We start from the raw sequence: 113,093 nt of genomic DNA on the forward strand, positions 1-113,093 counted from the left end.
TCGGGCGCGCAGGCGGCGAGCGAGAGGCCGAGGGCGCCCGCGAGCAGTACGGCGGCGACGCGAGTGCGGGCGCGGGACATCCTCACCGCCCGTGAGCTCGCGCTGCGCCGGCCTCCGCCCCAGGATCCGAGCCGAGCGCGGCGTAGTCGGCCGCGCCCAGGCGATCCGCGAGCACCGGGAACTCCGCGCGCACCCGCGCCACGCTGCCCGGGTCCAGATCCGCCATCAGCACCTGCTCGTCCTCGCCGCACTCGGCGACCACGCGGCCGGCCGGGTCCACGATCCTGCTGGTGCCGCCGAGCCGCACGGGGGCGGACGGCTCGCCCTGCTCGCCGCAGGCGTTGCAGGCCAGCACCCAGAGCTGGTGCTCGACGGCGCGCGCCTGCGTGAGCAGCCGCCAGTGCTCGCGACGGGCGGCGGGCCACGCCGCGGGCACCACCACGGCCTCGGCGCCGCGGTCGCTGAGCTCCTGCCACAGTCCGGGGAAGCGCAGGTCGTAGCAGGTGGTGCCGGCGGTGGGTCCGAGCGGCCCGGGGACGACGCTGAGCGAGTCGCCCGGGGTGAGCAGCTGCGATTCGAGCGACTGATAGCCGAAGACGTGGATCTTGCGGTACGTCTGCGCGATCCTGCCGTCCGCGTCGACGAGCACCGCGGTGTTGTGCAGCGCACCCTCCGCGCCCCGCTCCACGATGCTGCCGAGGTGGATCGCGGCGCCCAGCTCCCGGGCGAGCCGCCGCCCCATCGACACGGTGGGCCCGTCGAGGGTCTCCGCGAGCTCCGCGTAGCGGTCGAATGAGAAGTACCCGGCGCTCCACAGCTCGGGGAGCACGTAGAGCTCGGCGCCGGCGTTCGCGCGCAGCAGCGCCTCGACCCGCTCGATGCGCTGCTCCCGGGTCTCGTCGGCGGGGCTCGCGAGCTGGACGAGGGCCACGCGCCGCATCTCGACGGCGGCCCCGCGGCTGCTCGCGGACTCGCGATCGCGCTCGGGCGCGGGGCTGGGCGATGCGGGGGCGGACATGCCATCCACCCTAGCGGCGGCGGCTGACACGGGCGCCCGCAGCCCATAGGATGCATGGACCGGAGCCGTTCGGGGGACGCTCCGGCTCAGGGGGGGGCGCATGGGATCGTCGAAGTGGTTTCAACGCGGGGTCGGTCTGTTCGTCATGCTCGCGGTGCTCGCCGCCGCCGGCATCTTCGCATTCGTCATCGCCGCGAGCGAGCCGCCGCGGTTCTGGCACCCGGCGGAGGCGACCGTGGCCGGGATCTGGACGGTGCTCTACGACGCCCAGCCGCCGTCCACCACGGTGCTGCTCATCGCGGTCGCGGTGGCGCTGCTGCTCGTGGCGGCCATCACCCTGACCGAGCGCATCGTCACGAACCGCTATCGTCGCGCCGATCCCTCGGTCGCGGCGACGCGTCCCCTCTCGCCGCGGGCGCTGATGGAGCGCACCCGGGGTGTGTTCCTGGGCGAGGTGACGGTGACGGTGCTGATCCCGGCCCACAACGAGGAGGGATCGCTGCCGCTCGCCCTCGACTCGCTGCAGCGGCAGACGCGCCGTCCCGACCGGGTCATCGTCGTCGCCGACAACTGCACCGACGACACGGCGGGAGTGGCGCTCCGTGCCGGAGCGGAGGTGCTGGAGACCGTCGACAACGCGCTGAAGAAGGCGGGCGGGCTGAACCAGGCGCTGCGTCTGCTGCTGCCGGGACTCGGCCACAACGACACCGTGATGGTGATGGACGCCGACACGCTGCTGGGGGAGCGCTTCCTGGAGACCGCGGTGCGCCGCTTCACCGACGACCGCGCGCTCGCCGCGGTGGGCGGGCTGTTCCACGGAGAGGAGGGGCACGGGCTCATCGGGCAGTTCCAGCGCGACGAGTACACGCGGTACCAGCGGCAGATCGAGCGCCGCGGCGGGCGGCTCTTCGTGCTCACCGGCACCGCCTCCGTGTTCCGCGCGCCCGCGCTCGCCGCCGTGGCCGAGGCGCGTGGCAGGCAGCTCCCGGGCGTTCCCGGTGACGTCTACGACACGATCGCCCTGACCGAGGACAACGAGCTGACGATCGCGCTGAAGTCGCTCGGCGCGCTGATGACCTCGCCACGCGAGTGCACGGTGGTGACCGAGCTGATGCCGACGTGGCGCATGCTGTGGGCGCAGCGCCTGCGCTGGCAGCGGGGCGCGCTCGAGAACCTGGGCGCCTACGGCGTCACGCCGGTGACGGTGCGCTACTGGGCGCAGCAGCTCGGCATCGCCTACAGCGCGATCGCGCTGGCCTCCTACTTCGCGCTCATGCTGCTCATGATCCTCGCGATGGACAGCTGGGTGTGGTTCCCGTTCTGGCTCGGGATCGGGGCGCTCTTCGCATTCGAGCGCCTGGTCACGGTGTGGCGGGGCGGCGTGCGGGCCCGGCTGCTCGCGGTCCTGATCCTTCCCGAGCTGTGCTACGCCTGCTTCCTGAACGTCGTGTTCGTGAAGGGCGTGATCGACATCACGCTCGGGCGGCAGGGCGCGTGGAAGCACGTGGAGCACGCGGGGTCCAGCCGAGCGGAGGCGCGATGATGACGGGCGGGGTGATCGGAGCGTTCGCGTGCGGGGCCGTCGCCGCGGTGGGCGGGCCGCTGCCGGGCGGGATCCTGCTTCCGCAGGAGATCCTGGAGACGACCTGGTTCAGCGTGCTGGCGACCTTCGTGGCGTTGAACACGGTGGCCTACGTGGTGGTGTCGATCGTGAAGATCCTGCCGGCGGTGCGGATCTTCTCCCGGCGCGGGGGACGCAACCGCCGCGCCGAGACCCGCAGCATCTACCCGGACGGCGGACCGCCCGCGGCCGGGTGAGGAGCGGGCGCCGCGGCGCGGATCGTGCCGCTCGGCCGTGGTGCGGATCGTGCCGCTGGGCCGCGGCGCGCCCCTGGGCTGCGGGACGCTCTCGCCGCCGGATGCGAGAATGACTTCATGAGCATCGACACCGCCGAGTTGCCTGAGCCCGAGGGTCCCGAGGACCGTCCGACTCCGCCGGGGAACCCGGGGTGGCTGAGCGACGACGAACTGCGCTTCGTGCGGGGGAGGCTGCCGGTCGTGTACGTCGAGGCGGTGCCGGTGCGCCTCGATGGGCTGGGGCAGGTCACGGAGGTGGGGCTGCTGCTGCGGAGCACCCCTGAGGGGGTGATGACGCGCACGCTCGTCTCGGGCCGGGTGCGCTTCGGGGAGCCGCTGCGTGAGGCGCTGTTCCGCCACCTCGAGAACGACCTCGGTCCGATGGCGTTTCCGCAGATGCCGGCCGAGCTGGTGCCGGCGCAGATCGCCGAGTACTTCCCGATGCCGGGCATCTCGCACTACGTCGACGAGCGTCAGCACGCGGTGTCCCTCGTCTATGTGGTGCCGGTCACGGGCACCTGCAGCCCGCGCCAGGACGCGCTGGAGGTGAGCTGGATGTCGCCCGAGGAGGCGCTCTCCCCGCAGGTGCTCGACGAGCTTCCCGGCGGTCGCGGCGTGCTGCTGCGGCAGCTGCTCTCCGCTCTCGGCTGCTGAAGCGGCGCGCAGTCCGCCCGCCGATCGCGCCGCGGCGGAGCCGGCTGCGGTTCAGACGTCCGCGCGGCGGCGCCAGGCGATGAGGTGGGCCTCCGAGAAGCCGCGGGCGCAGCGCGCGCACGAGGCGGGCCGGGTGGGGCGGCGGAAGCGGTAGTGCGCGTGCCCGGCGGGGCAGCTGCCCACCCAGGGCGCGCGCTCGTGGGCGATGTCGCCGTCGTGGGTGCGCCCGCCCGCATATCCGATCTCGGCGGCGATGCGCTTCCACCGCGGGCCGTGCCCGGCCGACGGCCCCGCGAGCGCGTGGGCGACCTCGTGCAGCAGCACCTGGTGGATCTCGTCGTCCTCGAACCTCGCGGCGAGATAGCGCGACACGGTGATCCGCCGCTCCGCGTAGTTGCACAGCCCGGCCCGGCGCTTGGCGTGGTCGAAGCCGAAGCTCCACTCCGCCGGGTCGAGGTGCATGCGGATCAGGGCCTCGGCCCACACGCGCACGCGATCCAGCTCAGCCACGGTCGAAGAGCTCGCGGGCGGGTGCGGGGGAGTCGACCGCGTTCGCGTCGGTGACCGGCCTCGCACCGCGCAGCAACTCGCCGAGCTCGCGGCCGGCGAGCATGCGTGCCGGGTGCGGGCCGCCGGCGAGCAGCCGGGGCAGCCAGTCGAGCGCGCCCTGCGGCTCATTCGAGGCGACGAAGACCACATTGCCGAAGCGACGCCCCTTGAGTACCTGGGGCTCGGCGATCGCCGCGACCTCGGGGAAGAGGCTCGCGAGCGTGGCGGCCTGCCCGCGCACGAAGGGCAGTCCGGCGCCGTCGGCGGCGTTCACCGCGACCACGCCGCCGGGGGCGAGCAGCGGGCGCAGCAGCTCGTAGAACTCGACGCTCGAGACGTGGGCGGGCGTGCGGTCGCCGGCGAAGATGTCGACGACGACGAGGTCCATGGCGCCGCGCATCCCCTCGGGCAGCCGTCCCAGCACCGCGCGCGCATCGCCGCGCCGCACGCGGATGCTCGCGCGCTTCGGCAGGGGAGCGGCCTCGCGCACGAGGTCGACGAGCGCGCCCTCCAGCTCGATCACCTGCTGGCGGCTGCCGGGCCTGGTCGCCTCCACGTAGCGGGGCAGCGTGAAGGCGCCGCCGCCGAGGTGCAGCGCCGAGATGGGCTGACCGGGGGTGCGGAAGAGATCGATGACGTGCCCGATGCGGCGCACGTACTCGAAGAACAGCTCCGAGGGGTCGCGGAGGTTGACGTGCGACTGGGGGGTGCCGTCGACGAGCAGCTGCACCGCGCCGGGGACCCAGCGGTCCTCCTCGATCACGGCGCTGAGGCCGGAGCTCAGCGTGATCGGATCCGGCAGTCTCACGCCCGCCACTCCGTAACGCGGGGCCGGGCGCCGCTCTTCGAGATCATGGCACCCGACTCTACGCCATGCGGGCGGGGGCGGAGGGCGCCCGCCGGTACCACAGCCACCGGGCGATCACCGCGGCGCAGGCGCCGAGCACCGCGCCCGCCAGCACGTCGCTCGCCCAGTGCACGTGCAGGGCGGTGCGGCTCCACATCATGAGCAGGATCCAGCACGCGGCGGCGACCGCGGCTCCCCGGGCGGCGCGCCCGCCGAGCTCACGCCAGCCGGCGACGATCAGTGCGAGCGAGACGGCGAGGGCGGCCGCCCCCATCGAGTGCCCCGAGGGGTAGGAGGAGCCGTGGGAGTCGTACAGCTGATCCCAGGGACGCGTGCGCAGCACGGTCGCCTTGAGCGTCTCGGAGAGGAGCACGCCGAGGAGCATCGCGGTCGCCAGCGCTGCGGCGTCGCGTGCACGCCGCAGCGCGAGCAGCAGCGCGCACGCGATGGCCGCGCAGGCGGCGGCGCCGGCGGAGCCGCCGACCTGCGCCATGAACACGGCCACCGCGGACGCTGCGCCGCCCGGCGTCACCGCAGCGCTCGCGTGCCACCACTCGTCGAGGCCGAGGGGGCCGGAGTGCGCGAAGCGCAGGAAGAGGCCGAAGCCCGCGACGGCGACGATCCCGAGCACCGCCCAGGGCACGGCGCCGCGCAGTGCGGCGCCTCCCGGCTGGCGGCTGCCGGCGCCGGGACGCTGGTGCGGGTTCGGCGGCATTCCCCCAAGCTACCCGGATCGTCCCTGGGAAAGCCCGTGCCGTCCGGCTCTCGCACCATGCTGGACATCCCATAACGATGGTGTTACAGTTGATAGTTGCACTACGGACACCACCATGCCTGCAAATAGCGGTAGGCCACGGGAGCTGGCGCGCAAGCGCAGATGAGCCTCGACCGCGTGATCCGATGCAATTCTCGCAAGACCAGGTCAACCGGCCCGACGGGGCCCACGGAGGTAGTTTCCTTGGCTGCTGCGCGCAACGCATCGTCAACCCATAACCCGAAGAACGGCCGCGATCACCAGCGGCTCTCGTTCGCCAAGATTTCCGACACGCTGTCGGTGCCGAATCTGCTGGCGCTGCAGCTCGAGAGCTTCGACTGGCTCGTCGGCAACGACGCGTGGAAGGAGCGCGTCAAGCAGGCACAGGCCGAGGGGCGCGACGACATCGCGCTGAAGAGCGGCCTGGAGGAGATCTTCGACGAGATCTCCCCCATCGAGGACAACGCCGGCACCATGCAGCTGTCCTTCGAGAACCCGATCCTCGACGAGCAGAAGTTCACCATCGAGGAGTGCAAGGAGCGCGGCAAGACCTACGCCGCGCCGCTCTACGTCGAGGCGGCGTTCTACAACACCGAGACGCAGGTGCTCAAGAGCCAGACGGTCTACATGGGCGATTTCCCCATCATGACCGACAAGGGCACCTTCATCATCAACGGCACCGAGCGCGTCATCGTGTCGCAGCTCGTGCGCAGCCCGGGCGTCTACTTCGAGCGCGCCCAGGAGAAGACGAGCGACAAGGACGTCTTCACCGCCCGCGTGATCCCGAGCCGCGGCGCATGGCTGGAGTTCGAGGTCGACAAGCGCGACCAGGTGGGCGTGCGCATCGACCGCAAGCGCAAGCAGTCCGTCACGGTCTTCCTGAAGGCGCTCGGCATGACCAGCGAGGAGATCCTCGAGGAGTTCGCCGGCTACGAGTCGATCGCCCTGACGCTGGAGAAGGACGGCATCCTCACCCAGGAGGAGGCGCTCAAGGACATCTACCGCAAGCAGCGCCCGGGCGAGCAGGTCGCCATCGAGGCGGCGCGTGCGCTCCTCGACAACAGCTACTTCAACGAGAAGCGCTACGACCTCGCGAAGGTCGGCCGCTACAAGATCAACCGCAAGCTGGGCCTCGACGCTCCCATCACCGACTCGGTGCTGTCGCTCGAGGACATCGTCGCGACGATCAAGTACCTCGTCGGCCTGCACGCGGGCACCGAGACGCTGCCGGGCGTGCGCGACGGCAAGGAGATCGAGGTCCGCCTCGACACCGACGACATCGACCACTTCGGCAACCGCCGCATCCGCGCGGTCGGCGAGCTCATCCAGAACCAGGTGCGCACCGGCCTCAGCCGCATGGAGCGCGTGGTGCGCGAGCGCATGACCACGCAGGACATCGAGGCGATCACGCCGAACACCCTGATCAACACCCGCCCCGTGCTGGCGGCGATCAAGGAGTTCTTCGGCACCTCGCAGCTCTCGCAGTTCATGGATCAGAACAACCCGCTCGCGGGCCTGACCAACAAGCGCCGTCTCTCGGCGCTCGGCCCCGGCGGCCTGAGCCGTGACCGCGCCGGCGTCGAGGTGCGCGACGTGCACCCCTCGCACTACGGCCGCATGTGCCCGATCGAAACCCCCGAGGGCCCGAACATCGGCCTGATCGGCGCCCTCGCGACCTTCGCCCGGATCAACGCCTTCGGCTTCATCGAGACCCCGTACCGCCGCGTCGTCGACGGCAAGGTCACGGACCAGGTCGACTACCTCACGGCGCACGAGGAGGACGAGTTCCTCATCGCGCAGGCGGGCGCCCCGCTCACCAAGGACGGCGCCTTCGCCGAGAAGCAGGTGCTCGCGCGCCCCCGCGGCTCCGAGGTGGTCCTGGTCGACGCGGATCGCGTGCAGTACATGGACGTGTCCCCGCGCCAGATGGTGTCGGTGGCGACCTCGCTGATCCCGTTCCTGGAGCACGACGACGCGAACCGCGCGCTCATGGGCGCGAACATGCAGCGCCAGGCGGTGCCGCTCGTGATGAGCGAGTCGCCCGTGGTCGGCACCGGCATGGAGGGCTACGCGGCGATCGACGCCGGTGACGTGGTCACCGCGCAGAAGTCGGGCGTGGTCGCCGAGGTCTCGGCCGACGTCGTCACGATCCAGCAGGACGAGGGCGGCACGAAGAGCTACTTCATGCGCAAGTTCGACCGCTCGAACCAGGGCACGAACTACAACCACCGCGTCATCGTGAAGCAGGGCGACCGGATCGAGGCCGGCGAGGTCATCGCCGACGGCCCCGCCACCGAGAACGGCGAGCTCGCGCTCGGCAAGAACCTGCTCGTCGCGTTCATGTCGTGGGAGGGCCACAACTTCGAGGACGCGATCATCCTCAGCCAGAACCTGGTGAAGGACGACACCCTCTCCTCGATCCACATCGAGGAGTACGACATCGACGCCCGCGACACCAAGCTCGGCAAGGAGGAGATCACCCGCGATCTCCCGAACGCCAGCATGGAGGCGCTGAAGGATCTCGACGAGCGCGGCATCATCCGCATCGGCGCCGAGGTCAAGCAGGGCGACATCCTCGTCGGCAAGGTCACGCCGAAGGGCGAGACGGAGCTCTCGGCCGAGGAGCGCCTGCTGCGCGCCATCTTCAACGAGAAGAGCCGCGAGGTGCGCGACACCTCGCTGAAGGTGCCGCACGGCGTCTCGGGCACGGTCACCGCGGTCAAGGTCTTCGACGCGGAGAACGACAACGACGATGAGCTCGGCTCGGGCGTCAACCAGCGCGTGGTGGTCTACATCGCCCAGAAGCGCAAGATCACCGAGGGTGACAAGCTCGCCGGCCGCCACGGCAACAAGGGCGTCATCTCGAAGATCCTGCCGGTCGAGGACATGCCGTTCCTCGCCGACGGCACGCCCGTCGACGTGATCCTGAACCCGCTCGGCATCCCCGGCCGCATGAACTTCGGGCAGGTGCTCGAGATCCACCTCGGCTGGATCGCCAAGCAAGGCTGGAAGGTCGAGGGCAACCCCGAGTGGGCGGCGAAGCTGAAGCCGGAGGCCCTCGAGGCCGCTCCCGGCACGAAGGTCGCGACCCCCGTGTTCGACGGCGCGTCCGAGGCGGAGATCGCGGGTCTGCTCGACTCGACGCTCCCCACCCGCGACGGTGAGCGGCTGATCGACTCCAGCGGCAAGACGCGCCTGTTCGACGGCCGCTCGGGTGAGCCGTACCCGTACCCGATCTCGGTCGGCTACATGTACATCCTCAAGCTGCACCACCTCGTCGATGACAAGATCCACGCGCGCTCGACGGGCCCGTACTCGATGATCACCCAGCAGCCGCTCGGCGGTAAGGCCCAGTTCGGCGGTCAGCGCTTCGGTGAGATGGAAGTGTGGGCGCTGGAGGCCTACGGCGCCGCCTACGCGCTGCAGGAGCTGCTGACGGTCAAGTCGGACGACATCCTGGGTCGCGTGAAGGTGTACGAGGCGATCGTGCGCGGTGAGAACATCCCCGAGCCGGGCGTCCCCGAGTCGTTCCGCGTGCTCATGAAGGAGATGCAGTCGCTCTGCCTGAACGTCGAGGTCCTGGGAGCCGACGGATCCGTCGTCAACCTGCGCGACAACGACGACGAGGCACACCGCACCGCGGAGGAGCTCGGCATCAACCTGTCCAGCCGCTTCGAGACCTCGTCCGTCGACGAGATCTGATCCCGTGAGATCTCATGCGCGCATGAGATCCGAGCCGATCGGCCGCCCCGCCTGAGGCGGGCGGGGCGCACGCCGATCCCGCAGACATACTTTTCAGATTCTCAAGGAGAACATTTTGCTCGAGGGTACGAGTTTCAACGAGCTGCAGATCCGTCTGGCCACCGCAGACGACATCCGCAGCTGGTCGTTCGGCGAGGTCAAGAAGCCGGAGACCATCAACTACCGCACGCTGAAGCCCGAGAAGGACGGGCTCTTCGGCGAGCAGATCTTCGGTCCCAGCCGCGACTGGGAGTGCGCGTGCGGCAAGTACAAGCGCGTGCGCTACAAGGGCATCGTGTGCGAGCGCTGCGGCGTCGAGGTCACGAAGTCGAGCGTGCGCCGCGAGCGCATGGGGCACATCGAGCTGGCCGCGCCCGTCACGCACATCTGGTACTTCAAGGGTGTGCCGTCGCGTCTGGGCTACCTGCTCGACATGGCGCCGAAGGACCTGGAGAAGGTCATCTACTTCGCGGCCTACATGATCATCGACATCGATGAGGAGGGCCGTCACGAGGACCTCGCCGAGCTGGAGGCGGAGCTGCGGCTCGAGCTGAAGGCGCTGGAGGATCAGCGCGACATCGCGATCGCGCAGCGCCAGCAGCAGGCCGAGTCGGATCTCGCGGCGCTCGAGGCGGAGGGGGCGAAGGCGGATCAGCGCCGCCGCGCCGAGGCCTCGGCCGAGAAGGAGATGGCCGCGATCCGCAAGGGCTTCGACGACGACATCGCGCGCCTGCAGCGCGTGTGGGAGGACTTCCGCAACCTCAAGGTGGGCGACCTCAAGCCCGAGGACGCCGTCTTCGCCGACCTCATGGACCGCTACGGCGACTACTTCGAGGCCTACATGGGCGCCGAGGCGATCAAGAAGCGCCTGGAGAACTTCGACCTGGCCGCCGAGAGCGAGACCCTGCACCTGCAGATCGCCGAGGGCAAGGGCCAGAAGAAGATCCGCGCGATCAAGCGGCTGAAGGTCGTCAACTCCTTCCTGCAGACGGGTGCGAGCCCGGCGGCGATGGTGCTCGACGTGGTGCCGGTGATCCCGCCGGAGCTGCGCCCGATGGTCCAGCTGGACGGCGGCCGCTTCGCGACCTCCGATCTCAACGACCTCTACCGTCGCGTCATCAACCGCAACAACCGACTGCGCCGCCTGCTCGATCTCGGCGCCCCCGAGATCATCGTGAACAACGAGAAGCGCATGCTGCAGGAGGCCGTCGACGCGCTGTTCGACAACGGCCGCCGCGGCCGCCCCGTGACGGGCACCGGCAACCGCGCCCTGAAGTCGCTGAGCGACATGCTCAAGGGCAAGCAGGGTCGTTTCCGTCAGAACCTGCTCGGCAAGCGCGTGGACTACTCGGGCCGCTCGGTCATCGTGGTGGGCCCGCAGCTCAAGCTGCACCAGTGCGGCCTGCCCAAGCAGATGGCGCTCGAGCTGTTCAAGCCCTTCGTGATCAAGCGCCTCATGGATCTGTCGCACGCGCAGAACGTGAAGGCCGCCAAGCGCATGGTGGAGCGGGCCCGCTCCGAGGTGTGGGACGTGCTCGAGGAGATCATCCGCGAGCGCCCCGTGCTGCTCAACCGCGCTCCGACGCTGCACCGCCTGGGCATCCAGGCCTTCGAGCCGCAGCTCGTCGAGGGCAAGGCGATCCAGCTCCACCCGCTCGTGTGCGCGGCGTTCAACGCGGACTTCGACGGTGACCAGATGGCCGTGCACCTGCCGCTCTCGGTGGAGGCGCAGGCCGAGGCGCGCGTGCTCATGCTCGCCTCGAACAACATCCTGAAGCCCTCGGACGGCCGCCCGGTGACCCTGCCCTCGCAGGACATGATCATCGGCCTGCACCACCTCACCACCATCAAGCCCGAGGCGACCGGCACCGGCCGCGCCTTCGGCTCGGTGGCCGAGGCGATCCTCGCGATGGACGAGGGCTCGCTCGACCTGGGGGCGCAGGCGCGGATCCGTCTCACCGGCTACACCGACGCCGAGGGCGTGACGCACGAGAAGCCCGTGCTCGTGGAGACCTCGCTCGGACGGGCGATCTTCAACGAGGCGCTGCCGGCCGACTACCCCTACTTCGAGGGCGTCGCCGACAAGGGCAGCCTGTCCGGCCTGGTCAACGACCTGGCCGAGCGCTACCCGAAGGTCGAGGTCGCGGCGACGCTCGACCGGATCAAGGACGCCGGCTTCTACTGGGCTTCGCGCTCGGGCGTGACCGTGGCGCTCTCGGACATCGTGACGCCCGAGGGCAAGGGCGAGATCATCGCGGAGCACGAGAAGCGCGCCGCCAAGGTGCAGCGCGACTACGACCGCGGCCTGATCAGCAACGTGGACCGCCGCAAGGCGCTCACGGAGATCTGGACCGAGGCGACCGACGAGGTGGCCGCGGCGATGCGCGAGTCCTTCCCGGCGGACAACACCATCTTCCGCATGGTGTCGTCGGGTGCGCGAGGCAACTGGCTGCAGATCCGCAACATCGCGGGCATGCGCGGCCTGGTGTCGAACCCGAAGGGCGAGATCATCCCGCGCCCGATCATCAACTCGTACCGCGAGGGTCTGTCGGTGGCGGAGTACTTCATCGCGACCCACGGTGCCCGCAAGGGTCTCGCCGACACCGCGCTGCGCACCGCCGACTCGGGTTACCTGACCCGTCGTCTGGTGGACGTCTCGCAGGACGTCATCATCCGCGAAGAGGACTGCGGCACGCGCCGCGGCCTCGACCTGGTGATCGCCGCTGAGGACGCGAACGGCGTGCTCGTGCGGGACGAGAACGTCGAGAACTCGGTGTACGCGCGCACCCTCGCCGCCGCGGCGAGCTCGCCCGACGGCACGGTCGTGGCCGAGGCCGGCGAGGACGTGGGTGATGTGCTCATCGACCGCCTGGTCGCTGCGGGCGTGACGGAGATCAAGGTGCGCTCCGTGCTCACCTGCGAGTCCGCGGTGGGCGTCTGCGCCACCTGCTACGGGCGTTCCCTGGCGACGGGCCAGCGCGTCGACATCGGCGAGGCGGTGGGCATCATCGCCGCGCAGTCGATCGGCGAGCCGGGCACGCAGCTCACGATGCGCACCTTCCACACCGGTGGCTCGGCCTCGGCCGACGACATCACGCAGGGTCTGCCCCGCGTGCAGGAGCTGTTCGAGGCGCGTACCCCGAAGGGCGCGTCCCCGATCGCGGAGGCGGCCGGCCGCATCACGATCGAGGACACCGAGAAGAGCCGCCGCATCCTCCTCACGCCGGACGACGGCAGCGAGGAGAAGGCGTACCCGGTGCTGAAGCGCGCGACGCTGCTGGTGGAGGACGGCGACCACGTCGAGCTCGGCCAGCCCTTCCTGGCGGGCACGCTCGACCCGAAGGACATCCTGCAGGTCGGCTCCACCGAGCACGGCAAGCACATTCCCGGCGAGCGCGCGGTGCAGAAGTACCTCGTGGAGGGAGTGCAGGGCGTGTACCGCTCGCAGGGCGTGCCGATCCACGACAAGCACATCGAGGTCATCGTGCGCCAGATGCTGCGCAAGGTGACGGTGGTGGATCACGGCGAGACCGAGCTGCTGCCCGGTGAGCTCGTGGACCGCTCGCGCTACCAGCGCATCAACCGCGAGGCGCTGCTGGAGGGCAAGCGCGCTGCGACGGCGCGTCCCGAGGTCATGGGCATCACCAAGGCCTCGCTCGCGACCGAGTCGTGGCTGTCGGCGGCCTCCTTCCAGGAGACCACCCGGGTGCTCACGCAGGCGGCGATGGAGGGATCGAAGGATCCGCTCATCGGCCTCAAGGAGAACGTCATCATCGGTAAGCTCATCCCGGCCGGCACCGGCCTGAGCACCTACCGCGACGTGCAGGTGGAGGCGACCGAGGAGGCGAAGGCGGAGCGCTACCCGAACCGCCTGTTCGCGACGGAGGGCACCTTCGACGAGAACGACCTCTCCTTCGTGGACTTCGACAGCTTCACGGCCGACGAGTTCAACCCGGGCAACTACAGCTAGTTTCCCGGGCCCGACCGGGAACGGGCGCTCGCACTCAGGTGCGGGCGCCCGTTCTTTTTTGCGCCGTGCCGAGCGCGCCAGGCGCGATTGGCGGGACCGGCTTGTAATGTGTCGATGAAGTGTTGGTGTCCGGAAGCGGGCACCCGGGGCGGCGACGAGAGGTGAGGCCATGAGCGAGGACCGCGAGACTCCCGCATCGAGGGCGGCGGAGACCCCCGACACCCCGAGCAACCCGGGTGCGCCCGTCGAGGAGTCCGAGGCGAGCCGCACGGAGGTGCTGCGCGCGGTCGAGCGCTCGCGCGCGAGCGGCGGCGACGGCTCGGCGCCGCTCGGCGAGCCCGCGGCGGCCGAGGGGGCGGCGGGCTCCGAGACGGCGGGCGGCGCTGCGGCAGAGGTTCCTGCGAAGGGCGCAGCGGGCGCAGAGGGCGCGGTGCTCGCGGCCCCGGTGGCGACGGCGGATGCCGACGCGGATGAGGCGGCGCGACGCCGCGCGCTCTCCGAGGTCGACACCGAGCTCGACATGGACGTGAAGGATCGTCCGGCCCGTACCGCGCTCGACGCCCGGATCGCGGAGCTCGAAGAGCTGCCGAGCGCCGCGGGGGAGCCGGCGACGCCGGTGCGCGACGGCGAGATCCGGATCAGCGCCGACCACCCGATGGCGGCGCTGTACATGCAGACGCCCATGCCCCCGGAGATCCGCGGGAACCGCGGCGCCGGGGTGCTGATCGCGCTGCTCGGCACGGTGGGCTTCGCGCTGGTGTACGCGGGGGTCCTGGCGCTCTGGCTGGCGCCGAGCTTCGCCCCGTCCCAGTTCGTCGCGAACGGGCTGGTGCCGTGGCTGACCTCGTGGGTGTTCATTGCGGCCGTTGCGGCGTTCTTCGTGGGGCTCACGGTGCTGGTGCTGATCCTGGGACGCGCGGGCTGGTGGGCCTACGTGCTCGGGGGCTTCTTCGTGGCCGTGCTGGTGTGGTTCGCCGCGGCGATCGCCGGCGCGCTGACGGGCGGTCCGTGGAGCGTCGACGGCGAGCCGGTGCCGCCGATCACCTTCGACGTTGACGGGCTGCGGGTGCTGTTCCAGTGGATCGGCTCCTCGGTGCCGGTGCTGGGCGCGGCGGTCGTGGCCCGTGAGGCGACGGTCTGGTTCGGCGCGTGGATCGGCGCGCGGGGCCGCCGCATGAAGCGCCGCAACGCCGAGGCGCTCGCCGAGTACGAGGCGGCGCTGGCCGAGGTGCAGGCGCAGCGGCCATGACCGAGGGCTCCCGCCGCGGCGTGACGCGAGGCTACGTCGGGGGCCTGGTCGCGGCCGCCGTCGTGGTGGCGATCGCGCTGGTCGTCGCCGCGTGGGGCTTGATCGCGCTGGCGCTGCTGCGGGATCCGGTGACGAGCGCGGGGGTGCCGCTGTGGGCGGCGCCGGTGATCCTGCTCTGCATCCTCGCGCTGCTGGCGTGGGGGCTGTGGCGCCAGGCCATCGTGCTGCTCCGGGGGCGCCGCGGACCGGCGTGGGGCATCGTGACGGCGCTCGCGGTGGGCGCGTACCTGCTGTGGTGCCTGGGCGGCGTGCTCGCGCGGATGTCGATCGGCGAGACGTGGCTGAGCCCGTTCTCGGCGGTGCTGATCCCGATCTGCGCGCTGGCCTCGCTCGTCTTCTGGGCGGTGCTGGCGAGGCGCGTGTACACGGACCGGCCGCCGCCCCGCTGGCCGTGGGAGCGGGACGAGGGCGAGGGTCCTGCGACGGTCGACGACATCGACTGGGGCGGCGACGGTCCGCGGCCGGACGACGCCGGCGGTGAGGGCCGGGGGCGTTGATCGTGGCGCTGACGATCGAGGAGCGGGTGACGGGCGCGGTCGACGCGTGGCTGCGCTGGCTGCCGGGCTGGTCTCCGGGAACGCATCGCGGACGGGCGCGGCTGTGCCGGCGGTGCACGGGATCGCCGCTGCTGACGGCGGCCGGCATCGGCGCGGATGTGCCGCACCAGGTCACGCACGCGCTCGTGTCCCGGATGCAGCGCATCATCGATCGCCGCGTGGACGAGTTCACGGAGCGGGAGCTGCCCACGCTGCACGCCGAGCTCACCGGCGCGGAGCTGTGGCGGAGCGGCGGCTACGACCCGGCGGCCGGCCTCGCTCCCGAGTACGAGGGCCTGGATCCGGATCCCGAGCCGGTGGAGGGGGAACAGCCCTTCCTCTTCACGCTCGCCGGTCTCGCGGAGGAGACGCGGCCGGAGCCGCCGCTGCCGCGACCGCCCTTGAGCGCCGAGGAGAAGCAGCGGCTGCGCCGGGAGATCGAGCTGGCGGATCGCTGCGCCGAGGAGGCCGGTCGCGCGGTGTGCTTCGCGCTGGTGTCGCATCGTCCCCGGATCCAGACCGCGATCACCCGTTTCGTGGAGCCGCAGGTCCAGGCGCTCCTCGATGAGCTGAGCCGGCACCTCGAACCGCCGCAGTAGCCCACGTGTCCGGAGGCGGGCGGCCCGGGATGGGCGGCCACGGCGGGCCAGGACGCTCGCTATTGCGCGGCGGGCCCAGCAGCGCCTATAGTTGATGTTTGGTGTGTTCCACCTCCCGTTTGCCGTGCCTCGGTGCGACGGGTCGGAGGGGGAGCGGGCCAAGGGTCACTCGCCCGCCACGGGCGATACCCCCACGGCATAGCTGCACTCGGTCGCCGGCTCCACGCTCGCGCGGGGCGGGGGACAGCAGCTCCGCGGCCTCGCAAGCGGTCGCACATGCTTGATCACAGAAAGCATTCCTGTCACCGTGCAGGACGAATGAGGAGAATCAGTGCCTACTATTCAGCAGCTGGTTCGCAAGGGCCGGACGCCGAAGGTCTCCAAGACCAAGGCGCCCGCCCTGAAGGCGAACCCGCAGCAGGCCGGGGTCTGCACCCGTGTCTACACCACCACGCCCAAGAAGCCGAACTCGGCGATGCGCAAGGTCGCTCGTGTGAAGCTCCGCAACGGCACCGAGGTCACCGCCTACATCCCGGGCGAGGGCCACAACCTGCAGGAGCACTCGCTGGTGCTCGTGCGCGGTGGTCGTGTCAAGGACCTCCCCGGTGTCCGCTACAAGATCGTGCGCGGCGCGCTCGACACGCAGGCGGTCAAGGATCGCCAGCAGGCTCGTAGCCGCTACGGTGCCAAGAAGGAGAAGAAGTAATGCCTCGTAAGGGTCCTGCTCCGAAGCGCCCCGTTGTCGCCGATCCCGTCTACGGCTCTCCCGTGGTGAGCCAGCTCGTCAACAAGATCCTGCTGGACGGCAAGAAGGGCCTCGCGGAGCGCATCGTCTACGGCGCGCTCGAGAACGTGGCCGAGAAGTCCGGCCAGGATGCCGTGACGGTCCTCAAGAAGGCGCTCGACAACGTGCGCCCCACCCTCGAGGTCCGCTCGCGTCGCGTCGGCGGCAGCACCTACCAGGTGCCCGTCGAGGTGAAGCCGCACCGGGCCAACACGCTCGCGCTGCGCTGGCTGACCAGCTACGCCAAGGCTCGTCGTGAGAACACGATGACCGACCGCCTCACCAACGAGATCCTCGACGCCTCCAACGGCCTCGGCGCCGCCGTGAAGCGCCGTGAGGACACGCACAAGATGGCCGAGTCGAACCGCGCGTTCGCTCACTACCGCTGGTAAGCCAGTCCGGTAGACCCGGGAACCGGGTCGGATCCCTCTCGGGATCCGGCCCGGCTCCTGCGGGGCGCGAGCCCCGCGGCTCCGGCTGATCACCACGCAGCCGTGCCGACACCACCCGAACTTCCATCCCCACACCGGAGGAGACCCCTGTGGCACAAGACGTGCTCACCGACCTGAGCAAGGTCCGCAACATCGGCATCATGGCGCACATCGATGCCGGCAAGACCACCACGACCGAGCGCATCCTGTTCTACACGGGTGTCAACCACAAGCTGGGCGAGACCCACGACGGCGCCTCGACGACCGACTGGATGGAGCAGGAGAAGGAGCGCGGCATCACGATCACGTCCGCCGCCGTGACCTGCTTCTGGAACAAGAACCAGATCAACATCATCGACACCCCCGGCCACGTCGACTTCACCGTCGAGGTGGAGCGCTCGCTGCGCGTGCTCGACGGCGCCGTCGCCGTGTTCGACGGCAAGGAGGGCGTCGAGCCCCAGTCCGAGACCGTCTGGCGTCAGGCCGACAAGTACGGGGTGCCCCGCATCTGCTTCGTCAACAAGATGGACAAGATGGGCGCCGACTTCTACTTCACGGTCGACACCATCGTCAGCCGTCTCGGCGCGAAGCCGCTCGTGATGCAGCTGCCCATCGGCGCGGAGAACGACTTCATCGGCGTCGTGGACCTCCTCTCCATGAAGGCCTTCGTGTGGGAGGGCGACTCGAAGGGCGATGTGACCCTGGGCGCCGCGTACGAGACCCAGGAGATCCCTGCGGATCTGCAGGCGAAGGCGGAGGAGTACCGCGCGCAGCTCGTCGAGACCGTCGCCGAGAGCGACGACGAGCTCCTCGAGAAGTTCTTCGGCGGCGAGGAGCTGTCGATCGACGAGCTCAAGGCGGGCATCCGCAAGCTGGTCGTGAACAACGAGATCTACCCCGTGTACTGCGGCTCGGCGTTCAAGAACCGCGGCATCCAGCCCATGCTCGACGCGGTGGTGGACTTCCTGCCGAACCCGCTCGACATCGGCGCCATCCAGGCACACGATCCGCGCGACGAAGAGATCATCATCGAGCGCAAGCCGAACCGCGACGAGCCCTTCTCGGCGCTGGCCTTCAAGATCGCCGTGCACCCCTTCTTCGGCCGCCTCACCTACGTGCGCGTCTACTCGGGTCACGTGCCCTCGGGCGCCCAGGTCGTCAACTCGACGAAGGGCAAGAAGGAGCGCATCGGCAAGATCTTCCAGATGCACGCCAACAAGGAGAACCCGGTCGACGAGCTCACCGCGGGCAACATCTACGCGGTGATCGGCCTCAAGGACACCACCACCGGTGACACCCTGAGCGATCCGGACAAGCAGGTCGTGCTCGAGTCGATGACCTTCCCGGAGCCCGTGATCGAGGTGGCCATCGAGCCCAAGACCAAGGGCGACCAGGAGAAGCTGGGCGTCGCGATCCAGAAGCTCGCCGAAGAGGATCCCACCTTCCGGGTGAGCCTCAACGCCGAGACCGGTCAGACCGTCATCGCCGGCATGGGCGAGCTGCACCTCGACATCCTCGTGGACCGCATGAAGCGCGAGTTCAAGGTCGAGGCGAACGTGGGCAAGCCCCAGGTGGCCTACCGCGAGACGATCCGCCGCGCGGTCGAGAAGTACGACTACACGCACAAGAAGCAGACCGGTGGCTCCGGCCAGTTCGCGAAGGTGCAGATCGCGCTCGCCCCGCTCGAGGCCGACTCCGAGAAGACCTACGAGTTCGAGGACAAGGTCACCGGCGGCCGCGTGCCGCGCGAGTACATCCCCTCGGTCGACGCCGGCATCCAGGACGCCATGCAGTACGGCATCCTCGCAGGCTTCCCCGTGGTGAACGTCAAGGCGACCCTGCTCGACGGCCAGTACCACGACGTCGACTCCTCGGAGATGGCGTTCAAGATCGCCGGCTCGATGGCCTTCAAGGAGGCCGCCCGCCTCGCGCAGCCCGTGCTGCTCGAGCCGATGATGGCCGTTGAGGTGCGCACGCCCGAGGAGTACATGGGCGACGTCATCGGCGACCTGAACTCGCGTCGCGGCCAGATCCAGGCGATGGAGGATGCGAGCGGCGTCAAGGTCGTGCGTGCCCTCGTGCCGCTCTCCGAGATGTTCGGGTACATCGGCGATCTGCGGTCGAAGACCAGCGGCCGCGCGGTGTTCTCGATGACCTTCGACTCCTACGCCGAGGTGCCGAAGGCCGTGGCCGACGAGATCGTCCAGAAGGCAAAGGGCGAGTAACGCCGCCCTCGGGCCGGTGGCTGGCCGACCGTCAGCCGCCGGCCCACCCGCTCAGGTCGCGATCGCACTCCTGAGCTTGTAACATAAGTACACACCCCGTACTCGTGCCCTTCGAAACCGTCGAAGGGGGAGGGTACTCAACGTCCTGAGGAGGACCATAGTGGCGAAGGCCAAGTTCGAGCGGACCAAGCCGCACGTGAACATCGGAACGATCGGTCACGTCGACCACGGTAAGACGACCCTTACCGCGGCGATCTCGAAGACGCTTGCCGACAAGTACCCGTCGGACACCAATGTCCAGCGCGACTTCGACACGATCGACTCGGCTCCGGAGGAGCGCCAGCGCGGCATCACCATCAACATCTCGCACGTCGAGTACGAGACCCCCAAGCGCCACTACGCGCACGTTGATGCCCCCGGTCACGCCGACTACATCAAGAACATGATCACCGGCGCCGCCCAGATGGACGGCGCGATCCTCGTGGTCGCCGCCACCGACGGCATGATGGCACAGACCAAGGAGCACATCCTGCTCGCCAAGCAGGTCGGCGTGCCCTACCTGCTCGTCGCCCTCAACAAGAGCGACATGGTCGACGACGAGGAGATCCTCGAGCTCGTCGAGATGGAGGTCCGCGAGGAGCTCTCCAAGCACGGCTACCCGGGCGATGACGTTCCCGTGGTCCGCGTCTCGGGCTACGAGGCACTGCAGGGCAACGAGAAGTGGGTCAACGCCGTTCTCGAGCTCATGGAGGCCGTGGACGAGTCGATCCCGGATCCGGTGCGCGACAAGGACAAGCCGTTCCTCATGCCCGTCGAGGACGTCTTCACGATCACCGGCCGCGGCACCGTGGTCACCGGCCGCGCCGAGCGTGGCACGCTGAAGATCAACTCCGAGGTCGAGATCGTGGGTCTGCGCCCGACGCAGAAGACCACCGTCACCGGCATCGAGATGTTCCACAAGCAGCTCGACGAGGCCTGGGCCGGCGAGAACTGTGGTCTGCTCCTCCGCGGCACCAAGCGCGAGGACGTGGAGCGCGGTCAGGTCGTCGTCGAGCCCGGCTCGATCACCCCGCACACCAAGTTCGAGGGCACCGCCTACATCCTGAAGAAGGAAGAGGGCGGCCGTCACAACCCGTTCGAGACGAACTACCGTCCGCAGTTCTACTTCCGTACGACTGACGTGACCGGTGTCATCACCCTTCCCGAGGACAAGCCGATGGTCATGCCCGGCGACACCACCGACATGACGGTCGAGCTGATCCAGCCGATCGCCATGGAGGAGGGCCTCGGCTTCGCGATCCGTGAGGGCGGCCGCACCGTCGGCGCCGGCACGGTGACCAAGGTCATCGAGTAAGCGAGTCGCTCTGAGCGACGCTCGCTGAGGCGAACGCAGCAAGAACCCCCGGGGACATCCCCGGGGGTTCTTCGCGTTCCGAGGGAGGGCGATCGCGGGCGGCGCCGCCGTCCCTCAGGCGCGCGGCGCGGCCGTTCGGCAGCCGCGGGGCGGTATCCTCGGAGGTGATCCCGCCCGGGGATCGGTTCCCCCGCCCGAGGAGAGAGGGAGGCCGAGTGCCGCAGACCGTCGGAGCGCGCCTGGCGCACTTCATTCGCCAGTACGGGCTGCTCTTCCTGCTCGACGCCCTCGCCTGGGCGATCGCGATCCTCGCGGCGCTCGTCCTCCGCTTCGACTTCAATCTCGCGCGCATCCACCCCGGCTGGACGGCCGCGGTCATCGGGGTCACGATCGTGCTCCAGCTGCTCGGCGGGTGGGTGTTCTGGCTCTACCGCAACCGCTACGAGCTGGGCAGCTTCGACGAGGTCCGCTCGCTCGTCCTCGACATCACCGCGGTGATGGTCGCCGCCTGGCTCTTCGCCTATCTGGTCGGCTACGGCAACGGGATCCCGCGCAGCACCCTCATCATCGCGGCCCCCATCGCCTTCAGCCTGATGGGCGTCGCCCGGTATCTCGTCCGGCTCTCCAACGAGCGGCAGCTCAAGCCCGGGGAGGAGGCCGAGCGGACCCTGCTCTACGGCGCCGGCTATCTCGGCGTGCAGACGGCGAAGCGTCTCCTCACCGATGCGAAGGGCTCCGCCCTGCCGGTCGGCTTCATCGACGACGACCCCGCGAAGCGTCACCAGGAGGTGCGCGGGGTGCGCGTGCTGGGCTCCCTCGACGATCTTCCCCGGATCGGGCGGATGACGCGCGCCACGAAGCTGATCGTCTGCATCGGCGACGCCGACGCCACGCTGATGCGCAGGGTCGACGAGCTCGCCGACCGCTGCGGCATGACCGCCATGGTGCTGCCCCCGCTCGAGCAGATCCTGCTCAACGCCTCCGTCATCTCGAATGTGCGCGAGCTCGCGATCGAGGATCTCATCGGCAGGCACCCGGTCCGCCTGGAGACGGAGTCGATCGCCGAGTACCTGCAGGGCAAGCGCGTGCTCGTGACGGGCGCTGGCGGATCGATCGGCTCCGAGCTCTGCCGGCAGCTCGCCCGCTTCGCCCCCAGCGAGCTCATCATGCTCGACCGCGACGAGACCGCGCTGCAGGAGACGCAGCTGTCGATCAGCGGGCACGGCCTGCTCGACACGAACGACGTGGTGCTCGCCGACATCCGCGACCCGGAGACGCTGAACCGGATCTTCGCCGAGCGCAGGCCCGAGGTCGTCTTCCACGCGGCCGCACTGAAGCACCTGCCCATGCTCGAGCAGTACCCCGACGAGGCGTGGAAGACGAATGTGCTCGGCACCCTCAACGTGCTCCGCGCCGCCGCCTCCGTGGGGGTGGGCACCTTCGTGAACATCTCCACCGACAAGGCCGCGAACCCGACGAGCGTGCTCGGCCACTCGAAGCGGGTGGCCGAGAAGCTGACGGCGTGGATGGCGGAGCACACGGGCGAGCGCTACCTCTCGGTGCGGTTCGGCAATGTGATCGGCAGCCGTGGCTCGATGCTGCCCACGTTCCGCAAGCTCATCGATGCCGGCGGGCCGGTCACGGTCACGCACCCCGAGGTGACGCGCTACTTCATGACGATCCCGGAGGCCTGCCAGCTCGTGGTGCAGGCAGGCGGCATCGGGCGCCGCGGCGAGGTCCTGATCCTCGACATGGGGGAGCCCGTCCGCATCCTCGACGTCGCGAAGCGCATGATCGCGCAGTCGGGGAAGGACATCGAGATCATCTTCACCGGGCTGCGGCACGGTGAGAAGCTGCACGAGGAACTGGTGGGCGAGGGCGAGGGCGACGAGCGCCCGTTCCACCCGAAGATCGCGCACGCGCACGTCGACACGATCTCGCCGGAGGTGCTCGATCACGAGGGGTGGGTCGCGCGCATGGACCTGACCGAGGCGGCAGAGGAGCGGGTGCAGTGAGCGGAGGAACCGTCGCCGTTCTGGCCGCTAGCATCGCCCTGATGCTCAGCCTGGTGCTGCCGTTCGCGGTCCGTCCCCTGCTGGTGCGGCTCGGGATCATGGACGTGCCGAACGAGCGCTCCTCGCATCAGCGCCCGGTGCTGCGCGGCCTGGGGCTCGCGGTGCTGATCGCGCTGGTGATCGCGGAGGGCGCGGCGACGCTCGCCCTGCTGGCGGGCCAGCCGATGCCGCTGCCCGGCGGCGCGGTGCTGCTGGTGGTGCTGCTCGGCTCGCTGTGCGCGGGCCTGCTGGGGCTCGCGGAGGATCTGCGCGGGCTCAGCGTGGGGGTGCGCAGTGCCCTGCTGCTCGGGATCGCGGCGGCGTCGGCGACGGCGCTGCTGTGGCTCGGGAACACCTCCGAGGCCTTCGCGCCGTATGTCGGGGAGTTCGGAGCCGCATCGTTCGGATGGGCGGCCTGGGCGCACGTGCAGCTGCCGCTGTGGGGGCTCATCCTGCTGGGCGTCTACGCGGTGCTGTTCATCTCGAGCTACATCAACGTGGCGAACTTCATGGACGGGCTGAACGGCATCAGCGGCTTCCACGGCGTGATCGCCGGGCTTGCCTTCGCCGCTTCGGGGGCCATCCTCTCGATGCCGTGGCTGCTGACGGCGGGGCTTGTGCTGGCGGCGGCCTTCGCGGGGTTCCTGCCGTGGAACCTGACGAAGCCGGGTGCCTTCCTGGGCGATGTGGGCAGCTACCTGCTCGGCGGCGCCGTGGCGATCACGAGCTTCGCCGCGCTCGTCGGCGGGGTGCCGCTGCTGGCCACGATCGGCCCGATGGTGATCTACTTCGGCGACGTGGGGGTGACCCTGGTGAAGCGGCTGCGCGCTGGGCACCGCTGGGACGAGCCGCACAAGGAGCACACCTATCAGCGGATCCAGCAGCTCGGCTACTCGCATGTGGCGGCGTCCGGGATGACGGCCGCGGCGACCCTGGCGGCCTCCCTGCTCGGTCTCGGCTCGATCTTCACGAACCTGCTCGGCACCCTCGGGCTGCTGCTCTCGGGCCTTGCCGTGCTCGTCATCTACCTCCTCCTCCCGAGCCTCCTCCCGGCTCGTTCCCCCCGCCCCTAACACCCGCGACACGCCCGGGTTGCATCGATCCGGGGCGCCGTGCGAGAATAGACAGGTTCAGTACTCCGCGCTTCGGGGCGGGTCACTGCCAGGCTGTGCATAGCCGCTCCGGTTTCCGGGGCCCGGGCTAGGCCGCGGGTAGCGAACAACACCCGCACGCCGTTCGGCGGCCAGACGAGAGTCCGGCCGTCTTCGTGTGTGTGGGGCGCGCGCGAGCGCGTTTTGACAGGTGAACAGAGACCCAGCATGCGGTGTCAGCAGACACGCGGGTGCCAGGGCGCTGGTACGCAAGACGTCCAATGCCGAGATCCCCGGATCCCGGTACGACGCAAGTAGAAAGTAGAGAGTCACATGGCGGGACAGAAGATCCGCATCCGACTGAAGTCGTATGACCACGAGGTCATCGACAGCTCCGCACGCAAGATCGTCGACACGGTGACCCGCGCGGGTGCGACCGTGATCGGCCCCGTGCCGCTCCCCACGGAGAAGAACGTGATCGCCGTGATCCGTTCGCCCCACAAGTACAAGGACAGCCGCGAGCACTTCGAGAAGCGCACGCACAAGCGCCTGATCGACATCGTCGATCCCACTCCGAAGGCCGTCGATTCGCTCATGCGACTCGATCTGCCTGCCGACGTCAACATCGAGATCAAGCTCTAAGGGGGGATCCGAACATGTCTGTTGCACGCAATGTGAAGGGTCTCCTGGGCACCAAGCTCGGCATGACGCAGGTCTGGGACGAGGACGGCAAGGTCGTTCCCGTCACGGTCATCGAGGTGGCTCCCAACGTGGTCACGCAGATCCGCACCCCCGAGGTCGACGGCTACAGCGCCGTGCAGATCGCCGCGGGTCAGATCGACCCCCGCAAGGTGAACAAGCCCACCGCCGGCCACTTCGAGAAGGCCGGGGTCACCCCGCGTCGTCACCTCACCGAGGTGCGCACGGCCGATGCCGGCGAGTACGCGCTGGGCCAGGAGCTCACCGTCGACGGCACCTTCGAGGCCGGTCAGAAGATCGACGTCGTCGGCACCTCGAAGGGCAAGGGCTTCGCGGGCACCATGAAGCGTCACAACTTCAAGGGCGTCTCCGCCTCGCACGGTGCGCACCGCAACCACCGCAAGCCGGGCTCGATCGGCGGCGCCGCGACCCCCGGTCGCGTGTTCAAGGGCCAGCGCATGGCCGGTCGCATGGGTGGCGAGCGCGTCACCGTGCAGAACCTGACCGTGCAGGCGATCGACGCCGAGAAGGGTCTCATCCTGGTCAAGGGTGCGGTTCCCGGTGCTCGCGGTCGTCTCGTTTTCGTTCGCAACGCAGTGAAGGGGGCGTAGTTCATGGCTACCGCTACCAAGCTCGAGGTGCTCGACGCCCAGGGTAAGAAGGCCGGTTCGGTCGAGCTTCCCGAGTCGATCTTCGCCGTCGAGACCAACGTCCCGCTGATCCACCAGGTGGTGACCGCGCAGCTCGCCGCTGCCCGCCAGGGGACGCACAAGACCAAGAACCGCGGCGAGGTCTCCGGTTCGGGCGTCAAGCCGTTCAAGCAGAAGGGCACCGGCCGTTCCCGTCAGGGTTCGGTGCGTGCTCCCGAGCACCGCGGCGGCGGCGTCGTGCACGGCCCGGTGCCGCGCGACTACGCGCAGCGCACCCCCAAGAAGATGATCGCTGCGGCTCTGCGCGGCCTGCTCTCGGATCGCGCTCGCGCGAACCGCCTGCACGTCGTCGAGTCCTTCGGCATCGGGGACAAGCCCAGCACCAAGACCGCGCGCGAGTTCCTCGCCTCGGTGGCGCCGGGCAAGCGCGTGCTCGTTGTCGTGGAGCGCGAGGACGAGGTCACCACGCTGAGCGTGCGCAACCTGCCTCACGTCCACGTGCTGTTCCAGGATCAGCTCAACGCCTACGACGTGGTCGTCAGCGACGATCTCGTCTTCACCAAGGCAGCCTTCGACGCCTTCGTCGGCGGCCGCACGGCTGAGGCACACACCGCTAAGGAGGGCACGAAGTGAGCCTGCCCAAGTCTGCACACGACGTCATCATCCGCCCCATCGTCTCCGAGAAGAGCTACAACCTCATCGACGCGAACGGCCAGTACACCTTCGAGGTGCAGCCGAACGCTTCGAAGACGGAGATCAAGCTCGCGATCGAGGAGGTGTTCAACGTGAAGGTCGGCAAGATCAACACGCTGAACCGCAAGGGCAAGACCCGCCGCACTCGCAACGGCCTCGGCAAGCGCAAGGACACCAAGCGCGCCATCGTCACGCTGAAGTCGGGCTCCATCGACATCTTCACGGCTGCGCTGTAGAAGGGGCGAAGAGGAACACAACATGGCTATTCGCAAGTACAAGCCGACGACCCCCGGTCGTCGCGGTTCGAGCGTCGCTGATTTCGCCGAGATCACGCGCTCCACGCCCGAGAAGTCGCTGCTTCGCCCGCTCCCCAAGACGGGCGGCCGCAACAACCAGGGCCGCATCACCACCCGCCACATCGGCGGCGGGCACAAGCGCCAGTACCGTGTCATCGACTTCCGTCGTCACGACAAGGACGGCGTGAACGCCCGTGTCGCGCACATCGAGTACGATCCGAACCGCACGGCGCGCATCGCGCTGCTGCACTTCGAGGACGGCACGAAGCGCTACATCATCGCCCCGAACAAGCTGAAGCAGGGCGACGTCGTCGAGTCGGGTGCCGGCGCCGACATCAAGCCCGGCAACAACCTGCCGCTGAAGAACATCCCGACCGGTACCGTGATCCACGCGATCGAGCTGAAGCCGGGCGGGGGAGCGAAGCTCGCCCGTTCCGCAGGCACCTCGGTGCGCCTCGTCGCGAAGGACGGCCCCTACGCCCAGCTGCGCCTCCCCTCGGGTGAGATCCGCAACGTCGACGCGCGCTGCCGCGCGACCGTCGGCGAGGTGGGCAACGCCGAGCAGTCGAACATCAACTGGGGCAAGGCCGGCCGCATGCGCTGGAAGGGCGTGCGCCCGACCGTCCGCGGTGTCGTCATGAACCCGGTCGATCACCCGCACGGTGGTGGCGAGGGCCGCACCTCGGGCGGTCGTCACCCGGTCAGCCCGTGGGGTCAGAAGGAAGGCCGTACGCGCCATCCGAACAAGGAAAGCGACAAGCTCATCGTGCGTCGCCGTCCGACCGGCAAGAAGCGTTAATCGGCAGGTAGGAGAGAGTAGAAGATGCCTCGTAGTCTCAAGAAGGGCCCCTTCGTCGACAACCACCTGCTGAACAAGGTGGTTGCCCAGAACGAAGCCGGCACCAAGAACGTGATCAAGACCTGGTCGCGCCGCTCGATGATCATCCCCGCCATGCTGGGGCACACGATCGCGGTGCACGACGGTCGCAAGCACATCCCGGTGTTCGTCACCGAGACCATGGTCGGTCACAAGCTGGGCGAGTTCGCGCCCACGCGCACCTTCCGTGGTCACGTGAAGGACGACAAGAAGGGCCGTCGCCGCTGACGCGGGGACGTGAAGGAGGAAGAGAAATGGTGGAGTCGATCGCACGCGTGCGTCATATCCGCATCACCCCCCAGAAGGCCCGTCGCGTCGTTGACCTGATCCGCGGCAAGAACGCCCAGGAGGCCCTGGCCATCCTGAAGTTCGCCCCGCAGGCCGCCTCGGAGCCGATCTTCAAGCTGGTCGCGTCGGCAATCGCCAACGCCCGCGTGAAGGCCGACAAGGAGAACCTGCGTCTCAACGAGGACGAGCTGGTCATCGCTCGCGCCTTCGTGGACGAGGGCGCGACGCTCAAGCGCTTCCGCCCCCGCGCACAGGGACGCGCATTCCGCATCAACAAGCGCACGAGCCACATCACGGTCGTTCTGCAGACCGCCGATGAGCTCGCGGCCGCGAAGAAGGGAGCCTAACGGTATGGGCCAGAAGATTCATCCCTACGGCTTCCGCCTCGGGATCACCACCGACCACGTGTCGCGCTGGTTCTCGGACTCGACCAAGAAGGGTCAGCGTTACGCCGACTACCTGGCCGAGGACATCAAGATCCGCCAGCACCTGACGAAGCAGCTCGATCGCGCCGGCGTCTCGCGCGTCGAGATCGAGCGCACCCGTGATCGCGTTCGCGTGGACATCCACTCGGCGCGTCCGGGCATCGTCATCGGCCGCCGCGGCGCCGAGGCCGAGCGCATCCGCGCCGACCTCGAGAAGCTCACCGGCAAGCAGATCCAGCTGAACATCCTCGAGGTGAAGAACCCCGAGGCCGACGCTCAGCTGGTCGCCCAGGGCATCGCCGAGCAGCTCGCTGCTCGCGTGGCGTTCCGCCGCGCGATGCGCAAGGGCCTGCAGGGCGCGCAGCGCGCCGGTGCCAAGGGCATCCGCATCCAGGTCTCCGGCCGCCTCGGCGGCGCCGAGATGAGCCGCTCCGAGTTCTACCGCGAGGGGCGCGTGCCGCTGCACACCCTGCGCGCGAACATCGACTACGGCTTCTACGAGGCGAAGACCACCTTCGGCCGCATCGGCGTGAAGGTCTGGATCTACAAGGGCGACCTGACCAACAAGGAACTCGCTCGCGAGCAGGCGGCCCAGAAGCCGTCGCGCGATCGCGGCGATCGTCGCCGCGCGCCCCGTGGCGCGCAGGCCGAGGCTGCACCCGCTGCAGCAGGAGCGGAGAAGTAAGCATGCTGATTCCCCGTCGAGTCAAGTACCGCAAACAGCACCACCCCAGCCGCAGCGGCCAGTCGAAGGGCGGCAACACGGTCGCCTTCGGTGAGTTCGGGATCCAGGCGCTGACCCCCGCGTACGTGACGAACCGTCAGATCGAGTCCGCTCGTATCGCGATGACCCGTCACATCAAGCGCGGCGGCAAGGTGTGGATCAACATCTACCCGGACCGTCCCCTCACCAAGAAGCCCGCGGAAACCCGCATGGGCTCCGGTAAGGGCTCGCCCGAGTGGTGGGTGGCCAATGTCAAGCCGGGCCGCGTCCTCTTCGAGGTCGCCGGTGTCAACGAGGAGCTCGCTCGTGAGGCGCTCACCCGCGCCATCCACAAGCTGCCCCTGAAGGCCCGCATTATCAAGCGCGAGGAGGGCGACGCGTAATGGCGATCGGCACGAAAGAACTGGCCATCACTGAACTCGATTCCTTCGAGAACGAGCGTCTGGCCGAGGAGCTCAAGAAGGCGAAGGCCGAGCTCTTCAACCTTCGCTTCCAGTCGGCCACCGGCCAGCTGGAGAGCCACGGCCGGGTCCGTCAGGTGAAGCGCGACATCGCCCGCATCTACACGGTGCTGCGCGAGCGCGAGCTGGGCATCCGGGTCACCCCGGCCGCCGCCCCGGCTCCCGCGAAGAAGAAGAGCAGCAAGAAGGCCGAGCAGGCGGCTGAGCCCGCCGAGTCGGCCAGCACCGAGACGAAGGAGGCCTGACCGTGGCTGCTGAGGTCGAGAAGGAACAGCGCGGCTACCGCAAGGCCCGCCGCGGCTACGTCGTCAGCGACAAGATGGACAAGACCATCGTCGTCGAGGTCGAGGATCGCGTGAAGCACCCGCTGTACGGCAAGGTCATGCGCCGTTCGTCGAAGGTGAAGGCCCACGACGAGCAGAACACCGCCGGCATCGGCGATCTCGTGCTCATCCATGAGACCCGCCCGCTGAGCGCCACCAAGCGCTGGCGTCTGGTCGAGATCCTCGAGAAGGCGAAGTAAGCCTCGCGCTTACTGAGTGAAGGAGTAACTAGTGATTCAGCAGGAATCCCGGCTCAAGGTCGCCGATAACACCGGCGCCAAGGAGCTGCTCACCATCCGCGTGCTCGGGGGTTCGAAGCGTCGGTACGCCGGTCTCGGCGACACCATCGTCGCGACCGTCAAGGACGCGATCCCCGGCGGCAACGTGAAGAAGGGCGACGTGGTCAAGGCCGTCGTCGTCCGGACGCGCAAGTCGACCCGTCGCGCCGATGGCTCGTACATCAGCTTCGACGAGAACGCCGCCGTCATTCTCAAGGCCGACGGGGAGCCCCGCGGCACCCGTATCTTCGGGCCGGTCGGCCGTGAGCTGCGCGACAAGCGGTTCATGAAGATCGTCTCGCTCGCACCGGAGGTGATCTAGTCCTATGGGCGCAAAGATCAAGAAGGGTGACCTCGTCGAGGTCATCTCGGGACCGTCGCAGGAGCGCGGCGGCTACAAGGGCAAGCAGGGGCGCGTCATCGAGGTGCTGTCCGAGAGCGATCGCGTGATCGTCGAGGGCGTCAACTTCGTGACGAAGCACGTGCGCGTCGGCCAGTCGGATCGTGGCACCCGCGAGGGTGGCATCGAGACCGTCGAGGCCCCGATCCACGTCTCGAACGTGGCCGTCGTCGACCCGGAGACGAAGAAGCCGACCCGCGTCGGCTTCCGCGTCGAAGAGGTGGAGCGCGACGGCAAGAAGAAGACCGTGCGCGTCCGCTACGCCAAGTCGTCTGGGAAGGACCTCTAAATGACTGAGACCAAGGTTCAGCCCCGTCTCAAGCAGAAGTACCGGAGCGACATCGTTCCGCAGCTGCGCGAGGAGTTCGGCTACCCGAACATCATGCAGGTTCCCGGCGTCGTGAAGGTCGTCGTGAACACGGGCGTCGGCGACGCCGCTCGCGACAGCAAGGTGATCGAGGGCGCGATCGCGGATCTCACCAAGATCACCGGTCAGAAGCCCATGGTCACCAAGGCCCGCAAGTCGATCGCGCAGTTCAAGCTGCGCGAGGGCCAGGCGATCGGCGCGCACGTCACCCTCCGCGGTGACCGCGCCTGGGAGTTCCTCGACCGCCTGGTCAATCTCGCCCTGCCGCGTATCCGCGATTTCCGCGGGCTCTCGCCGAAGCAGTTCGACGGGAACGGCAACTACACCTTCGGTCTGACCGAGCAGAGTGTGTTCCACGAGATCGATCAGGATAAGATTGATCGGGTGCGCGGTTTCGACATCACCGTCGTGACCACCGCGAAGACCGACGACGAGGGACGGGCGCTGCTTCGCGCGCTCGGCTTCCCGTTCAAGGCCGAATAACTGAATAGTCCAAGCGGCGAGGGTGCCCGGGAGTTTCCCGGGCACCCGATCCGTGTGTCACCCAGGTCGTACTCCGTGTAACGGGGTGCGATACCAGGCGAGAAAGAAGAGTCACTCATGACGATGACTGATCCGGTCGCAGATATGCTGACCCGGCTGCGCAATGCGAACTCTGCGCATCATGACGACGTTTCGCTTCCCGGCTCGAAGCTGAAGGAGCGGATCGCTGAGATCCTCAAGCGAGAGGGCTACATCAAGGACTGGAAGGTCGAGGACGCGCGCGTCGGCACGACCCTCACCATGTCCCTGAAGTACGGCCCCAACCGCGAGCGCTCGATCGAGGGCATCAAGCGGGTGTCGAAGCCCGGCCTTCGCGTGTACGCGCGCTCCACCGAGATCCCGAGCGTGCTCGGCGGCCTCGGCATCGCGATCCTGTCCACCTCCTCGGGGCTCCTCACCGACCGCGAGGCCGAGCAGAAGGGCGTCGGCGGGGAAGTCCTCGCCTACGTGTGGTAAGCCGTCATGTCACGTATTGGTAAGCTTCCCATCACCGTTCCCGGTGGTGTCGACGTCAAGATCGAGGGCCAGAAGGTCACGGTCAAGGGTTCGAAGGGCGAGCTCTCGCTCGTCGTCTCCGAGCCCATCCGCGTTGCAGTCGAGGACGGACAGGTGCTGGTCACCCGTCCCGACGACGAGCGCGATTCCCGAGCGCTGCACGGCCTGACCCGCACGCTCATCAACAACAACATCATCGGTGTCACCGAGGGCTACACGAAGCAGCTCGAGGTCGTCGGCACGGGCTACCGCGTGCAGCAGAAGGGTTCGGGCCTGGAGCTCGCGCTCGGCTTCTCGCACCCGGTGAGCTTCGATGCGCCGGAGGGCATCACCCTTGCGGTCGAGGGCAACACGAAGATCACCGTCAGCGGCATCTCGAAGCAGGCGGTCGGCGAAGTCGCTGCCAACATCCGCAAGCTGAAGAAGCCGGAGCCGTACAAGGGCAAGGGCATCCGCTACGCGGGCGAGGTCGTCCGTCGCAAGGCAGGAAAGGCTGGTAAGTAACGATGGCCGCATCAGGAATCCGCGCCAAGGGGCGCTCGGCCGCACGTGTGCGCCGCCACACCCGCCTGCGCAAGAAGATCGTCGGCACGGAGCAGCGCCCCCGTCTCGTCGTGAACCGCTCCGCGCGTCACGTGTTCGTGCAGGTCGTGGACGATTCGAAGGGTCTCACCCTCGCTTCGGCTTCGACCATGGAAGCGGATCTGCGCTCCTTCGAGGGTGACAAGACCGCCAAGGCCCGCAAGGTCGGCGAGCTCGTCGCCGAGCGCGCCAAGAGCGCCGGAATCGAGGCCGTCGTGTTCGACCGCGGCGGCAGCAAGTACGCGGGTCGAGTCGCTGCGATCGCCGACGGCGCTCGCGAAGGGGGGCTGACCCTGTGAGCAACGAAACGAAGGAGCAGGAAGTGTCTGCACAGGCGACTGAGACCACGGAGGCTTCGGCCCCGGCTCAGGATCACCGCAACGAGCCCCGCGAGCAGCGTCGCGGCAGCCGCGATCGCGGCACCCGCGGTGAGCGCGGCGGACGCGACCGCAGCGAGAGCCAGTTCCTCGAGCGCGTGGTGACCATCAACCGCGTCTCGAAGGTCGTCAAGGGCGGCCGTCGCTTCAGCTTCACCGCGCTCGTCGTGGTGGGCGATGGCAACGGCACCGTCGGCGTCGGCTACGGCAAGGCCAAGGAGGTGCCCCTCGCGATCTCGAAGGGCGTCGAGGAGGCGAAGAAGAACTTCTTCCGCGTCCCCCGCGTCGGCAGCACCATCCCGCACCCCGTGCAGGGCGAGGCCGCAGCCGGCGTCGTGCTGCTGCGTCCGGCTGCGGCCGGTACCGGCGTCATCGCCGGTGGCCCGGTTCGCGCCGTGCTCGAGTGCGCCGGCATCCACGATGTGCTGAGCAAGTCGCTCGGTTCGTCGAACACCCTGAACATCGTGCACGCGACCGTCGAGGCGCTGCAGCAGCTCGAGGAGCCCCGCTCCGTCGCAGCCCGCCGCGGTCTCGACTTCGACCGCGTCGCCCCGGCCCGCATCGTGCGCGCCGAGGCGAAGGCCGCGGCCGACGCTGCCGCGAAGGCAAAGGCAGGTGCGTAATGGCGAAGAGCCTCAAGATTACGCAGACGAAGTCCGTTATCAGTGAGAAGCAGAACCAGCGCGACACCCTGCGCAGCCTCGGCCTCAAGAAGATCGGCCAGTCGGTCGTTCGCGAGGACACCCAGGCCAACCGCGGGTACGTGCGCGCCGTTGCTCACCTTGTAGAGGTTGAGGAGATCGACGCATGAGCGAGAACAACGAGGAGCGCGAGCAGGTGCTCAAGGCGCACCACCTCCGTCCTGCTCCGGGCGCCAAGAAGGCCAAGACCCGCGTGGGTCGCGGCGAGGCGTCCAAGGGCAAGACGGCGGGCCGCGGCACCAAGGGCACGAAGGCCCGCTACCAGGTGAAGGCCGGCTTCGAGGGCGGGCAGATGCCGCTGCACATGCGCACGCCGAAGCTGCGCGGCTTCAAGAACCCGTTCCGCACCGAGTACCAGGTGGTGAACGTCGCCAAGCTCGCGGAGCTGTACCCGCAGGGCGGCGAGGTGACCGTCGCGGATCTCGTGGCGAAGGGCGCCGTGCGCAAGAACCAGCCCGTCAAGGTGCTCGGTGACGGCGATCTGCAGGTCAAGCTCACCGTCTCGGTGGACAAGGTCTCCGGCTCGGCAGAGCAGAAGATCGTGGCCGCCGGCGGCGAGATCAAGTAGGGATCCCGCAGGATCCGATCGTCCGGGCCTCGCCCGGGCCGCGGGGGAGTGGGGAGCAGGCATCCGTGCCGCTTCCCGCGCCCCCGCTTTTTTCTTCACGCCGCGTCCCCGCTGTGGTGCGGCCCCGCCCGCCGTGTAGGCTAGGCTCATTGGTTTCTCGTCGTCAGGCGAAGGCCCTCACGACGTTCCCAGGAGGCAGATTTTGTTCAGCGCCATCGGACGGATCTTCCGGACTCCCGATCTGCGACGCAAGATTGTGTTCACGCTCGCGATCGTGTCGCTGTTCCGGCTCGGATCCTTCATTCCCGCGCCGTTCGTGCAGTTCGACAATGTGCAGGCGTGTCTCGTCGCCAACCAGTCGGCCGGAACCTCGGGCCTGTACGACATGATCAACCTGTTCAGCGGCGGCGCGCTGCTGCAGCTGTCGATCTTCGCGCTGGGCATCATGCCCTACATCACGGCCTCCATCATCACGCAGCTGCTGCGGGTCGTGATCCCGCACTTCGAGGCGCTCCACAAGGAGGGGCAGGCCGGGCAGGCGAAGCTCACCCAGTACACCCGGTATCTGACGATCGCTCTGGCGATCCTGCAGTCCACGACGCTCATCACGGTGGCACGCTCCGGGCAGCTCTTCGGCAGCCTCGCGAACCAGGCCTGCCAGAACCTCGTGTCGCAGGAGTGGTGGGCGATCCTCATCATGATCATCACGATGACGGCGGGCACCGGCCTCATCATGTGGTTCGGCGAGCTCATCACCGAGCGCGGCATCGGCAACGGCATGTCGCTGCTCATCTTCACCTCGATCTCGGCGACCTTCCCCGGCGGCCTGTGGGTCATCAAGGAGTCGCAGGGCTGGGAGACGTTCTTCATCGTCATCGCCGTCGGCCTGCTCGTCGTCGCCGCGGTCGTGTTCGTGGAGCAGTCGCAGCGGCGCATCCCGGTGCAGTACGCGAAGCGCGTCGTCGGGCGTCGCACCTACGGGGGCAGCAGCACCTACATCCCGATCAAGGTGAACATGGCCGGCGTGATCCCCGTCATCTTCGCCTCGGCGATCCTGTACCTGCCGATGCTCATCACCCAGTTCAACCAGCCGAAGATCGGTGAGGACCCGAAGGAGTGGGTCGTCTGGGTGCAGAACAACCTCGTCTACGGCGACCAGCCGATGTACATGCTGGTGTTCTTCCTGCTGACGATCGGCTTCACCTTCTTCTACGTCCAGATCACCTTCAACCCGGAGGAGGTCTCGGACAACATGAAGCAGTACGGCGGCTTCATCCCGGGCATCCGGGCCGGCCGGCCGACTGCCGAGTACCTCAATTACGTGCTGACCCGCATCACGAGCGCGGGCTCGCTCTACCTGGGCGTCATCGCGCTTCTCCCGCTCATCGCGCTGTCCTTCTTCGGGGCGAACCAGAACTTCCCGTTCGGTGGCGCCTCGATCCTGATCATCGTCGGCGTTGGCCTCGAGACGGTCAAGCAGATCGATGCCCAGCTGCAGCAGCGCCACTACGAAGGGCTTCTCAAGTGACCGAGAACACCACTGCTCGCCTGCTCATCATCGGCCCTCCCGGCGCCGGCAAGGGCACGCAGGCCTCGCGGATCGCGGAGCGCTACGGCGTCCCCGCCATCTCTACCGGCGACATCTTCCGCGCCAACATCACGGGCGGCACGGAGCTGGGCCAGCGCGTGCAGGCGATCATCGAGCGCGGTGAGCTCGTCCCGGACGAGCTCACCAACGAGATCGTCGCCGACCGGCTCTCACAGGAGGACGCGCGCGGCGGCTTCCTGCTCGACGGCTACCCCCGCACCGTCGACCAGGTGCACGCGCTCGACGGCATGCTCGACGGCGCCGCTCTCGACGCGGTGATCCTGCTCGAGGCCGACACCGACGAGGTCGTCGCCCGGCTGCTGAAGCGCGCCGAGCTGGAGGGGCGAGCGGATGACACGGAAGAGGTCATCCGCCACCGCCAGGAGGTGTACGCCGAGCAGACCGCTCCGCTCATCGCGCTCTTCTCGGAGCGCGGGATTCTCGTCGCCGTGGACGGCCTCGGCTCCGTCGACGAGGTCGCCGAGCGGATCGCCACGGGTCTCGACGCCCGGCTCGCAGCCACCGCGGGGCGCTAGGCGTGGCCCGTCGGGGGATGCTGCGTCGTTCGATCTACAAGTCTCCGGCTCAGCTGCGGCTGATGGTCGAGCCGGGTCTGGCGACCGCCGCGGCGCTCGCGGCGATGCGTGCGGCGGTGCGCCCGGGGATCAGCACCCTTGAGCTGGACGCCATCGCCGAGGAGGCGATCCGCTCCCGCGGCGGCGCGCCCAACTTCATGCTGGAGCCCGGCTATCGCCACACGATCTGCGCGAACGTGAACCAGCACGTGGTGCACGCGATCCCCACCGAGCGCCCCCTGCAGGACGGTGACATCGTCGCGCTCGACGCGGGAGCCGTGGTGGGCGGCTGGCACGGGGACGCTGCCTTCACGGCCGTGCTGCCCGATCCGGCCGATCCGGAGCGCACCGCGGCGAATGAGAAGCTGAGCGCGGTGACCGAGCAGGCGATGTGGCGCGGGATCGCGCGTCTGGCGACCGCCTCGCACCTCAACGAGGTGGGGGAGGCGGTGTCCGCGTACGTGCGGGCGAACAGCGATTTCGGCGTGTTGGAGGACTACATCGGCCACGGCATCGGCCGCAGCATGCACGAGGATCCTCCGGTGTTCAACGTGCCGGTGCGCCGGCGCGGGCCGGAGGTGAAGCCCGGGCTGGTCGTCGCGATCGAGCCGATCATCTCGGCGGGCGGCATCGACACGGTGGTCGAGGATGACGACTGGACGGTGACGATCGCCGACGGTTCGATGAGCGCGCAGTGGGAGCACTCCGTCGCGGTGCACCGGGACGGCATTTGGGTGCTCACTGCCGAGGACGGCGGCGCCGCGGGCCTCGCGCCGCTCGGGATCACCCCGGTCCCGATCCCCTGAGCGCGACACACGCTTCGGCTTTACAAAGCGGACTCGCCCGGGTACGATTGATCTTTGGTGCTTTGCGCCTGCTTTCGCGTTGGCGAAATCGAGCGCCCGGCATTCGCAAGACCAGCACACACCTACGCAAGCGATAGTGAGGCTATGGCGAAAAAAGACGGCGTCATCGAGATCGAGGGACAGGTTGTCGAGGCACTGCCGAACGCGATGTTCCGCGTCGAGCTGAGCAACGGCCACAAGGTGCTCGCCCACATCTCCGGGAAGATGCGGCAGCACTACATCCGTATTCTGCCCGAGGATCGTGTGATCGTGGAGCTCACGCCCTACGATCTGACCCGCGGCCGCATCGTCTACCGCTACAAGTAGGTCGCTGGAAAGTAACGGCTCGCGGCATCCCGCGAGTACGAGGACAGCGAACAACGAAGGAACCATCATGAAGGTCAAGCCCAGCGTCAAGCCGATCTGCGATCACTGCAAGGTCATCCGCCGCCACGGGCGCGTCATGGTGATCTGCAAGAGCAACCCGCGCCACAAGCAGCGGCAGGGCTAGCGCGCCTCCCGCTTCGGGCCCCTGGGCCCGCGGCGGGGAGCATCCGCGTCGAGCTCGCGGGGGATCCGTCCCCCGGAACTCCTGCAGGCCGGCCGAGCGCCTCCCGCGCACGTCCGGCAGCGCATCACACACGCAACTGAATACCGCACACAGCGCATCGAAGAACCTGCGCGAGTCTCCACGGGCGCGAAGCGTCCGGCGGGGAGTCGCGGTGAGCTCACCGGCTCGCCTCCCATCGGAGCAGGGGACACCTCGGGACGGAGGCCCGAACCCCCGATACGCACCAAACCTCCACTACCGCCAAGGAGAGCCAGCATGGCACGTCTTGCAGGAGTCGACATCCCGCGCGACAAGCGCGTCGAGATCGCACTCACGTACATCTACGGGGTCGGCCGCACCAGCGCGCTGAAGACCCTCGCCGACACCGGGATCGACGGCAACATCCGCGTCAAGGATCTCACCGACGATCAGCTCGTCGCCCTCCGCGACTACATCGAGGGCAACTTCAAGGTCGAGGGCGATCTCCGCCGCGAGGTCGCCGCCGACATCCGCCGCAAGGTCGAGATCGGCAGCTACCAGGGGCTCCGCCACCGCAAGGGCCTGCCTGTGCATGGTCAGCGCACCAAGACGAACGCTCGTACCCGCAAGGGCCCGAAGCGCACCGTCGCCGGCAAGAAGAAGTAACCGCCGGTCCACTCGACCATCACACAGAGCTTTTCAGGAGAACACTCAATGGCTGCACCAAAGACGGCGGCTCGCAAGCCGCGTCGCAAGGACAAGAAGAACGTGGTCGTGGGCCAGGCCCACATCAAGTCGACGTTCAACAACACGATCGTCTCGATCACCGACACCACCGGTGCCGTGATCAGCTGGGCATCCTCCGGCGGGGTCGGCTTCAAGGGCTCGCGCAAGTCGACGCCCTTCGCCGCGCAGCTCGCCGCCGAGTCTGCCGCTCGCAAGGCGCAGGAGCACGGCATGAAGAAGGTCGACGTCTTCGTGAAGGGCCCCGGATCGGGCCGCGAGACCGCGATCCGCTCCCTGCAGGCCGCGGGCCTCGAGGTCGGTTCGATCACCGACGTCACCCCGCAGACGCACAACGGCTGCCGTCCGCCGAAGCGTCGCCGCGTCTGAACTCATGGCCTCGCCGCGTGCGCGCGGCGAGCGCTGGCGGCCTCCGGCCGCGCGCGGGTTCCGCTCCGGGACCCGCGCACGACCGGGGGCAACCGCTCAGGACGCCACCCTGCACCCTGGGCCCCTTTCCACATCACGCACGAGTCATATAGCGGACTCCAGCGAAAGGACCACACACAGTGCTCATTGCACAGCGACCCACTCTGACTGAAGAATCGATCTCCGAGTACCGTTCGCGCTTCGCCATCGAGCCGCTCGAGCCCGGCTTCGGCTACACGCTCGGCAACTCGCTGCGTCGCACCCTGCTCTCCTCGATCCCGGGCGCTGCCGTCACCAGCGTGCGCTTCGAGGGTGTCGCCCACGAGTTCACCACGATCCCCGGCGTGACCGAGGACGTCACGGAGATCATCCTCAACATCAAGGGTCTCGTCGTCTCCAGCGAGCACGACGAGCCGATCACCGCCTACCTGCGGAAGACCGGTGCGGGCGAAGTGACCGCGGCCGACATCTCCGCTCCGGCGGGCGTCGAGGTGCACAACCCCGAGCTGGTGATCGCCACGCTCAGCGACTCGGCTCAGTTCGAGCTCGAACTGACCATCGAGCGCGGCCGCGGCTACGTCTCCGCCGTGCAGAACCGCAACGAGGACGCCGAGGTGGGCCGCATCCCGGTCGACTCGATCTACTCGCCGGTGCTGAAGGTCACCTACCGCGTGGAGGCCACGCGAGCGGGCGAGCGCACCGACTTCGACCGCCTCGTGGTCGATGTCGAGACGAAGCCCGCGATCAGCCCCCGCGACGCGATCGCCTCGGCCGGTTCGACGCTGGTGGAGCTCTTCGGGCTCGCGCGCGAGCTGAACACCGCCGCCGAGGGCGTCGAGATCGGCCCCGCGCCGGTCGAGGTGGCCGCCGAGGGTGAGCTCTCGATCCCGATCGAGGATCTCGACCTGTCGGTGCGCAGCTACAACTGCCTGAAGCGGGAGGGGATCAACACGGTGAGCGAGCTCGTGGCGCTCTCCGAGGCGCAGCTCATGAACATCCGCAACTTCGGCCAGAAGTCGGTGTTCGAGGTGCGCGACAAGCTCACCGAGATGGGTCTGTCGCTGAAGGACGCCGTGCCCGGCTTCGACGGTGCGCAGTTCTACAGCTACGAAGACGACAACAACTAACGATCCGGCATCGTCCCGCCCGATCGCACACTTACTGGAGTAAACAATGCCCAAGCCCACCAAGGGCCCCCGCCTCGGAGGCGGCCCCGCACACGAGCGCCTCATGCTGAACCAGATGGCTGCGCAGCTCTTCGAGCACAAGCGCATCCAGACCACGGAGACGAAGGCCAAGCGCCTGCAGCCCGTGGCCGAGCGCCTGGTCACCTTCGCCAAGCGCGGCGACCTGCACGCGCGCCGTCGCGTGATGCGCCAGATCCTCGACAAGTCGGTCGTGCACGAGCTCTTCACCGAGATCGCGCCGCTGGTCGAGAACCGCGAGGGCGGCTACACCCGCATCATCAAGACCGGGTTCCGCAAGGGCGACAACGCGCCCCTCGCGGTGATCGAGCTGGTGCTGGAGCCCGTCAACCCGAAGCCGAAGGCCAAGAAGGCCGCCGCTGCCGAGGCCCCCGCCGAGGAGCCCCAGGCGGAGGAGGCCGCGGTCGATGAGACCGAGGCGCCCGCCGAGGAGAGCACCGAGGCTGCCGCTGAGGAGAGCACCGAGGCTGCCGCCGAGGAGAACACCGCGGAGCAGGACAAGGCCTGAGCCTGCTCGCGCAGCTGCGCGAAGCGCCCCGGGATCCGAGAGGACCCCGGGGCGCTTCGCTGTCTGCGCCGCAGCGGAGCGCCGAGCGCGCGCACGGGGCGCGGCGGCGTGCAGCAGGGTGCCGCCGTGCGCCGACCGTGTCGCGAGACGCGGCCCGAAAGTCAAGCGCCTTGCCGGGAATCCGGGGAGCGCGTTGGGTGGAAGCACCAGATGCGCCGACACGAGAGGACCCGTCATGAGTGATGTCGCGAGCCAGCCGCCCGAGCCGAGCGAGCGCAGCCGTCCCGAGCTGACCAACCGCCAAGGGCATCCCGTCTCCGACAACCAGAACTCCCGCACCATCGGAGCCCGGGGTCCCGCCACCCTGGAGAACTACCAGTTCCTGGAGAAGATCAGCCACTTCGACCGGGAGCGCATTCCCGAGCGCGTGGTGCACGCGCGCGGCGCCGTGGCCTTCGGACACTTCGAGGCGACGGGGAAGTGGGGTGACGAGCCCATCGCCCGGTACACCCGCGCGAAGCTCTTCGCCGAGGCGGGCAAGAAGACGGATCTCGCGATCCGCTTCTCCACGGTGATCGGCGGCCGAGACTCCTCGGAGGCGGCGCGCGACCCGCGCGGATTCGCGGTGAAGTTCTACACCGAGGACGGCAACTGGGATCTCGTCGGGAACAACCTCGCCGTGTTCTTCATCCGGGACGCGATCAAGTTCCCCGATGTGATCCACTCGCTGAAGCCGGATCCGATCACGTTCCGGCAGGAGCCGGCGCGCATCTTCGACTTCATGTCGCAGACGCCGGAGTCGATGCACATGCTCGTGAACCTGTTCAGCCCGCGGGGGATCCCGGCGAACTACCGCACCATGCAGGGCTTCGGGGTGAACACCTACAAGTGGGTGAACGCGGACGGCGACACCCACCTGGTGAAGTACCACTGGATTCCGCGCGCCGGGGTGAAGAGCCTCACCGAGGCGGACGCCGCGAACATCCAGGCGACCGAGCTGGGGCACGCCTCGAAGGATCTCTACGAGGCGATCGAGGCGGGCGACTTCCCGCAGTGGGACCTGTACGTGCAGCTGATGAGCGACGACGAGCACCCCGAGCTCGACTTCGATCCGCTCGACGACACGAAGGTGTGGCCGGAGAACGACTTCGAGCCGAAGCTGGTGGGCACGATGACCCTCACCGCCAACGTCTCCGACCACCACAACGAGAACGAGCAGATCTCCTTCGGCACGGGCGTGCTGGTGGACGGGCTCGACTTCTCCGACGACAAGATGCTCGTCGGCCGCACCTTCTCCTACTCCGACACGCAGCGCTACCGGGTCGGACCGAACTACCTGCAGCTGCCGGTGAACCGCCCCAAGAACGCGCGCGTGGCCACCAATCAGCGCGGCGGCCAGATGTCGTACGGCGTCGACCTGGACGGGCAGAACCCGCACGTCAACTACGAGCCCTCGATCATGGGCGGGCTGCGCGAGGCGGAGTACCCCACCCGCGACGAGCAGGGGCCGGTCATCGAGGGGCGCCTCACCCGCGCCCGGATCCCGCGCACCGACGACTACACCCAGGCCGGGCAGCGCTACCAGCTGATGGAGCAGTGGGAGAAGGACGATCTGGTGCGGAACCTCGTCGAACTGATCGGGCAGGCCGTCCCGGAGGTGCAGCAGCGGATGGTGTGGCACTTCCTGATGTGCGACGACGAGCTGGGGCTGCGCGTCGGCGAAGGCCTGGGCATCGCTGTCGAAGACGTTGCGGATCTGCCTCCGCTGCAGTCGCAGACCCTGAGCGAGGCCGAGCTGCGCCGGCTGGAGCGGCTCGGACGCAACGGCCCCCGTGACGTCAGCGGCCTGAGGATGACGCACGTCGTCCCGAACGAGCGGGTCGTGGTCGAGCGCACCTCCTGAGGGGCTCACCGCCGGGGGGTCGCGAAGCCGACCGCCTCCTCGGGGGTCTGGAGCTCCTGGAGCGCCCGCTGCACGGTGGAGGCGTAGATCTCGCCGCCGCTCGGATTGGGGTGGATGTCGTCACCGGCGAGGGCACCCGGCACACCGCTGACCGAGCCGCTCCAGTCTGCGACGACCACCCCGCGGTGCGCGTCGGCGAAGCTCGTGAGCACCTCGTTGACCCCCGGGATCCACTCGCGATCCGCGTGGGCGTTGACGAGGACCACGGGGCGGTCGCCGGCGATGCGGCAGATCTCGGAGAGCTCCTCGGCGCGCACGGGGCCGTTCGTCCCGAGACCGACCACCAGGACCGAGCGCAGGGCGCCCTGCTCTGAGAGATCGGAGACGACGCCGATGCCCGCGCCCATGCCGCGCGATACCGCCGCGTCGACCGAGATGCCGGGGAGTGCCTCCTGTAGTTCGGGGAGGCTCGCCAGCATCACCGAGTCGCCCACCGCGCTGATGTCGCGGCCCTCGGGCGCCGTCGGCTCCGAGCGCTCGGCGCCGCCGGCCCCCGGCTCTCCGGCAGGGGCATCCGCCCCGGAGTCCGCATCGGCCCCGGCGTCCGCATCGGCCCCGGCGTCCGCATCCGCCCCGGCGTCCGCATCCGCTCCGGCATCCGCGTCCGCCGCGTCGAGCGCCGCCTGCCCGCGCGCGATCGCATCGGAGGCGGTGCTCTGGGCGGGCGCGGTGGCGATCGCGATGGCGGACATGGGAACGGTGACGAGCAGGGTCGCGCCGACTCCGGCGGCCACCGCTCGCCGCCGGGGCGAGTGCTCGCGGATGCTGAACAGCAGGCGCAGGGAACGGATGAAGCCGATGCGGCGCACCGGCTGCTCGACGAAGCGGTGCGAGAGCTCCGCGAGCAGCAGCGTGGTGGCGAGGGTGAGCAGGGGCACGAGGGGCGCGGGCGCCGCGGGGAGCGCCGCGGAGAGGATCAGCAGCAGTGGCCAGTGCCACAGGTAGATGCCGTAGGAGCGCTCGCCCACCCAGCGCAGCGGGCGCACGTCGAGGGCGGAGCCGGCCCACGCGCCCGGACGGGTCGCGCCCCAGACCAGCGCCAGGGACGCCGCGGTCGCGAGCTGGAAGCCCCAGGCGAAGCTCTGCGGGCTGCCCTCGGGGAGGGTGAGCGCCAGCCAGGCCAGCACGGTCCCGCCGGCGGCCACGGCGGCGTTCGCGAGCAGCTGGGTGCGCAGTCCCGGCCGTGCGCCGGCGCCGTCCCGAGCGGGCGCGCCGTCCCGGTGCAGCAGCATCGCCATGGCCGCCCCGCCGAAGAGCCCGAAGGTGTGCGTGTCGGAGCCGAAGTAGACGCGGGTCGGCTCGGCGCCCGCCCGCGCGAGCTCGAACATGAGCACTGCCGAGAGCAGCGCGAGCGCCAGCAGCGGCACGGCGCGGGTGACGCGCCCGCGCATCCGGACGAGCGCGAGCAGCAGCAGCGGCAGCAGGATGTAGAACTGCTCCTCGATCGAGAGCGACCAGGTGTTGCGGAACAGCTCGGGGGTGTCGCGGGCGAAGTAGTCGGCGCCGTTCGCGATGAACACCCAGTTGCTCACGAAGAGCGCCGCCCCGGCGACCTGCTCGTGGGGCCGCCGACGAGCAGCGCGGCCGCGGTGCAGACCAGCAGCACGAGGCCGAGGGCGGGGAACAGCCGCCGGGCCCGGCGACGCCAGAACGCGGCAAGCCGGATCCTGCCGCTCGCGTCGATCTCGCGCAGCAGCAGCGAGGTGATGAGGAAGCCGCTGATCGCGAAGAACACGTCGACGCCGAGGAAGCCCCCGGGCAGCGCCGCCGGGAAGAGGTGGTAGACGAGGACGAGGCCCACCGCGACCGCGCGCAGCCCGTCGAGGCCGGCGAAACGCGCAGCGCGGAGCGGCGAGCGTGCCGGGGAGGAAGCGGGTGATGGTGCCATAGGGGAGTCTTTCGCGGCGCGGGCGTGCGCCGCCGCGCCGGTCCCCCAGTGTACGCGGGTGCCCGGGAAGGACGGTGGGCGGCGGGGCAGGGAGCAGCGCCCTGCGGTGCGGCGCCGGGCAGGGAGCAGCGCCGTGCGGTGCTGCGGCGGAGTCTGGCAGGATCGAAGCGTGAACGCCCCTTCCGTGCCCGAGCCTCCGGAGGCCGCGGCCACCGCGCCTTCCGGGCCCGCCGACCGCGGCGTGCGCCTGCGCCTCGACCTCGCCTACGACGGCACGGACTTCCACGGCTGGGCGGCGCAGCCGGGCCTGCGCACCGTGCAGGGCGAGCTGGAGGGCGCGCTCGCGCTGCTGCTGCGGGTGCCCGCCGTGAAGCTCACCGTGGGGGGACGCACCGACGCGGGCGTCCATGCGCGCGGCCAGGTCGCCCACCTGGACATTCCGCCCGAGGCGCTGGCGAAGTGGGACGGGAGGCCCTCGCCCGCACCGGTCGAGCAGCTCCGCGCACGCCGCGTGAACGGGGTGCTGCAGCGCCGCGCGCCGGACATCGCGGTGCACGCCGCGCGGGTGGTCCCGCACGACTTCGATGCGCGCTTCTCGGCGTTGCGGCGGCGTTACGAGTACCGGCTGCGCGGCGAGGGCGCACGGCGGGATCCCCTCACCGCCCGCTTCACCGCCGAGCTGCCGCGCCGCCTCGACCTCGCAGTGATGCAGCGGGCGAGCGACGAGCTGCTGGGGCTCAACGACTTCACCGCCTTCTGCAAGGCGCGCGAGGGGGCCACCGCCGTGCGCGATCTGCTGTGCTTCGAGTGGCGCGAGACCGATGACGGAGCCTTCGCGGCGCGGATCGAGGCGGACGCCTTCTGCCACTCGATGGTGCGCGCGCTGGTGGGCGCTGTCGTGGCGGTGGGGAGCGGGCGGATCGGGCACGAGGAGCTGATTGCGCTGCGCGAGGCGCGCGAGCGCACGAGCCGTTTCTCCGTGATGCCGGCGCACGGGCTGTCGCTGGAGGAGATCGCCTATCCCGCCGAGGGGGAGCTCGCCGCGCGCGCGGAGCAGACGCGCGCACGCCGGGATCCGCTGGACTGAGCGCGACGGAGCTCCGGCGCCGATCTGACGGGACTGCGGCGCCCATCCTGTGCTATCGTTGATCCTTGGTGCGTCAGCACCCGATTTGTTGAGCCCTCCATCGCTCGCGCACCCGCAGGGGACCGGGCAACGGAGCGGGATCCGCGAACACCTCCATTTCGACAGAAAGCAGCACTCTCGTGACTCGCACTTACTCGCCGAAGGCCGCCGACCAGAAGCACGACTGGCTCGTCATCGACGCCACCGACGTCGTGCTCGGCCGTCTCGCCTCGCACGCCGCGGCCCTGCTCCGCGGCAAGCACAAGCCGACCTTCGCCCCCCACATGGACATGGGCGACTACGTCATCATCATCAACGCCGACAAGGTCGTGCTGACCGCAGGCAAGGCGGCCAAGAAGCTCGCCTACCGCCACTCGGGTTACCCGGGCGGCCTGCGCTCCGTCAGCTACACCGAGCTGCTCGAGAAGAACCCCGAGCGCGCCGTCGAGAAGGCGATCCGCGGCATGCTCCCCAAGAACTCCCTCGGCCGCGACCAGTTCCGCAAGCTGAAGGTCTACGCGGGCGCCGAGCACCCGCACGCGGCTCAGCAGCCCACCCCCTACACCTTCGGCCAGGTCGCGCAGTAGTCGCGACGACGAGACATTCAGAGAGAGACTTCACAGTGACTGAAGAGCAGACCGTGGCCACCGAGAGCTACACCACCGAGACCCCCGCGTCGCAGGCGACCGTGTCGAGCCCGCGTCCCGCGCTCACCGTCCCCGGTGCGGCCGTCGGCCGCCGCAAGCAGGCCATCGCCCGCGTGCGCCTCGTCCCCGGCTCGGGCACCATGACCGTCAACGGCCGTGAGCTCGCGGAGTACTTCCCCAACAAGCTGCACCAGCAGCTCATCACCGATCCCTTCACGGTGCTCGAGCTGAACGGCTCCTACGACGTGATCGCCCGCATCGTCGGCGGCGGCCCCTCGGGCCAGGCCGGTGCGCTGCGTCTCGCGATCGCTCGCGCGCTGAACGAGATCGACGCCGAGCACAACCGCCCGACGCTCAAGAAGGCCGGCTTCCTCAGCCGCGACGCCCGCATCAAGGAGCGCAAGAAGGCCGGTCTCAAGAAGGCCCGCAAGGCGCCCCAGTACTCGAAGCGCTAATCGGGACTTCCCCCATCATGGGACGCCTCTTCGGCACCGATGGGGTCCGGGGCCTGGCCGGGGTCGATGTGACCGCCGGCCTGGCCCTCGACCTCGCGCACGCTGCGGCTCTCGTTCTCGGGCGCGATGCCCGGAGCGAGAGCCGTCGCGCTACCGCCGTGATCGCCCGCGATCCGCGCGTGTCCGGTGAGTTCATCTCGGCTGCGGTGGCCGCCGGGCTCGCCTCCGCCGGGGTCGATGTGCTCGACGCGGGAGTGATCCCGACGCCCGCGGCCGCGTATCTGGTGGCCGACACGGGGGCCGACTTCGGCGTGATGGTCTCGGCCTCGCACAATCCGGCGCCGGACAACGGCATCAAGTTCTTCGCGCAGGGCGGGCGCAAGCTCCCCGACGAGGTCGAGGATGCGATCCAGGAGGCCATGAGCGGCTCTCCGATCGCGGTCACCGGACGCGAGGTGGGCCGGATCCGCCGCTTCGCCGACGCCGAGGACCGCTATCTCGTGCACCTGCTGGGCACGCTCGAGGGCCTGCGCCTGGACGGCCTGCACGTCGTCCTCGACTGCGCGCACGGCGCGGCCGCGGGCATCTCGCCGGATGTCTTCAGCGATGCCGGGGCGCGCGTGACGGTGATCGGCAACGATCCCGACGGCTTCAACATCAACGACGGGGTGGGGTCCACCCACCTCGGGCCCCTCATCGACGCGGTGCGCGAGCACGGCGCGGATCTGGGCATCGCGCACGACGGCGACGCCGATCGCTGTCTCGCAGTCGACGGAGACGGCAACGTCGTCGACGGGGATCGGATCATGGCGATCCTGGCGCTGTCGATGTCGGCCCGGGGGCGCCTGGAGCGGAACACGCTGGTCACGACCGTCATGTCGAACCTGGGTTTGAAGCTCGCGATGGCGGATAATGGCATCGGGATCGTCGAGACGGGCGTCGGCGACCGATACGTGCTCGAGGCGATCAACCGCGAGGGGTATTCGCTGGGCGGGGAGCAGTCGGGCCACGTGATCATGAGCGACTACGCGACCACGGGCGACGGGATCCTCACCGGCCTGCATCTCGCGGCCGAGGTGGTCCGGACCGGGAAGACGCTCGCGGAGCTCGCGCAGTGCATGCGCGTGTACCCGCAGGTGCTCGTCAATGTGCGCGGCGTGGATCGTGCCGGCGTGACGGGCGATGCGGTGCTGCAGCAGGCCGTGCACCAGGCTGAGCTCGCCCTGGGGGGCAAGGGCCGCGTGCTGCTGCGCCCCTCCGGCACCGAGCCGGTGGTGCGCGTGATGGTGGAGGCCGAGCACGAGGAGCAGGCGCAGCGCCTCGCCGACGACCTCGCCGCGATCGTCAAGGACCGCCTCGCGGTCTGAGCCCGCGGGTCGCATAGGCCGGGCGGTCGAAGCGTGCAGCCTCGCGGGCCCGGATTTCGCGTTTCTGCAGGTGCGGTCGTTGGCTCGAGCGCGCCGCGAAGACCGGTGGCCTATGAGGAGTCGCTGAGAGAGTTTCGGACGAGTGCTGCGGCATGAGGGGCGTCGATGGCGAGCCGGTCGACCACCTCCAGCGGTGCGGCGCCGTCGGACCAGGCGCGCGCGATGGCGCTGGCGATAGCGCCGAGTGCGTCCGGGTGATCCGAGTGGAGCTCGCAGAGGAAGTCGTCGGGGTGCTGGGCGGTGACGCCCCAGGGCCTCAGATGATTCTCGGGGAAGTCGCGCAGGTTGCGGGTGACGATCGTGCTCGCTCTGGCATGCAGGGCGGCGGCCAGGACGTGCCGGTCGTCGGGGTCCGGCAACTCGAGTCCGGCGAGCAGCGGCTCATATCCGCTCACGCTTGCATCGCGGATCGCGTCGTTCATGAGGCGCCTGGTGCGGTTCAGCCGTGTGGCTTCAAGGTCGGGGCGATTCTCGCGGAGGTTCCGAAACACCTCATCCAGAATCTGCTCCGTCCATTTCGGCTGTACGAGCCGTGCGAGCCCGACGCGGATCAGCACGTCGCGCAGCGTTGACGGATACAGCACGTTGGCGTCGTAGACGACGACACGGGGCATCAGGCGAGTCCGAGTTCTCGGGCCTCCCGTGCGAGCGCATCGGCGGCAGAACGGCGACGCTCGTCATCGTCGCGCAAGTATCGGGCCAGCGATGTCGCCTTCACGCGGCGGTGCGTGCCCACGGTGCGGTGCTCGATCTCGCCCGACTCGAGCAGGCCGATCAGGAACGGCCGGGAGACTTGGAGGGCTTCGGCAGCCTGCTGGGTGGTGAGTTCTGCCTCATTCGGGATCACGGTGACGCCTTCGCCCTGGGCAAAGCTATCCAGCACCGTTGCGAGTGCGGCGAGTGCGGCCCGGGGGAGTTCGACTTCCCCGGGCTGGCCGCTGATCCGGAGGCTCACTGGTCCCTCCGCGCCGAGCACCTCGTCGAAGCCGTGGAGGGCCGATGAGGCAAGCGCAGTATCGGCGGGCTCGGGAAGGAGTGTGGCGATCTCGCGCATTGCGCCCCCTTCAATCAAAACAAACGCAGTATTCGCAATAAGTGTAACCGTTCGGGGCGCGCATTGCCGCTTCGTCTGACGCGTCCGGGCATGCGGCCGCCGAGGGTCAGTACCAGTGGGGGTTGCGCGACTGCCACATCGCCCACGCGTTGCACGGTGAGCCGTAGGCCGCGCTGATGTAGGCGAGGCCCCACGAGATCTGCGTGGCGGCGTTGGTGCGCCAGTCCGGTCCCGCGGCCGCCATCTTCTCGGCGGGCAGTGACTGGGGGATTCCGTAGGCCCCGCTCCACGGGTTCAGCGCATCCGCCCGCCAGCCCGACTCGCCGTTCCACAGCGACACCAGGCATGAGAACTGGTCGTTGCCCCAGCCGTACGCGGGCAGCATCCCCGCGGCGATGGCCTGCGCGGCGGCCGGGTCGACGTCGACGCCGCCCACCCCGATGTTGCCCCCTCCCGGGCCGCTCTCCTGCTGCCGCCGCCGAGCCCGGGAGATGTGTAAAAGAGACGGTGTAAAAGAGACGGCCCCCCCCCTCCCGGGCCGCTCTCCTGCTGCCGCCGCCGAGCCTCCTCCGCCTGCCGCTGCCGCTCGGCATCGGCCGCGCGCTCCTGTTCCGCGACCTGCAGGCCCACTTGGTACTGGCGTTCCACCTCGGCCGTGGTGCCGCGCAGGGAGGCGAGCTGCGCGGTGACGGTGTCGGCGTTGTCGCTCGCGGTCTCGACGGCCGCGTCGGCGGCTCGCTGCGCCTCGGCGGCCGCCTCGGCCGCGGTTCGCGCCTCCGCGGCGAGCCGCTGACGCTCCTCACGGGCCGTCGCCGCCTGCTTCTCCAGATCGGACTCGGCGTTCACGGACTCGGCGGCGCGCGCCGCCAGGGCCTCCCACGTGCCGGAGACCTGCGTGGCGGTGCCGTACTTGGCCATGAAGTCGCCGGGGTCGTCGGAGAGGATCAGCTGACTCGTGCTGGCGAGGCCCGTTCCGTCGCGGTACATCCATGCCACCACCCGCGCGACCGTGTCGCTGTTCTCCTCGAGCTCGCGGCGGTCGGCGTCGAGCCGCTCGCTCAGCTGCTGCTCGCGTTCGCGCGCCGCGGCCAGCGACTGTTCGGCCTGGTGGCTGTCGAGCAGCGCCTGCACCGCGCGAGTCGACGCCGCCGCCGACTCGGACTGGGCGCGCTGCAGCGCCGCCTGCAGCTTCTCCAGCTCCGCCGCCTTCGCGCTCTCCGAGGCGCGCGCGGCGTTCACCTCGTCCCAGCTGGGGTAGCCGTTGGCCGTGTCTCCCTCGCCGACCGCGATCGCGGGCAGAGCGCCACCCATCACGAGCGTCGCCGCGAGAGCGGCGACCACGACACGGGACGTCAGGCGTGGTACTGCCATGTCATGCAGTCTACGGGGACCGAATCCGTGCCGTGGCGGAGTCGCAGCCGCGGCGTCTCACATCTTGCGCAGCAGGACCTTCTGCACGCGGTGGTCCGACTCCTTGCGCAGCACGAGCGTGGCGCGTGCGCGAGTGGGGCGGATGTTCTCGATGAGGTTCGGCTCGTTGATGTTGGTCCAGAACTCGTCGGCGAGCGCCACGGCGGCGTCGTCGTCGAGCGTGGCGAAGCGCCGGAAGTAGGAGCTCGGGTCGGAGAAGGCGCTCTGCCGCAGCTTGAGGAAGCGGTTGCGGTACCAGCCGTGGATGTCGCTCGTGCGCGCGTCGACGTAGACGGAGAAGTCGAAGAGGTCGCTCACGGCGAGCGGATGCTGCATGGAAGGGGGCTGCAGCACGTTGAGGCCCTCGACGATGAGGATGTCGGGCCGCCGCACCACCGTGAACTCGCCCGGGACGATGTCGTACACGAGGTGGCTGTAGTGGGGCGCCCGGACCTCCTCCACCCCCGCCTTCACCTGCGAGACGAAGCGCAGCAGCGCGCGCCGGTCGTAGGACTCGGGGAAGCCCTTGCGCGCCGAGATGCCGCGCCGCTGCAGCTCGGCGTTCGGGTAGAGGAATCCGTCTGTGGTGACGAGTTCGACGTGCGGCGTCTCCGGCCAGCGCGCCAGCAGGTCGCGGAGGATGCGCGCCACCGTCGACTTGCCCACCGCCACGGATCCGGCGATCCCGATCACGAAGGGGCTCTGCCGCTCCGCACGCCGGTGCAGGAAGCCGCGGGTGCGGCGGTGCATCTCGCGGGCGGCGATGGCGTACTGGTTGATGAGCCGGCTCAGCGGCCGGTACACCTCGGACACCTCGGCGAGGTCGAGCGGCTCGCCGAGACCGCGGAAGGCGGCCACTTCCCGCTCGTTGAGGGGCATGGGGGTCTCACCGGCCAGCCGGGACCACTCCTCTCGGCCGATCTCCGTGAACGGCGAGGTGAACTCGGGGCGCACGAGCGCCTGAGTGTCTGTGCTGGGGTCGCTGCTGTACTCGGCCATCGTCCACCCATGGTGCCACTAAACTCGTACCCATGTGTGGAATCGTCGGATATGTCGGCCCCAATGACACGGTCGAAGTGCTCCTGAACGGCCTGCGGCGCCTCGAGTACCGCGGCTACGACTCGGCCGGCATCGCCGTGATCGATGAGGCGGATCAGGTGTCGGTGCGCAAGCGCTCCGGCAAGCTCGCCCGGCTGGAGGAACTGCTGGAGGCGAATCCGGTCGCCGCGAAGGGGACGGGGATCGGGCACACCCGGTGGGCCACGCACGGCGGCCCCACCGACGTGAACGCGCACCCGCACCTCGGCGACGGCGGCAAGCTGGCGCTCATCCACAACGGCATCGTCGAGAACTTCGCGGAGCTCCGCGGCGAGGTCGAGGCGGCCGGCGTGGAGCTGCTGAGCGAGACCGACACGGAAGTGGTCGCCGCCCTCGTGGGCGTGGCGATGGCGGAGCACGGCGATCTCGAGTCCGCCTTCCGCTCGGTGGTCACCCGCCTGCACGGCACCTTCACCCTGCTGGCCATGCACCGCGACGAGCCGGGCAAGGTGGTCGCGGCCCGCCACCACTCGCCGCTCGTCGTCGGCATCGGCGACGGCGAGAACTTCCTCGGCTCCGACGTCGCGGCCTTCGTGTCCTCGACGCGCCGCGCGGTCGCGGTCGACGAGGACAACATCGCGGTCATCACCCCGCTTGAGGTGCGCATCACGGACTTCGCCGGCAACCCGGTGGAGTTCGAGGAGTACGAGGTGCAGTGGGATGCGGACGCCGCCGACAAGGGCGGCTGGTCCTCGTTCATGGCGAAGGAGATCAACGACCAGCCCGACGCCGTCGAGAACACGGTGCGCGGCCGGGTCTCGGAGCGCGGAGTGGAGATCCCGGAGCTGACCGCGCTCGGCGATGAGCGCCTCGCCGGCATCGACCGCGTCATCATCATCGCCTGCGGCACGGCGGCGTACGCGGGCCAGGTGGGCGCCTACGCGATCGAGCAGTGGGCTCGCGTCCCGGTGGACGTGCAGCTGAGCCACGAGTTCCGCTACCGCGATCCCGTGCTCTCCGAGCGCACCATGGTGATCTCCGTGAGCCAGTCCGGCGAGACGATGGACACCCTCATGGCGGTGAAGTACGCGCTCGAGCGCGGCGTCACCACGGTCTCCGTCTGCAACACGCAGAGCGCCACGATCCCGCGCGAGTCGGATGCGGCCGTGTACACGCACGCCGGGCCGGAGGTGGCGGTCGCCTCGACGAAGGCCTTCGTCGCGCAGATCACGGCGCTCTACCTGATCGGTCTCCACCTCGGGCGCGTGCGCGGCACCCTCTCCGCGGAGGATCAGGCGCGGGCGGTGGAGCAGTTCGAGACGCTGCCGGCGAAGGTCCGCGAGGCGGTCGACACGCACGATCAGATCGCGCAGCTGGCGCACTGGATGGCGGACAGCCGCTCGGTGCTGTTCCTGGGCCGCCACGTCGGCTTCCCGATCGCCCTGGAGGGCGCGCTGAAGCTGAAGGAGATCGCGTACATCCACGCGGAGGGCTTCGCCGCGGGCGAGCTGAAGCACGGGCCGATCGCCCTGATCGACCACGGCCAGCCGGTGTTCGTGCTCGTGCCGAGCCCGCGCACCTCGCCGCTCATGCACTCGAAGGTCGTCTCCAACATCCAGGAGATCCGCGCCCGCGGCGCCCGCGTCATCGCGATCGTCGAGGTGGGCGACACCGCGGTGCTGCCTTTCGCGGACGACGTGATCCGCCTGCCCCTGGCCGACCCCTTCTTCGAGCCCCTGCTGCAGGTCATCCCGCTGCAGTGGTTCGCGCTGGAGCTGTCGACGGCTAAGGGCCTCGACGTCGACCAGCCCCGCAACCTCGCGAAGTCGGTGACGGTCGAGTAGGCCGCAGCGGGCGGGGTGGCGGGGGCCTGAAGGGCTTCCCGCCGGAACGGGAGGACGCGATGATCATGGGCATCGGGGTCGACACGGTCGACATCGAGCGCTTCACGCGCCAGCTCGGCCGCACCCCGCGCCTGCGTGAGCGGCTGTTCTCCGCCGCGGAGGCGGAGCTTCCGGCGCACTCGCTCGCGGCCCGCTTCGCCGCGAAGGAGGCCCTGATCAAGGCGCTCGGGGGGTCCGGCGCGCTGCGGTGGCACGACATGCAGGTGGTGCGGGATCGGGATCGCGCCCCCGCCTTCGTGGAGACCCCGGGGCTGGCGGCGGCGCTCGCGGCGCGCGCGGCCGACCGGGTGCACCTGTCGATGACGCACGACGGGGGAGTGGCGACCGCGTTCGTGGTCGTCGAATCGAGTGGAACGGGGCGGGCATGAGAACGGGTTCGATGCGGGTCGCCGAGATCTCGCTGCCCGCGATCCGGCACAATGTGCAGCGGGTGCGCGAGCTCACCGGCGGCAGGGTGATCGTGGTCGTGAAGGCGGACGGATACGGCCACGGTGCCCGGATCGCCGCGCAGGCGGCGCTCGCGGGCGGCGCGTCGATGGTGGCGACCGCGGACATCGAGGAGGCGCTGGCGCTGCGGGAAGCGGGGATCGAGGCGCCGATCCTGTGCTGGCTGCACGGCGTGGGCGCGGACTTCGGGCAGGCGGTCGCGGCGCGGATCGAGGTCGGCGTGAGCCACGCCCAGCAGCTGGAGGCGCTCGCCGCCGCGGCGCGCGAGCAGGGGACGACGGCGACGGCGCAGCTGAAGCTCGACACCGGCCTGAGCCGCAACGGCGCCGCCCCGGAGGAGTGGCCTGCGCTCTTCGCGCGCGCGGCCGAGCTGCAGCGGGCGGGGCTCGTGCGGGTGAGCGGCGTGTTCAGTCACCTCGCGAACGCGGGCGACGCGCACGACCGGGCGCAGGCCGCGCGCTTCGACGAGGGCGTCGCCCTGCTGCGGGCGAGCGGGATCGAACCCGAGATGATCCATCTCGCCGCGAGCGCGGCCACGCTCACCTCCCCGCACCTCCACTACAACACGGTGCGCGTGGGCGTGATCGCCTACGGCCTGAGCCCCCTCGCCGACCGCAGCTCGGCGCAGCTGGGCCTGATCCCGGCGATGACGCTGCGCTCCGAGATCGTCGCGTTGCGCGGCGTGCCGGCGGGCACGGGCGTCTCCTACGGCTTCAACCACGTCTGCGAGACCGCCACGACGCTCGCGCTCGTGCCGATGGGCTACGCGGACGGCATGCCGCGCGCCCTGAACGGCGCGGGCGCCTGGGTGACGGTCGCCGGGGAGCACCGGCCGATCGTGGGGCGCATCGGCATGGATCAGTTCATCGTCGACGTCGGCCCGCTGGCGGGCCGCCTCGAACTGGGCGAGCGGGTGGTGCTCTTCGGGGATCCCGAGCGCGGGCATCCGCCCGTGGAGATCTGGGCGGGGCTGATGCGCACCATCAACTACGAGATCGTCGCGGGGATCGGGCCGCGGGTGCTGCGAGTGCCCGCGGAGGCGCCCGCGGGCGGGGACGCGGACCGGGGCGCGGAGGCCGGGCAGTGAGCGTGGAGCGCAGCTGGGAGCTGCCGGATCCCGAGGCCATGCACGCCCTCGGCGTCGCGCTCGGCCGCGAGCTGCGGGCGGGGGACCTGCTGCTGCTGACCGGCCCGCTCGGCGCGGGCAAGACGACCCTCACGCGGGGGATCGGCGAGGGGCTGGGCGTGCGCGGCCCCGTGCAGAGCCCGACCTTCGTGCTCGCCCGCACCCACCCCTCGCTGGTGGGAGGCGCGCCGCTCGTGCACCTCGACGCCTACCGGCTTGCGGGACCGGAGGAGCTCGACGACCTCGACATCGATTTCGCGGGCTCCGTGGTGGTCGCGGAGTGGGGCGCGGGCGTGGTCGAGACGCCGGAGTCGTGGCTGGAGATCGTGATCGAGCGGCCCCGCGGCGGCGGTGAGCCCGGCACCGGCGCCTCACCGGCGGATCCGGCCTCCGCGGACCCGGAGCCAGACTGGTCGGAGGCTCCCGTCGAACCGCGCCTGGTCACCCTGAGCGGCTACGGCCCCCGCTGGGCGGAAGGAGTGCTGCCGTGAGCGAAGCGGTCCCGGAGCTGGGCGGGGGCGTGCTGCTCGCGATCGACACCTCCGTCGGCACGAGCGTCGCGCTCGGTGCGGGCGGTGCGGTGTTCGAGGCCGTCAGCGACGATCCGCGCAGCCACGCGGAGGCCATCGGCCCGCTGCTCGACGAGGTCTTCCGGGAGAGCGGGGCGGCGCCCGCCGAGGTGACGGGGGTGGTGTGCGGGATCGGGCCGGGACCCTTCACGGGGCTACGGGTCGGGATCGCGGCCGCGCAGGCATTCGCCCTGGCGCGCGGGCTGCCGCTGCTCCCGCTGCACGGGCACGAGGCCGTGGCGCTCGACGTCCTGGACCGTTCGGCGGTGGCGCGGCTGCGGGTGGTGCAGGACGCGAAGCGCCGGGAGCTGTTCGTCACGGAGTACGACGGGCTCGACTGGGCTGGGGTTCCGCAGCGGGTCGCGGGGCCGTCGATCGTCGCCCGTGAGGGGTACGAGCCGATCGTGAACGAGCTGTGGCCGGAGCGGGTGCCCGGCGCCGGGCTGGTGCGGCTCGCCGCGCGCCGGCTCGCGAGCGGGCGCGGCTTCGAGCCGGAGCGCGCCGTATACCTGCGGGCACCCGATGTGGCGCAGCCCGGGGCGCCGAAGCGGGTGTCCCGGTGAGCGAGGGTGCGTACGCGCTGCGCGAGGCCTCGGCCTCGGACCTCGACGCGATCTGGGCGATCGAGAGCGACGTCTTCGGCGCGGAGGCGTGGAGCCGGGAGATGATGCGCGAGGAGCTGAGCGCCGAGCACCGGCACTACCTCGCGCTCGTCGACGGCGCGGGGGCGGTGCGCGGCTACGCCGGGCTGCTGTGCCTCGGCGCGGAGGCCGATGTGCAGACCATCGCCGTCGAGGCGGGCGCGCGCGGCGGCGGACACGGCCGCAGGCTCATGGAGGCGCTGCTCGACGAGGCGGAGCGGCGCGGCGTGCGGGAGGTGTTCCTGGAGGTGCGGGCCGACAACCCGGTGGCGCAGGCGCTCTACCGCGCGCTCGGCTTCGCCGAGATCGGGGTGCGGCCGCGCTACTACCAGCCCGGCGACGTCGACGCCGTGGTCATGCGACTGGAGATGAGGGACCGCCGATGAGTGCTGCCGAACCGCTCGTGCTCGGCATCGAGACGAGCTGCGACGAGACCGGCGTGGGCGTGGTGCGCGGCCGCACCCTGCTCGCCAACGCCATCGCCTCCTCCATGGACGAGCACGCCCGCTTCGGGGGAGTGGTGCCCGAGGTGGCGGCCCGAGCCCATCTGGAGGCGATGCGCCCCACCATCGAGCGGGCGCTCGCCGACGCGGGGGTGACGCTCGACGAGCTCGACGCGCTCGCCGTGACCGCGGGGCCCGGCCTCGCGGGTGCGCTGATGGTCGGCGTCTCCGCGGCGAAGGCGCTCGCGGTGGCGCTCGGCAAGCCGCTCTACGGGGTGAACCATCTCGTGGGGCACGTCGGCGCCGATCTGCTCTCGGGCGAGGGGCTGCGCGAGGCGGTGGGCGCCGTGGGCGAGCTCGAGCTGCCCACCGTGGCGCTCCTCGTCTCCGGCGGGCACACCTCGCTGCTGCTCGTGCGCGATCTCGTGGGCGATGTGGAGATGCTGGGCGAGACCATCGACGACGCGGCCGGAGAGGCCTTCGACAAGGTCGCGCGGCTGCTCGGGCTGCCCTACCCGGGCGGCCCGCAGATCGACCGGGTGGCCGCCGAGGGCGATCCGCAGGCGATCCGCTTCCCCCGCGGACTCACCCGGCCGAAGGACCTGGAGCGGCACCGCTACGATTTCTCCTTCTCCGGTCTGAAGACCTCCGTGGCGCGCTGGGTCGAGAAGTTCGAGTCGGAGCACGGCGGCGATCCCGAGCATCCGCTGCCGGTGGCGGATGTGGCCGCGAGCTTCCGCGAGGCCGTGGCGGATGTGCTGCTGACGAAGGCGCTCGCCGCCTGCCGCGATCTCGGCGTGCCGCGCCTGCTGCTGGGCGGGGGCGTGGTGGCGAACGCCCGCGTGCGCGAGCTGGCCCGGGAGCGCTGCGCCGCTGCGGGCGTCGAGCTCCGGGTGCCGCCGCTGTCCCTGTGCACCGACAACGGGGCGATGATCGCCTCGATCGGCGCGCAGCTGGTGATGGCGGGGCACGCGCCATCGGGCCTCGCCTTCGGCGCGGACTCGACGCTGCCCGTCACCGAGGTGCAGCTGCGCTGAGCCGCAGGGGCAAGAGATTCTGGAAAACCCGGGGGATGGCGGGACACGGAGCCTTCCTGAACGTTATCTTTGAGTGCAAGGGGAGAGGGTGGCTTCTCCTCGCGACGCCAAACACAAGGAGAATCATGTCTGAGAATCTGCCCGGCGAGCAGCCGGCCTCGAACCCCGTTCCCCCTGCGGCGCCCGTCCCGCCCGCGACCCCCGGTTACGGCGCCGCAGCGGCGCAGCCCAAGAAGGGCCTCGCCATCACCGGCATGGCGCTCGGCATCGCCGGCCTCGTCCTGAGCTGGGTGCCGATCCTCGGCGTGGTCCTCGCGCTGGTCGGCCTGGTGCTGAGCATCGTCGCGCTCGTCAAGAAGCAGCCGAAGGGCTTCGCGCTGACCGGCCTCATCACGGGCGCGATCGGCCTCATCATCGGTGCCTTCGTGACCATCGCCTTCTTCGCGGTGCTCGGCCTGGGCGTCGACGCGGCGCAGGCCTGCCTCGACGGCGCGGCGACCGTGGAGATCGGCGGTCAGGTCATCGACTGCTCGACGGTCACCGGCTGAGACCCGCGTTCGCGAGCAGCGGCCCGGCGAGACGATCGGTCTCTCCGGGCCGCTGTTCTGTGTGGCCGCCGCGTCCTCGCCGGATCCTGCCGCCCGCCCGCGTGCGCCCGTGCGCCCGCCCGCTCCTGCCCGCCCGTTCAGCAGCGCTCGGCGAGCAGCGCCACGTGGCGCCCCGCGACGCGGGTGAGGATGAGGCTCGCCCGTCCCTCGCCGCGCAGCTTGAGGCGCCGCCGCAGCTCGGCGGGGTCCACGTCGCTGCCGCGCTTCTTGATCTCGAGGCTCCCGATGCCGCGCTGCTGCAGGGCGCGCCGCAGCTCCCGCTCGCGTGCGGGGAGCTCCTCCATGATGCGGAATGCACTCGCGAAGGGGGTCTCGACGAGCCGCGCCCCGCTCAGGTAGGCGATCCCCTCGCTCAGCATCCCGGCGCCGAGCCGTTCGGCCAGCAGGCCGATGAGGCGCGCGCGGATCACGGCGCCATCGGGCTCGTAGAGGTATTCTCCGAGCGCCGTCGCGGGCGCGTCCGCCGCGTCCGCCGCGGCGCTCAGCTCGGCTGCCGGGGCCTCGCCGCGCAGCACCAGCGCCGCGCGGCGGATCCCGGGGCGGGCCGCCGCGCCGAACCACAGCCCGGTCTCGACGAGCTGGCCGTCGACCGACACCCACTGCGCCTCTGCGCGCTCGGGGATCAGCTCGCGGTCGAAGCCCGGACCGAGCTTGATGCCCGCGGGGAGCCGCTCGGCGAGGCCGAAGGCGGTGCGCAGACTCGGGGAGTAGTCCTCGGAGGAGGCGATCCGGCGCGTGTCGCTGTGACCGGCGGTGCGGCGTGCGGGGTCGAGGAAGACGCCGTCGGCGTCGCCGGGGCCGATCTGCTCGGCGTCGCCCACGCGCACCTCGGGTGCGGCGACGCCGCGGGCGGCGGCGAGGACGGCGAGGTTGTGCCGGGCGAAGCCGGCGGTGAGCGGGTCGATCTCGACGGGCCGCGGCTCGATGCCGGCTGCGAGCAGCGCGAGCGATTCGGCGCCGATCCCGCAGCCGAGATCCGCCACGGAGCGGCAGCCCGCGGCCACGAAGCGCGCGGCGTGCAGCGCGGCGACGGGCGCCCGGGTGGCCTGTTCGAGGCCGGCGCGCGTGAAGAGCAGCCCGGCCGACAGCGGCCCGAACTTGCGGAGGGCGGCGGCGCGGAGCTCGCTCTGCGTGAGCGCGGCGGCGGCGAGGGCCGGGTCCGCGCCCGCGGAACGGAGCCTCCGCGAGATCGCGTCGGAGCCGAGCCCGTCCGCGCGCATCCGCTCGACCTCCGCGAGCAGTCGCGCGCCGCTCGGCTGCGTCAGCTCCTGCCAGCCGGGGAGCGCGGATACGGCACGGGGCGCGGGGGTCGCCCCCCGCGCCCCGGCGCCGTCTGATCCGTCCGTCACGCGGGTGCCCGGCGGCTCAGGAGTACGATGCCACGCTGAAGAGGGCGCCGATGAAGATCACGTAGATGAGGATCACGACGACCCACACGGCGAGGTGGACGTAGCCGATGATGAGGCCGGCGAGCGCGAGGCCGCGGCCGCCCTCGCCGGTGCGGGCGATCTGCTTGAGGGCGATGTGCCCGCAGATCACGCCGACGAGCGCGACGAAGAAGGATCCGACGAGCGCGATGATCGCGAGGGTGTTGGTCGGAGGAGCGGCCGCGTAGGCGGGCTGCTGGGCGTAGCCGGCGGGCTGGGCCGCGTAGCTCTGCTGTGCGGCGCCGTACTGCTGCGGGGCGCCGTACTGCGGCACGGGCGGCTGCGGCGGCACGGGCGGCTGCGGCGGGGCGGGCGGCTGCGGCGCCGCGAACTGGGGGGCCTGGCCCTGCGCGGGCGCCTGCGGGCCGGTGCTGCCGTTGACCGGCGGCTGGTTCTCGGACACGGGGTCTTCCTTTCGTGGTGGGACGGCGGTCCCACCGGGTTCGTGCTGCGGCTCGGTGCGTGCGGCGCTTCGCGACCGCGAGGATTCGCGCCGCTCGGGATCCGGCTCGCTCAGTAGGAGCTGTAGCTGGAGCTGAGGGAGGCGAAGGTGCCGATCATCGTGATGATGAAGCCCACGTAGACGATGATGAAGAGGGCCAGGAACACGAAGTAGGCGTAGCTGATGATGAGCCCGGTGAGCGCGATGCCGCGGCCGGCGTCCCCGGTGCGCTTGATCTGGCTCAGCCCCATGTGGCCGAAGACGATGCCGGCGATGGGCGACAGGAAGGCGAAGATGATCGCGAGGAAGGCGAAGGTGTTCGTCTGGCCCAGCGTCGTGGCGGGCGCGGGGCCGGCGGGCCTCGTGTAGGCGGCAGGGGACTGGCCGTAGCCGGCCGGGGCGGCCGGGGGCTGCTGCCCCTGCTGCGCCTGCTGCGCCTGCTGCTGGGTGGGCTGCTGCCCGGCGTTCGCGTAACCCGGCTGCCCGCCGCCCTGAGGCGCGCCGTAGCCGCCCGGCTGGCCGGGGAGCGGCGTGGTGGGCTGGGTGGGGTGTTCGCGTACTCAATGGTGTGCGTGGCGTACTCATTGGGGATGTGCTGGAGGCTTGGGGCGGTGCGGGCGGCAGGAGACTTCAAGGGTGAGGCCGGATCTCTTCCGGCCCTTCGTGGTCTACGAGCCTTGGGAGTTCAGGTATGCGCGGGGTGGCCAGGCGTGGTGTTGCGGGCGTGTTTCGGGCGCGGAGGCGCGGCGTGCTCCGGGGGCGTGTGCCCGCGGTGGTGGCGGCTGTCGCCGCGGGGGCGCTGGTGGTGGGGGTGCTGCCGGCGCTCTCGGGTTCGGGCCTGACCTCGGCGGCGGATGGCGCGGATGCGGCGGCGAGCTGGCAGCCGGGTGATGCGGCGGTGTCGGGTCCCTTGGCGTCGGGCACGCTGCCGGGTGTGGCGTCCGCGGTGGAGTACGCGTACGGCGTGGACTACGCGGGCGGCACGGAGGGTGCGGGAGCTGCGATCGCGGGTGCGGGTGAGACGGTGACGATTCTGCAGGGCGACACCCTGACGGGTTCTGCGGCTGCGTGGAACACCGGGGACGATGCGTCCGCCTCTGTGAGCGTTGCCCCGGTTTCGGGCGAAGAAATCTCGGGGGGGGGGGCTTCTCTAGCTGACGTTCTGCAGACCGCCCCCCTGCCCGATACGGGTGCGGGTGCGGCGCAGTTGCGCTGGGAGATTCCCGCCGCGGATGCGGCGGTCGTGAACACGGGAGCCCAGCCGACCGGGCTTGCGGTGACGGGGCCGGAGGGTGCCTCCGCGCAGACGAGCGTGTTCGTCGCCCAGCCGCAGCTGGAGGCGAGCCTGGAGGTGTCGGCCGACGGCGGCACGACGTGGGCGGGCGAGGTGGCTGCGCCCGAGGGGGCCGAGGTGGTGTGGCGGGTGACGGCCACGAACACCGGCAATGTGGACCTGACGGACGTGAAGGTCGCGACCGCGACGGCCAACGAGACGGACACCCTGGATGCCGGGGTGGGTGCCGAGATCGGCGCGCTCCCCGTGGGTGGGACGGGTTCTGCGACTTTCACGACCGAGGCGGGCGAAATCTCCGCGGGGGTGAGCGTGTCGGGGGTCTTCGATGCGGAGGGCCCGGACGGCAAGCCGCTCGTGGATCGCTTCACGGATGCCGCGGGCACCGCGGGGCGGGTGCCCTCGAACACCGCCAAAGCCGTCCTCGCTGTGGCTGATGAAACGCCCGAGGAAGGAACGGGCGCGCCGATCAGTGTCGCCCCTCTGAGTTCGGCCATCGCAGGGGGTACGCGCCTGACCTCTTCGATGAACGGGAGCACTGAAAACGCGGGTACAGGCGAGTTGATCTCGATCAAGACTGAATTCTTCGCCTATGTGCCGAAGGGGGGAAGCCTCCAGCTTGATCTGAACCTCGCCCTGATCGCAGAAGATCCTGGTGCCGGTGTGCCTGGTACGTGGGACGGATTGAAGCTCTACGTGCAGTCTCCTTCGGGTGTAAAGACCCTCGCGTATCAGGGTCTACCTGCCACTGCCACGAACAGCACCTTGGACCTGGGGGTGATGACCTTCAGTGATACGAACCCGAGTGAGACGGGTGGTGTGTGGCGAATCTGGTGGCAGGACACGAGCGTGTCCCCTGCCCGGGACCTAACCTTCGGGAGATGGGATAACGGGTCCCGAACGGACGGCAGAGGTGTCCTGTATTTTCCCGACAGCACCATCGCTCCGCGGAACTCCTCGGGAGTGACGCTGACTGGCCAGGTTTGGACAGATGAGATCTCGTCATACGGCCTCTCCGCGCCCAACGCCGAGACTGTTCTGAAGGCTGGGCAGGTTCCAAGGTGGATTGAACTGGCACGAAGCTATGACCGTACCCTGTATAACCTGAGTGAGGACGGGGCCTTGTACCGAAACGTGGAGCGAGGCTTCAACGGTGTGACCTCCATGACGAGGACCGACAACTACGGTCTTGTCGGTGCGGCTCCCGCGGACGTTTGCGTTCGCGTGAACCGTTCCGGCACTACGAACCCGGGAGAGCCCCCCGCTGGTAATGTCACCCGCTGGGGTGTTTCCGGAGCATGTCCTGACTTTATGCAGTACAAGCTGTTCTTCCAGCAGCCGAATACGGCGATGCCAGCGAGTGCGAAGTGGTTTGACGGGTCGACTCGACCTCTCTTGCCTGCGTACGTGTCTGCAACGGCGGATGTGTCTTACACGCAGACGACGCCGGTCTCGAACGGGACCTACGGTGGGAACTTCACTGTGAGCCTGGGCGGCGACAGCAGCACCAGAGGTACGGCGAGGCTCGAGATCGACGTCGACGCGAACGGCACGGTGGATCGGACTATCACCTTGCCAAACGCGGGGAACACGCCTAGCGGTACGCAGGTCATTCCCTGGGATGGACTGGCGGGTGCGGCTACGCCGGTCGAACTGTCGCATAAGCTTCGGGTCCGGTTGGTCTGGTACGTCCCCGCGTATGTCTACTTCGTCAACTCCGACACTGAGGCACGCACGGGAGGGATCACATCAACCATGTTGCGGGGGCCGGCGAGTTATGTGGGTTCCCACAACCTGATCTGGGATGACAGCATTTTCGTCGGCCAGCCCAACTACATGGGCACTGCCCTAGTGGGCCTCACCCCCAACCCAACGGTCACCACCGGGATGGATTCTTCTGCCGGTGTCCACAAGTGGGGCGAGTTCCGGGCTCTTCCGAACAACACGCCTCTTGAGGGCAACTGGGGGGACAACCGTTTTATTCAGGATCGCACGGACTTCGCGGACGAGGCGGTCGATGTTCTGGAGCTTGATCCGCCTGCTCCAGTGATTCGAGTGGCGAAGTCGATTCCGAATGGTCGCTGGGACGACACGGATCAGTTCACGGTGTCGTTGCGGGAGGGGAGCGTGTCTGGGGCGACGCGCACCTCGGTGACGACCGCGGGGACAGCGACCTTGGCGGTCTCGGCCCCATATACCGCGACGGCGGGGACGGCGTACTACGTGACGGAGGCCGGGAGTGGTGGTGCGGATCTCGCCAACTACGTGAAGAGGATTGTGTGTGTCGACGCGAACAACGTGCAGACGGGTCTGCCCGAGGGCGTGACGTTCGATCCCGTGGCGGGGCTGAGGATCGTCCCGGTGTGGGGTTCCGACATCACTTGCACGATCACGAACTCGGTGGTTCCCACTGGCGGGGTGCTGCAGGTCGACAAGAAGTTTGTGGAGGCTGACGGCTGGGCTGTGGGCGACACCCTCACCTGGCAGGTGACGGTGAAAAACAGCGACGAGTTGAAGGCCCGGGACGTCGTGGTCGAAGAAATCCCCGGTGCGGGCTTGTCCGAAGACCCTGATGACGTGTCGTGGGGCACGCCACCCGCGCCTACCACCGTAGATGGCACGCAGTGGCTTGTGGGAGACCTGAATCCGGGCCAGTCGCGCACGATCACGGTGTACACCACGATTGGGGCGGTTCCGCCGCCGGAGAACCATTTCCGCAACTACGTTACGGTCTCCAACCCGGCGAACCCGTATGATCCGGAGCGTCCACTGAGCGAGATAGTGCAGAACGAGACGGTCGGTGGAGACACGGATCAGGCGGACTTCGACGAAGTTCCACTTCCGTTGGGTAAGTTCCAGGTCCTCAAGACGGGTGAGAACGCTGGCGGGACGTGGGTGCCCATGGCGGGTTCCCGGTGGGGTCTGTTCGTGGATGATGGGGCGCCGCCGATGGATCACTCGGCTCCTGGCGTGGTGATCACCCCGGTGGATCCGGTGGGTGGCCAGGCGCCCCGGTTCGTGGTTGATCAGGTTCCTCCGGGCTCTTATCTCCTCGTTGAGCTTGAGGCTCCGGCTGGGTTCAGTCTGCTGGCGGCCCCGTTGCGGGTGACGGTGTCGAACACGGGCGTGGTGTCGGTCGATTCCGGGGACGTTGCTTCGGGCACGGTGGTGTTCACTCCCGCTTCGGGAGAGACGGCGGCGCAGATTGAAGTGCGCGACGTGCCTGCGGTGGTGTTGCCGAAGTCGGGAGGTCCTGGCGTGTGGTGGGTGTATGGCCTGGGTGGTGTGCTTGCGGCTGCCGGGATGGCGGGTTCGGTGGTGTCGTGGCGGTTGCGCCGTCGGGGCACGGATATGGCGGGGAGGGTGGCGATGCTCTCATGACTCCTCGGTTCCATGCGCCTCGCGGCAGTGCAGCGCCTGCCTCTGCTTACGGGCCGGGAGCTTCTTCGACGGGAGGGCGCATGTAGGTGCTGGTGTCCCGGTGTTAGTGAGTGTTTTCAAGTTGTTGTACCAGTGAGTTTAAGGAGAATCATGAGCGTGGTACGTAGGAAGCGGTTGGGTGCGGCGGTTGCCGTGCTGGCTGCGGTGGGCCTGGTGCTTTCGGGTCCGGTGGCGGCGAATGCACTGGTGGAGGAGCCGCCTCTGTCGCCGATTGTGACGCCGGACGCGGGCCAGAGGGCGTCGCTGACGATTCATAAGCGCGACACCTCGGATGGGGTGGGGGAGCCCGGAACGGGTATGAAGCGCCCCGGGTCTGATGGAGGCTCTCAATCCAGTGAAGGATGAGAGTCATGGCAGCACCACGGAAGTACAGCGAGGAGCTCAAGGAGCGCGCGACGCGGATGGCGCTGGACGCGCGCCAGAACCCCGCGACGAAGACCGGAGCGATCAAACGGATCGCCGACCAGCTCGATATCCATCCCGAGGCCTTGCGCACCTGGGTGAGGCAGGCCGAGATCGACGCCGGCGACGCGCCAGGCACCACGACCGCGGACACGCAGAAGATCGCCGACCTCGAACGAGAGGTCCGTGAGCTGCGGCGGGCGAACGAGATCTTGAAGACCGCGTCGGCTTTTTTCGCGGCCGCGGAGCTCGACCGCAAGCTGAGGTAACCGGGGTGCCGGTCGCGGTGCTCGTCGACTACATCGATGAGCACCGCGACCGGTTCGGGGTCGAGCCGATCTGCCATGTCCTGCGTGATGCGGGCCTGAAGATCGCCCCGAGCACCTACTACGCCGCCAAGACGCGCCCGCCCTCGGCCAGAGCGGTCAGAGACGAGCAACTGAAAGCGGACATCGCGGCTGTCCATGCCGACAATCTCGGCGTCTACGGGGCGCGGAAGGTCCACGCCGAGCTGAATCGAGAGGGCGTCTCGGTTGCCCGTTGCACCGTCGAGCGACTGATGCGCGAGCTCGAGCTGCAGGGGCTCCGGCGCGATAAGACGATCAAGACCACCTCGGGTGATACTGCGGAGACGGAGCGGCCAGCGGATCTCGTCGAACGAGCGTTCACCGCGACAGCACCGAATCAGCTCTGGGTCGCGGATCTGACCTACATCCGCACCCATGCCGGATGGGTCTACGCGGCGTTCGTGATCGACGTGTTCAGCAGGCTCGTCGTCGGCTGGCAGGTGTCCACGAGCCTACGCACGGAACTCGCGCTCGACGCGCTCGATATGGGGCTCTGGCAGCGCCGCAGAAACGGGCAGGACACGACCGGGCTCATCCACCACAGCGACCGAGGAGTCCAGTATCGCGCCATTCGCTACACCGAGCGCCTCGCCGAAGCCGATGCCGTTGCTTCCGTTGGAAGCAAAGGCGATTCGTATGACAACGCGATGGCCGAGGCGTTCAACTCGCTGTTCAAGGGCGAGTGCATCCGCAACCCAGCGATGCGTCCGAAGGGCGGCTGGGCATCCATCGGCGACGTCGAGATCGCCGTCGCCGAATACGTCGACTGGTTCAACCAGCGGCGTCTCCACGGCGAGATCGGGCACGTCCCGCCGGCCGAGTTCGAGCAGTCGCATTGGGCATCGCACGACGCGGCCCGCTACGCTCACGAGCAGGTTCCGATCGGAGCCGGTTCCAGATAACCGAGCCTCCACAAAACCCGGGGCGCTTCAGGTATGGAGCTCGATTCGGCGCCGGGCGACCCGGTTGAGGATGTCGTATTCGAGGTGAGGCGAGTGTCGCATAGCGGCACTCCTATCGATATGCGGACGATTGCGGGGCAGCAGCTTGCTGCGCAGGTGCTGGGTTCGTGGGATGGGGTGTCGCTTTCGGCTCCGTTTTCGGTGCCGTCCACAGGGGTGGAAGAGACGACCGATGAGGACGGCCTGGCGGTGTTCGACAATCTGGAGCTGGGTCTGTACCTGGTGGAAGAGGTGTCGGCCCCTGCTGGGGTGACGCCTGCTGGCCCGTTCCTGGTGACGCTGCCCCTGTCGCAGCCCGGCCCGCACCCGGAGACCACGAGTTGGACGGGTGACTGGTGGCTGTACAACGTGCACGTGTACCCGAAGAATGCGGTGACCCCGGCACCGGTGAAAACGGTTGAGGACTCTGAGATCCACCACAGGGGCCAGGTCACGACGTGGACGATCACGACGACGCTTCAGGGTGCGCCTCATGATCTGAATGGTGATTCGACGATCACTGGTGACGAGGTGCACTCGTTCACCGGGTTCGCGGTGCGGGATGATCTGGATTCCCGGCTCGTGTACCTGGCTGACAGCTTGAAGCTGAAGGTGGATGGTGTGGATCTGGTCCCGGCGGACTACACGGTGACGTGGGATCCGGCGCCGGACGAGGAGGGCGTTGTTCCTGCGGGTGCGGTGATGCTGATCCAGTTCACCGAGCAGGGTCTGGCGAAACTGAACGCTGCCGGTGACGGGGGCGAGCTGGCGGTGTCGTTTGACACGGTCGCGAACGCGAGCGGTGTGATTCCGAACACTGCGCAGGTGTACACGAACGGGTACGACACTGAGCTGGGTCCGGACGAGCAGGATGTGCCGCCGACGGTGACGCCGACCGTGGAGCAGAAGTTCGGTGGGATCACCTTGGTGAAGACCGCGTCGGATACGAATGCCGCTCAGCCGGGTGCGAAGTTCCAGGTGTGGGTGGATGTCAACGGGAACGGCAAGCTCGATGAGGGCACCGACACGGCAGTGGACCAGGACGGGACTGCGGGCCCTGATGTGTGGACCACGGGCAATGACGGCAAGGTCGTGATCGACGGTCTGCGGTACTCGAACTGGGCTGATGGCAAGGCTGTGACCGAGACGGATCCGGAGTACAACAAGTATCTGCTGGTCGAAGTGGATGCGCCTGAGGGGTACTCGCTGCTCGCTGCTGCGGTGCCGTTCGTGGTGACGACGCCTGCTTCGGGTGAGGGCGCGACGCAGGTTCCGGTGGTGAACAAGCCGTTCAATAGCGGTCCTGAGCTGCCCCTGACGGGCGGTGCGGGCCTGGGTCTGCTGATCGGTACCGGTGCGGTGCTGATGGGTGGTGGCGCGTTGCTGCTGGGTCTGCATGTGGCGCGTCGTCGCCGTGAGCAGGCGGCTGCGGCTGCGGCCCTGCTGTAAAGGAGCGGGGCGGGTCGCTGTCACACGTGGTGTGGCGGTGAACCGCCCCCACTCCTGGGGCCGCACGGTTGCCCTGGGTGGGGCGGGGAGGGAGTCGGTGCGTCGGCTTCCTCCTTCCGCTAATCCCCCCGCGGTGTGCGGTGCTGATGCGTGGTCGCGGGCGTCGGGGCGGGTAGTGCGGGTGCGGGATAACTGGGGGAGGTGACAGATGAGCATGGTGACGATACAGGACACCGCGGGTCCTGGTACGCGTACGGGTGCCGCCGTGAGCGGCGCCGGGGATGCTGGAGGTGGGGGTTCGGTGCGGGCTGGGCGGCGGGAATCTCGTTGGTGTTAACCTGGATGTTACTTAAACAACCGTTGGTCGGCAAAGTCAGATGTTTAGAATAGGCTGCCCTGGAGCGGTCCCCTCCGGGGGTGGGCGCCCGACGGTGTCGGTCATGTGGCGTCCGTCCGGGTCGGGGGAGCTGCGGGCGTGGGAACAGCACCGGACGCGTGTCCTCGGCCGTGACCGTCGCATTCTCGCCGACGCGCCGCTGCTCACCGGGGGCGGGGCTGCGGTGGGGAAGATCACGCGCCGCAGCGGGGGCGCGCACACCTGGAGTCTGCTCCTCGGGGGCACCCTGGTCGGGGTGTCCGCCCATGCCTACGCCACCCCGGAGGCCGCCCTCCAGGACGCGCACGCTGCGCAGGCCGGGCGGGTGATGGTGGGGGTGCGCACCCGGCGGGGGCGCGTGTTCTGGGTCCTCGGCGTCGACCACACCCCCGTCCTCATCGCTGCGACCCCGCACCCCGATCCCGCGGCGGCCACCCAGGCCGGGTGGGAGGCGGCCCGGGCCCTCGCCCACGCCCAGCTCCCCGACGGCTCCGGCACCCCCGGTGTTCCTGACAGCTCCGGTGTTCCTGGTGGCTCTGACGGCTCGGGTGCTTCCGATAGTGCGGGGGTGGGGTGATGGTGCGGCGTGTGGCGGCTGTTTCTTTCTCTCATACGCAGCTGCCGCCGCCATGGAGGGCGTAGGTGTTGGTGGTGGGGGTATGTGTTAACATCAAAAAAATATTTAGATAGGGCATGCGGGTCGCGTCACGTGAGGGTGAATTGTAGTATCGACAGTTAATGAGGATACTAGAGGTTATGTGGAGTAATTTTTTTTTTGTGTGCAGGCAGAAGACGGCGTACGGGGTCAGGGTGGGTCTGGTGGGCTGGGAGATGTGACGGTGCTGGCGATGGTGGCGGGGGTGGGGGTGTTCACGTATCCGGCGGCGGCGAACTGGTACAACGACCGCTTGCATGCCTCGCAGGTGCACAGTTATGTGGGTGCGGTGACCCGCTTGCCGGATGCCGAGCTGGAGGCGGCGGTGCAGGCGGCGAGGGACTATAACGCGCTGCTCCCGAATGGTCCGTTGCGGGATCCGTACGCCTTGGATGCGGAGGGGAATCCGATCCCGATCGGGGAGGGCAAGGACGCGTACGAGCAGACGTTGCGGTTCGAGGAGCTGGGGATGATGGGGGAGTTGCTGATCCCGAAGATCGGGGTGGATCTGCCGATCTTTCATGACACGGACGAGAAGTCCCTGGATGCGGGGGTGGGGCACTTGTACGGGAGTGCGCTGCCGGTGGGCGGGAAGAACACCCACAGTGTGCTGACGGCGCATAGCGGGATCCCGGGGGCGACGCTGTTCACGGATTTGAATAAGCTGCGCAAGAAGGACCAGTTCCAGGTGGTGGTCGCCGGTGAGACGCTCACGTATGAGGTGGATCAGATCCTGAGGGTCTTGCCGACCGATCTGGATGCGCTCAGGCAGATCCCGGGCGGGGACTATGTGACCTTGGTGACGTGCACCCCGATCGGGGTGAACTCGCATCGGCTGCTGGTGCGCGGGCATCGCATCCCCACCCCGGAGGAGGCGCTGCCCGCGCACCAGCAGCCGATGCGAGTTCACCGCGTGAGGCGGAGTTGGGTGCGGAGGCGGAGCGGGTGGAGGCGCGTGCGGTGCTGCTTGCGGAGCGGGTGGAGCGGGTGAGTGCGTGGGAGGCGCGGGTGCAGGAGCGTGAGGCGGCCCTGGTGCGGGAGCGTGAGGCCTTGGCGGGGGCGGAGCAGGATCTGGGGCGGCGTCTGGGGCAGGTGGAGGTTGCGGAGCAGGATCTCGCGGTCGAGGTGCTCCGCCTCGCGCAGCAGCAGGAGGCGGTCGCGGCGGAGCGTGCGGAGCTTGCGGGGTGGCAGCAGCGGCTGGGGGTGCTGCGGGACGAGGTGGCCCAGGTGCAGGAGCAGTACGAGGAGCGTGCCCGGCAGGTGCAGGAGCGTGAGGCCGGGGTGTGGGCGCGGGAGCAGGAGCTGGCGGTGCTGGAAGCCCAGTTGCAGGGGGTGGAGGTGCGCGAGCGTGAGGTCGCGGAGCGGGAGCGTGAGCTGGTCGCGCAGACGGAGCGCTTGTGGGAGGAGCGGTCCCGCCTGGTGCTGCAGGCCTCTCAGCAGCGCGTGCAGGAGGCCGCCCTGGAGCGCGAGCGCCGCCTCCTGGACGATCGCGCCCGGATGCTCGAAGCGCAGGCGGGGGCCGTCACGGTCCGGGATCGCGAACACGCTCCGGGAGTCCCGGCTCCGGTTCTGGGGGCCCCGGCTGCGTCTGCGGCGGCGATCCCGGATGCCACGGACGTTCTGTTCCGGGCCGTCCCGTTCCCGGAGGCTTCGTGGCCGGCCGCCCCGGCTGCCTCGGCTGCTCCGGTCGTTCCGGCGGCCCCAGTGTCGCGGGTGCGCCCGGTGCCGGTGGTGCCCACCGCTCCTGCCGTTCCCGGGGAGGCGCCCGCGCCGTCCGTCCCGGCCGCCGCGGCGGGGGTCCCGGCTGCGGCGGGGGAGTTGCCTGGAGTGCGGGCGGCTGCGCCGGCCGCGGGGGCGGTGAGGCCGGGCGCCCCGGCGCCGGGTGCGCGGGCAGGGTTCGAGGCGTCGTTGCGGTTGATGGAGGAGGCGTTCCGTCGGCACGAGGCGCAGTTCCCTACCATCCCGGCAGGGCCGGCGGGCGGGCAGGATCCGCCGGCTGCGTCCGTGGGGGCGTCGGAGCGGTTCTCGTCCTGTCTCTTTTACACACCTTACGCTGCCGACCACATGCAGGCTGTATATTCCTCCGGGCGTCGGGCTTCTTTCTCATACCATAAACATCTTCTGCACCTAATCAATGTCCAAGCCTATCTATCTGGTACTCACCTCAGTCCGTTCTCCTCTTTATGATCCATCCCTCCAAGGGGCCGCCACCTCCGGAGCGGGGGGCGGCGGTGGTTGCCGAGTCGTGAGACCGCGGAGGATCGGTGGTGGCGGCGGAGTATCAGTACGGCCCCCGATCCGGGTCCTCGCCGTACTCCCACCCCGGTGGTGGGTGTCCCGGAAAGCGTTGACCGAGCCGCGAGCCGGGCCGGGCGCAGCTCCGAGGAGGTGCTGGTGTCTGCCGTGGCTGCCGGGCAGGCGCATGTGCCCGAGCACGCCGCGAGTGCGGGGTCTGCTTCCGCAGCCGGGCGTGCGGGCCTCTCTGCCGAAGCATCCGGACACCCCCACACTCCCGAGCACGGTCACGTGCCCGGGCATGCGGCCGGGCGCACTCGCACCACTGCCGGGCAGCCTGGCACGCAGTCTCTTGCGATGGGGCAGCATGCCGCCCAAGGCGGAGAGGCGCACCCCGCCACCAGCCCTACCCCAGCCCCCGCTCCGGCCGGGGCGTTCGGGCCTGCCGGGGTGGTCCTTGCGGTCCGGACCGCTGAAGAATTCTCCGCAGCCCCCGCACACGGCAGCGACTCCGCAGACGGTAGCGCCATCGCTGACGACCGTGCTCCGGCCCAGGCCCCGGTGCCTGCCAGCCCGCGGCCCGCGGAGGCGCATCCCGCTGACGCAACAGCGTCTGCAGGTGCACTGTGCCCGGAGGACGCGGTCGGCTCGGTGGTGGCGGCTGGTGGTGGGGTGCGCCTCTCCGCCTTGGGCGGCATGCTGCCCCATCGCAAGAGACTGCGTGCCAGGCTGCCCGGCAGTGGTGCGAGGCGGCGTCAGGTGTGTATAAGAGGCAGGGGTGTGAGCGCGTGAGCGGGCGGGTGTGCCCGCCCTGCCTGTCTGGCGGGTGGCGGGTGTTGCTGCGTGTCCGTGGTGGTTCTGGTTCTGCTTGTTGCTTGTGTGTTGTTTGTTGGTGTGAAGGGTGTGGTGTGGGATGAGTTCGGATGTGTCTGATGCGGGGAACGTGATCGAGTTCCGGCGGAAGTTCAGTGGTTATGATCCGGTGGATGTGGAGCGGATCCTCGCGGAGTTGCGGGACCGGGTCGCGCGGGCCGAAGAGGGGCGGGGGCGGGCTGAGGAGGGGCGGAGCCGGGCGGAGGAGGAGCGGTTCGAGGCGCAGCGTCTGGCGCAGAAGATGGCCCGGGATCTGGCGGAGGCGCGGGAGCGTGCGGCGTCGCTGAAACCGAATTTCGCGGAGCTGGGGCACACTTTCGAGGAGACGTTGCGGGTCGCGGAGACGCAGGCGGCCCGGATGGTGCAGGACGCCAGTGAGGAGGCGCGGGAGGTCGTGGCGCAGGCCCGGCAGGAGGCGTTCTTGTTGCGGGAGGCTGCCGGGCAGGATGCGGGGCAGATCACGGGGGAGGCGGCGCGGGTCGCGGAGCAGTTGCGGATGGATGCCGAAGCGCATGCGGCGCGGGTGGTGCAGCAGGCTGAGGAGCAGCTGGCGCGGGCGCAGGATGTGGAAGAGCGTGCGCAGCGTCAGGCTGCGCAGGTGCTTGCGCAGGTCGAGAAAGAAGCGGCCGAGGTGCGGGCGGAGGCCAGCCGGGCGGCGGAGCAGACGCGGCGGGAAGCGGAAGAGGTGCTGCATCAGGCGCAGGAGCGGCAGGTGAGCGTGGAGGCGGAGCTGAGCCGGCAGACCGAGGAGGCTGAGCGGGAGCGGGCCCGCAGTCAGGCCGAAGCGGAACGGTATGCGAACGAGGCGTACGAGAAAGCGGGCGCGCATGTGGCTGCGGGGAGCCGGCGGGCTGCGGAGCTCGTGGACGAGGCCGAGCAGATTGTGGCGCGGATGCGGGCTGCGGGGGAGCAGGAGCTGGCCGAGGCGCAGGCGCGGGCCGAGCAGATGGCGGCGCAGGCGATGGTGTGGGCGAGTACCCTGACCCGGGACGCGGACGATTTGCTGTCCACGATGACCTTGGATGTGGAGACCCAGTTGGAGGATCTGGGCCGGCAGCGGAAGGTCCTGACCCGGTTCCTTGAGAAAACCCAGCAGCACACCCAGGCCTGGGAGAACGGGGGCATGCTGCCCCTGGGCACCCTCACTCCCGCCCCCGAACGGGGCGGGCACCCCGCACCCGACACCCCCTGAACCAGGAGAGTCCGGGAGCCCACGCAGCAGCAGCGCCCGCCGTGGCGGCGGGCCCGAACCGTGAGGAGGTGACGCGATGCGTCGCAGCGAAGCACAGGCCATCCTGCCCGAGCGCACTGGCGCGCCCATCCCGATGCGGGAGGCCGTGCGGGTGAGCGCGGTGCGGGCGGTCCCCGGGACCGGGGCCGCGGCCGGGGAGAGCGGAGCCCGTCCCGTCCCTGCGGGTGCCGGGGTGCGGCCGGCCCCCTCGGCTGTGGCTGCCGCCCCGGCCGGGGGCGGGGAGGCCAGGGGGCAGCTCGTGGCCCTGATCCGTGAGCGCCTCACGAGCCTGCAGGCGCTCCTCGGGCGGGACGCGACCGCCCTCGACCTCGTCGCGGACCCCGACGACCACGGCCTGCTCGGGCAGGTCGCCGACCGGCTCCTCACCCACCTGGGCCACCCCGACACGGGAATGCGGCGCCTGATCGGGGAGCAGATCATCGCGGGCCTCGCCCCGAACGTGACCGATCCCGGGTTCTTCGAGACCGGGCTCGGGGTGCTCCTCGCGCAGGTCGGTGCGGGCCTGGGGCAGGCCGGGGTGCTCTCCTGGCCCGAAGCGGCGCAGCGACTGGGCGTGGACACCCGCACCGTTGCCGGCATGGTCGCCGACGGCCGCCTCCACACCCTCGGCGACGGCGTCGCCGCAGCCTCCGTCCACGCCCTCGCCGCCACCGGTGCCCGCGCCCCCGCAGACAGCGCAGACGCCCCTCCCGCCGTCGCCGCCGAAACGAGCGCCGAGCGCCGCCCGCGCCGGGAATCGCGTCGCGGGGCAGGAAACGCGTACCCGATCTTCGGGGAGTACGGCCGCCTTGCCGACACCGGGGAGCTCGTGCAGTGCCACGCCTGCGGGGCCTGGTTCTCCACCCTCCCCTCGCACCTGCGCGTCCACGGGGTCACCTCGGACGCGTACCGTGAGTGCTACGGCCTGCCCCCGGGGACCCCGCTCGCCGCGCGCACCGTCCGCGAACGGCTCTCCCCGAAGCGCCGCATCGCGCCCGCCGGGGACCTCGTCTCGCCCGTGTTCCGGGCCCGCCTGGAAGCGTGCGCCGCGTTCCGTGACAGCCACCACGGGAGGCTGCCCCGCCGCGGCAGCCACGCCGATCCCGCCGAGCGCGCTCTTGGCGAGTGGTTGCGCCGGGTCGCCGTGCTCATCGAACGCAGGCCACCGGACAAGGCGTACCTCGACGAGGGACGCGTCGCGCTCCTCGACGAGCGCCTCCCCGAGTGGCGCAGCCTCTCCCCCGCCCCGGTGCCGGGCACCGTGTTCGAGGAACGCGTGAACGGGCTCCGCGACTTCCTCCGCGAGCAGGGCCGCCTCCCCGCCCCCACCTGTCACTTATACTCCACATCGAGCCCACCCAAGCGGAAGTTTATGCGGTGACCCCGAAGAGCGCCGCCTGGGGGTCTGGCTCGGCGAACAGCGCCGCCTCCTGCGCCGCAACCCCGCACGGCACCCCGAACGCCGCGCCGCCCTCACCGAGCTCCTCCGCGCCTACCGCGTCGAACTCGGCTCGGCCGGAGAGGCCGGCCCGCAGCGCCGGAAGCGGTGAAGCGCCCGCGGCCCCTGCGCGCCGTGCGCCGCTCCCGGTTCCGGGCCGCTCCCGCTCCCGCTCCGACGTTCGCTGTGCGCGATCCCGCACCCCGCCGTTGGCACTCCCCTTGCGAGAGTGCCAAGTGGCGTCCTAGACTCTGATCCAGGCCCGCTCCGTACTGGACGGGCGCGAGAACCCTTCAGACATTTTGGAAAAGAGGTCAACTGTGTCGGTTGCCATCAAGCCGCTCGAAGATCGTATCGTTATCAAGCAGGTCGAGGCAGAGCAGACCACCGCTTCCGGTCTCGTGATCCCCGACAGCGCGAAGGAGAAGCCGCAGGAGGGCGAGGTCGTCGCCGTCGGGCCCGGCCGCATCTCCGACAACGGCACCCGCATCCCGCTCGACGTGAGCGTGGGCGACCTCGTGATCTACTCGAAGTTCGGCGGCACCGAGGTGAAGGTCGGCGGCGACGACTACCTCGTCCTCTCCGCTCGCGACATTCTCGCGGTCGTCGAGCGCTGATCCGTTCCGCCCCGGCCGTTCCCGCGGCCGGATGAACACCCCGAGCGGCCCCCCGATCCCCGGTGATCGGCGGGGCCGCTCGTGCGTCCGAGGCGACCCGCCGCCCTCCATCGAAGCCGTAGACTGTCGCGGTGACGCAAACTCGAGCAGGCCTCGCATACGGGCTGGGGGCGTATCTGCTGTGGGGCGTGTTCCCCTTCTACTTCGGCCTCATCTCGATGGTCGGGCCCCTCGAGGTCGTGCCCTGGCGGGTCGCCGCCACCCTCGTCTTCTGCGCGATCATCATCACCGCGACGCGGCGCTGGGGGCACGTCGGCCGCATCCTGCGCAGCCCGCGGCTGCTCGGCTGGTTCAGCCTCTCCTCGCTGCTGCTCTACGCGAACTGGCAGATCTTCATCATCGCCATCATGACCGGGCACGTGCTCGAGTCCTCGCTCGGCTACTTCATCAATCCGCTCTTCACGATCCTCATCGGCGTCGTCTTCCGCAAGGAGCGGCTCACCCGGCCCCAGTGGGTCGCGGTCGGCGTCGCCGCCGTCGGCGTGACCGTCGCGGCCATCGCCTACGGCTCGTTCCCCTGGATCGCCCTCGGCGTCGCAGTCTCCTTCGGGCTCTACGGCGCCGTGCACAAGCACGCGGGCGAAGCCGTCGACGGAGTGACCGGGCTGACCGTCGAGACCATCGCCTCGCTTCCCGTCGCCGCGGCTCAGCTCCTCGCCGTCTCACTCATCGTCGGCATCAACGCCTTCTCCTTCGGCGCCGGGGTCACCGCGCTCGTCTTCGCCAGCGGGATCATGACCGCCGTGCCGCTGATCCTCTTCGGGGAGGGCACCCGCCGCTTACCGCTCGCCTACATGGGCTTCCTGCAGTTCCTCACGCCCATCCTCGGCTTCCTCTACGGCTACTTCGTGATGCACGAGGACATGCCGCTCAGCCGGTGGATCGGCTTCATCGCGGTGTGGATCGCGCTCACGATCCTGATCGCCGACATGATCGCCCAGCAGCGGCGCGCGTTTCGCCCACGGCGCAGCGGGCCCGCAGCGCGACTCCCGTAGACTTGCAGGGTGTGGGGGCCTGCTACCGCGACCCCTCCGACCCCGCAGGATCCAACCACAACACAGATGAGGTTTCATGGAACAGCGTGACCCCTTCGCGTTCACCGGTCTGACCTACGACGATGTGCTGCTGCTTCCCGCGCACACCGACGTCATCCCCAGCGAGGCGGACACCTCCACGCAGCTCACACGCCGCATCAGGCTCAACATCCCGCTCATCTCCGCCGCCATGGACACCGTAACGGAGACGCGCATGGCCGTCTCGATGGCGCGCAACGGCGGCCTCGGCATCCTGCACCGCAACCTCTCGATCCAGGATCAGGCCGAGATGGTCGACCGGGTCAAGCGCAGCGAGGCCGGGATGATCACGAACCCGGTGACCACGAACGTCGACGCGACCGTCGCGGAGGTCGACGCGCTCTGCGGCGAGTACCGTGTCTCCGGTCTCCCCGTCGTCGACACCAACGGAGTGCTCCTCGGCATCATCACGAACCGCGACATGCGCTTCATCGACCCGAAGGACCGCTCGCAGGTGCGGGTCGCGGACGCCATGACCCCCATGCCGCTCATCACGGGACCGCAGGGCATCTCCCGGGAGGACGCGGCGGCGATCTTCAGCAAGCACAAGATCGAGAAGCTGCCGCTCGTCAACGGCGAGGGCCAGCTCACCGGCCTCATCACCGTCAAGGACTTCGACAAGGAAGAGCAGTACCCGCTCGCCACCAAGGACGATGCCGGCCGGCTCCGCGTCGGCGCCGCGGTCGGCTTCTTCGGCGACGCCTGGAAGCGCGCCGGGGAGCTCGTGGACGCGGGCGTCGACGTGCTCGTGGTCGACACCGCCAACGGCGACAGCAAGGGCGTGCTCGACATCATCGCCCGCATCAAGGGCGATCCCGCCTTCGCCTCCGTCGACGTGATCGGCGGCAACGTGGCCACCTACGCCGGGGCGCAGGCCATCGCGGAGGCGGGCGCCGACGCGGTGAAGGTCGGCGTCGGGCCCGGCTCGATCTGCACCACGCGCGTCATCGCGGGCGTCGGCGTGCCGCAGGTCACCGCGGTGTACGAGGCGGCCCGGGCGGCGACCCCGCTCGGCGTGCCGGTCATCGCCGACGGGGGACTGCAGTACTCGGGCGACATCGCCAAGGCGCTGGTCGCCGGGGCCTCCTCCGTGATGATGGGATCGCTGCTCGCCGGCACCGATGAGAGCCCGGGCGATCTCGTCTTCGTCGGCGGCAAGCAGTACAAGAACTACCGCGGCATGGGCTCGCTCGGTGCGCTGCAGACGCGCGGCGAGCGCACCTCCTACTCGAAGGACCGCTACTTCCAGGCCGATGTGCCCAGCGACGAGAAGCTGATCCCTGAGGGCATCGAGGGGCAGGTGCCCTACCGCGGCCCCGTGGGCGCGGTGACGCACCAGATGATCGGCGGCCTGCGCCAGTCGATGTTCTACGTGGGTGCCCGCTCCATCGCGGAGCTGAAGGAGCGCGGCAACTTCGTGCGGATCACCTCGGCGGGACTCAAGGAGTCGCACCCGCACGACGTGCAGATGGTCGTGGAGGCGCCCAACTACCGCCGCTGATCCCGGCTCACCCGCCCTGGCGGGGCTTCCAGGCGGCCCCCGATAGACTGGGCGGGTGAGTAACGAGATCGAGATCGGCCGCGGCAAGCGCGCGAGGCGCGTCTACACCTTCGACGAGATCGGGATCGTGCCCACCCGGCGCACCCGCGACCCCGAGCTCGTCTCCACGGCCTGGTCGATCGACGCGTTCCAGTTCGAGATCCCCGTGCTCGGCGCGCCGATGGACTCCGTCATGTCGCCCGCCACCGCCATCGAACTCGGCCGTCTCGGCGGTCTCGGCGTGCTCAACCTCGAAGGCCTGTGGACCCGGCACGAGGACCCGGAGCCGCTCCTCGCGGAGCTCGCCGGCATTCGCGACGAGGTCGCCGCCGTCAAGCGCATGCGTGAGCTCTACGCCGCCCCGATCCGGCCCGAGCTGATCCGCGCCCGCCTCGGCGAGATCCGCGAGGCCGGGGTCACGGTCGCCGGTGCGCTCTCGCCGCACCGCACCGCGCAGTTCACCGAGACGGTCGTCGCCGCCGGCGTCGACCTCTTCGTGATCCGCGGCAACACCGTCTCCGCCGAGCACGTCGCCCGCGAAGGGCGCGAGACGCTCAACCTCAAGGAGTTCATCTACCAGCTCGACGTGCCCGTGATCGTCGGCGGCGCCGCGACCTACCAGTCGGCGCTCCACCTCATGCGCACCGGCGCCGCCGGCGTTCTCGTCGGCTTCGGGGGCGGCGCGTCCTCCACGACGCGTGCCACCCTCGGGATCCGCGCCCCCATGGCGACCGCCATCGCCGACGTCGCCGGGGCGCGCAGCGACTACCTCGACGAATCGGGCGGCCGCTACGTGCACGTCATCGCCGACGGCGGACTCGGCACCTCCGGCGACCTCATCAAGGCGATGGCCTGCGGTGCCGACGCCGTGATGCTCGGCGCCGCCCTCGCGAAGGCCTCCGACGCCCCCGGCCGCGGATGGCACTGGGGGCAGGAGGCCCACCACGAAGACCTGCCGCGCGGACGCCGCATGGCGGTCGAGGCGGTCGCCCCGCTCGCCGAGATCGTGAACGGGCCCGCCCACGTCGCCGACGGCAGCGCCAACCTTGTCGGCGCGCTGCGCCGCGCCATGGCCACCACCGGCTACTCGGAGCTGAAGAGCTTCCAGCGCATCGGCATCGTCTACGCCGAGCGGTAGAGGCGGTCAGCGTGTCCAGCAGCACACCGGGCGAGGCGCCCGCCGCGGAGCGCGCCGCCGATGCGGCGGCAGGCGGTGCGTCCCGGCGTCCCGAGTACCTGGGAGAGCCCACGCTCGGGCAGGTCATGCGCCGCCCCCGCTGGCTGCTCGCCCTGCTGTTCGCGCTCCTCGTCGCAGCCGTCTTCGCGTGGCTCGGCCAGTGGCAGATGGACAACGCCGTGCGCTCCGACGCCCAGATCGAAGTCGACACCGAGACGCCCCGCCCCCTCGACGAGCTGACACGGGCGGGCACCGGGGTCACCGACGCGGCCGCGGGCATGGTCGCGACCGTCGAGGGAACCCTCGTCCCCGGGGATTTCGGCGTCGTCGCCCCACGCCAGAACGGCGACGCGATGGGCGCCTGGGTCGTGGGGCACCTCGCGGTCGAGCCCTCGGAACCCGGATCCGACGCCACCGGCGGCGCCGGCGAGGGGCTCGCGGTGGCGATCGGGTGGGCGCCCGACGCTGAGCAGGCGCGGGCCGCCGCGCAGCGGCTCGATGAGGATCCCGCGCTCGCGGAGGCGCTGAGCTTCGAGGGACGGTTCATGCCCCCGGAGGGGCCGGTCGTCCCCGAGGCGGGGGAGGATCCGCAGGCCCTGCGCGCGATGGTGCCCGCGCAGCTCGTCAACACCTGGGAGAGCGTGCCGGGCCCCGTCTACTCGGGGTACCTCGTCCTGCACCCCGCGGAGGACGGCGCCGCGGTGCTCGCAGCCGCCGGGCTCGACGCGATCGACTCCGTCCCGCCGGAACCCGCGCAGGCCGTCAACTGGCTCAACGTCTTCTACGCCGTCGAGTGGATCGTGTTCGCGGGGTTTGCGGTGTTCTTGTGGTATCGCCTCACCCGAGACGCGTGGGAGAAGGAGCACGAGCTGCAGCTGCTGGCTGCGGCGGAGGCGGCCGAGGCGGGCGCTGCGGCCGAGGCGGGCGCTGCGGCCGAGGCGGCCGAGACGGGCGTTCCCCCAGTGACCGAAACGTAGAATGGGGATCATGCAGCTGCAGCCGAAGCCCTCCGACTATCCCCGCATTCGCAAGGCCCTCGGGCTCTACAAGGTGACCTCGGTGATCACCGGGGTGATGCTCCTGCTGCTGTGCGCCGTGATGGTGATGAAGTACGGCTTCGGGGTGCAGCTCTTCCTCTTCACGCCGGATGCCGCAGCCGAGTTCGTGCCGATCCCGCCCGAGGGGCTCGAGGCCGAGTTTAAGCCGGAGGGCTTCGACCTGTTCCGCGCCTTCCTCATCGCGCACGGCTGGTTCTACGTCGTCTACCTCGTCTCGGACTTCCTGCTCTGGAGCCCGATGCGCTGGCCGTTCTGGCGTTTCCTCGTGATCGCGCTCGGCGGCGTCATCCCCTTCCTGTCGTTCTTCCTGGAGGCGCGCAACGTGCGCGAGGTGAACGCCTTCCTCGCCGCGAAGGAGGCGGAGGCGGCGACGGCCGGGGCCGCAGGAGCGTAGCCGGCGCCCATCCTCCGGAGTCGTCCGGCCGGTTGCGGCAGGACGCTCCTGTGCGCCGGCAGTGTTCCGGCGCGTCGGAGCGTGTCGCCGGTCCCCGGTAGAATTAATGATCGAGCTTCCCGAACTGAAAGGCCGGTAATGGCAGAACTCAGTGACACCGGGCACCGCCCGGTTCTCGTCGTCGACTTCGGCGCGCAGTACGCGCAGCTGATCGCCCGCCGCGTGCGCGAGGCCGGGGTGTACTCCGAGCTGGTGCCGCACACGATCACCGCGGCGGAGGTCGAGGCGAAGCGGCCGCTGGGCATCGTGCTCTCCGGCGGACCGTCCTCCGTGTATGCGGAGGGCGCACCGCAGTTCGACGAGCGCGTCTTCGAGCTCGGGATCCCGGTGCTCGGCATCTGCTACGGCTTCCAGGTGATGGCGCGCGCGCTCGGCGGGCGCGTCGGGCACACGGGCGACCGCGAATACGGGGCGACCGAGGCTCAGGTGCTCAGCGGCGGCGGGGCGATCCTGGGCGGCCAGCCGGAGACGCAGCAGGTGTGGATGAGCCACGGCGACGCCGTGCAGGAGGCGCCGGAGGGCTTCGAGGTGCTCGCGCGCACCGCCGTCACGCCCGTCGCCGCCTTCGGCTCGCCCGAGAAGCGCATGTACGGGGTGCAGTGGCACCCCGAGGTGCGGCACTCCGACTACGGGCAGCGGATCCTCGAGAGCTTCCTGCACCACGTCGCCGACATCACGCCGGACTGGAACCCGGGCAATGTGATCGCCGAGCAGGTGGCGCGCATTCGCGAGCAGGTGGGCGGCGCCCGCGTCATCTCCGCCCTCTCCGGCGGCGTGGACTCGGCGGTGTCGACCGCGCTCGTGCACGAGGCGATCGGGGATCAGCTCACGGCGGTGTTCGTGGACCACGGCCTGCTGCGCAAGGGCGAGCGCGAGCAGGTGGAGCGCGACTACGTCGCCTCGACCGGCGTCCACCTCATCACGGTCGACGCGGCCGACACCTTCCTCGGCCACCTGGCGGGCGTCACCGACCCCGAGGAGAAGCGCAAGATCATCGGCCGCGAGTTCATCCGCGCCTTCGAGCAGGTGCAGCGCGATCTCGTCGCCGAGGCGAAGGCCGAGGGGGAGCAGGTCAAGTTCCTCGTGCAGGGCACGCTGTACCCCGATGTCGTGGAGTCGGGCGGCGGGGCCGGCACGGCCAACATCAAGTCGCACCACAATGTGGGCGGCCTGCCCGACGACCTCGACTTCGAGCTGATCGAGCCGCTGCGAGCGCTGTTCAAGGACGAGGTGCGCGCGATCGGCCGCGAACTCGGGATCCCCGAGGCGATCGTGGGCCGCCAGCCGTTCCCGGGTCCCGGGCTCGGCATCCGGATCGTGGGGGAGGTGACGCGGGAGCGCCTGGAGGTGCTGCGCGAGGCCGACGCGATCGCCCGCGAGGAGCTGACGCTCGCCGGCCTCGACGCGGAGATCTGGCAGTGCCCGGTGGTGCTGCTCGCGGATGTGCGCTCGGTGGGCGTGCAGGGCGACGGCCGCACCTACGGCCACCCCATCGTGCTGCGTCCGGTCTCCTCCGAGGACGCCATGACCGCCGACTGGACCCGCGTCCCCTACGAGGTGCTCGCCCGCATCTCGAACCGCATCACCAACCAGGTGCCCGAGGTCAACCGCGTCGTCCTCGACGTCACCTCGAAGCCGCCGGGAACCATCGAGTGGGAGTGAGCCGTGCCTGACTCACAGAACAACCGCGTCGCCGTCTATCTCGACTTCGACAACATCGTCCTCTCCTGGTACGACCGGGTGCACGGCCGCAACTCCTTCGCGCGGGACCGGCAGCGCATCGCCGAGGATCCGGGCGATCCGGAGATCGCGGAGCGCTTGAGGGCGGCGGTGATCGACGTGGGCGCGATCATCGACTACGCCTCCTCGTTCGGCACGCTGGTGCTGACGCGCGCCTATGCCGACTGGTCGGCGCCGATCAACGCCGAGTATCGTTCGCAGCTGGTGGCGCGCGCCGTCGATCTGGTTCAGCTGTTTCCCGCGGCGGCGTACGCGAAGAACGGGGCGGACATCCGTCTCGCGGTCGACGCGGTGGAAGACATGTTCCGGCTCGACGATCTGACGCACGTGGTGATCGTGGGCGGCGACTCCGACTACGTGCCGCTGGCGCAGCGCTGCAAGCGGCTCGGCCGCTACGTGGTCGGGGTCGGCGTGGCGGGCTCGACGGCGAAGTCGCTGACGGCGGCCTGCGACGAGTTCGCCTCCTACGACGCGCTTCCGGGCGTCGGGCGCGTGGAGCGGCCGGAGCGGGCCGCCGAGGCGCCGCCGGCGAAGCGCCAGCGGCGCGCGAAGGGGGAGAGCGCTCCCGAGCCGGCGCCTCCGGTGCCGGAGTCGGGCAGCCCGGAGGGCGCGACGGAGGACGAGGAGCCGCACGAGTCGGCCGAGGATCGCGACATCGCGGTGACCGGCCTGCTGATCCGGGCGCTCTGGCTGAGCCACGACAAGGACGACAGCGGCTGGCTCTACAGTTCGGCGGTGAAGCAGCAGATGCGCCGCATGGATCCTTCGTTCAGCGAGAAGGCGCTCGGTTTCCGCTCGTTCTCCGACTTCCTGAAGTCCCGCTCCGATGTCGTGGAGCTGGAAGAGTCTGGGCACGAGCGGCTGGTGCGTCTCGCGGAGCAGCCGGGCGACTGAGCCGTGCTCCCCTGGCGGGGGCACAGAGACGAGGAGGGGGTCCGGCGTGCCGGACCCCCTCCTCTGCGTTCTGCGGCGCGCTTCGCGCCCCCGGCTCAGTCGCCGCGCAGGATCGCGAGGATGCGCAGGATCTCGACATAGAGCCAGATCAGGGTGACCATGAGGCCGAAGGCCGCCGACCAGGCCCACTTCTCGGGGACGCGGTTCTTCACGCCGTTCTGGATGAGCTCGAAGTCCATGACGAGGGAGTAGGAGGCGAGCAGCACGGCGAGCAGGCCGATGGCGACGCCGAGCCAGCCGGACCGCATGCCCCAGCCGTCCGCTCCGGGGACGAACATGACCATCACGAAGTTGACGAGCGAGAAGACGGCGTAGCCGATGATCGCGACGAAGAAGATCTTGTTGAGGCGCGGGCTGGTGCGGATCTTGCCGCTGCGGAAGAGCACGAGCACCACCGCGAACACCGAGAGGGTGCCGATCACGGCCTGCGAGACGATCCCGGACCAGCGGGCCTCGAAGATGCCGGAGATGCCGCCGAGGAAGACGCCCTGGAAGACGGCGTAGAGCACGATGAGCGGGACGCTCGGCTCCTTCTTGAAGGCGTTGACCAGGCCGAGCACGAGGCCGGCGATCGCGGCCGGCAGCGCCAGGAGCGGCATGAACCAGCCGACCGCCGCGGTCGCGAGGACGATGAGGAAGAGCATCGCCGTCTTCGAGATCGTGTTCTCGTAGGTCATCGGCCGGTCGGAGGGGGTGATGGCGGGCGGCTGCTCGAAGCCGCCCTGCGTCGCCGGGGTGTCGATTCCGGGCCGCTGCGTCTGCGCTGCGGGCTGATCGTAGATGCGGCGCAGCTCATCGGCTGACAGGGTCTTGCCGTTGAGAGCCGGGTTGTTGCTGAGTGCCGGATTGCTCATGCGTCGGAATCCTTTCCTGGCGTATGGGTCTGGGCACAGCCTAGCGGTTCGGCCCCCGGAACCGGCTGTGACTTCGCGCTCGATGAACGGGCTCATCGCGCCGGCTCATCGCGCGGGCTCATCGCGCCGGCTCATCGCACGGCCGGGTGGCCCGACGTAGGCTGGGGATCATGCGAGACCATCCCGTGCCGCGCGTCATCGCCCACCGGGGAGCCTCCGGTCACCGCCCGGAGCACACCGCCTCCGCCTACCGGCTGGCCCTCGAGCTCGGCGCGGACGCGGTCGAGCCCGATGTGGTCGCCACCCGCGACGGCGTGCTGGTGGTGCGGCACGAGAACGAGATCTCCGGCACGACGGACGTGGCGGGGCGGCCGGAGTTCGCCGACCGCCGCCGCACGAAGGTGATCGACGGGGTGCGGCTCAGCGGGTGGTTCACGGAGGACTTCAGCTGGGAGGAGCTCGCGACGCTGCGGTGCCGGGAGCGGCTGCCGGGCGTGCGTCCGGGAAACGCGGCACACGACAGGTGCGAAGGGGTGCTGAGGCTGCGCGACGTGCTCGCGATCGTGGATGCGGGGCCGGGTGAGGCGGGCGTGGTCGTGGAGGTGAAGCACGCGGCGTACTTCCTGGGCCTCGGCCTGGACCTGGGCGAGTTGCTGCTCGCGGAGCTCGCGGCGTGCGGGTGGGCTGAGCGGCCGGACCGGCTCGTGATCGAGAGTTTCGAGCTGGGCGTGCTGGACCGCCTGCGCCGCTCCGGGGTGCGTGCGACGCTCGTCTTCCTCGCGGAGCGCACGGGGGCCCCGGCGGACGAGCCGCTTCCGGGCGCCCCGGCACGCAGCTTCGGCTGGTACCGGGGCGACGCGGGCCTCGCGCTGCTGGCGGATCGCGTCGACGGGATCAGCGTCGCGAAGGGCGATCTGCTGCGGCTCGACGCCGAAGGGCGCGTCCTCGGTCCGACGGATCTGGTGGAGCGTGCGCACGGCCGGGGCCTGCTCGTGTACACCTGGACGCTCCGACCGGAGAACCGGTTCCTCGCCCCCGGGTTCCGCTCCTCGGAGCGGAAAGGGGAGTGGGGCGACTGGGCCGGGGAGTTCGGCACGATCGTGGGCGCGGGGGTGGACGGGATCTTCGTCGATCATCCCGAGCTGGGCGTCGCCGCGCGTTCCGCGCGCGGGGTGAGTAACACGCCCGAGGAGTGACCGGCGCTCGTCAGTTCCCCGCTGTGCGCTCGCCGACGAGGTTCGCGCGCAGCGCGGCGCGCAGTCCCTCTCCGCGATGGCCGTGGTCGAGCAGGTAGCCGAGCTTGGCCGTCGCGGCCTCGAGCGTGAGGTCGCCGCCGTCGATGACGCCCGCCGCTTCCAGCTCGCGGCCGACGGCGTAGCGCGTGAGATCGACCCCGCCCAGCGCGCACTGCGTGATGGCGAGCACCGGAATGGCGGCGCTCAGCTCGCGGAGGGTGCCGAGCATGCCCGGGCGGGAGACGGGCGCGTTGCCGGTGCCGTAGCACTCGAGGACGAGGCCGTCGGGGCGTCCGCCGACGGAGGCGCGCAGGTCCTCCGCGGTCGTGGCGGGGGTGAAGCGGAAGGAGATGACGCGCGCGGGCGCGGCGGGGGGGGGGTCTCTTTTTTTCAACTCCCCGGCCCCGAGACCCCGGGCGGGCTCTCGCTGCGTCTTCTTCCTTTTGAAAAACACTAAGCCGGCACCCACATACGTTGCATCTTTCTCTTAGATACACCTCCCCACGCCCGCGACGCCGACAGCGATCTGAAGGGGTATAAGAGCCAGGGGCGAGGGGCCGCTCGGCCCGGAACGCAGTGCGCGCGACCGTGTCGAACTTCGCGGCCCGGACGGCCGGCAGCAGCTCGCCGCCGAAGGCGATCGAGACGGGGGCCCCGGGGGCGGCGCGCACGGCCGCCCGGATCGCGAGGCTGAGGTTGTCGGCGGCGTCGCCGTCCTGCGCGCCGTGGGGGAGCTGGCTGCCGGTGAGGATGACGGGGCTGCCGACGCCGGCGAGCTCGAAGGCGAGGCGCGCCGCGGTGTGCACGAGGGTGTCGGTGCCGTGCAGGATCACGACGCCGCGCGGCCGGTGCGTGCGCACTCGGGCGCGGATGGCGCGGGCGATGCGCGGGGCGGTCTCGGCGTCGGCGTTGGCGCTGTCGATCGCGGGCAGCAGGTGATTGATGCGCGCGTCGATGCGGAGCGGGGAGCAGACGCCGTCGACGAGGCGTTCGAGTGCCTCGGGGAAGTCGGGGTCGGGGGCGAGACCGCGGTCGGTCTCGTGCATCCCGACGGTGCCGCCGGTCGCGAAGACGAGGACGGTGGGGCGCTGGGGGGCGGATCCTGGCATCCTCCCATTGTGGCCCAGCCGGAGAGCGCGCGGAGACGTCCGCGCGGGGAGCGGCGCCTTCGCGCCCGCGGCCGCGGCCGGCGGTGCGGGCGGTGCGGTGGGAGGAGCGGGAGCCCGGCCGGAATGTCAGTGGTGCGGCCTAGACTGGGGGGCACGATGAGCGATTTCGAACTCCTGGAACCCGGTGCCCCGTGGGGCGCCGCCGCCGGTGGCGCGGATCCGCTGCTCGACGGCCTGAATCCGGCTCAGGAGCGCGCGGTCACCGCGCGCGGGCCTGCGCTGCTGATCGTCGCCGGGGCCGGATCCGGGAAGACGCGCGTGCTCACCCACCGGATCGCGCAGCTGATCCGGGATCGCGAGGCGTGGCCGAGTCAGATCCTCGCCATCACCTTCACGAACAAGGCGGCCGCCGAGATGCGCGAGCGCATGGAGGCGCTGCTGGGCTCGGGCGTCGAGGGCATGTGGGTGTCGACCTTCCACTCCGCGTGCGTGCGCATCCTCCGCCGGGAGTCGGAGCGCTTCGGCTACGTTTCGGGCTTCACCATCTACGACTCTGCCGACTCGCGTGCGCTCCTCAAGCGCATCATCAAGGAGCTCGACGCCGACAGCTACGGCTTCACGCCGGCGAACGCCGGCGGGAAGATCTCGCGTCTCAAGAACGAGCTGACGAGCGTCGACGGCTACCGGGCGACGATGAACGAGAGCGACCCGCGCGAGCGGCTGTTCGTCGAGATCTTCTCCATGTACGAGCAGGAGCTGCGCCGGGCGAACGCCTTCGACTTCGACGACCTCATCGGCCAGACGGTCCACCTCTTCCGCTCGCACCCGGACGTGGCCGCCGTGTATCAGCGTCGCTTCCGGCACATTCTCGTCGACGAGTACCAGGACACGAACCACGCGCAGTACTCCCTCATCCGCGAGCTCACCCGGCCGGTCGAGCCCGAGCAGATCGAGCGCCTGGTGCCTCCGGTGCGCGATCGGGAGCTCGACGCGAGCGGGCGGATCCCGGCCGCCAGCCTCACCGTGGTGGGCGACTCGGACCAGTCGATCTACGCCTTCCGTGGCGCCGACATCCGCAACATCGTCGAGTTCGAGCGCGACTTCCCGGGGGCCGAGGTGGTCAAGCTGGAGCAGAACTACCGCTCCACGCAGAACATCCTGTCGGCGGCGAACGCGGTCATCGGCAACAACTTCGACCGCCAGGAGAAGAACCTCTTCACCACCGCGGGCGACGGCGCGAAGATCGTCGGCTTCACCGGATACTCGCAGCACGACGAGGCGCGCTTCGTCGCGGAGGAGATCGAGGATCTCCACCGCGAGGGCGTCGCCTACGGCGACATCGCCGTGTTCTACCGCACCAACTCCCAGACCCGTGCGCTGGAGGAGCTGCTGATCCGATCGGCGATCCCGTACCGGGTGCTCGGCGGCACGAAGTTCTACGAGCGCGCCGAGATCAAGGATGCGATGGCGTATCTCACGAGCATCGCGAACCCCTTCGACCCGATCGCGTGGTCGCGCATGCTGGGTGCGCCCAAGCGCGGGATCGGCCCGATGGCGGAGGCGCACCTCGCGAACTTCCAGGAGGCGCAGGGCATCTCCTTCCACGACGCGATGCTGCGCGCTGCGGAGGTGCCCGCGCTCGGGCCGAAGCTCCGCGCGACCGTCCTCGAACTCGGCGGGCTGCTGGCGCGTGCCGCGCGCATGGCCGCCGGCGGGGGCGCGACCGACGACTCGGCGGAGGCTGCGGCGCCCGCGCCGGTGGGCGAGGTGCTCAAGCTCATCCTCGACGAGACCGAGATGATCGAGAAGCTGCGCGCCAGGCGCGACCCGCAGGACGACGCGCGCGCCGAGAACCTCGAAGAGCTGCTGGCCGTCGCCCGCGAGTTCGACGCGAAGCAGCCCGGCGCGGGACTCGTGGCCTTCCTCACGGAGGTCAGCCTCGTCGCCGCAGCCGACGATCTCGACGATTCGAGCGGCACGGTCTCGCTCATGACCATGCACACCGCGAAGGGCCTGGAGTTCAAGGCCGTGTTCATCACGGGCGTCGAGGAGGGGCTCCTGCCGCACCAGATGTCGGTCGAGGAGGTGGGCGGCATCAGCGAGGAGCGACGGCTGATGTACGTCGGCATCACCCGCGCGCGGGAGCGGCTCTACCTCACCCTCGCCTCCACCCGCGCCACCTTCGGCGACGTCTCCGTGGCGATGCCCTCCCGCTTCCTGCAGGAGATCCCGGAGGGGCTCATCGACTGGCGGCAGTCCCCCGGAGAGGTGACCTCCCGCGGCGGCACGGCGTCGCGCGCGCTCAACGCGCCCCGCGGTTCGGGCTTCGGCGGAGCGGGAAGCGGTGGATCGGGGAGCCGCGCGCGTGACTCGGCGGTCTCCTTCTCCGGCGGGGGCGGGCGCGGCAGCGGCGCAGCGGCGGTCGCGGAGCCCGCGAGCGGCAATATGCAGTCGGCGCTCGACAAGTGGCGTGAGCGAAAGCGCCTCGCGAAGGAGGCTCAGGCCGCCGGGGGCGGATTCCCGAACCTCATCGGGGGCGGCGTGCGGGACAACGGCGAGCTCGAACTGGGGCCGGGGGACCGGATCCGGCATGAGGAGTACGGCGACGGGCGCGTCACGGGCGTGAGCGGGTCCGGTTCGAAGCGGATCGCGCACGTCGTGTTCGACTCGGTGGGGGAGCGCAAGCTGCTGGTCAAGCTCGCGCCGATCTCGAAGGTCGAGGGCTGAGCGCCCGGGACGCGGCTGCCGGCGTGCGCCGTGCAGGGAGAGCTCAGAGCACCCGGCGGTAGTCCTCGAGGATGCGCTGGAACTCCCGCTCGTCGGCTTCCTCGCCGCGCGTCCCGCTGTCCCGCGTGCCGAGCTGGGAGATGATGACCCCGAGCACGAGGCTCACCGTCATCGTCGCCTCCCGCTGGGCCGATTCGAGGTGCACCCGTTCGGGGTGCGCCTTCAGCCAGGAGGTGGCGGCAGCGCTGAGGTGCTGGCCCGAGTCGAGCAGGGAGATGAGCGTCAGCCGCCGGGCCTCGGGCTGCTCCGCGACGAGTCGCTCGCGCAGCCGGGCGACCTCCGGCTCGACCCGGCTGTGGCCGACGGCCGCGAAGTACAGGCGCATGATCGCCAGCGGCAGATCGTCCGGGCTGGCATCGAAGACGGGGTGGGCTTCGTCGCCCTCCGGCACCACCGCGGAGCGGCCGACGATGGCGTGGTCCCGGGAGGAGAAATAGTTGAAGAAGGTGCTCCGGGAGATGTCCGCCATTTCGCAGATGGCCTCCACCGTCACGTTCTCGACCCCCTCCTGGAGGGCGAGCGTCACGGCGGAGCGCTCGATCGCGTGCTCGGTCGCACGGCGCTTGCGGGCTCGCAGGCCTTCCGGCTTGTGGGCCTCGGGCTGGGGAGCTTCGGGCTTGGGGTCTTCGGGACGGTTCACGACATCTCAATTCTCGCCGCTGGACTGGCTGCGGACTCCCGGAACGGACACAGCAACACCACTTTAAACGCACTTCCTGTGAATAGCGAATGAAAGGCAGCGGGCCGATGCGTGGTATACGGGCGGCTCACCGGTGAGTTGTGTAGCCTGAGAGGGAAAGAGCGGGGGCTGTTTCCGGGGGAAGAGGGGAAGTCGGGCCATGACGTGGCTGTCCCAGCGACTCCGCCAGCAGAGTGCGCACTCACTGTACCTGACGTTCGCGGCGCTGCTGTTCGCGCTCACCCTGGCCCCGGACCTGTTGTTCGCCCAGGGGTCCTGAACCCCGCCGTCGTCGGCGCGCTGATCCTCGTCTGCCTGGCCGCGAGTGTCGCGGCCTTCCTCTACGGCGATCGCGTGCCGCGCTGGATCGGAACCGGCGGAGCGCTCGTGTTCATCGCGGCGCAGGGCTACTTCCTCGGGATCGTCGACGATCCGCAGACCGTGGTGGCCTCGACGCTGCAGATGCCCATCATGGCGTTCTACCTGGGGTGGTTCGTGCGACCTGCCCTGGGCGTCTCGCTGCTCGCGCTCGGCCTGCTCGTGTTCGGGGCCGCCATGCTGAGCAATCCGCAGCTCGGGCCCGACGGGGTGATGGGACCGCGCGTCGTGACGCACGGCATGCTGAGCCTCGTCTTCGGCTACGCCGTCGGGCTCTACCTGTGGCGCCGCCACATGCGGGTCGCCGTCACCGACCCGCTCACCGGCGTGCTCAACCGGCGGGGGTTCATGGAGCGGCTCGAGGCGCGGCTGCGCCGCCGCAGCCGCCGGCGCGGCGTGCTCTCGGTGGTGGCGATCGACTTCGACGGCTTCAAGCAGCTCAACGACCGGCACGGCCACGCGGCCGGGGACACGGTTCTCGTCTCCGCGGTGGACGACTGGCGCGCGGTCGTGCGCTCGGGAGACGTGATCGGCCGCGTCGGCGGCGACGAGTTCGTGCTGCTGCTGCCCGGTGTCGGGATCGCCGAGTGCGCGGGGGTGATCGCCCGCCTCCGCGAGGGGATGACCCACGCCTGGTCGTGGGGCGCGGCTGAGGCGGTGCCCGGCGAGGGGCCGGAGGAGCTCCTGGCGCGTGCGGACGGGGCCCTCTACGCGCACAAGCGGCTGCGGGCGGGCGGCCGCCGTGGATAGGCGCCGGCGCCGCCTGGAGACGACGGGGGAGCGCGGGGCCGGAGCGCTGCGCGAGACCGTCGAGCGCGTCGCGGCCAGGCAGACCCCGTTCTCGGTGGTCAGCGCGGCGATCTCGCTGCAGCTCGCGCTCGTGATCGCGGTGGAGCTGGTGAGCGGGACCGCGCATGACGACCCCGCGCCCGTCATCGCCTGGCTCGGCGTGTTCCTCGTGACGACGATCGCACCGCTGCTGGCAGGCGGCCGTTTCCGGCTCTGGATGGGGCTCGTCCTCGCCGGGCTGATCGAGCTCTGGTCGACGGTGCTGCTCGTCACCTCGCACCATCCGCCCGCCGAGATCACCGCGCTGCTCGCGCTGCCCTTCTCCGCGCTGTACCTCGGCTGGTTCTTCCCGCGCCGGATCGCGTTCCCGTTCGCCGCGCTGTCGGTGGCCCGCGTGTGGGCGACGCCGCTGTGGAACCCGGGCTTCGGAAGCGGCCTCGGCGAGCCGGAGGCGCTCCTCAGCTATGCGACGCTGGTCGCGGTGTTCGTCTTCGGCGGTGCGCGGGCGGTGCGTTCCCAGGCGCTCGCGCAAGCGGCGACCGACGCGCTGACGGGAGTGCTCAACCGCCGCGGGCTGCGGAGCGCCGCCGAGCGGATGCTGCGCCGGGCGCGCCGGCGCCGGCTGCCGGTCACGCTCGCCGTGATCGACTTCGACGACTTCAAGTACGTGAACGACGCCGGAGGGCACTCCTCGGGGGATCTGGCGCTGCGGGAGTCGGCGCAGGCGTGGCGGCGCCTCGTGGGCATGCGCGGGGTGTCCGACCGCTCCGGGGGGCTCGTCGCCCGGGTCGGAGGGGACGAGTTCGTGGTGCTGCTGCTCGCCGAGCGCGGTGAGGCCGAGGCGAAGCTGCGCCGCGCGCGGCGTGACTCGCCGCACGCCTGGTCCTGGGGGAGCGTCGCCGTGGGCGACGAGGAGGGCCTCGACGCCGCCATCGCCCGTGCGGATCGCGAACTCTACCGGGCGAAGGGCCGGGAGTGACGTCGAGGGAGCTCCCCGAGCGGCGATGGTAGACTTTCGCACTGGTCGACTTATCTCGACATCGAGACATTTTTCTGCCTCGGATCACCCCGACTCCCAAACGAAGGACAGTACGTGGATCTGTACGAGTACCAGGCACGAGATCTTTTCGAGCGATATGGAGTGCCGGTGCTCGCCGGCATCGTCGCCGACACCCCCGAGGAAGCCCGCGCGGCCGCCGAGAAGATCGGTGGCGTGGTCGTCGTCAAGGCGCAGGTGAAGACCGGCGGCCGCGGCAAGGCCGGCGGCGTGAAGGTCGCGAAGAACCCCGACGAGGCCTACGAGGCCGCGCAGGCGATCCTCGGCCTCGACATCAAGGGCCACGTCGTGAAGCGCGTGATGGTCGCCGCGGGCGCCGACATCGCGCAGGAGTTCTACTTCTCGGTGCTGCTCGACCGTGCCGGCCGCTCGTACCTGTCGCTGTGCTCGGTCGAGGGCGGCATGGAGATCGAGCAGCTCGCCGTCGAGAAGCCCGAGGCGCTGGCGCGCGTCGACGTGAACCCGCTCACGGGCATCGACGCCGCGAAGGCGGAGGAGATCGCGCGCGCCGCGAACTTCCCGGAGGAGCTGATCGGCAAGGTCGTGCCCGTCTTCCAGAAGCTCTACGAGGTCTACTCGGGCGAGGACGCGACCCTGGTCGAGGTGAACCCGCTCGTGCTCACCGGCGCAGGCGACATCATCGCGCTCGACGGCAAGGTCTCGCTCGACGCGAACGCCGATTTCCGGCAGCCCGAGCACGCGGCGCTGGAGGACAAGGCCGCCGAGGATCCGCTGGAGGCGAAGGCCAAGGCGCAGGACCTGAACTACGTGAAGCTCGACGGCGAGGTCGGCGTGATCGGCAACGGCGCGGGCCTCGTCATGTCGACGCTCGACGTGGTCGCCTACGCCGGCGAGAACCACGGCGGCGTGAAGCCGGCCAACTTCCTCGACATCGGCGGCGGCGCCTCGGCAGAGGTCATGGCCGCCGGGCTCGACGTGATCCTCGGCGATCCGCAGGTCAAGTCGGTGTTCGTCAACGTGTTCGGCGGCATCACCGCTTGCGACGCGGTCGCCAACGGCATCGTGGGCGCGCTCGGCAAGCTCGGCGACGCGGCCAACAAGCCGCTCGTCGTGCGTCTCGACGGCAACAACGTCGAGGAGGGGCGCCGCATCCTGAACGAGGCCGCGCACCCGCTCGTCACCCAGGCGGCGACGATGGACGAGGGCGCCGACAAGGCCGCCGAGCTGGCCAACGCCCGCTGATCCCGAGACGAAAGACACAGGAGCAAAGCACATGTCGATCTTCCTGAACAAGGATTCCAAGGTCATCGTCCAGGGCATCACCGGCGGCGAGGGCACCAAGCACACCGCGCGCATGCTCGCGGCCGGCACCAACATCGTCGGCGGCGTGAACGCGCGCAAGGCGGGCACCACGGTGTCCCACCTCGACGCGGCGGGCAACACCGTCGAGCTGCCGGTGTTCGCGAGCGTCGCCGAGGCGATGGCCGAGACCGGCGCCGACGTCTCCGTGGCGTTCGTGCCCCCGGCCTTCACGCGCGACGCGGCCTTCGAGGCCATCGACGCGGGCATCGGTCTGCTCGTCATCATCACCGAGGGCGTGCCCGTGAAGGACTCGGCCGAGCTCTGGGCGCACGCCCAGGAGACGGGGAACAAGACCCGCATCATCGGCCCGAACTGCCCCGGCATCATCACCCCCGGTGAGGCGCTGGCCGGCATCACGCCCGCGACGATCACCGGCACGGGCCCCATCGGCCTCGTCTCGAAGTCGGGCACGCTGACCTACCAGATGATGTACGAGCTGCGCGATCTCGGCTTCTCGACCGCGATCGGCATCGGCGGCGACCCGATCATCGGCACGACCCACATCGACGCGCTCGCCGCCTTCGAGGCGGATCCCGACACGAAGGCGATCGTCATGATCGGTGAGATCGGCGGCGACGCCGAGGAGCGGGCCGCGGAGTTCATCAAGGCGAATGTGACGAAGCCGGTCGTCGGCTACGTCGCGGGCTTCACCGCTCCCGAGGGCAAGACGATGGGCCACGCCGGCGCCATCGTCTCCGGCTCCGCGGGCACGGCGCAGGCGAAGAAGGAGGCACTGGAGGCCGCGGGCGTCAAGGTGGGCAAGACCCCCACCGAGACCGCCGAGCTGCTGCGCCAGGCCTACGCCGCGCTCTGAGCCCGGCCTGCACGGCGAACGGGCCGGTCGTCCCCAGGGACGGCCGGCCCGTTGCGCGTCTCCGTCACAGCCGGCGGCGCGCCTCCGTCACGGTCGGCGGCGCGCTTCGACCGCGGAGCTCAGCCGATGAGCGGCAGCTCGATGCCGAGCTGCGCGGCCGCCGAGCGCAGCAGCAGGAAGCCCACCACCCCGAAGATCCACGAGGTGTTCTCGGCGCCCGTGCGCTGCATCCAGGCGGCGAAGCGCTGCAGCGGTCCCTCGATCAGGCGGCCGGTGAGCAGACGAGCCGCGAGCAGCAGCAGCACCGGCGCGATCATCACGAGGCAGTAGCCGGCGAGCATCGCGAAGCGCGCCGCCGAGCCGAGCTCCGAGCTCGCGAGCATCGTCATCCCGAGCAGGTAGGGGAGCATGGTGGCCAGCTCCGTGATCCCCGCGGCCACCGCGACGGCCATCACCGTCCCCGGGCTCGTCCCGGGCGCGAGCAGGCGGTCGCGCCAGCGGAGCAGGCGCCCGCGGTGCCGCAGCGCCTCCGGCTCGCCGGCCTTCGCCCGCTTGCTGCGCCGCGCGTCGGCGACGCCGATCCAGATCCCGCCCGCCAGCATGGCGGCCCCCGCGACGAACTGCACGGTCTGGCCGGCGGCGGAGGTGAGGAAGGCGCTGCCCGCGTCGATGACGTTCACGAGGCCGAGCATGAAGAGCACGCCCACCGCCAGGTAGAACACGGTGATCGTGCCGAGGTAGAGCAGGATCCGCGTGACCCGGGTGCGGCCGGGGGCGATGAGCAGGAAGAGCGGGATCAGCAGCGTTCCGATGCTGAGCCCGTCGACGAGGGCGAGGATCGCGAGCGCGAGGGGCAGGGGGAGGCCGTTCAGCAGGTCCATCACCTCAGACTGCCCGCGGATCGCAGCCGCCGGATCGGCGCAAAGCCTGAGCCGGGCTCATCCTTTCGGCTGAGCCGGATGTCAGTGGCTGCTGCTTGGATGGAGGCATGAGCGACGAGCCGGCCCCGGGCCACGGGAGCGCATCCCCGCGGCTGGAGGCTGCCGCTGCGCGGGAAGGCGCGGGCGCCCCGGGCCTCCCGGTCGTCAGCGGCGAGACGCCGCGCGGGCCGCGCGCCGGACTGAGCCCCTGGGTGCTCATGCTGATCTATCTGCTGATCGCCGTGCTGCTCGCGGCGCTGGGCTGGGCCGGTCTGTGGAGCGCGCTATCGCTGCTGGGCGAGCGGCCCGCGGCGTGGAGCACGCTGCTCACGGCCGTGCCGGCAGCCGCGATCGTGCTGCTCAAGCGCCGTGCTCCGCGCACCGGACTGGTGCTCGCGACGGTGCTCTTCGCGGCCGATCTGCTGACCGCGGGCGGGCTCGTGCCCCTGCTCGTGATGCTCGAGATGCTGCACGCGACGGTGGTGGGGCTCGACACGGCGGGCCGCCGGCGCATGCTCGGGGCGGTGGTCGTCGCGACGGTGGCGCTGACGGCGCTGTCACTGGCGGTGACGCGGGATCCGCGCGCGACCGTGGTCCTGGGGCTGCAGTTCGGCGCGCTGCTCGGCTTCTCCTACTGGTACGCGAACTCGATCGCGCAGTCCCAGGAACTCGTGCGGCTCTACCGGCAGCGGGCCGAGGCGGCAGAGCAGGCGGCCGAGCTCGACCGCCTCGCCGCCGTTCAGGGGGAGCGCGATCGCATGGCGCGCGAACTCCACGATGTGGTGGCCGGCCACATCTCGGCGGTCGCCATCCGCAGCGAGGCAGCGCTCGCCGCCGCCGGGACGGGCGGCGCGGTCCCCGACGCCGCGAGAGCGGGCGGGACCGCAGGCGACGGGGCCGTGCCGGCCCTGACGGCGGAGGGCGCGGCCGAGGCGGCGGCGCTGAGTGCGCTGCGCGCGGTGCGTGACGCGAGCCTCGCGGCGCACGGGGCGCTGCGCTCCATGATCGGGGTGCTGCGCTCGGGAGAGCGCGACTTCGCGGTGCCGCCGGGGCGGGCGCGGCTGCCGCAGCTCGTGGCCGAGGCGAACGCCTCCGGTGTGCGGGCGACCCTGAACGATGAGATCGCGGGCGAGCTGCCCGCGCCCGTGGATCAGGCGGTCGGGCGGATCGTCCAGGAGGCGCTGGCGAACAGCGTGCGCCACTCCTCGGGAGCCCGGGTGGAGGTTCGCCTGGGCGCCGCAGACCGAGCCGTGAGGGTCGAGGTGCGCTCCCGCGGGGGAGCCGCGCTGCGCCACCCCGGCCTGGAGGGCAGCGGCATGGGGCTCGAACTGCTCGCGGAGCGGGCGCGCGCCCTCGGCGGCGAACTGCACGCCGGGCCCGAGGGGGAGTCCGAGTGGGTGGTGCGCGCGCGGCTGCCGCGGGAGGAGCACGCATGAGCCCTCAGGCGCGCGCGTCCGCCCCCGAGACGCTGCGCGGCGGCGGGCCGCTCCCGGCCCCGGCCCCGCCGCTGCGGGTCCTGCTGGCCGACGATCACGGCATGATTCGTGAGGGCCTGCGCATGATCCTCGAAGCGCACGGCATCGAGGTGGTCGGCGAGGCCGCAGACGGCGCGGCGGCGGTCCGCAACGCCGCCGCGCTGCGCCCCGACGTCGTGCTCATGGACCTGCGGATGCCCGGCACCGACGGCGTGAGCGCGACGCGCGAGATCGTCGGCGCACGCACCGCGGAGGTGCTGGCGCTCACCAGCTTCGACGAGGACGAGCTGGTGTTCGCGGCGATCCGGGCGGGCGCCGCCGGCTTCCTCCTGAAGACGACCGCCGCGGAGGAGCTGGTCGAGGCCGTGCGCCGCGTCGCGGGCGGCGACGGCGTGCTCGATCCGCGGGTCACGCGGCGCGCGCTCGCCGCGCTGGCGGACGTCCGTCCCCCGGGGTACGATCCGGACCCCGTGCCCGGCATCGCGGAGCTGACCGCCCGTGAGCGCGAGATCCTCGCGTCACTGCGCGAGGGGCTCTCGAACGCCCGCATCGCCGCGCGCCTCGGCATCTCCGTGCCGACCGTCAAGACGCACGTGTCGAGCGTGCTCGTGAAACTCGGAGCCGAGAGCCGCGCGCACGCGGCGGCGCTCGCCCGCGACGTCCCCCTCGGCTGAGCGTTCGCGCGCCGGCGACGCGCCGGGCCTCCGGCAGGCTTCCACCGCCGCAGAGTAAGCTGCTCCACGATGAGATCCATGGTGACGGCAACGATCGCTGCGATCGAGGCGGCCGCCGCCGCGCTCGCGGGGGTGCTGCTCGTCGCCATTCCCGCGCTGCTGGTCTGGGTCGTCGCCTTCCAGCTCGCCGCCGAGCCCGCGAGCGTGTTCGCGGCCGTGACGGGCATCTGGCTGCTCGCGCACTGGGTGCCCCTCGGCTTCGCCCTCACACCGGAGGCGGCGCTCGCGCTCGGCCAGCTCCCCGAGGAGCTCCGCTTCACGCTCTCGCTCGCCCCGCTCGGCATCACGCTCGTCACGCTGCTGCTCGCCGCGCGGGCGGGGTGGCGCTTCGGCGGACGCGGCGGCGTCGGCGCCGCGGGCGTGCTCGGCGGTGCCGCGGGATTCGGCGCGGTGGCGCTGCTGCTCGCGCTGTTCTCCGCGCCCGAGACGCCGTGGCCGCTCGGCGCCGTGGCCGCCGTGCCCGCGCTGAGCTACGGCGCGGCCTCGGCCCTCGCCTTCGTGCTGCGCGCCGCACGCGACGAGCACCCGTGGTGGCGCGCCTCCGTGCGCGAGACGCTCCACGCGCTCGAGGCGCTGGGCGTGCGCGGAGCCGCGGCGATGCCGTCGCGTGCGGGGCAGATGCTGCGCCTCGCCGCGGCCCTCCTCGCGATCGCGGTGGGCGCCTCGGCGCTCGCGCTCACGGTCGCGATCGTCGTCGGCTATCCGCGCGTGATCGCGCTCGGCCAGGGCCTCCAGCTCGACCCGCTCGGCTCGCTCGTACTCTTCCTCGGGCAGCTCGCGCTCCTTCCCGACGCGCTCGTCTGGGCCCTGGCCTGGCTCACCGGCGCCGGATTCTCGCTGGGCGCCGGCACCTCCGTGACGCCGTTCGAGACGCTGCTCGGGCCCGTGCCCTCGCTGCCGCTGTTCGGTGCCATTCCCTCCGGATGGGGCGCGCTCGGGGCGCTCGCCCCCGGTCTGCTCGTGCTCGGCGGCCTCGCGGTCGGGCTGCTGTTCGCCCGGCGCCCCGAGATCCGGCGTGCGCCATGGGGCGTCACCGTGGTGAGCGCCCTGCTCGCGGGCGCGCTCGCGGGCCTCGCCGTCGCCGGACTCGCCGCGCTCGCGCGCGGCTCGATCGGCCCCGGCAGGCTCGCCGAGGCGGGCGCCGATCCCTGGACGGCCGGCGGTCTCGCGGCCGCGGAGCTCGGCACGGGACTGCTGCTCGGCCTCGTGGCGGGGAAGGCGGACGCCGCCCGGCTGCGCGGCACCCTTCCCGCGATGGCCGCAGCAGCCGGCGCGCTGCGCCGCCGCAGGGCGGAGGACCGGGACGCGGGGGCGGTCCCCGCATCGGAGACGCGAGAGGCGGCGCGCGACGCAGGCACCCCGGAAGCCGGGCGGGAGGACGATCAGGAGACCGCACCGCTCGGGGACGCGCTGTCGCGCCTGCGCGTACCCGGCTGGGCGGGCGGCGGGACCGGGGGCGAAGCGCCGAGCGCCGATCCCGATCCCGCGCCGGATCCCGATCCCGAGCCCGCGCCGGATCCGGCTCCGGATCCCGAGCCCACGCCCGATCCCGGCCCCCAGGCCGGCGCCGAGCACGAGACCGAGCCCGAATCGGAACCTCGCGCGGCCGGTGGCAACGACAGCCCGGAGACCGGCGCCCTCGACGCCGAGGCGCTGCTGCGGGCCTACTCCTGGGACGCCGCCGGGCCCGTCACGATCGACCGGGAGGGCGAGTCACTCGGCGCGGCCGGCGACGGGGGCGAGGACGGTCCGGTCGATGCGAAGCGTTCCCGCCTCGCCGCGCGCTGGCGGCGGCGTCAGGAGCCGCGCGGATAACTGGGCCTCCTGCGCCGTCCGGGGAGCGGTTCCCTCGCGATGCCGAGGATCCTTCCGCGATGCTCTAGTCTGGAGGGGCAATCCACGGGAGTCCGCGCGCGGCGGGCTGAGAGGGAGCACGCGAGCTCCGACCGTTCAACCTGATCTGGTTCATGCCAGCGGAGGAAGGAAGCCTCGATGACGCCTGCACACCCCACCCCCAGCCGCGGCGATCGCCCGGAGCGCCGCGTGCGCGCCGCCCGCGCCCCGCGCACCGCCCTCGTCCTTGCCGTCGCCGGAGCCCTCGCGCTCGCGGGCTGCGCGACCGGCCCGGCGGGCGGCGCGGCAGAGGACTCCGGCGCAGAGGAGGCGAAGGGCGGCACGGTGGTGCTCGCCGTGCACGACAGCTTCCCCAACGAGGAGTTCGCCGCTGCCGCGAGCGCCGCGACCGGTTACGAGGTCGAGGTGGTCTCGGCGGGCGACGGCGGCGAGCTCACCAACAAGCTCGTCCTCACGAAGGGCGCCCCCATCGCCGACGCCTTCTTCGGCGTCGACACGAACTTCGCCTCCCGGCTCGTCGACAACGGGGTCGTGTCGCCCTACCGTCCCACCGGCTTCCCGGCGAGCGGCGAGGACTACGCGATCGCCGGGGACCACGGCGAGCTCCTGCTCACCCCGGTCGACCGGGGCGCGGTGTGCTTCAACATCGACACCGAGTGGTTCGCCGCCGAGGGCATCGAGGAGCCCGAGAGCTACGAGGATCTCGCGGACCCCGCCTACCGCGATCTGACGGTGCTGCTCGATCCGACGGCCTCCTCGACCGGGGCCTCCCTGCTGGTCGGCACGGTCGCCGAGTTCGGCGAGGACGGCTTCGCCGGCTACTGGCAGCGGCTCATGGACAACGGCGCGCGCATCGAGCAGGGATGGAGCGACGCCTACTACGGCCAGTTCACGCAGGGCGGCGAGGGCGGCACCCGGCCCATCGTGCTCTCCTACGCCTCCTCTCCCGCCTTCACCGTGAACGAGGCGGGCACCGAGACGAGCACCCGCGCCCTGCTCGACACCTGCACCCGCCAGGTCGAATTCGCCGGGGTGCTCGCCGGGGCCGCGAACGAGGCAGGCGCCCGGGCCGTGCTCGACTACCTCGTCTCCCGCGAGTTCCAGCAGACGATCCCCGACGCCATGTACATGACCCCGATCGACGACTCCGTCGAGATGCCCGGCTCGTGGGCGGAGCTGGCGCCCGAGCCGGCCGCGGGCCGCACCCACGACCTCGACCCCGCAGAGATCGAGCGCGGCCGTGAGGGCTGGCTGCGCACCCTGAGCGAGCAGATCGGGCTGTAGATGCCACGAGGATCGCGCGCGGCTCCGGGATCGCGGTCGGCCGCGATCCCGAGGGTCGAGGAGGCCTCCCGGATCGGTGCGGGAGACCCGCCCCGGCCCTGGGCCGTCGCCGCCTGGACCGCGGCCGCCGCGATCCCGCTCGCCTTCCTCTGCCTCTTCTTCCTCTGGCCCGTCGCCTCGCTCGTGGCGACCGGCTTCACCGCGGACGGGCGCTTCGACGCGAGCGGGATCGCCGAGGTCTTCGGCCAGGCGCGCAGCTGGCGCGTCATCGGGCAGACGCTCGCGCAGGCCGCGCTCGCCACCGCGGTGTCGCTCGCGCTGGGACTGCCCGCCGCCTACGCGCTCTACCGCCTCGACTTCCCGGGGCGCACGCTGCTGCGCGGCCTGCTCACGGTGCCCTTCGTGCTGCCCACCGTCGTCGTGGGCGTCGCCTTCACGGCGCTGCTCGGCCCGGGCGGGCCGCTCGCCTGGCTGGGGCTGGAGCGCAGCCTCGCGGTGATCGTCGCGGCCCTCGCCTTCTTCAACGTGACGGTCGTCGCCCGCACCGTGGGCGCATTCTGGGCGCGGCTGGATCGCAGCGCGGAGCAGGCGGCCCGGGTGCTCGGCGCCGGCCGGGTGCGGGCCTGGCTCACCGTCGTACTGCCGGCGCTCGCGCCCGCCATCGCCTCGGCCGCGTCGCTCGTGTTCTTGTTCGCCTCGACCTCCTTCGGGATCGTGCTGATCCTCGGGGGCCGCGAGTTCGCGAACGTGGAGACGGAGATCTACCGGCTGACCGTTCAGTTCCTCGATCTGCGCGGCGCGGCCGTGCTGTCGCTCGCGCAGTTCGCGATCGTGGGGGCGAGCCTGCTCGTCTCCGCACGGCTGCGAAGCGCGGGGGAGCGCGCCGTCGAACTGCGCGAGGAGGCCGACCGCGCCCAGCGTCCCGGCCTGGCCGATCTGCCGGTGCTGCTCGTCTTCGCCGTGAGCACCCTGCTGCTGCAGGTGGCGCCGATCCTGGCCCTCCTCGCCCGCTCGCTGCGCGACCGGGAGGGGGCGTGGACCCTCGCCAACTATCTCGCCTTGCTCGACCCGCCTGCCGAGCTGCCGCTCGACGAGCCGGTGATCGCGGCCGTCGGCCGTTCGCTGCGCATCGCCCTGCTCGCGGCGGCGATCGCGATGGTGCTCGGCCTGCTGCTCGCGCTCGTGCTCTCCCGCCGCCCCGCCGCCCCGGTCCTGCGCCGCGGGCTCGCCGTCTTCGACGGCCTCGTGATGCTGCCGCTCGGCGTCTCCGCCGTGACGCTCGGCTTCGGCCTGCTGCTCACCATGCACCGGCCGCTCGGCATCGGGCTCGATCTGCGCACCTCGGCCGCGCTGATCCCCATCGCGCAAGCGCTCGTGGCGCTGCCGCTCGTGGTGCGCACCCTGCTGCCGGTGCTGCGCGGCATCGAGCAGCAGCAGCGCCTCGCCGCCGCCTCGCTCGGCGCCGGGCCCCTCACGGTGCTGCGCACCATCGAGCTGCCCATGCTGGGGCGCTCGGCCGGGCTGGCGCTCGGCTTCGCGTTCGCGGTGTCACTCGGCGAGTTCGGCGCGACCTCGTTCCTGGTGCGTCCGGGCGAGCAGACGTTGCCGGTCGCGATCGCTCAGCTGATCGGACACCAGGCGCCGGGGAGCTACGGGGCCGGGCTCGCGGCGGCGGTCGTGCTCGCGGCGCTCGCCGCGACGAGCATGCTGCTCGCGGAGCGCCTGCGCACCGACGGACGGGGCGAATTCTGATGCGGGACCGGAAGGGATCGGGGAGCACGCCGCCCGTGGCTGCGAGGCCACGCGGGCCGGAGGTGATCGATGCGGCGACGCTCGACCCGGGCGCCTTCGACGAGGCGCGAGTGCTCCTCGTCGACGGGCGCTCGGGGGCCGGGAAGACGGAACTCGCGGCGCGGCTCGCGCGACGCTGGGGCGAGAACGGACGGGAGCCGCAGACGCTGCACCTGGACGAGCTGTACCCCGGCTGGGACGGCCTCGCCGCCGGATCCCGTGCCGTCGCCGGGGTGCTCGGCACCGGGAGTTACCGCCGCTACGACTGGTTCGCGGGCGGCTTCGCGGAGCGGCTCGCGATCGATGCCGGCCGTCCGCTGATCGTCGAGGGCTGCGGGGCGCTCACCGTCGCCAATCTGGCCGCGGCGAGGCGCTGGGCGGGGCCCGCGGGGACGGTGCGGGCGCTCTGGCTGGAGTGCCCGCCCGAACTGCGCCGAGCGCGGGCGCTCGGCCGCGACGGCGACAGCTACGCCCCGCACTGGGATCGCTGGGCCGCGCAGGAGGAAGCGCACTACGCCGAGCACCGTCCCTGGGAGCTCGCCGACCAGATCGTCCGCGTGCGATGAACCCGGTGCCGGTCCGCCGGGGCCCGTGTTCGGGGCGGGTAGACTGGGGCGGTGCTGAAAGTGGCGGTCCTGATCTCCGGCGGCGGCAGCAACCTGCGGGCCCTGCTGGACGCGACGGCCGAACCCGGGTTCCCCGCACGCGTCGCCTGCGTCGGATCCGACACCGACGCCGCCGGTCTCGCGCACGCTGAGGCGGCAGGCGTGCCGAGCTTCGTCGTGCGCCCGCGCGACTACGGCAGCCGGGAGGCGTGGGGACGCGCGCTCGCCGCCAGGATCCGTGAGCAAGGTGTGCATCCCGCGGCAGCAGCCGAAGCCGCGGAGCAGCCCGGGCTCGTGGTGAGCGCGGGCCTCATGCGGATCCTGCCCGCCCCGTTCGTCCGCGAGTTCTCTCCCCGCCTCATCAACACCCACCCCGCGCTGCTGCCGCTCTTCCCGGGCGCGCACGCCGTGCGCGACGCGCTCGCGGCCGGGGTGGCCGAGACCGGCGTCACCGTGCACGTCATCGACGAGGGCGTCGACACCGGCCCCGTGCTGCGGCAGGCGCGCGTCCAGCTGCGGCCGGGAGAGCGCGAGGACGAGCTGCACGAGCGCATCAAGGAGCTCGAGCGCCCGCTGCTCGTGCAGACCGTGCGCGACATCGCCACTGGCGAGCTCGACCTCGCTGCCGCGCACTGATCCCGAGCCCGAAGCCGCCGAGCCGATCCGTCCCGACCATCCGACCCCTGCCCCGCAGAACACCAGCGTAAGGAACTCCATGGCAGTCCAGAGCCACGACCCCAGCCTCTACGAGCACCGCGACCTCGTGCCCGTGCGGCGCGCCCTCATCTCGGTCAGCGACAAGGCCCGTCTGCTCGACCTCGCCGCGGCGCTCGCCGAAGCGGGCGTCGAGATCGTGTCCACCGGATCGACCGCGGCGACGATCCGCGAGGCCGGGCACGACGTCACCGACGTCTCCGAGGTCACCGGCTTCGCAGAGGCGCTCGACGGGCGCGTGAAGACGCTCCACCCCGCCGTGCACTCCGGCCTGCTCGCCGATCTGCGGCTCGCCGCGCACCGCGAGCAGCTCGCCGAACTGGGCTTCGCGCCGTTCGAGCTCGTCGTGGTCAACCTCTACCCCTTCGAGCAGACCGTCGCCTCGGGCAAGCCGGCAGCCGACGTCATCGAGAACGTCGACATCGGCGGCCCCGCCATGGTGCGCGCCACGGCCAAGAACCACGCGAACGCCGCCATCGTCGTCTCGCCCGCGCGCTACGACGAGATCATCGAGGCGGTGCGTGCCGGAGGCACCACCCTCGCGCAGCGCCGCTCCCTCGCCACCGAGGCTTTCGTGCACACGGCTCAGTACGACGCGGCCGTCGCGAACTGGTTCCTCGAGCAGGAGGATCGCGCGTGGGGCGACGCTCCCGCCGCCGCGGAAGCCGGCGCCGAAGCCTCTGTCGACAGCATCTTCGAGACCTCCGAGGCCTACGTCGGCTACGAGCTGTTCGGTCTGCGCGAGTCGGTGCTGCGCTACGGCGAGAACAGCCACCAGCGCGCCGCGCTCTTCACGGAGAACGAGGGGGCGGGCATCGCCCAGGCCACCCAGCTGCACGGCAAGGAGATGTCCTACAACAACTACGTCGACGCGGACGCCGCGCTGCGCGCCGCCTTCGATCACGAGCGCCCCGCCGTCGCGATCATCAAGCACGCGAACCCCTGCGGCATCGCCGTCGCCCCCGAGGGCGCCGCCGATCCCATCGCCGCCGCCCACGAGCTCGCCCACGCCTGCGATCCGCTCTCCGCATTCGGCGGCGTGATCGCCGCGAACCGCACCGTCACCGCGAAGATGGCGGAGACCGTGGCCGAGATCTTCACGGAGGTGATCGTCGCACCCGGCTTCGACCCCGAGGCGCTTGCGATCCTGACCCAGAAGAAGAACGTGCGGCTGCTCGTGCTGCCCGCCGGCTTCGCCCTCGACCCGGTCGAACTGCGGCAGGTCTCCGGCGGCTTCCTGCTCCAGGACGCGGACCGCTCTTTCGCGCCGGCATCCGCTTGGGAGCTCGCGGCGGGTGAGCCCGCCGACGCGGAGACCCTCGCCGAGCTGGAGTTCGCGTGGCGCGCCTGCCGCGCCGTGAAGTCGAATGCGATCCTGCTGGCCCGGGGCGGCGCCTCCGTGGGCGTCGGCATGGGCCAGGTCAACCGCGTGGACTCGTGCCGGCTGGCCGTCGAGCGCGCGGGGGAGCGGGCGCGCGGCTCGGTCGCGGCCTCGGACGCGTTCTTCCCCTTCGCCGACGGACTGCAGGTGCTCCTCGATGCGGGCGTGCGCGCCGTCGTCCAGCCCGGCGGCTCGGTGCGGGACGACGAGGTGGTGGAGGCGGCCCGCGCTGCGGGCGTGACCATGTACTTCACCGGCCAGCGGCACTTCTTCCACTGATCGCCGCTCCGCTGGACTCGGCGGGCGGAAGCACGGAGCGGGCTCGGCTCGCCGGGAAGCGAGCCGGAAGGGGCGTTTCCTCCCCTCTCGGGAGATAATGGGCGGCATGGAGATCGTTAAGGGTATTCTGATCGTTCTGCACCTGGTCGGCTTCGGCGCGGTGTTCGGCAGCACGCTCGCGCAGCTGCCGGCCGTGAAGCACGGCCGGGCGCGCATCACGCCCGGCATCATGCACGGTGCGAACCTGCTGCTCGTCACGGGGCTGCTGCTGGTGGCCACCATCTACATGACCGGGGGTCAGCCCAACAACGCGAAGATCACCGTGAAGCTGGCGGTGCTCGTCCTGATCTTCGTGCTCATCCTGGTCAACCGCAAGAAGGAGAACGTGCCGGGCGGCATGATCGGCGCCATCGCCGGGCTCTCGGTGCTCAACGTCGCGCTCGCGGTGCTCTGGAACTGAGCGCAGCGCGCGCGAAGGGGCGGGGCGGATCACACGATCCGCCCCGCCCCTTCGTCGTCTGCGCTGCGCGCCGGCCGGCGGCTACCGCCAGCGGGCTCCCCACGCGGTGGACTCTCCGGCGGGGGAGACGGACTGGGGGACGCCGCGGGGGTTGTCGTCGCGCAGCTCCGCAGGCAGGAACGTCGTGGGGGCGTTCTGGTAGGCGACGGGACGCTGGAAGCGGGAGATCGCGGCGGAGCCGACGCTGGTGCTGGCATCGTTGCTCGTGGCGGGCCAGGGGCCGCCGTGCTGCTGTGCGGGGGTGACGGCGACGCCGGTGGACCAGCCGTTGAAGAGCACGCGGCCCACCTGGCGGGCGAGGGCCGCGACGAGGGCCCGCAGCTCGTCTGCGTTGGGGGTGGAGCCGTCGGCCTCGGCTGCGCCGAGATGCAGGGTGCCCGAGAGGTTGCCCTCGAAGAACTCGGGGACGAGAGGGGCGAGCGGGGTGCCCTCTGGCACCTCGACCACGATCGAGAGCGGACCGAAGGCCTCCTCGACGAGTGCGGCCTTGCCGGCGCGGAAGCCGGCGAGCGGGACCGCGGCGATCGTCGGGGTGGCCCAGCCCTGGCCGTCCTGGTCGAAGCGGAGCGCCCCGGGAACGATGGTGCGCACGCCCGGGGTGCCGAGGATCGCGTCACGGCGTTCGGCGAAGCTCTGCGCGATGCGCGGGTCGAGCAGGCGGTGCTCGGCGGCGAAATCGGCGGCGGCGGCCTCGATCGCCGCCGGGAGGGCGGACCCCTCGGGGACGAAGACGAAGCCCGGCTTGGTGCAGAGCTGACCGGCTGAGCCGGACACGCTCGTGAGGTAGCCGCGTGCGATCTCCTCGGCGCGCTCCGCGATGGCGTCCGCGGTGATGAACACGGGGTTCACGCTGCCGAGTTCGCCGTAGAAGGGGATGGGCGCGGGGCGGTTCGCGGCGATGTCGGCGAGGAGGCGGCCGACACGGATCGAACCGGTGAAGGATCCCGCCTGGATGCGCGGGTCCTGGAGCACCGCGACACCCGCCTCGCGGCCGTGGATGAGCTGGAAGACGCCGTCGGGCATGCCGGCTGCGGCGAGAGCCGTGGACGCCACCTCGGCGGTGGCGTCGGAGAGCTCGGGGTGGCCCGAGTGCGCCTTCACGATGAGCGGGCAGCCGGCTGCGAGGATCGCGGCGGAGTCACCGCCCATCACGGAGAACGCGAAGGGGAAGTTCGAGGCGGAGAAGTTGATGACCGGTCCGAGCGGCAGGTGGGTGCGGCGCAGATCGGGGCGGGCGCCGAGCGCGAAACCGGGGTCCGCGGGGTCGATGCGGGCGTCGAGGTAGGCGCCGTCCACCACCGTGTCGGCGAAGAGGCGCAGCTGCACGGCCGTGCGGGTCACCTCGCCGGTGAGCCGGGCCTCCGTGAGCCCCGTCTCGCGCGCGGCGATCTCCACGAGCCGCGGCTTCGCGCCTTCGAGGGCGTCGGCGACTGCGACGAGGGCGCGTGCCCGGTCTTCGGGCGCGGTCGCCGCGAACGCGGGGGCCGCGGCTGCGGCGCGGGCGACGACCGCCTCCAGCTCGGGGGACAGGGACGCGTGGCTCATGCGGGTTCCTTCGGGTTCGGCGGTTCGGCGGTTCGGCGCGCTCGCTGGGCGCGCGCCTCACCATGTTCCCACGGCGCGACACGCGGCCGATCCTGCCGCCTCGCACAATCCCGCGCCTCCGGATCGTGCAAGAATACGGTCATCCCACTCGGGGCTGCTGCTGCGTGATGCAGTGGATGCCGCCTCCGCGGGCGAACAGCGGCCGCGCGTCGATCCCGATCACCTCGCGGCCGGGATACACCTCCCGCAGCGTGGCGAGCGCGCGGTCGTCCGCCGGGTCGTCGAAGGCGCAGGCGAGCACCGCGTCGTTGATGACGACGTGGTTGATGTAGCTGTAGTCGACGTAGCCCTCCTCGTCGCGCAGGGTCTCGGGAGCGGGGAGGTCGAGGATCTCGAAGCCCGCCGAGGTGTCCGCGCGGTAGCGCTCCGCGACGGCCCGGTTGGTCTTCGCGACGGGGTGGTCGGGATGCGCCGCCGCGTCCTGCCGGTGCATGAGGAGGACCTCGGGGGTGGCGAAGGCGGCGAGGATGTCGGAGTGGCCGCGGGTGCCGAAGGTGTCGTGGTCGCGGGTGAGGCCGCGCGGCAGCCACATGGCGCTGGTGGCGCCGATGGTGCGGGCGAGCTCCGCCTCGACGCGCTCCTTGCTCCAGCCCGGGTTGCGAGCCGGGTCGAGCTGGACGGTCTCGGTGAGGATGACCCGGCCGGCGCCGTCGACCTGGATCCCGCCGCCCTCGTTCACCATCTCGGAGTCGATGCGCTCCGCGCCCGCCGCCTCGGCGACGATGCTCCCGATGTGCTGGTCGTGCTCCCAGCTCGCCCAGTCCTGCGCGCCCCAGCCGTTGAAGACGAAGTTCACGGCGCCGAGCCTGCCGTCGTCGCCGATCACGAAGCTGGGGCCGATGTCCCGCATCCACGCATCGTCGAGGGGGGCGGAGAGCAGGGTCACCTGAGCGGAGAGGTGCCGGCGGGCGACGGCCTCGTCGCCCGGGTTCACCACCATCGTGACCGCCTGGAACTCGGAGGCGGCGTTGGCGACGGCGGCCCAGGTGCGCCGCGCCTCCTCGGCCTCCGCCTCGGTGTCGCCGAGGGTGTATCCGGTCGTCGGCCAGGCGAGCCAGAGCCGCTCCTGCGGGTGTCCCTCAATGGGCATGGTCCACGTGGTCATCCGGTTCTCCTTCGAGCTCTGCGCGTCACGGTACCGGACAGTCTACTGGGTGGGTGACCAATAGGAGCCCTTCCCGGGTGGGCTGAAAGCTTCATTTCTGCATGATTCGATTACCTTTTGATGACAGCTCGGTCTCGGTGCTGCTTCGAGGCTTGCCGAGAAAATCATCTACATGTAGCTTGTATCAGACGTGTCCGCCGAGCCGACGGCCGTCTTTCTTGAACAGGCAATCAGGTACAAGGGAGTACTCGCGACCATGTCAGAACACACCTCCACGGCCGAGCATCACGATGAGGATGCGGCGCATCTCGCGTCCCTCGGCTACACCTACGATCCGACGTTCAAGCGCGAGATGGGCTTCTGGGGGAACGTGTCCCTCGGATTCACCTATCTCTCGCCCATCGCCGGCGTCTACGCGATGTTCGCCCTCTCGTTCATGTCCGCGGGGCCGCCGATGGCCTGGGCGCTCGTCATCTCGCTCGTCGGCCAGTTCTTCGTGGCGCTCGTCTTCGGCGAGGTCGTCTCGAACTACCCGGTCGCCGGCGGCGTCTACCCCTGGTCCCGCCGGCTCTGGGGTCGCAAGTGGGCGTGGATGAACGGCTGGGTCTACGTGTGGGCGCTCATCGGGACCATCGCGGCGGTGGCCTACAGCCCCGCGCCGTTCATGTTCGACATCTTCCGCGGCTACAGCCCCGACAATGCCGACCCGACGCCCGGCGTCACCGTGCTCATCGCGCTTGGCGTGCTCGCCGTCGCCACGATCCTCAACTTCCTCGGCACGAAGGTGCTGAGCATCGCCGCCATGGTCGGCCTCCTGGCCGAGATGATCGGATCGGTGGCGGTCGGCCTCTACCTCATCATCCGCAACTTCGTGAAGCTCGGGGCGGGTGATCCGACGGGCCACACCTTCGGGGTGTTCTTCGACAACCAGGGCATCGGCAACGACGGTCCCTTCGGCAGCGGCATGGGCGGCTACTTCGGCGCCTTCGCCTGGGCCGCGCTCATCGGCATGTACGCCTACTACGGCTTCGAAGCCAACGGCGACGTCGCCGAGGAGGTCAAGGACCCGAGCCGCCGCGTGCCCAAGTCGATGCGCATGACGCTCTACATCGGCGGCGTCACCGCGAACCTGCTCGTGTTCTCGCTCGTGCTCGCCGTGCCCGACTACTCTGCGGTGGCGGACGGGACGGTGGCGAACCCGATCAGCGCGGCGATCAGCGAGGCCTTCGGGCCGGTGTTCCCGATCATCATGATCATCGTCTGCATCGCCTTCATCTCCTGCGTCACGAGCCTGCAGGCCGCGGCGAGCCGCCTGATGTTCTCGATGGGGCGCGACGGATTCCTCCCCTCCTCGCACCAGCTCGCGAAGACGAGCGCGAAGCACGCGGTGCCCTACAACGCGCTCATCACCGCGGCGGTCATCCCGGCGATCTTCATCGTGCTGTCGCTCTTCGCCGAGAACGCGCTCACCGCGCTCATCGGCTTCGGCACCGTGGGCATCTACATGGGCTTCCAGATGGTGGTGCTCGCCGCGCTGCGCGCCCGCATCCTGGGCTGGAAGCCGGCCGGCAAGTTCAAGCTCGGCAAGTGGGCCTACTTCGTGAACATCGTCGCGCTCGTCTGGGGCGTGCTCGCCATCGTGAACATCGCCTTCCCGTGGCCGATCAACGGGAACACCTTCCTCGACTGGATCATCCTGCTCACGACGGCGATCATTGTCGCCTTCGGCTGGATCTACATGCTCGCCTCGAAGGCCTACACCAAGGGCGACGCGCCCGCGGCCGACGCGAGCGGCCCGATCAAGACCGTGGCCCGGTAGCGCGCCCGGTCTCGCGCTGAGAGCAGCGGGTGGCGGACCCGGAACGGATCCGCCACCCGCTGCCGCGCGCCGAGCGCGCGCCTCCGAACCCGACCCCCGTTCCACCCATCAGCACCGGAAGGACCCCCGTGCCCGGCCTCATCATCGACGCAGACCAGTTCCGCCCCCAGCCCCACGAGGACCCGGACGGGCCGATCATCCCGATGGTGGTGTCGCTCGGCTTCCCCGGCATGGATCAGGCCGCCGCGGGCATCCAGGGCTCCACCACGCGGCACGCCTTCGAGGCGGTGCGGCTCGCGGGCGGCAGGCCCCGGCTCGTGCCGTACACGACGGGGGAGCCGCTGCTGCCCCACGCAGAGGCGCTGGCGGGGGCACGCGGCATCGTCTTCCTCGGCGGCTCCGACGTGGACCCGGGCTGCTATCGCTACGAGGGCGAGTTGCCGGCGAATCTGCACGGCATGGACCGCCGCGGCGACGACTACTGCATCGAGCTGATGCGGCGGGCCGTGGACCGGGAGCTGCCGCTGCTCGCGATCTGCAAGGGCTCGCAGCTGCTCAACGTCGCCTTCGGCGGCACGCTGATCCCCGACATCGCCGACTACGCGCTGCACCACGGCGCCCCGGACGAACCGCTCTTCCTCGACGAGGAGGTGCTGCTGGAGCCGGACTCCCACCTTGCCCGGCTCTACGGCCGCGAGCGGCTCACCGTGCGCACCGGGCACCATCAGGCCGTCGACGCGGTGGGCACCGAGCTGCGGGCCGCGGCCCACGCCCACGATGGCATTGTCGAGGCGACCGAGCACCGCGAGGCCGAGTGGGTGCTCGGCGTGCAGTGGCACCCCGAGGAGCAGGACGCCGAGCTCGCCGACCGCGCCCTGCTCTTCGGCGAGCTCGTGCGCCGCGCGCGCGGCTGAGCGGACCGCCCGGCGGGCCGCTCAGCTCGCGGCGGGGGCGCCGGCCGCTTCGAGCACGCCGGGGAGCCACTCCAGGGCGACGTCGCTGCCGAGGTCCCAGGAGGAAGCGTCGTGCCGGCCGTACTCTCCCACGCGCTCGGCGCCCTGCTCCGTGAAGCGGCGGTCGATGTGCTCGCTGCCCTGGCTGTAGGTCTCCTCGTAGAAGGTGTCTCCCAGGCCGAACATCGCGTAGCGCACGCCGTCGAGACGCGGCGGCGCCGCGTCGAAGGCCTCGATGAAGGGCAGCGCCGTGTTCGGCGGGTCGCCCTCGCCGTGGGTGGAGCAGACCACCAGGTAGAAGCGCTCCGGGGTGAGATCCGCCGGATCGAAGCGCTGCAGGTCGATCACCTCGACGTCGTCGAAGCTCTCGCGCAGCGTCGTGCCGAGGTCCTCGGCGATGAGCTCGGAGTTGCCGGATTCGGTGCCGTAGAGAACCGTGAACTTCACAGCGGGGTTCCTCTCTCGTGGGGTCTGGGGTGGGGTCGTGCGCCCGGGCCGTGCGGCCGGGCGATCGATGGTCTGGGGCGGAGGCGCCCGGCTGCAGGATGAGCGCCGGGCCCCCGGTACGTCTCGGGATCCCGCGGCCGGCCGTTCACTCGCCGCGAGCGACCGCGAGCATGCGCTCGTGGTCGGGGTCTTTCCGCCTGGCGCGGCCGGGTGCGGCCGCCGCGCGCTCGTGGGCGTCGAGGGCGAGCCACTGCCCGGCGTCGATCGCGCGCTCGCGGAGCTCCGCGGGAAGACCCTCGAAGCCGGGCCTGCCTGGCCGGACCGCGAGCGTGCCGTCCGCGAGGTCGGCGGCGATCTCCTCGGCGACCGCCTTGGCGCAGGCGCGATTCTCGGGGATCGCGCCGCGAGGTCCGCGCTTCGCCCAGCCGGTGCGGTAGAGGCCCGCCTCGATGCGGCCCGATTCGGCCGGCTCCGAGGTGAGCCACGCGAAGGGGTGGCCGGGGGCCGACTCGAAGCCGATCGCGGTGACCACGGAGGTGGCGGGGATCGTCACCGTCTCACCATCGGCCGAGGCGAACTCGACCGCCTCGACGCGGTCCCCGCCGAGGATGCGCTGCGGGGTCAGGCCGAAGCGCAGCGTCACCTCGGGGCCCCCGGAGTGCGGGCGCTCGGGCGAGATCATCTCCGCGATCGCGGAGAGCCGCGCGATCACCGATCGGTCGCGCTCCGCGTCTGCGGGGGCGTCGAGCGGGTCGGGGCAGCGGTATGCGGCGCGGGGGAGCGCCGCGAGCTCGCGCAGCATCTGGGGATCTCCCTTCGAGAGCGCGGCGGCGGAGCGGCTGACGAGGGTGACGCGCTCGGCCGGCGCTGCCAGGTAGGCGTCGAGCGCGGCATCCGCGACATCGCTGCCCGCGTAGTCCTCGCGGTCCTTCACCAGGAAGCGCAGCACGTCGAGGGCCACATTGCCTGCGCCGACCACCACCACCTCGGTTCCGAGCGGCGGAAGCGCGGTTCCCGCGTGGGGGTGGCTGTTGAGGACCCTGGTGAGCGCACCCGAGCCGATCACTCCCGGCAGATCCGCCCCCGGCACTCCGAGCCCGCGGTCCGCGTCGAGCCCGGTCGCGATCACCACCGCGTCGAAGAGGTGCCGCAGCTGCCCGAGCGTGACGTCGCGGCCCACCTCGATCCCGCCCGCGAAGCGTACGGCCGGGTCCTGGAGGAGACGCTCGAACTGCCGCGTGATCGCCTTGGTGTGCTGGTGGTCGGCCGCGACGCCGTAGCGCACGAGACCGTAGGGGGCCGCGAAGCGCTCGAAGATCGTGATCTCGCAGCCGGGGACGGCGCGCAGCAGGGACTGGGCGAGGTAGCAGCCGGCGGGGCCGCTGCCGATCACGGCGACTCGCGGCTTCGTGGGTGACGACATCGCAGCTCCTTCGCGGTGCGGTGTGTGTTCGGGTGCGGGACGGCGCTCCATCCGGGCAGTGCGCGGGACTCGGGAGACCGATGGGGACAGTGTAGCCGTAAAAAAACCGGCTCTGCATGTAATCCGGCCTTGAATCTGGCATTTACACGAGCGTAACCTTTGGATCCTTGCTTTATAAAACATTCATGGATAGCTTATTTCTCAACCGACCGCTCCCCAGGCCGGGCACGATC

112 protein-coding genes, 1 pseudogene, 1 riboswitch and 1 other annotated feature (1 of these 115 running past the window's edge) are annotated in these 113,093 nt (G+C 70.5%); of the genes and pseudogenes, 89 read left to right on the plus strand and 24 right to left on the minus strand.

Annotated elements, in window-relative coordinates:
• Both B4915_RS06230 and B4915_RS06235 read right to left on the minus strand, forming a co-directional pair.
• Positions 1-80, minus strand: the 5' end (the start) of a protein-coding gene (locus B4915_RS06230) for a M15 family metallopeptidase (RefSeq protein WP_105804977.1). The gene continues 715 nt to the left of window position 1, outside the view; the window shows 80 of its 795 coding nt (coding positions 1-80); it begins with the start codon at positions 78-80; its stop codon lies beyond the left edge, outside the window.
• Positions 81-82: 2 nt separating this feature from the next.
• On the minus strand, positions 83-1,018 hold the full coding sequence (locus tag B4915_RS06235) for a carbon-nitrogen family hydrolase (RefSeq protein ID WP_245907376.1): 936 nt from the start codon (positions 1,016-1,018) through the stop codon (positions 83-85).
• Between the two features lie 100 nt (positions 1,019-1,118).
• On the opposite strand from B4915_RS06235, the gene B4915_RS06240 reads away from it, so the two are divergent.
• The 3 genes from B4915_RS06240 (at position 1,119) to B4915_RS06250 (ending at position 3,529) form a co-directional block, all read left to right on the plus strand.
• Positions 1,119-2,561, plus strand: a complete 1,443-nt coding sequence (locus B4915_RS06240) for a glycosyltransferase family 2 protein (RefSeq protein WP_245907377.1) — start codon at positions 1,119-1,121, stop codon at positions 2,559-2,561.
• Positions 2,561-2,836, plus strand: a complete 276-nt coding sequence (locus tag B4915_RS06245) for a hypothetical protein (protein WP_105804979.1) — start codon at positions 2,561-2,563, stop codon at positions 2,834-2,836. The genes B4915_RS06240 and B4915_RS06245 overlap by 1 nt, the downstream gene beginning before the upstream one ends.
• Before the next feature lie 117 nt (positions 2,837-2,953).
• Complete coding sequence (locus B4915_RS06250) at positions 2,954-3,529, plus strand: DUF4916 domain-containing protein (RefSeq protein ID WP_105804980.1); 576 nt, start codon at positions 2,954-2,956, stop codon at positions 3,527-3,529.
• Between the two features lie 51 nt (positions 3,530-3,580).
• Here the strand turns inward: B4915_RS06250 and B4915_RS06255 are convergent, their stop codons facing one another.
• The 3 genes from B4915_RS06255 to B4915_RS06265 are packed head-to-tail and all read right to left on the minus strand — an operon-like array spanning position 3,581 to position 5,640.
• Positions 3,581-4,039: a SprT-like domain-containing protein gene (locus tag B4915_RS06255; protein ID WP_105804981.1), complete on the minus strand. Its 459-nt coding sequence runs from the start codon at positions 4,037-4,039 to the stop codon at positions 3,581-3,583.
• The gene (locus B4915_RS06260; protein ID WP_425436324.1) at positions 4,032-4,886 is read right to left on the minus strand and encodes a spermidine synthase; all 855 of its coding nucleotides are present in this window, start codon (positions 4,884-4,886) and stop codon (positions 4,032-4,034) included. Before B4915_RS06260 ends, B4915_RS06255 begins: the two co-directional genes overlap by 8 nt.
• A 58-nt stretch (positions 4,887-4,944) precedes the next feature.
• Positions 4,945-5,640, minus strand: a complete 696-nt coding sequence (locus B4915_RS06265) for a phosphatase PAP2 family protein (protein WP_105804982.1) — start codon at positions 5,638-5,640, stop codon at positions 4,945-4,947.
• Positions 5,641-5,883: 243 nt separating this feature from the next.
• Here B4915_RS06265 and rpoB point away from each other — a divergent pair, with 243 nt between their 5' ends.
• The 41 genes from rpoB (at position 5,884) to B4915_RS06470 (ending at position 41,825) form a co-directional block, all read left to right on the plus strand.
• Positions 5,884-9,381, plus strand: a complete 3,498-nt coding sequence (rpoB, locus tag B4915_RS06270; RefSeq protein ID WP_105804983.1) for a DNA-directed RNA polymerase subunit beta — start codon at positions 5,884-5,886, stop codon at positions 9,379-9,381.
• Positions 9,382-9,496: 115 nt separating this feature from the next.
• Positions 9,497-13,390 carry a DNA-directed RNA polymerase subunit beta' gene (locus tag B4915_RS06275; RefSeq protein WP_105804984.1) on the plus strand — a complete coding sequence of 1,298 codons (3,894 nt, stop codon included), beginning with the start codon at positions 9,497-9,499 and terminating at the stop codon, positions 13,388-13,390.
• Positions 13,391-13,559: 169 nt separating this feature from the next.
• Positions 13,560-14,639 carry a hypothetical protein gene (locus B4915_RS06280; protein WP_105804985.1) on the plus strand — a complete coding sequence of 360 codons (1,080 nt, stop codon included), beginning with the start codon at positions 13,560-13,562 and terminating at the stop codon, positions 14,637-14,639.
• Positions 14,636-15,196 carry a hypothetical protein gene (locus tag B4915_RS06285; protein ID WP_245907378.1) on the plus strand — a complete coding sequence of 187 codons (561 nt, stop codon included), beginning with the start codon at positions 14,636-14,638 and terminating at the stop codon, positions 15,194-15,196. The genes B4915_RS06280 and B4915_RS06285 overlap by 4 nt, the downstream gene beginning before the upstream one ends.
• A 2-nt stretch (positions 15,197-15,198) precedes the next feature.
• Positions 15,199-15,834: a spermidine/putrescine ABC transporter substrate-binding protein gene (locus B4915_RS06290; RefSeq protein WP_105804986.1), complete on the plus strand. Its 636-nt coding sequence runs from the start codon at positions 15,199-15,201 to the stop codon at positions 15,832-15,834.
• Positions 15,835-16,165: 331 nt separating this feature from the next.
• Positions 16,166-16,540, plus strand: a complete 375-nt coding sequence (gene rpsL / locus B4915_RS06295) for a 30S ribosomal protein S12 (RefSeq protein WP_105804987.1) — start codon at positions 16,166-16,168, stop codon at positions 16,538-16,540.
• Positions 16,540-17,010: a 30S ribosomal protein S7 gene (gene rpsG / locus B4915_RS06300; RefSeq protein ID WP_024356767.1), complete on the plus strand. Its 471-nt coding sequence runs from the start codon at positions 16,540-16,542 to the stop codon at positions 17,008-17,010. Before rpsL ends, rpsG begins: the two co-directional genes overlap by 1 nt.
• 149 nt (positions 17,011-17,159) lie before the next feature.
• Positions 17,160-19,274, plus strand: coding sequence for an elongation factor G (gene fusA, locus B4915_RS06305; protein WP_105804988.1), 2,115 nt, complete (start codon positions 17,160-17,162; stop codon positions 19,272-19,274).
• 160 nt (positions 19,275-19,434) lie between these two features.
• On the plus strand, positions 19,435-20,628 hold the full coding sequence (tuf, locus tag B4915_RS06310) for an elongation factor Tu (RefSeq protein WP_105804989.1): 1,194 nt from the start codon (positions 19,435-19,437) through the stop codon (positions 20,626-20,628).
• 215 nt (positions 20,629-20,843) lie between these two features.
• A complete protein-coding gene (locus B4915_RS06315) occupies positions 20,844-22,643 on the plus strand; it encodes a polysaccharide biosynthesis protein (protein ID WP_105804990.1) in 1,800 nt (599 codons plus the stop codon).
• Positions 22,640-23,755 (plus strand): MraY family glycosyltransferase, encoded by a 1,116-nt coding sequence (locus B4915_RS06320; RefSeq protein ID WP_245907379.1) that lies wholly within the window; start codon positions 22,640-22,642, stop codon positions 23,753-23,755. The genes B4915_RS06315 and B4915_RS06320 overlap by 4 nt, the downstream gene beginning before the upstream one ends.
• Positions 23,756-24,106: 351 nt before the next feature.
• Positions 24,107-24,415 (plus strand): 30S ribosomal protein S10, encoded by a 309-nt coding sequence (gene rpsJ, locus B4915_RS06325; protein WP_010156393.1) that lies wholly within the window; start codon positions 24,107-24,109, stop codon positions 24,413-24,415.
• A gap of 14 nt (positions 24,416-24,429) precedes the next feature.
• Positions 24,430-25,083 carry a 50S ribosomal protein L3 gene (rplC, locus tag B4915_RS06330; protein ID WP_105804991.1) on the plus strand — a complete coding sequence of 218 codons (654 nt, stop codon included), beginning with the start codon at positions 24,430-24,432 and terminating at the stop codon, positions 25,081-25,083.
• A 3-nt stretch (positions 25,084-25,086) separates the two neighbouring features.
• Positions 25,087-25,755: a 50S ribosomal protein L4 gene (rplD, locus tag B4915_RS06335; protein WP_105804992.1), complete on the plus strand. Its 669-nt coding sequence runs from the start codon at positions 25,087-25,089 to the stop codon at positions 25,753-25,755.
• The gene (gene rplW, locus B4915_RS06340) at positions 25,752-26,051 is read left to right on the plus strand and encodes a 50S ribosomal protein L23 (protein ID WP_105804993.1); all 300 of its coding nucleotides are present in this window, start codon (positions 25,752-25,754) and stop codon (positions 26,049-26,051) included. Before rplD ends, rplW begins: the two co-directional genes overlap by 4 nt.
• 22 nt (positions 26,052-26,073) lie before the next feature.
• Positions 26,074-26,910, plus strand: a complete 837-nt coding sequence (gene rplB, locus B4915_RS06345; protein ID WP_105804994.1) for a 50S ribosomal protein L2 — start codon at positions 26,074-26,076, stop codon at positions 26,908-26,910.
• 24 nt (positions 26,911-26,934) lie between these two features.
• A complete protein-coding gene (rpsS, locus tag B4915_RS06350) occupies positions 26,935-27,216 on the plus strand; it encodes a 30S ribosomal protein S19 (RefSeq protein ID WP_105804995.1) in 282 nt (93 codons plus the stop codon).
• Positions 27,217-27,242: 26 nt separating this feature from the next.
• Positions 27,243-27,623, plus strand: a complete 381-nt coding sequence (gene rplV / locus B4915_RS06355; RefSeq protein WP_105804996.1) for a 50S ribosomal protein L22 — start codon at positions 27,243-27,245, stop codon at positions 27,621-27,623.
• Positions 27,624-27,627: 4 nt separating this feature from the next.
• Entirely contained in the window at positions 27,628-28,386 is a 759-nt protein-coding gene (gene rpsC, locus B4915_RS06360; protein WP_024356779.1) for a 30S ribosomal protein S3, read from the plus strand.
• Between the two features lie 2 nt (positions 28,387-28,388).
• Positions 28,389-28,808, plus strand: a complete 420-nt coding sequence (rplP, locus tag B4915_RS06365) for a 50S ribosomal protein L16 (RefSeq protein WP_105804997.1) — start codon at positions 28,389-28,391, stop codon at positions 28,806-28,808.
• Positions 28,808-29,131, plus strand: a complete 324-nt coding sequence (gene rpmC, locus B4915_RS06370; RefSeq protein ID WP_105804998.1) for a 50S ribosomal protein L29 — start codon at positions 28,808-28,810, stop codon at positions 29,129-29,131. The genes rplP and rpmC overlap by 1 nt, the downstream gene beginning before the upstream one ends.
• 2 nt (positions 29,132-29,133) lie before the next feature.
• Complete coding sequence (rpsQ, locus tag B4915_RS06375; RefSeq protein WP_105804999.1) at positions 29,134-29,409, plus strand: 30S ribosomal protein S17; 276 nt, start codon at positions 29,134-29,136, stop codon at positions 29,407-29,409.
• Between the two features lie 31 nt (positions 29,410-29,440).
• On the plus strand, positions 29,441-29,809 hold the full coding sequence (gene rplN / locus B4915_RS06380) for a 50S ribosomal protein L14 (RefSeq protein WP_105805000.1): 369 nt from the start codon (positions 29,441-29,443) through the stop codon (positions 29,807-29,809).
• A 4-nt stretch (positions 29,810-29,813) separates the two neighbouring features.
• Positions 29,814-30,176, plus strand: a complete 363-nt coding sequence (rplX, locus tag B4915_RS06385) for a 50S ribosomal protein L24 (RefSeq protein WP_105805001.1) — start codon at positions 29,814-29,816, stop codon at positions 30,174-30,176.
• Positions 30,177-30,737: a 50S ribosomal protein L5 gene (gene rplE, locus B4915_RS06390; RefSeq protein ID WP_105805002.1), complete on the plus strand. Its 561-nt coding sequence runs from the start codon at positions 30,177-30,179 to the stop codon at positions 30,735-30,737.
• Positions 30,738-30,854: 117 nt separating this feature from the next.
• A complete protein-coding gene (gene rpsH, locus B4915_RS06395) occupies positions 30,855-31,253 on the plus strand; it encodes a 30S ribosomal protein S8 (protein WP_105805003.1) in 399 nt (132 codons plus the stop codon).
• A gap of 6 nt (positions 31,254-31,259) precedes the next feature.
• Complete coding sequence (gene rplF / locus B4915_RS06400; protein ID WP_105805004.1) at positions 31,260-31,796, plus strand: 50S ribosomal protein L6; 537 nt, start codon at positions 31,260-31,262, stop codon at positions 31,794-31,796.
• Between the two features lie 2 nt (positions 31,797-31,798).
• Positions 31,799-32,173, plus strand: a complete 375-nt coding sequence (gene rplR / locus B4915_RS06405) for a 50S ribosomal protein L18 (RefSeq protein ID WP_105805005.1) — start codon at positions 31,799-31,801, stop codon at positions 32,171-32,173.
• Positions 32,170-32,874 carry a 30S ribosomal protein S5 gene (rpsE, locus tag B4915_RS06410; RefSeq protein WP_105805006.1) on the plus strand — a complete coding sequence of 235 codons (705 nt, stop codon included), beginning with the start codon at positions 32,170-32,172 and terminating at the stop codon, positions 32,872-32,874. The genes rplR and rpsE overlap by 4 nt, the downstream gene beginning before the upstream one ends.
• Entirely contained in the window at positions 32,874-33,062 is a 189-nt protein-coding gene (gene rpmD / locus B4915_RS06415; protein WP_024356787.1) for a 50S ribosomal protein L30, read from the plus strand. Before rpsE ends, rpmD begins: the two co-directional genes overlap by 1 nt.
• Entirely contained in the window at positions 33,059-33,520 is a 462-nt protein-coding gene (gene rplO, locus B4915_RS06420) for a 50S ribosomal protein L15 (RefSeq protein WP_105805007.1), read from the plus strand. Before rpmD ends, rplO begins: the two co-directional genes overlap by 4 nt.
• Before the next feature lie 202 nt (positions 33,521-33,722).
• Complete coding sequence (secY, locus tag B4915_RS06425; RefSeq protein ID WP_105805008.1) at positions 33,723-35,048, plus strand: preprotein translocase subunit SecY; 1,326 nt, start codon at positions 33,723-33,725, stop codon at positions 35,046-35,048.
• Positions 35,045-35,644 carry an adenylate kinase gene (locus B4915_RS06430; RefSeq protein WP_105805009.1) on the plus strand — a complete coding sequence of 200 codons (600 nt, stop codon included), beginning with the start codon at positions 35,045-35,047 and terminating at the stop codon, positions 35,642-35,644. Before secY ends, B4915_RS06430 begins: the two co-directional genes overlap by 4 nt.
• Positions 35,645-35,661: 17 nt before the next feature.
• Complete coding sequence (gene map, locus B4915_RS06435) at positions 35,662-36,489, plus strand: type I methionyl aminopeptidase (protein ID WP_181158475.1); 828 nt, start codon at positions 35,662-35,664, stop codon at positions 36,487-36,489.
• 144 nt (positions 36,490-36,633) lie between these two features.
• Positions 36,634-36,855 carry a translation initiation factor IF-1 gene (infA, locus tag B4915_RS06440; protein WP_105805011.1) on the plus strand — a complete coding sequence of 74 codons (222 nt, stop codon included), beginning with the start codon at positions 36,634-36,636 and terminating at the stop codon, positions 36,853-36,855.
• Positions 36,856-36,922: 67 nt separating this feature from the next.
• The gene (gene rpmJ, locus B4915_RS06445; RefSeq protein ID WP_017885303.1) at positions 36,923-37,039 is read left to right on the plus strand and encodes a 50S ribosomal protein L36; all 117 of its coding nucleotides are present in this window, start codon (positions 36,923-36,925) and stop codon (positions 37,037-37,039) included.
• A gap of 315 nt (positions 37,040-37,354) precedes the next feature.
• Positions 37,355-37,723, plus strand: a complete 369-nt coding sequence (gene rpsM / locus B4915_RS06450; RefSeq protein WP_017885302.1) for a 30S ribosomal protein S13 — start codon at positions 37,355-37,357, stop codon at positions 37,721-37,723.
• Positions 37,724-37,771: 48 nt separating this feature from the next.
• Positions 37,772-38,170 carry a 30S ribosomal protein S11 gene (gene rpsK, locus B4915_RS06455; RefSeq protein WP_017885301.1) on the plus strand — a complete coding sequence of 133 codons (399 nt, stop codon included), beginning with the start codon at positions 37,772-37,774 and terminating at the stop codon, positions 38,168-38,170.
• 179 nt (positions 38,171-38,349) lie between these two features.
• The gene (locus B4915_RS06460) at positions 38,350-39,336 is read left to right on the plus strand and encodes a DNA-directed RNA polymerase subunit alpha (protein ID WP_105805012.1); all 987 of its coding nucleotides are present in this window, start codon (positions 38,350-38,352) and stop codon (positions 39,334-39,336) included.
• A gap of 46 nt (positions 39,337-39,382) precedes the next feature.
• On the plus strand, positions 39,383-39,922 hold the full coding sequence (gene rplQ, locus B4915_RS06465) for a 50S ribosomal protein L17 (RefSeq protein WP_105805013.1): 540 nt from the start codon (positions 39,383-39,385) through the stop codon (positions 39,920-39,922).
• A gap of 235 nt (positions 39,923-40,157) precedes the next feature.
• Positions 40,158-41,825, plus strand: a complete 1,668-nt coding sequence (locus tag B4915_RS06470; protein WP_105805014.1) for a catalase — start codon at positions 40,158-40,160, stop codon at positions 41,823-41,825.
• A gap of 5 nt (positions 41,826-41,830) precedes the next feature.
• On the opposite strand, the gene B4915_RS06475 is transcribed toward B4915_RS06470, so the two are convergent.
• Both B4915_RS06475 and B4915_RS15030 read right to left on the minus strand, forming a co-directional pair.
• Complete coding sequence (locus B4915_RS06475; protein ID WP_281258199.1) at positions 41,831-43,417, minus strand: acyltransferase family protein; 1,587 nt, start codon at positions 43,415-43,417, stop codon at positions 41,831-41,833.
• Positions 43,414-43,773 (minus strand): acyltransferase family protein, encoded by a 360-nt coding sequence (locus B4915_RS15030; RefSeq protein ID WP_281258200.1) that lies wholly within the window; start codon positions 43,771-43,773, stop codon positions 43,414-43,416. The genes B4915_RS06475 and B4915_RS15030 overlap by 4 nt, the downstream gene beginning before the upstream one ends.
• A 184-nt stretch (positions 43,774-43,957) precedes the next feature.
• Here B4915_RS15030 and truA point away from each other — a divergent pair, with 184 nt between their 5' ends.
• From truA to glmM, 4 genes are all read left to right on the plus strand, one after another.
• Entirely contained in the window at positions 43,958-44,860 is a 903-nt protein-coding gene (gene truA, locus B4915_RS06480; protein ID WP_425436328.1) for a tRNA pseudouridine(38-40) synthase TruA, read from the plus strand.
• A 179-nt stretch (positions 44,861-45,039) separates the two neighbouring features.
• Positions 45,040-45,486, plus strand: a complete 447-nt coding sequence (rplM, locus tag B4915_RS06485; RefSeq protein ID WP_105805015.1) for a 50S ribosomal protein L13 — start codon at positions 45,040-45,042, stop codon at positions 45,484-45,486.
• Positions 45,487-45,521: 35 nt separating this feature from the next.
• The gene (rpsI, locus tag B4915_RS06490; protein ID WP_105805016.1) at positions 45,522-46,001 is read left to right on the plus strand and encodes a 30S ribosomal protein S9; all 480 of its coding nucleotides are present in this window, start codon (positions 45,522-45,524) and stop codon (positions 45,999-46,001) included.
• A 17-nt stretch (positions 46,002-46,018) separates the two neighbouring features.
• The gene (glmM, locus tag B4915_RS06495; protein WP_105805017.1) at positions 46,019-47,368 is read left to right on the plus strand and encodes a phosphoglucosamine mutase; all 1,350 of its coding nucleotides are present in this window, start codon (positions 46,019-46,021) and stop codon (positions 47,366-47,368) included.
• Positions 47,369-47,478: 110 nt separating this feature from the next.
• Here the strand turns inward: glmM and B4915_RS06500 are convergent, their stop codons facing one another.
• The 5 genes from B4915_RS06500 to coaA form a co-directional block, all read right to left on the minus strand.
• Positions 47,479-48,042 (minus strand): PIN domain-containing protein, encoded by a 564-nt coding sequence (locus B4915_RS06500; protein WP_105805018.1) that lies wholly within the window; start codon positions 48,040-48,042, stop codon positions 47,479-47,481.
• Positions 48,042-48,482 carry a helix-turn-helix domain-containing protein gene (locus tag B4915_RS06505; RefSeq protein WP_105805019.1) on the minus strand — a complete coding sequence of 147 codons (441 nt, stop codon included), beginning with the start codon at positions 48,480-48,482 and terminating at the stop codon, positions 48,042-48,044. Before B4915_RS06505 ends, B4915_RS06500 begins: the two co-directional genes overlap by 1 nt.
• Before the next feature lie 106 nt (positions 48,483-48,588).
• Positions 48,589-48,822 carry an aggregation-promoting factor C-terminal-like domain-containing protein gene (locus tag B4915_RS06510; protein WP_219845093.1) on the minus strand — a complete coding sequence of 78 codons (234 nt, stop codon included), beginning with the start codon at positions 48,820-48,822 and terminating at the stop codon, positions 48,589-48,591.
• Entirely contained in the window at positions 48,777-49,853 is a 1,077-nt protein-coding gene (locus B4915_RS15090) for a hypothetical protein (protein WP_105805020.1), read from the minus strand. The genes B4915_RS06510 and B4915_RS15090 overlap by 46 nt, the downstream gene beginning before the upstream one ends.
• Positions 49,854-49,910: 57 nt before the next feature.
• On the minus strand, positions 49,911-50,891 hold the full coding sequence (gene coaA / locus B4915_RS06520) for a type I pantothenate kinase (RefSeq protein ID WP_105805021.1): 981 nt from the start codon (positions 50,889-50,891) through the stop codon (positions 49,911-49,913).
• 32 nt (positions 50,892-50,923) lie between these two features.
• Between coaA and glmS the strand changes: the two genes are divergently transcribed.
• The 8 genes from glmS to B4915_RS06560 all read left to right on the plus strand — a co-directional run bounded on the left by glmS (position 50,924) and on the right by B4915_RS06560 (position 57,645).
• On the plus strand, positions 50,924-52,774 hold the full coding sequence (gene glmS / locus B4915_RS06525; protein WP_105805022.1) for a glutamine--fructose-6-phosphate transaminase (isomerizing): 1,851 nt from the start codon (positions 50,924-50,926) through the stop codon (positions 52,772-52,774).
• A gap of 59 nt (positions 52,775-52,833) precedes the next feature.
• Entirely contained in the window at positions 52,834-53,202 is a 369-nt protein-coding gene (locus tag B4915_RS06530; protein ID WP_105805023.1) for a holo-ACP synthase, read from the plus strand.
• Complete coding sequence (gene alr / locus B4915_RS06535; RefSeq protein WP_105805024.1) at positions 53,199-54,368, plus strand: alanine racemase; 1,170 nt, start codon at positions 53,199-53,201, stop codon at positions 54,366-54,368. The genes B4915_RS06530 and alr overlap by 4 nt, the downstream gene beginning before the upstream one ends.
• Before the next feature lie 38 nt (positions 54,369-54,406).
• Positions 54,407-54,898 carry a tRNA (adenosine(37)-N6)-threonylcarbamoyltransferase complex ATPase subunit type 1 TsaE gene (gene tsaE, locus B4915_RS06540; RefSeq protein WP_105805083.1) on the plus strand — a complete coding sequence of 164 codons (492 nt, stop codon included), beginning with the start codon at positions 54,407-54,409 and terminating at the stop codon, positions 54,896-54,898.
• Positions 54,895-55,539, plus strand: coding sequence for a tRNA (adenosine(37)-N6)-threonylcarbamoyltransferase complex dimerization subunit type 1 TsaB (gene tsaB / locus B4915_RS06545; protein ID WP_245907380.1), 645 nt, complete (start codon positions 54,895-54,897; stop codon positions 55,537-55,539). Before tsaE ends, tsaB begins: the two co-directional genes overlap by 4 nt.
• A complete protein-coding gene (gene rimI, locus B4915_RS06550) occupies positions 55,536-56,003 on the plus strand; it encodes a ribosomal protein S18-alanine N-acetyltransferase (protein ID WP_105805026.1) in 468 nt (155 codons plus the stop codon). The genes tsaB and rimI overlap by 4 nt, the downstream gene beginning before the upstream one ends.
• The gene (tsaD, locus tag B4915_RS06555) at positions 56,000-57,097 is read left to right on the plus strand and encodes a tRNA (adenosine(37)-N6)-threonylcarbamoyltransferase complex transferase subunit TsaD (protein WP_105805027.1); all 1,098 of its coding nucleotides are present in this window, start codon (positions 56,000-56,002) and stop codon (positions 57,095-57,097) included. Before rimI ends, tsaD begins: the two co-directional genes overlap by 4 nt.
• A gap of 125 nt (positions 57,098-57,222) precedes the next feature.
• Entirely contained in the window at positions 57,223-57,645 is a 423-nt protein-coding gene (locus B4915_RS06560) for a hypothetical protein (protein ID WP_105805028.1), read from the plus strand.
• A gap of 137 nt (positions 57,646-57,782) precedes the next feature.
• On the opposite strand, the gene B4915_RS06565 is transcribed toward B4915_RS06560, so the two are convergent.
• The 3 genes from B4915_RS06565 to B4915_RS14645 all read right to left on the minus strand — a co-directional run bounded on the left by B4915_RS06565 (position 57,783) and on the right by B4915_RS14645 (position 59,825).
• Positions 57,783-58,970: a THUMP-like domain-containing protein gene (locus B4915_RS06565; RefSeq protein ID WP_425436329.1), complete on the minus strand. Its 1,188-nt coding sequence runs from the start codon at positions 58,968-58,970 to the stop codon at positions 57,783-57,785.
• 100 nt (positions 58,971-59,070) lie between these two features.
• Positions 59,071-59,535 carry a DUF4190 domain-containing protein gene (locus B4915_RS14640; RefSeq protein WP_181158476.1) on the minus strand — a complete coding sequence of 155 codons (465 nt, stop codon included), beginning with the start codon at positions 59,533-59,535 and terminating at the stop codon, positions 59,071-59,073.
• 110 nt (positions 59,536-59,645) lie between these two features.
• Entirely contained in the window at positions 59,646-59,825 is a 180-nt protein-coding gene (locus B4915_RS14645; RefSeq protein ID WP_245907382.1) for a hypothetical protein, read from the minus strand.
• A gap of 440 nt (positions 59,826-60,265) precedes the next feature.
• On the opposite strand from B4915_RS14645, the gene B4915_RS06580 reads away from it, so the two are divergent.
• From B4915_RS06580 to B4915_RS06660, 16 genes are all read left to right on the plus strand, one after another.
• Positions 60,266-64,246 (plus strand): SpaA isopeptide-forming pilin-related protein, encoded by a 3,981-nt coding sequence (locus B4915_RS06580; protein WP_146120033.1) that lies wholly within the window; start codon positions 60,266-60,268, stop codon positions 64,244-64,246.
• 410 nt (positions 64,247-64,656) lie between these two features.
• A protein-coding gene (locus tag B4915_RS06585; protein WP_425436327.1) for an IS3 family transposase occupies positions 64,657-65,957 on the plus strand; the annotation gives its coding sequence in 2 pieces (ribosomal slippage) (positions 64,657-64,939 and positions 64,939-65,957; 1,302 coding nt in all).
• Positions 64,935-65,087: a sequence feature (AL1L pseudoknot), on the plus strand. Its footprint overlaps the gene before it by 153 nt.
• A gap of 33 nt (positions 65,958-65,990) precedes the next feature.
• The gene (locus B4915_RS06590; protein WP_105805032.1) at positions 65,991-67,445 is read left to right on the plus strand and encodes a SpaH/EbpB family LPXTG-anchored major pilin; all 1,455 of its coding nucleotides are present in this window, start codon (positions 65,991-65,993) and stop codon (positions 67,443-67,445) included.
• A 440-nt stretch (positions 67,446-67,885) separates the two neighbouring features.
• A complete protein-coding gene (locus B4915_RS06595; protein WP_146120034.1) occupies positions 67,886-68,398 on the plus strand; it encodes a hypothetical protein in 513 nt (170 codons plus the stop codon).
• Positions 68,399-68,654: 256 nt separating this feature from the next.
• A complete protein-coding gene (locus B4915_RS06600; protein WP_146120035.1) occupies positions 68,655-69,467 on the plus strand; it encodes a class C sortase in 813 nt (270 codons plus the stop codon).
• On the plus strand, positions 69,437-70,663 hold the full coding sequence (locus tag B4915_RS14650; RefSeq protein ID WP_181158477.1) for a hypothetical protein: 1,227 nt from the start codon (positions 69,437-69,439) through the stop codon (positions 70,661-70,663). The genes B4915_RS06600 and B4915_RS14650 overlap by 31 nt, the downstream gene beginning before the upstream one ends.
• Positions 70,664-71,636: 973 nt before the next feature.
• Positions 71,637-72,776, plus strand: coding sequence for a hypothetical protein (locus tag B4915_RS06610; RefSeq protein ID WP_105805035.1), 1,140 nt, complete (start codon positions 71,637-71,639; stop codon positions 72,774-72,776).
• A gap of 76 nt (positions 72,777-72,852) precedes the next feature.
• Complete coding sequence (locus tag B4915_RS06615; RefSeq protein WP_105805036.1) at positions 72,853-74,196, plus strand: MucR family transcriptional regulator; 1,344 nt, start codon at positions 72,853-72,855, stop codon at positions 74,194-74,196.
• A gap of 377 nt (positions 74,197-74,573) precedes the next feature.
• Complete coding sequence (groES, locus tag B4915_RS06625; RefSeq protein ID WP_105805038.1) at positions 74,574-74,870, plus strand: co-chaperone GroES; 297 nt, start codon at positions 74,574-74,576, stop codon at positions 74,868-74,870.
• A gap of 131 nt (positions 74,871-75,001) precedes the next feature.
• The gene (rarD, locus tag B4915_RS06630; RefSeq protein ID WP_245907384.1) at positions 75,002-75,925 is read left to right on the plus strand and encodes an EamA family transporter RarD; all 924 of its coding nucleotides are present in this window, start codon (positions 75,002-75,004) and stop codon (positions 75,923-75,925) included.
• Positions 75,926-76,001: 76 nt separating this feature from the next.
• Positions 76,002-77,504 (plus strand): IMP dehydrogenase, encoded by a 1,503-nt coding sequence (guaB, locus tag B4915_RS06635; protein ID WP_105805039.1) that lies wholly within the window; start codon positions 76,002-76,004, stop codon positions 77,502-77,504.
• A gap of 55 nt (positions 77,505-77,559) precedes the next feature.
• Positions 77,560-78,681, plus strand: coding sequence for a GuaB3 family IMP dehydrogenase-related protein (locus B4915_RS06640; RefSeq protein ID WP_105805040.1), 1,122 nt, complete (start codon positions 77,560-77,562; stop codon positions 78,679-78,681).
• 11 nt (positions 78,682-78,692) lie between these two features.
• Positions 78,693-79,697: an SURF1 family cytochrome oxidase biogenesis protein gene (locus B4915_RS06645; RefSeq protein ID WP_245907385.1), complete on the plus strand. Its 1,005-nt coding sequence runs from the start codon at positions 78,693-78,695 to the stop codon at positions 79,695-79,697.
• A 10-nt stretch (positions 79,698-79,707) separates the two neighbouring features.
• The gene (locus tag B4915_RS06650; protein ID WP_105805086.1) at positions 79,708-80,172 is read left to right on the plus strand and encodes a DUF3817 domain-containing protein; all 465 of its coding nucleotides are present in this window, start codon (positions 79,708-79,710) and stop codon (positions 80,170-80,172) included.
• A gap of 138 nt (positions 80,173-80,310) precedes the next feature.
• A complete protein-coding gene (gene guaA, locus B4915_RS06655; protein ID WP_105805041.1) occupies positions 80,311-81,894 on the plus strand; it encodes a glutamine-hydrolyzing GMP synthase in 1,584 nt (527 codons plus the stop codon).
• Between the two features lie 3 nt (positions 81,895-81,897).
• On the plus strand, positions 81,898-82,866 hold the full coding sequence (locus B4915_RS06660) for an NYN domain-containing protein (RefSeq protein WP_105805042.1): 969 nt from the start codon (positions 81,898-81,900) through the stop codon (positions 82,864-82,866).
• A 95-nt stretch (positions 82,867-82,961) separates the two neighbouring features.
• Here the strand turns inward: B4915_RS06660 and B4915_RS06665 are convergent, their stop codons facing one another.
• Positions 82,962-83,780, minus strand: a complete 819-nt coding sequence (locus B4915_RS06665) for a Bax inhibitor-1/YccA family protein (RefSeq protein ID WP_105805043.1) — start codon at positions 83,778-83,780, stop codon at positions 82,962-82,964.
• Between the two features lie 170 nt (positions 83,781-83,950).
• Between B4915_RS06665 and B4915_RS06670 the strand changes: the two genes are divergently transcribed.
• The gene (locus B4915_RS06670; RefSeq protein WP_105805044.1) at positions 83,951-84,976 is read left to right on the plus strand and encodes a glycerophosphodiester phosphodiesterase family protein; all 1,026 of its coding nucleotides are present in this window, start codon (positions 83,951-83,953) and stop codon (positions 84,974-84,976) included.
• A gap of 10 nt (positions 84,977-84,986) precedes the next feature.
• On the opposite strand, the gene B4915_RS06675 is transcribed toward B4915_RS06670, so the two are convergent.
• Together B4915_RS06675 and B4915_RS06680 are read right to left on the minus strand one after the other, a co-directional pair.
• Positions 84,987-85,409: an L-asparaginase family protein gene (locus tag B4915_RS06675; protein WP_245907386.1), complete on the minus strand. Its 423-nt coding sequence runs from the start codon at positions 85,407-85,409 to the stop codon at positions 84,987-84,989.
• A gap of 178 nt (positions 85,410-85,587) precedes the next feature.
• A pseudogene (locus B4915_RS06680) lies at positions 85,588-86,124 on the minus strand (asparaginase domain-containing protein); the annotation flags it as partial.
• A 156-nt stretch (positions 86,125-86,280) separates the two neighbouring features.
• Here B4915_RS06680 and B4915_RS06685 point away from each other — a divergent pair.
• Positions 86,281-88,851 (plus strand): ATP-dependent helicase, encoded by a 2,571-nt coding sequence (locus B4915_RS06685; RefSeq protein WP_105805045.1) that lies wholly within the window; start codon positions 86,281-86,283, stop codon positions 88,849-88,851.
• A gap of 43 nt (positions 88,852-88,894) precedes the next feature.
• Here the strand turns inward: B4915_RS06685 and B4915_RS06690 are convergent, their stop codons facing one another.
• Positions 88,895-89,551 carry a TetR/AcrR family transcriptional regulator gene (locus B4915_RS06690; protein WP_105805046.1) on the minus strand — a complete coding sequence of 219 codons (657 nt, stop codon included), beginning with the start codon at positions 89,549-89,551 and terminating at the stop codon, positions 88,895-88,897.
• A gap of 393 nt (positions 89,552-89,944) precedes the next feature.
• Here B4915_RS06690 and B4915_RS06695 point away from each other — a divergent pair, with 393 nt between their 5' ends.
• The 4 genes from B4915_RS06695 to sucD all read left to right on the plus strand — a co-directional run bounded on the left by B4915_RS06695 (position 89,945) and on the right by sucD (position 93,951).
• Positions 89,945-90,718, plus strand: coding sequence for a GGDEF domain-containing protein (locus B4915_RS06695; RefSeq protein ID WP_219845094.1), 774 nt, complete (start codon positions 89,945-89,947; stop codon positions 90,716-90,718).
• Positions 90,711-91,736 (plus strand): GGDEF domain-containing protein, encoded by a 1,026-nt coding sequence (locus tag B4915_RS06700; RefSeq protein WP_105805047.1) that lies wholly within the window; start codon positions 90,711-90,713, stop codon positions 91,734-91,736. Before B4915_RS06695 ends, B4915_RS06700 begins: the two co-directional genes overlap by 8 nt.
• 114 nt (positions 91,737-91,850) lie before the next feature.
• Complete coding sequence (gene sucC / locus B4915_RS06705) at positions 91,851-93,017, plus strand: ADP-forming succinate--CoA ligase subunit beta (RefSeq protein ID WP_105805048.1); 1,167 nt, start codon at positions 91,851-91,853, stop codon at positions 93,015-93,017.
• Positions 93,018-93,048: 31 nt separating this feature from the next.
• Positions 93,049-93,951 (plus strand): succinate--CoA ligase subunit alpha, encoded by a 903-nt coding sequence (gene sucD, locus B4915_RS06710; RefSeq protein ID WP_105805049.1) that lies wholly within the window; start codon positions 93,049-93,051, stop codon positions 93,949-93,951.
• A 119-nt stretch (positions 93,952-94,070) separates the two neighbouring features.
• Here sucD and B4915_RS06715 read toward each other — a convergent pair whose 3' ends face one another.
• The gene (locus tag B4915_RS06715; protein WP_105805050.1) at positions 94,071-94,832 is read right to left on the minus strand and encodes a GAP family protein; all 762 of its coding nucleotides are present in this window, start codon (positions 94,830-94,832) and stop codon (positions 94,071-94,073) included.
• Between the two features lie 107 nt (positions 94,833-94,939).
• Between B4915_RS06715 and B4915_RS06720 the strand changes: the two genes are divergently transcribed.
• The 9 genes from B4915_RS06720 to B4915_RS06760 all read left to right on the plus strand — a co-directional run bounded on the left by B4915_RS06720 (position 94,940) and on the right by B4915_RS06760 (position 105,448).
• Positions 94,940-96,307 carry a sensor histidine kinase gene (locus B4915_RS06720; protein ID WP_105805051.1) on the plus strand — a complete coding sequence of 456 codons (1,368 nt, stop codon included), beginning with the start codon at positions 94,940-94,942 and terminating at the stop codon, positions 96,305-96,307.
• Complete coding sequence (locus B4915_RS06725) at positions 96,304-97,020, plus strand: response regulator (protein ID WP_105805052.1); 717 nt, start codon at positions 96,304-96,306, stop codon at positions 97,018-97,020. The genes B4915_RS06720 and B4915_RS06725 overlap by 4 nt, the downstream gene beginning before the upstream one ends.
• A gap of 69 nt (positions 97,021-97,089) precedes the next feature.
• Positions 97,090-98,895 (plus strand): cell division protein PerM, encoded by a 1,806-nt coding sequence (locus B4915_RS14655; protein ID WP_181158479.1) that lies wholly within the window; start codon positions 97,090-97,092, stop codon positions 98,893-98,895.
• Positions 98,896-98,969: 74 nt separating this feature from the next.
• A riboswitch (TPP riboswitch) is annotated at positions 98,970-99,079 on the plus strand.
• Positions 99,073-100,218 carry a thiamine ABC transporter substrate-binding protein gene (locus B4915_RS06735; RefSeq protein ID WP_105805088.1) on the plus strand — a complete coding sequence of 382 codons (1,146 nt, stop codon included), beginning with the start codon at positions 99,073-99,075 and terminating at the stop codon, positions 100,216-100,218. It overlaps the preceding riboswitch by 7 nt.
• Entirely contained in the window at positions 100,219-101,970 is a 1,752-nt protein-coding gene (locus B4915_RS06740) for an ABC transporter permease (RefSeq protein WP_105805053.1), read from the plus strand.
• Positions 101,971-102,005: 35 nt separating this feature from the next.
• Complete coding sequence (locus tag B4915_RS06745; RefSeq protein ID WP_245907387.1) at positions 102,006-102,575, plus strand: nucleoside/nucleotide kinase family protein; 570 nt, start codon at positions 102,006-102,008, stop codon at positions 102,573-102,575.
• A 51-nt stretch (positions 102,576-102,626) separates the two neighbouring features.
• A complete protein-coding gene (gene purN, locus B4915_RS06750; protein ID WP_105805054.1) occupies positions 102,627-103,250 on the plus strand; it encodes a phosphoribosylglycinamide formyltransferase in 624 nt (207 codons plus the stop codon).
• A 79-nt stretch (positions 103,251-103,329) separates the two neighbouring features.
• Positions 103,330-104,988, plus strand: a complete 1,659-nt coding sequence (purH, locus tag B4915_RS06755; protein ID WP_105805055.1) for a bifunctional phosphoribosylaminoimidazolecarboxamide formyltransferase/IMP cyclohydrolase — start codon at positions 103,330-103,332, stop codon at positions 104,986-104,988.
• Positions 104,989-105,094: 106 nt separating this feature from the next.
• The gene (locus B4915_RS06760) at positions 105,095-105,448 is read left to right on the plus strand and encodes a hypothetical protein (protein ID WP_105805056.1); all 354 of its coding nucleotides are present in this window, start codon (positions 105,095-105,097) and stop codon (positions 105,446-105,448) included.
• Between the two features lie 81 nt (positions 105,449-105,529).
• On the opposite strand, the gene B4915_RS06765 is transcribed toward B4915_RS06760, so the two are convergent.
• The gene (locus tag B4915_RS06765; RefSeq protein ID WP_105805057.1) at positions 105,530-107,053 is read right to left on the minus strand and encodes an aldehyde dehydrogenase (NADP(+)); all 1,524 of its coding nucleotides are present in this window, start codon (positions 107,051-107,053) and stop codon (positions 105,530-105,532) included.
• A gap of 139 nt (positions 107,054-107,192) precedes the next feature.
• A complete protein-coding gene (locus B4915_RS06770) occupies positions 107,193-108,218 on the minus strand; it encodes an agmatine deiminase family protein (protein WP_105805058.1) in 1,026 nt (341 codons plus the stop codon).
• Between the two features lie 256 nt (positions 108,219-108,474).
• Here B4915_RS06770 and B4915_RS06775 point away from each other — a divergent pair, with 256 nt between their 5' ends.
• Together B4915_RS06775 and B4915_RS06780 are read left to right on the plus strand one after the other, a co-directional pair.
• A complete protein-coding gene (locus B4915_RS06775; protein ID WP_105805059.1) occupies positions 108,475-110,037 on the plus strand; it encodes an APC family permease in 1,563 nt (520 codons plus the stop codon).
• A gap of 128 nt (positions 110,038-110,165) precedes the next feature.
• Positions 110,166-110,951, plus strand: coding sequence for a gamma-glutamyl-gamma-aminobutyrate hydrolase family protein (locus tag B4915_RS06780; RefSeq protein ID WP_245907388.1), 786 nt, complete (start codon positions 110,166-110,168; stop codon positions 110,949-110,951).
• 21 nt (positions 110,952-110,972) lie between these two features.
• On the opposite strand, the gene B4915_RS06785 is transcribed toward B4915_RS06780, so the two are convergent.
• On the minus strand, positions 110,973-111,437 hold the full coding sequence (locus tag B4915_RS06785; protein WP_105805060.1) for a flavodoxin domain-containing protein: 465 nt from the start codon (positions 111,435-111,437) through the stop codon (positions 110,973-110,975).
• Between the two features lie 145 nt (positions 111,438-111,582).
• Positions 111,583-112,860 (minus strand): FAD-dependent oxidoreductase, encoded by a 1,278-nt coding sequence (locus B4915_RS06790; RefSeq protein WP_105805061.1) that lies wholly within the window; start codon positions 112,858-112,860, stop codon positions 111,583-111,585.
• Positions 112,861-113,093: the final 233 nt, after the last annotated feature.

Source organism: Leucobacter massiliensis, from assembly GCF_002982315.1.
GTDB classification, from domain to species: Bacteria; Actinomycetota; Actinomycetes; order Actinomycetales; family Microbacteriaceae; genus Leucobacter; species Leucobacter massiliensis.

What these genes read in the sequence shown, in the direction of transcription:
- rpsH (WP_105805003.1), top strand. Translation starts at nt 30,855, where the DNA reads ATGACGATGACTGATCCGGTCGCAGATATGCTGACCCGGCTGCGCAAT.
- B4915_RS06470 (WP_105805014.1), top strand. Translation starts at nt 40,158, where the DNA reads ATGAGTGATGTCGCGAGCCAGCCGCCCGAGCCGAGCGAGCGCAGCCGT.
- B4915_RS06740 (WP_105805053.1), top strand. Translation starts at nt 100,219, where the DNA reads ATGCCACGAGGATCGCGCGCGGCTCCGGGATCGCGGTCGGCCGCGATC.
- B4915_RS06770 (WP_105805058.1), bottom strand. Translation starts at nt 108,218, where the DNA reads ATGACCACGTGGACCATGCCCATTGAGGGACACCCGCAGGAGCGGCTC.
- B4915_RS15030 (WP_281258200.1), bottom strand. Translation starts at nt 43,773, where the DNA reads ATGGCACCATCACCCGCTTCCTCCCCGGCACGCTCGCCGCTCCGCGCT.
- rplE (WP_105805002.1), top strand. Translation starts at nt 30,177, where the DNA reads ATGACTGAGACCAAGGTTCAGCCCCGTCTCAAGCAGAAGTACCGGAGC.
- B4915_RS06725 (WP_105805052.1), top strand. Translation starts at nt 96,304, where the DNA reads ATGAGCCCTCAGGCGCGCGCGTCCGCCCCCGAGACGCTGCGCGGCGGC.
- glmM (WP_105805017.1), top strand. Translation starts at nt 46,019, where the DNA reads ATGGGACGCCTCTTCGGCACCGATGGGGTCCGGGGCCTGGCCGGGGTC.
- B4915_RS06240 (WP_245907377.1), top strand. Translation starts at nt 1,119, where the DNA reads ATGGGATCGTCGAAGTGGTTTCAACGCGGGGTCGGTCTGTTCGTCATG.
- B4915_RS06280 (WP_105804985.1), top strand. Translation starts at nt 13,560, where the DNA reads ATGAGCGAGGACCGCGAGACTCCCGCATCGAGGGCGGCGGAGACCCCC.
- B4915_RS06650 (WP_105805086.1), top strand. Translation starts at nt 79,708, where the DNA reads ATGCAGCTGCAGCCGAAGCCCTCCGACTATCCCCGCATTCGCAAGGCC.
- rpmC (WP_105804998.1), top strand. Translation starts at nt 28,808, where the DNA reads ATGGCGATCGGCACGAAAGAACTGGCCATCACTGAACTCGATTCCTTC.
- rpmD (WP_024356787.1), top strand. Translation starts at nt 32,874, where the DNA reads ATGGCGAAGAGCCTCAAGATTACGCAGACGAAGTCCGTTATCAGTGAG.
- B4915_RS06500 (WP_105805018.1), bottom strand. Translation starts at nt 48,042, where the DNA reads ATGCCCCGTGTCGTCGTCTACGACGCCAACGTGCTGTATCCGTCAACG.
- map (WP_181158475.1), top strand. Translation starts at nt 35,662, where the DNA reads ATGCTGCGTCGTTCGATCTACAAGTCTCCGGCTCAGCTGCGGCTGATG.
- B4915_RS06530 (WP_105805023.1), top strand. Translation starts at nt 52,834, where the DNA reads ATGATCATGGGCATCGGGGTCGACACGGTCGACATCGAGCGCTTCACG.
- rpsM (WP_017885302.1), top strand. Translation starts at nt 37,355, where the DNA reads ATGGCACGTCTTGCAGGAGTCGACATCCCGCGCGACAAGCGCGTCGAG.
- B4915_RS06285 (WP_245907378.1), top strand. Translation starts at nt 14,636, where the DNA reads ATGACCGAGGGCTCCCGCCGCGGCGTGACGCGAGGCTACGTCGGGGGC.
- rpsC (WP_024356779.1), top strand. Translation starts at nt 27,628, where the DNA reads ATGGGCCAGAAGATTCATCCCTACGGCTTCCGCCTCGGGATCACCACC.
- tsaE (WP_105805083.1), top strand. Translation starts at nt 54,407, where the DNA reads ATGCACGCCCTCGGCGTCGCGCTCGGCCGCGAGCTGCGGGCGGGGGAC.
- B4915_RS06670 (WP_105805044.1), top strand. Translation starts at nt 83,951, where the DNA reads ATGCGAGACCATCCCGTGCCGCGCGTCATCGCCCACCGGGGAGCCTCC.
- rplP (WP_105804997.1), top strand. Translation starts at nt 28,389, where the DNA reads ATGCTGATTCCCCGTCGAGTCAAGTACCGCAAACAGCACCACCCCAGC.
- B4915_RS06615 (WP_105805036.1), top strand. Translation starts at nt 72,853, where the DNA reads ATGCGTCGCAGCGAAGCACAGGCCATCCTGCCCGAGCGCACTGGCGCG.
- rplO (WP_105805007.1), top strand. Translation starts at nt 33,059, where the DNA reads ATGAGCGAGAACAACGAGGAGCGCGAGCAGGTGCTCAAGGCGCACCAC.
- rplB (WP_105804994.1), top strand. Translation starts at nt 26,074, where the DNA reads ATGGCTATTCGCAAGTACAAGCCGACGACCCCCGGTCGTCGCGGTTCG.
- B4915_RS06775 (WP_105805059.1), top strand. Translation starts at nt 108,475, where the DNA reads ATGTCAGAACACACCTCCACGGCCGAGCATCACGATGAGGATGCGGCG.
- B4915_RS06765 (WP_105805057.1), bottom strand. Translation starts at nt 107,053, where the DNA reads ATGAGCCACGCGTCCCTGTCCCCCGAGCTGGAGGCGGTCGTCGCCCGC.
- rplX (WP_105805001.1), top strand. Translation starts at nt 29,814, where the DNA reads ATGGGCGCAAAGATCAAGAAGGGTGACCTCGTCGAGGTCATCTCGGGA.
- rpsS (WP_105804995.1), top strand. Translation starts at nt 26,935, where the DNA reads ATGCCTCGTAGTCTCAAGAAGGGCCCCTTCGTCGACAACCACCTGCTG.
- purH (WP_105805055.1), top strand. Translation starts at nt 103,330, where the DNA reads ATGGCAGTCCAGAGCCACGACCCCAGCCTCTACGAGCACCGCGACCTC.
- rpsG (WP_024356767.1), top strand. Translation starts at nt 16,540, where the DNA reads ATGCCTCGTAAGGGTCCTGCTCCGAAGCGCCCCGTTGTCGCCGATCCC.
- infA (WP_105805011.1), top strand. Translation starts at nt 36,634, where the DNA reads ATGGCGAAAAAAGACGGCGTCATCGAGATCGAGGGACAGGTTGTCGAG.
- rplQ (WP_105805013.1), top strand. Translation starts at nt 39,383, where the DNA reads ATGCCCAAGCCCACCAAGGGCCCCCGCCTCGGAGGCGGCCCCGCACAC.
- B4915_RS06590 (WP_105805032.1), top strand. Translation starts at nt 65,991, where the DNA reads ATGGAGCTCGATTCGGCGCCGGGCGACCCGGTTGAGGATGTCGTATTC.
- B4915_RS06760 (WP_105805056.1), top strand. Translation starts at nt 105,095, where the DNA reads ATGGAGATCGTTAAGGGTATTCTGATCGTTCTGCACCTGGTCGGCTTC.
- B4915_RS14655 (WP_181158479.1), top strand. Translation starts at nt 97,090, where the DNA reads ATGAGATCCATGGTGACGGCAACGATCGCTGCGATCGAGGCGGCCGCC.
- B4915_RS06245 (WP_105804979.1), top strand. Translation starts at nt 2,561, where the DNA reads ATGACGGGCGGGGTGATCGGAGCGTTCGCGTGCGGGGCCGTCGCCGCG.
- B4915_RS06715 (WP_105805050.1), bottom strand. Translation starts at nt 94,832, where the DNA reads ATGGACCTGCTGAACGGCCTCCCCCTGCCCCTCGCGCTCGCGATCCTC.
- B4915_RS14645 (WP_245907382.1), bottom strand. Translation starts at nt 59,825, where the DNA reads ATGGGGCTGAGCCAGATCAAGCGCACCGGGGACGCCGGCCGCGGCATC.
- B4915_RS06790 (WP_105805061.1), bottom strand. Translation starts at nt 112,860, where the DNA reads ATGTCGTCACCCACGAAGCCGCGAGTCGCCGTGATCGGCAGCGGCCCC.
- B4915_RS15090 (WP_105805020.1), bottom strand. Translation starts at nt 49,853, where the DNA reads ATGGCAGTACCACGCCTGACGTCCCGTGTCGTGGTCGCCGCTCTCGCG.
- B4915_RS06665 (WP_105805043.1), bottom strand. Translation starts at nt 83,780, where the DNA reads ATGAGCAATCCGGCACTCAGCAACAACCCGGCTCTCAACGGCAAGACC.
- rplF (WP_105805004.1), top strand. Translation starts at nt 31,260, where the DNA reads ATGTCACGTATTGGTAAGCTTCCCATCACCGTTCCCGGTGGTGTCGAC.
- B4915_RS06505 (WP_105805019.1), bottom strand. Translation starts at nt 48,482, where the DNA reads ATGCGCGAGATCGCCACACTCCTTCCCGAGCCCGCCGATACTGCGCTT.
- rplC (WP_105804991.1), top strand. Translation starts at nt 24,430, where the DNA reads ATGTCTGTTGCACGCAATGTGAAGGGTCTCCTGGGCACCAAGCTCGGC.
- alr (WP_105805024.1), top strand. Translation starts at nt 53,199, where the DNA reads ATGAGAACGGGTTCGATGCGGGTCGCCGAGATCTCGCTGCCCGCGATC.
- coaA (WP_105805021.1), bottom strand. Translation starts at nt 50,891, where the DNA reads ATGGCCGAGTACAGCAGCGACCCCAGCACAGACACTCAGGCGCTCGTG.
- B4915_RS06685 (WP_105805045.1), top strand. Translation starts at nt 86,281, where the DNA reads ATGAGCGATTTCGAACTCCTGGAACCCGGTGCCCCGTGGGGCGCCGCC.
- rpsJ (WP_010156393.1), top strand. Translation starts at nt 24,107, where the DNA reads ATGGCGGGACAGAAGATCCGCATCCGACTGAAGTCGTATGACCACGAG.
- rplD (WP_105804992.1), top strand. Translation starts at nt 25,087, where the DNA reads ATGGCTACCGCTACCAAGCTCGAGGTGCTCGACGCCCAGGGTAAGAAG.
- tsaD (WP_105805027.1), top strand. Translation starts at nt 56,000, where the DNA reads ATGAGTGCTGCCGAACCGCTCGTGCTCGGCATCGAGACGAGCTGCGAC.
- rpmJ (WP_017885303.1), top strand. Translation starts at nt 36,923, where the DNA reads ATGAAGGTCAAGCCCAGCGTCAAGCCGATCTGCGATCACTGCAAGGTC.
- rpsK (WP_017885301.1), top strand. Translation starts at nt 37,772, where the DNA reads ATGGCTGCACCAAAGACGGCGGCTCGCAAGCCGCGTCGCAAGGACAAG.
- rplV (WP_105804996.1), top strand. Translation starts at nt 27,243, where the DNA reads ATGGTGGAGTCGATCGCACGCGTGCGTCATATCCGCATCACCCCCCAG.
- B4915_RS06720 (WP_105805051.1), top strand. Translation starts at nt 94,940, where the DNA reads ATGAGCGACGAGCCGGCCCCGGGCCACGGGAGCGCATCCCCGCGGCTG.
- B4915_RS06560 (WP_105805028.1), top strand. Translation starts at nt 57,223, where the DNA reads ATGTCTGAGAATCTGCCCGGCGAGCAGCCGGCCTCGAACCCCGTTCCC.
- glmS (WP_105805022.1), top strand. Translation starts at nt 50,924, where the DNA reads ATGTGTGGAATCGTCGGATATGTCGGCCCCAATGACACGGTCGAAGTG.
- B4915_RS06735 (WP_105805088.1), top strand. Translation starts at nt 99,073, where the DNA reads ATGACGCCTGCACACCCCACCCCCAGCCGCGGCGATCGCCCGGAGCGC.
- B4915_RS06265 (WP_105804982.1), bottom strand. Translation starts at nt 5,640, where the DNA reads ATGCCGCCGAACCCGCACCAGCGTCCCGGCGCCGGCAGCCGCCAGCCG.
- guaA (WP_105805041.1), top strand. Translation starts at nt 80,311, where the DNA reads ATGGCAGAACTCAGTGACACCGGGCACCGCCCGGTTCTCGTCGTCGAC.
- guaB (WP_105805039.1), top strand. Translation starts at nt 76,002, where the DNA reads ATGGAACAGCGTGACCCCTTCGCGTTCACCGGTCTGACCTACGACGAT.
- rplR (WP_105805005.1), top strand. Translation starts at nt 31,799, where the DNA reads ATGGCCGCATCAGGAATCCGCGCCAAGGGGCGCTCGGCCGCACGTGTG.
- B4915_RS06580 (WP_146120033.1), top strand. Translation starts at nt 60,266, where the DNA reads ATGCGCGGGGTGGCCAGGCGTGGTGTTGCGGGCGTGTTTCGGGCGCGG.
- B4915_RS06250 (WP_105804980.1), top strand. Translation starts at nt 2,954, where the DNA reads ATGAGCATCGACACCGCCGAGTTGCCTGAGCCCGAGGGTCCCGAGGAC.
- B4915_RS06595 (WP_146120034.1), top strand. Translation starts at nt 67,886, where the DNA reads ATGTGGCGTCCGTCCGGGTCGGGGGAGCTGCGGGCGTGGGAACAGCAC.
- sucD (WP_105805049.1), top strand. Translation starts at nt 93,049, where the DNA reads ATGTCGATCTTCCTGAACAAGGATTCCAAGGTCATCGTCCAGGGCATC.
- B4915_RS06235 (WP_245907376.1), bottom strand. Translation starts at nt 1,018, where the DNA reads ATGTCCGCCCCCGCATCGCCCAGCCCCGCGCCCGAGCGCGATCGCGAG.